The sequence below is a fragment of the Acidovorax sp. AC410 genome (assembly GCF_979253235.1).
Genome location: NZ_CEEDCG010000001.1, coordinates 1276171 through 1387674, shown reverse-complemented (window position 1 = coordinate 1387674; position 111504 = coordinate 1276171). Strand labels below are relative to the sequence as shown.

The 111504-nt window shown below is 67.6% G+C and carries 104 protein-coding genes, 1 tRNA gene and 2 pseudogenes (2 of these 107 cut by a window edge); 62 read left to right on the top strand and 45 right to left on the bottom strand.

All coding sequences use genetic code 11. The features are described 5' to 3' along the window. Positions 1–1118 carry the 5' portion of an FMN-binding glutamate synthase family protein gene (locus AC0IZS_RS06430; protein ID WP_471634864.1) on the bottom strand. 625 nt of this gene lie to the left of the window's left edge, so 1118 of the gene's 1743 nt are visible here — the first part of the coding sequence; its start codon is at positions 1116–1118; the stop codon falls past the left edge of the window. Between the two features lie 169 nt (positions 1119–1287). On the opposite strand from AC0IZS_RS06430, the gene AC0IZS_RS06425 reads away from it, so the two are divergent. Beyond that, complete coding sequence (locus AC0IZS_RS06425; RefSeq protein WP_007850405.1) at positions 1288–2139, top strand: UPF0149 family protein; 852 nt, start codon at positions 1288–1290, stop codon at positions 2137–2139. A gap of 138 nt (positions 2140–2277) precedes the next feature. Then, a complete protein-coding gene (locus AC0IZS_RS06420) occupies positions 2278–3777 on the top strand; it encodes a SulP family inorganic anion transporter (RefSeq protein ID WP_145697045.1) in 1500 nt (499 codons plus the stop codon). 21 nt (positions 3778–3798) lie between these two features. Here the strand turns inward: AC0IZS_RS06420 and AC0IZS_RS06415 are convergent, their stop codons facing one another. From AC0IZS_RS06415 to AC0IZS_RS06395, 5 genes and pseudogenes are all read right to left on the bottom strand, one after another. Further along, a complete protein-coding gene (locus AC0IZS_RS06415; RefSeq protein ID WP_145697046.1) occupies positions 3799–5676 on the bottom strand; it encodes a cyclic nucleotide-binding and patatin-like phospholipase domain-containing protein in 1878 nt (625 codons plus the stop codon). Positions 5677–5919: 243 nt separating this feature from the next. Further along, positions 5920–6411, bottom strand: a complete 492-nt coding sequence (locus AC0IZS_RS06410) for a nuclear transport factor 2 family protein (protein ID WP_145697047.1) — start codon at positions 6409–6411, stop codon at positions 5920–5922. 105 nt (positions 6412–6516) lie between these two features. Continuing rightward, positions 6517–7009: pseudogene (locus AC0IZS_RS06405) on the bottom strand (CinA family protein). Further along, the gene (locus AC0IZS_RS06400; RefSeq protein ID WP_471634863.1) at positions 7006–7542 is read right to left on the bottom strand and encodes a phosphatidylglycerophosphatase A family protein; all 537 of its coding nucleotides are present in this window, start codon (positions 7540–7542) and stop codon (positions 7006–7008) included. Before AC0IZS_RS06400 ends, AC0IZS_RS06405 begins: the two are co-directional and overlap by 4 nt. An 8-nt stretch (positions 7543–7550) precedes the next feature. Continuing rightward, entirely contained in the window at positions 7551–9173 is a 1623-nt protein-coding gene (locus AC0IZS_RS06395) for a DUF4139 domain-containing protein (protein ID WP_471634862.1), read from the bottom strand. A 204-nt stretch (positions 9174–9377) separates the two neighbouring features. On the opposite strand from AC0IZS_RS06395, the gene AC0IZS_RS06390 reads away from it, so the two are divergent. Next, positions 9378–10784 carry an esterase-like activity of phytase family protein gene (locus AC0IZS_RS06390; RefSeq protein ID WP_471634861.1) on the top strand — a complete coding sequence of 469 codons (1407 nt, stop codon included), beginning with the start codon at positions 9378–9380 and terminating at the stop codon, positions 10782–10784. A gap of 183 nt (positions 10785–10967) precedes the next feature. Here AC0IZS_RS06390 and AC0IZS_RS06385 read toward each other — a convergent pair whose 3' ends face one another. Next, positions 10968–12929, bottom strand: a complete 1962-nt coding sequence (locus AC0IZS_RS06385) for a right-handed parallel beta-helix repeat-containing protein (protein ID WP_471634860.1) — start codon at positions 12927–12929, stop codon at positions 10968–10970. 19 nt (positions 12930–12948) lie between these two features. Then, positions 12949–13833 carry a LysR family transcriptional regulator gene (locus AC0IZS_RS06380; RefSeq protein WP_471634859.1) on the bottom strand — a complete coding sequence of 295 codons (885 nt, stop codon included), beginning with the start codon at positions 13831–13833 and terminating at the stop codon, positions 12949–12951. Positions 13834–13945: 112 nt separating this feature from the next. On the opposite strand from AC0IZS_RS06380, the gene AC0IZS_RS06375 reads away from it, so the two are divergent. Together AC0IZS_RS06375 and AC0IZS_RS06370 are read left to right on the top strand one after the other, a co-directional pair. Further along, complete coding sequence (locus tag AC0IZS_RS06375; protein WP_471634858.1) at positions 13946–14950, top strand: NAD-dependent epimerase/dehydratase family protein; 1005 nt, start codon at positions 13946–13948, stop codon at positions 14948–14950. A 20-nt stretch (positions 14951–14970) separates the two neighbouring features. Beyond that, a complete protein-coding gene (locus AC0IZS_RS06370) occupies positions 14971–16149 on the top strand; it encodes an Acg family FMN-binding oxidoreductase (protein WP_471634857.1) in 1179 nt (392 codons plus the stop codon). Positions 16150–16162: 13 nt separating this feature from the next. Here AC0IZS_RS06370 and AC0IZS_RS06365 read toward each other — a convergent pair whose 3' ends face one another. Further along, positions 16163–17947: a pectate lyase gene (locus AC0IZS_RS06365; RefSeq protein WP_471634856.1), complete on the bottom strand. Its 1785-nt coding sequence runs from the start codon at positions 17945–17947 to the stop codon at positions 16163–16165. Positions 17948–18355: 408 nt separating this feature from the next. Between AC0IZS_RS06365 and AC0IZS_RS06360 the strand changes: the two genes are divergently transcribed. Next, positions 18356–19300, top strand: a complete 945-nt coding sequence (locus tag AC0IZS_RS06360; RefSeq protein WP_471639473.1) for a TRAP transporter substrate-binding protein — start codon at positions 18356–18358, stop codon at positions 19298–19300. 33 nt (positions 19301–19333) lie between these two features. On the opposite strand, the gene AC0IZS_RS06355 is transcribed toward AC0IZS_RS06360, so the two are convergent. Continuing rightward, positions 19334–20251: a LysR substrate-binding domain-containing protein gene (locus AC0IZS_RS06355; protein WP_436180024.1), complete on the bottom strand. Its 918-nt coding sequence runs from the start codon at positions 20249–20251 to the stop codon at positions 19334–19336. A 70-nt stretch (positions 20252–20321) separates the two neighbouring features. Between AC0IZS_RS06355 and AC0IZS_RS06350 the strand changes: the two genes are divergently transcribed. Together AC0IZS_RS06350 and AC0IZS_RS06345 are read left to right on the top strand one after the other, a co-directional pair. Next, on the top strand, positions 20322–21515 hold the full coding sequence (locus tag AC0IZS_RS06350; RefSeq protein WP_471634855.1) for a pyridoxal-phosphate dependent enzyme: 1194 nt from the start codon (positions 20322–20324) through the stop codon (positions 21513–21515). 41 nt (positions 21516–21556) lie between these two features. Then, positions 21557–22525 (top strand): Bug family tripartite tricarboxylate transporter substrate binding protein, encoded by a 969-nt coding sequence (locus AC0IZS_RS06345; RefSeq protein WP_471634854.1) that lies wholly within the window; start codon positions 21557–21559, stop codon positions 22523–22525. 18 nt (positions 22526–22543) lie between these two features. Here the strand turns inward: AC0IZS_RS06345 and AC0IZS_RS06340 are convergent, their stop codons facing one another. The 3 genes from AC0IZS_RS06340 to thiL all read right to left on the bottom strand — a co-directional run bounded on the left by AC0IZS_RS06340 (position 22544) and on the right by thiL (position 24341). Next, complete coding sequence (locus AC0IZS_RS06340; protein WP_471634853.1) at positions 22544–23080, bottom strand: RNA polymerase sigma factor; 537 nt, start codon at positions 23078–23080, stop codon at positions 22544–22546. After that, positions 23077–23280: a YgaP family membrane protein gene (locus tag AC0IZS_RS06335; protein ID WP_471634852.1), complete on the bottom strand. Its 204-nt coding sequence runs from the start codon at positions 23278–23280 to the stop codon at positions 23077–23079. The genes AC0IZS_RS06340 and AC0IZS_RS06335 overlap by 4 nt, the downstream gene beginning before the upstream one ends. A 104-nt stretch (positions 23281–23384) precedes the next feature. Next, positions 23385–24341, bottom strand: coding sequence for a thiamine-phosphate kinase (gene thiL / locus AC0IZS_RS06330; RefSeq protein ID WP_471634851.1), 957 nt, complete (start codon positions 24339–24341; stop codon positions 23385–23387). A gap of 197 nt (positions 24342–24538) precedes the next feature. On the opposite strand from thiL, the gene AC0IZS_RS06325 reads away from it, so the two are divergent. Next, entirely contained in the window at positions 24539–31540 is a 7002-nt protein-coding gene (locus AC0IZS_RS06325; RefSeq protein ID WP_471634850.1) for an ExeM/NucH family extracellular endonuclease, read from the top strand. A 21-nt stretch (positions 31541–31561) separates the two neighbouring features. Here the strand turns inward: AC0IZS_RS06325 and AC0IZS_RS06320 are convergent, their stop codons facing one another. After that, a complete protein-coding gene (locus AC0IZS_RS06320; protein WP_471634849.1) occupies positions 31562–32449 on the bottom strand; it encodes a LysR family transcriptional regulator in 888 nt (295 codons plus the stop codon). A gap of 168 nt (positions 32450–32617) precedes the next feature. Here AC0IZS_RS06320 and AC0IZS_RS06315 point away from each other — a divergent pair, with 168 nt between their 5' ends. Then, complete coding sequence (locus AC0IZS_RS06315) at positions 32618–32818, top strand: hypothetical protein (protein WP_471634848.1); 201 nt, start codon at positions 32618–32620, stop codon at positions 32816–32818. Here AC0IZS_RS06315 and AC0IZS_RS06310 read toward each other — a convergent pair. The 4 genes from AC0IZS_RS06310 to apaG form a co-directional block, all read right to left on the bottom strand. Beyond that, on the bottom strand, positions 32775–33899 hold the full coding sequence (locus tag AC0IZS_RS06310; protein WP_322591250.1) for a YbdK family carboxylate-amine ligase: 1125 nt from the start codon (positions 33897–33899) through the stop codon (positions 32775–32777). The two genes, AC0IZS_RS06315 and AC0IZS_RS06310, sit on opposite strands and share 44 nt — an antisense overlap. After that, a complete protein-coding gene (locus AC0IZS_RS06305; RefSeq protein ID WP_471634847.1) occupies positions 33896–35158 on the bottom strand; it encodes a cation:proton antiporter in 1263 nt (420 codons plus the stop codon). The genes AC0IZS_RS06310 and AC0IZS_RS06305 overlap by 4 nt, the downstream gene beginning before the upstream one ends. A gap of 328 nt (positions 35159–35486) precedes the next feature. Continuing rightward, on the bottom strand, positions 35487–37472 hold the full coding sequence (locus AC0IZS_RS06300; RefSeq protein ID WP_471634846.1) for a site-specific recombinase: 1986 nt from the start codon (positions 37470–37472) through the stop codon (positions 35487–35489). Continuing rightward, positions 37469–37876, bottom strand: a complete 408-nt coding sequence (apaG, locus tag AC0IZS_RS06295; RefSeq protein WP_471634845.1) for a Co2+/Mg2+ efflux protein ApaG — start codon at positions 37874–37876, stop codon at positions 37469–37471. Before apaG ends, AC0IZS_RS06300 begins: the two co-directional genes overlap by 4 nt. 29 nt (positions 37877–37905) lie before the next feature. Between apaG and rpe the strand changes: the two genes are divergently transcribed. Next, entirely contained in the window at positions 37906–38586 is a 681-nt protein-coding gene (rpe, locus tag AC0IZS_RS06290) for a ribulose-phosphate 3-epimerase (protein ID WP_471634844.1), read from the top strand. 22 nt (positions 38587–38608) lie between these two features. On the opposite strand, the gene AC0IZS_RS06285 is transcribed toward rpe, so the two are convergent. The 3 genes from AC0IZS_RS06285 to AC0IZS_RS06275 form a co-directional block, all read right to left on the bottom strand. Further along, on the bottom strand, positions 38609–38998 hold the full coding sequence (locus AC0IZS_RS06285) for a hypothetical protein (protein WP_471634843.1): 390 nt from the start codon (positions 38996–38998) through the stop codon (positions 38609–38611). Between the two features lie 147 nt (positions 38999–39145). Continuing rightward, positions 39146–41296 carry a sensor histidine kinase gene (locus AC0IZS_RS06280; RefSeq protein WP_471634842.1) on the bottom strand — a complete coding sequence of 717 codons (2151 nt, stop codon included), beginning with the start codon at positions 41294–41296 and terminating at the stop codon, positions 39146–39148. Then, complete coding sequence (locus AC0IZS_RS06275; protein WP_436180014.1) at positions 41296–42021, bottom strand: response regulator transcription factor; 726 nt, start codon at positions 42019–42021, stop codon at positions 41296–41298. The genes AC0IZS_RS06280 and AC0IZS_RS06275 overlap by 1 nt, the downstream gene beginning before the upstream one ends. A 226-nt stretch (positions 42022–42247) precedes the next feature. On the opposite strand from AC0IZS_RS06275, the gene AC0IZS_RS06270 reads away from it, so the two are divergent. The 3 genes from AC0IZS_RS06270 to AC0IZS_RS06260 all read left to right on the top strand — a co-directional run bounded on the left by AC0IZS_RS06270 (position 42248) and on the right by AC0IZS_RS06260 (position 45884). Then, a complete protein-coding gene (locus AC0IZS_RS06270) occupies positions 42248–43573 on the top strand; it encodes an SPFH domain-containing protein (protein WP_471634841.1) in 1326 nt (441 codons plus the stop codon). Between the two features lie 53 nt (positions 43574–43626). Continuing rightward, on the top strand, positions 43627–45093 hold the full coding sequence (locus AC0IZS_RS06265) for a hypothetical protein (RefSeq protein WP_471639472.1): 1467 nt from the start codon (positions 43627–43629) through the stop codon (positions 45091–45093). A gap of 77 nt (positions 45094–45170) precedes the next feature. Continuing rightward, positions 45171–45884: a phosphoglycolate phosphatase gene (locus AC0IZS_RS06260; protein ID WP_471634840.1), complete on the top strand. Its 714-nt coding sequence runs from the start codon at positions 45171–45173 to the stop codon at positions 45882–45884. A 7-nt stretch (positions 45885–45891) separates the two neighbouring features. On the opposite strand, the gene AC0IZS_RS06255 is transcribed toward AC0IZS_RS06260, so the two are convergent. Next, positions 45892–47523, bottom strand: a complete 1632-nt coding sequence (locus AC0IZS_RS06255) for a methyl-accepting chemotaxis protein (RefSeq protein ID WP_471634839.1) — start codon at positions 47521–47523, stop codon at positions 45892–45894. A gap of 242 nt (positions 47524–47765) precedes the next feature. Then, positions 47766–48356 (bottom strand): chalcone isomerase family protein, encoded by a 591-nt coding sequence (locus AC0IZS_RS06250; protein ID WP_471634838.1) that lies wholly within the window; start codon positions 48354–48356, stop codon positions 47766–47768. 352 nt (positions 48357–48708) lie between these two features. On the opposite strand from AC0IZS_RS06250, the gene trpE reads away from it, so the two are divergent. The 7 genes from trpE to AC0IZS_RS06215 are packed head-to-tail and all read left to right on the top strand — an operon-like array spanning position 48709 to position 54437. Beyond that, positions 48709–50208 (top strand): anthranilate synthase component I, encoded by a 1500-nt coding sequence (gene trpE / locus AC0IZS_RS06245; RefSeq protein ID WP_471634837.1) that lies wholly within the window; start codon positions 48709–48711, stop codon positions 50206–50208. After that, entirely contained in the window at positions 50205–50558 is a 354-nt protein-coding gene (locus AC0IZS_RS06240; protein ID WP_471634836.1) for a chorismate mutase, read from the top strand. The genes trpE and AC0IZS_RS06240 overlap by 4 nt, the downstream gene beginning before the upstream one ends. Continuing rightward, positions 50555–51139 carry an aminodeoxychorismate/anthranilate synthase component II gene (locus tag AC0IZS_RS06235; protein ID WP_471634835.1) on the top strand — a complete coding sequence of 195 codons (585 nt, stop codon included), beginning with the start codon at positions 50555–50557 and terminating at the stop codon, positions 51137–51139. The genes AC0IZS_RS06240 and AC0IZS_RS06235 overlap by 4 nt, the downstream gene beginning before the upstream one ends. Continuing rightward, positions 51136–51804: a LysE family translocator gene (locus AC0IZS_RS06230; protein ID WP_471634834.1), complete on the top strand. Its 669-nt coding sequence runs from the start codon at positions 51136–51138 to the stop codon at positions 51802–51804. Before AC0IZS_RS06235 ends, AC0IZS_RS06230 begins: the two co-directional genes overlap by 4 nt. A gap of 25 nt (positions 51805–51829) precedes the next feature. Next, a complete protein-coding gene (gene trpD, locus AC0IZS_RS06225; protein WP_471634833.1) occupies positions 51830–52867 on the top strand; it encodes an anthranilate phosphoribosyltransferase in 1038 nt (345 codons plus the stop codon). Between the two features lie 41 nt (positions 52868–52908). Next, positions 52909–53709, top strand: a complete 801-nt coding sequence (gene trpC / locus AC0IZS_RS06220) for an indole-3-glycerol phosphate synthase TrpC (RefSeq protein ID WP_471634832.1) — start codon at positions 52909–52911, stop codon at positions 53707–53709. Between the two features lie 17 nt (positions 53710–53726). Further along, the gene (locus AC0IZS_RS06215) at positions 53727–54437 is read left to right on the top strand and encodes a uracil-DNA glycosylase (protein WP_471634831.1); all 711 of its coding nucleotides are present in this window, start codon (positions 53727–53729) and stop codon (positions 54435–54437) included. Here the strand turns inward: AC0IZS_RS06215 and AC0IZS_RS06210 are convergent, their stop codons facing one another. Further along, positions 54438–55349, bottom strand: a complete 912-nt coding sequence (locus tag AC0IZS_RS06210) for a LysR family transcriptional regulator (protein WP_471634830.1) — start codon at positions 55347–55349, stop codon at positions 54438–54440. A gap of 201 nt (positions 55350–55550) precedes the next feature. Between AC0IZS_RS06210 and AC0IZS_RS06205 the strand changes: the two genes are divergently transcribed. The 5 genes from AC0IZS_RS06205 to AC0IZS_RS06185 all read left to right on the top strand — a co-directional run bounded on the left by AC0IZS_RS06205 (position 55551) and on the right by AC0IZS_RS06185 (position 59788). Next, positions 55551–56537, top strand: a complete 987-nt coding sequence (locus tag AC0IZS_RS06205) for a Bug family tripartite tricarboxylate transporter substrate binding protein (RefSeq protein WP_471634829.1) — start codon at positions 55551–55553, stop codon at positions 56535–56537. 5 nt (positions 56538–56542) lie between these two features. Beyond that, positions 56543–58162, top strand: a complete 1620-nt coding sequence (locus tag AC0IZS_RS06200; RefSeq protein ID WP_471634828.1) for a gamma-glutamyltransferase family protein — start codon at positions 56543–56545, stop codon at positions 58160–58162. Between the two features lie 108 nt (positions 58163–58270). Further along, a complete protein-coding gene (locus AC0IZS_RS06195) occupies positions 58271–58840 on the top strand; it encodes a DUF2975 domain-containing protein (RefSeq protein ID WP_471634827.1) in 570 nt (189 codons plus the stop codon). Between the two features lie 53 nt (positions 58841–58893). Further along, positions 58894–59142, top strand: a complete 249-nt coding sequence (locus AC0IZS_RS06190) for a helix-turn-helix domain-containing protein (RefSeq protein WP_471634826.1) — start codon at positions 58894–58896, stop codon at positions 59140–59142. After that, complete coding sequence (locus tag AC0IZS_RS06185; protein ID WP_471634825.1) at positions 59129–59788, top strand: hypothetical protein; 660 nt, start codon at positions 59129–59131, stop codon at positions 59786–59788. Before AC0IZS_RS06190 ends, AC0IZS_RS06185 begins: the two co-directional genes overlap by 14 nt. Here AC0IZS_RS06185 and queA read toward each other — a convergent pair. Next, on the bottom strand, positions 59775–60905 hold the full coding sequence (queA, locus tag AC0IZS_RS06180; RefSeq protein WP_471634824.1) for a tRNA preQ1(34) S-adenosylmethionine ribosyltransferase-isomerase QueA: 1131 nt from the start codon (positions 60903–60905) through the stop codon (positions 59775–59777). The two genes, AC0IZS_RS06185 and queA, sit on opposite strands and share 14 nt — an antisense overlap. Before the next feature lie 81 nt (positions 60906–60986). After that, a complete protein-coding gene (locus AC0IZS_RS06175; RefSeq protein ID WP_471634823.1) occupies positions 60987–62276 on the bottom strand; it encodes an HD-GYP domain-containing protein in 1290 nt (429 codons plus the stop codon). A gap of 101 nt (positions 62277–62377) precedes the next feature. Here AC0IZS_RS06175 and recG point away from each other — a divergent pair. From recG to AC0IZS_RS06145, 6 genes and pseudogenes are all read left to right on the top strand, one after another. Further along, positions 62378–64500 (top strand): annotated as a pseudogene (gene recG / locus AC0IZS_RS06170) (ATP-dependent DNA helicase RecG). Positions 64501–64508: 8 nt separating this feature from the next. Continuing rightward, positions 64509–64721, top strand: a complete 213-nt coding sequence (locus AC0IZS_RS06165) for a hypothetical protein (protein WP_471634822.1) — start codon at positions 64509–64511, stop codon at positions 64719–64721. Further along, the gene (locus AC0IZS_RS06160) at positions 64718–65683 is read left to right on the top strand and encodes a LysR substrate-binding domain-containing protein (protein WP_007861670.1); all 966 of its coding nucleotides are present in this window, start codon (positions 64718–64720) and stop codon (positions 65681–65683) included. The genes AC0IZS_RS06165 and AC0IZS_RS06160 overlap by 4 nt, the downstream gene beginning before the upstream one ends. 358 nt (positions 65684–66041) lie before the next feature. Next, positions 66042–67778 (top strand): dipeptidase, encoded by a 1737-nt coding sequence (locus tag AC0IZS_RS06155; RefSeq protein WP_471634821.1) that lies wholly within the window; start codon positions 66042–66044, stop codon positions 67776–67778. 115 nt (positions 67779–67893) lie between these two features. Beyond that, positions 67894–68394: a Dps family protein gene (locus tag AC0IZS_RS06150; RefSeq protein WP_007861672.1), complete on the top strand. Its 501-nt coding sequence runs from the start codon at positions 67894–67896 to the stop codon at positions 68392–68394. A gap of 290 nt (positions 68395–68684) precedes the next feature. After that, positions 68685–69059, top strand: a complete 375-nt coding sequence (locus AC0IZS_RS06145) for a response regulator (protein WP_471634820.1) — start codon at positions 68685–68687, stop codon at positions 69057–69059. A 38-nt stretch (positions 69060–69097) separates the two neighbouring features. Here AC0IZS_RS06145 and AC0IZS_RS06140 read toward each other — a convergent pair whose 3' ends face one another. Genes AC0IZS_RS06140 through AC0IZS_RS06125 form a run of 4 tightly spaced genes read right to left on the bottom strand, consistent with a single transcriptional unit; the run spans position 69098 to position 75148 of the window. Then, positions 69098–70246, bottom strand: coding sequence for a hybrid sensor histidine kinase/response regulator (locus AC0IZS_RS06140; protein ID WP_471634819.1), 1149 nt, complete (start codon positions 70244–70246; stop codon positions 69098–69100). Continuing rightward, entirely contained in the window at positions 70243–70863 is a 621-nt protein-coding gene (locus AC0IZS_RS06135) for a chemotaxis protein CheB (protein WP_471634818.1), read from the bottom strand. Before AC0IZS_RS06135 ends, AC0IZS_RS06140 begins: the two co-directional genes overlap by 4 nt. Next, positions 70860–71699 carry a CheR family methyltransferase gene (locus tag AC0IZS_RS06130; RefSeq protein ID WP_471634817.1) on the bottom strand — a complete coding sequence of 280 codons (840 nt, stop codon included), beginning with the start codon at positions 71697–71699 and terminating at the stop codon, positions 70860–70862. Before AC0IZS_RS06130 ends, AC0IZS_RS06135 begins: the two co-directional genes overlap by 4 nt. A 17-nt stretch (positions 71700–71716) precedes the next feature. Continuing rightward, on the bottom strand, positions 71717–75148 hold the full coding sequence (locus tag AC0IZS_RS06125; RefSeq protein WP_471634816.1) for a response regulator: 3432 nt from the start codon (positions 75146–75148) through the stop codon (positions 71717–71719). Between the two features lie 192 nt (positions 75149–75340). Here AC0IZS_RS06125 and ubiA point away from each other — a divergent pair, with 192 nt between their 5' ends. Then, a complete protein-coding gene (gene ubiA, locus AC0IZS_RS06120; protein WP_471634815.1) occupies positions 75341–76225 on the top strand; it encodes a 4-hydroxybenzoate octaprenyltransferase in 885 nt (294 codons plus the stop codon). Positions 76226–76240: 15 nt separating this feature from the next. Here ubiA and proC read toward each other — a convergent pair whose 3' ends face one another. The 3 genes from proC to AC0IZS_RS06105 all read right to left on the bottom strand — a co-directional run bounded on the left by proC (position 76241) and on the right by AC0IZS_RS06105 (position 79460). Then, positions 76241–77077, bottom strand: coding sequence for a pyrroline-5-carboxylate reductase (proC, locus tag AC0IZS_RS06115; protein WP_471634814.1), 837 nt, complete (start codon positions 77075–77077; stop codon positions 76241–76243). 76 nt (positions 77078–77153) lie between these two features. Beyond that, complete coding sequence (gene glpK, locus AC0IZS_RS06110; protein WP_471634813.1) at positions 77154–78647, bottom strand: glycerol kinase GlpK; 1494 nt, start codon at positions 78645–78647, stop codon at positions 77154–77156. A 48-nt stretch (positions 78648–78695) separates the two neighbouring features. Continuing rightward, complete coding sequence (locus tag AC0IZS_RS06105; RefSeq protein WP_007861688.1) at positions 78696–79460, bottom strand: DeoR/GlpR family DNA-binding transcription regulator; 765 nt, start codon at positions 79458–79460, stop codon at positions 78696–78698. Between the two features lie 204 nt (positions 79461–79664). On the opposite strand from AC0IZS_RS06105, the gene AC0IZS_RS06100 reads away from it, so the two are divergent. The 25 genes from AC0IZS_RS06100 to AC0IZS_RS05980 all read left to right on the top strand — a co-directional run bounded on the left by AC0IZS_RS06100 (position 79665) and on the right by AC0IZS_RS05980 (position 96633). After that, positions 79665–80741, top strand: a complete 1077-nt coding sequence (locus tag AC0IZS_RS06100) for an ABC transporter ATP-binding protein (protein ID WP_471639471.1) — start codon at positions 79665–79667, stop codon at positions 80739–80741. A 1-nt stretch (position 80742) separates the two neighbouring features. Then, on the top strand, positions 80743–81834 hold the full coding sequence (locus tag AC0IZS_RS06095) for an ABC transporter ATP-binding protein (RefSeq protein WP_471634812.1): 1092 nt from the start codon (positions 80743–80745) through the stop codon (positions 81832–81834). Further along, a complete protein-coding gene (locus AC0IZS_RS06090; protein ID WP_057203955.1) occupies positions 81831–82727 on the top strand; it encodes a carbohydrate ABC transporter permease in 897 nt (298 codons plus the stop codon). The genes AC0IZS_RS06095 and AC0IZS_RS06090 overlap by 4 nt, the downstream gene beginning before the upstream one ends. Continuing rightward, the gene (locus AC0IZS_RS06085) at positions 82720–83532 is read left to right on the top strand and encodes a carbohydrate ABC transporter permease (protein WP_471634811.1); all 813 of its coding nucleotides are present in this window, start codon (positions 82720–82722) and stop codon (positions 83530–83532) included. The genes AC0IZS_RS06090 and AC0IZS_RS06085 overlap by 8 nt, the downstream gene beginning before the upstream one ends. A gap of 12 nt (positions 83533–83544) precedes the next feature. Continuing rightward, positions 83545–83853, top strand: coding sequence for a DUF2160 domain-containing protein (locus tag AC0IZS_RS06080; protein WP_471634810.1), 309 nt, complete (start codon positions 83545–83547; stop codon positions 83851–83853). A gap of 101 nt (positions 83854–83954) precedes the next feature. Further along, complete coding sequence (locus AC0IZS_RS06075; RefSeq protein WP_471634809.1) at positions 83955–85685, top strand: ABC transporter substrate-binding protein; 1731 nt, start codon at positions 83955–83957, stop codon at positions 85683–85685. Positions 85686–85860: 175 nt separating this feature from the next. Continuing rightward, complete coding sequence (locus AC0IZS_RS06070) at positions 85861–87453, top strand: glycerol-3-phosphate dehydrogenase/oxidase (RefSeq protein ID WP_471634808.1); 1593 nt, start codon at positions 85861–85863, stop codon at positions 87451–87453. A gap of 195 nt (positions 87454–87648) precedes the next feature. Beyond that, positions 87649–88017 (top strand): 50S ribosomal protein L14, encoded by a 369-nt coding sequence (gene rplN / locus AC0IZS_RS06065; protein WP_007861702.1) that lies wholly within the window; start codon positions 87649–87651, stop codon positions 88015–88017. Positions 88018–88026: 9 nt separating this feature from the next. Then, complete coding sequence (rplX, locus tag AC0IZS_RS06060; RefSeq protein WP_471634807.1) at positions 88027–88347, top strand: 50S ribosomal protein L24; 321 nt, start codon at positions 88027–88029, stop codon at positions 88345–88347. Positions 88348–88356: 9 nt separating this feature from the next. Then, a complete protein-coding gene (gene rplE / locus AC0IZS_RS06055; protein ID WP_471634806.1) occupies positions 88357–88896 on the top strand; it encodes a 50S ribosomal protein L5 in 540 nt (179 codons plus the stop codon). An 8-nt stretch (positions 88897–88904) separates the two neighbouring features. Next, complete coding sequence (gene rpsN / locus AC0IZS_RS06050; protein WP_007861712.1) at positions 88905–89210, top strand: 30S ribosomal protein S14; 306 nt, start codon at positions 88905–88907, stop codon at positions 89208–89210. A 20-nt stretch (positions 89211–89230) separates the two neighbouring features. Further along, positions 89231–89626, top strand: coding sequence for a 30S ribosomal protein S8 (gene rpsH / locus AC0IZS_RS06045; RefSeq protein ID WP_057203963.1), 396 nt, complete (start codon positions 89231–89233; stop codon positions 89624–89626). A gap of 25 nt (positions 89627–89651) precedes the next feature. Next, positions 89652–90185: a 50S ribosomal protein L6 gene (gene rplF / locus AC0IZS_RS06040; protein WP_471634805.1), complete on the top strand. Its 534-nt coding sequence runs from the start codon at positions 89652–89654 to the stop codon at positions 90183–90185. 11 nt (positions 90186–90196) lie between these two features. Then, positions 90197–90562, top strand: coding sequence for a 50S ribosomal protein L18 (gene rplR, locus AC0IZS_RS06035; protein ID WP_007861721.1), 366 nt, complete (start codon positions 90197–90199; stop codon positions 90560–90562). A 17-nt stretch (positions 90563–90579) separates the two neighbouring features. Next, on the top strand, positions 90580–91098 hold the full coding sequence (gene rpsE / locus AC0IZS_RS06030) for a 30S ribosomal protein S5 (RefSeq protein WP_471634804.1): 519 nt from the start codon (positions 90580–90582) through the stop codon (positions 91096–91098). A 13-nt stretch (positions 91099–91111) separates the two neighbouring features. Continuing rightward, the gene (gene rpmD / locus AC0IZS_RS06025; RefSeq protein ID WP_007861725.1) at positions 91112–91294 is read left to right on the top strand and encodes a 50S ribosomal protein L30; all 183 of its coding nucleotides are present in this window, start codon (positions 91112–91114) and stop codon (positions 91292–91294) included. Positions 91295–91304: 10 nt separating this feature from the next. Further along, positions 91305–91736, top strand: coding sequence for a 50S ribosomal protein L15 (gene rplO / locus AC0IZS_RS06020; RefSeq protein WP_322591287.1), 432 nt, complete (start codon positions 91305–91307; stop codon positions 91734–91736). 24 nt (positions 91737–91760) lie between these two features. After that, positions 91761–93080: a preprotein translocase subunit SecY gene (gene secY, locus AC0IZS_RS06015; protein WP_471634803.1), complete on the top strand. Its 1320-nt coding sequence runs from the start codon at positions 91761–91763 to the stop codon at positions 93078–93080. 147 nt (positions 93081–93227) lie between these two features. Beyond that, positions 93228–93341 (top strand): 50S ribosomal protein L36, encoded by a 114-nt coding sequence (gene rpmJ, locus AC0IZS_RS06010; protein WP_005793651.1) that lies wholly within the window; start codon positions 93228–93230, stop codon positions 93339–93341. 23 nt (positions 93342–93364) lie between these two features. Then, entirely contained in the window at positions 93365–93730 is a 366-nt protein-coding gene (rpsM, locus tag AC0IZS_RS06005; protein ID WP_035206424.1) for a 30S ribosomal protein S13, read from the top strand. 18 nt (positions 93731–93748) lie between these two features. After that, on the top strand, positions 93749–94153 hold the full coding sequence (gene rpsK, locus AC0IZS_RS06000; RefSeq protein WP_471634802.1) for a 30S ribosomal protein S11: 405 nt from the start codon (positions 93749–93751) through the stop codon (positions 94151–94153). A gap of 90 nt (positions 94154–94243) precedes the next feature. Further along, positions 94244–94867, top strand: a complete 624-nt coding sequence (gene rpsD, locus AC0IZS_RS05995; RefSeq protein WP_322591289.1) for a 30S ribosomal protein S4 — start codon at positions 94244–94246, stop codon at positions 94865–94867. A 116-nt stretch (positions 94868–94983) separates the two neighbouring features. After that, entirely contained in the window at positions 94984–95976 is a 993-nt protein-coding gene (locus tag AC0IZS_RS05990; RefSeq protein ID WP_007861735.1) for a DNA-directed RNA polymerase subunit alpha, read from the top strand. Positions 95977–96137: 161 nt separating this feature from the next. After that, positions 96138–96536 (top strand): 50S ribosomal protein L17, encoded by a 399-nt coding sequence (gene rplQ / locus AC0IZS_RS05985; RefSeq protein WP_057203970.1) that lies wholly within the window; start codon positions 96138–96140, stop codon positions 96534–96536. Positions 96537–96556: 20 nt separating this feature from the next. Further along, a tRNA-Met gene (locus AC0IZS_RS05980) sits at positions 96557–96633 on the top strand. Between the two features lie 139 nt (positions 96634–96772). Here the strand turns inward: AC0IZS_RS05980 and AC0IZS_RS05975 are convergent. The 9 genes from AC0IZS_RS05975 to AC0IZS_RS05935 form a co-directional block, all read right to left on the bottom strand. Next, positions 96773–97168, bottom strand: coding sequence for a tautomerase family protein (locus tag AC0IZS_RS05975; protein WP_471634801.1), 396 nt, complete (start codon positions 97166–97168; stop codon positions 96773–96775). Positions 97169–97294: 126 nt separating this feature from the next. Then, positions 97295–98764 carry an N-acyl-D-amino-acid deacylase family protein gene (locus tag AC0IZS_RS05970; RefSeq protein ID WP_471634800.1) on the bottom strand — a complete coding sequence of 490 codons (1470 nt, stop codon included), beginning with the start codon at positions 98762–98764 and terminating at the stop codon, positions 97295–97297. Continuing rightward, positions 98764–99729 carry a MurR/RpiR family transcriptional regulator gene (locus AC0IZS_RS05965; protein ID WP_471634799.1) on the bottom strand — a complete coding sequence of 322 codons (966 nt, stop codon included), beginning with the start codon at positions 99727–99729 and terminating at the stop codon, positions 98764–98766. The genes AC0IZS_RS05970 and AC0IZS_RS05965 overlap by 1 nt, the downstream gene beginning before the upstream one ends. Before the next feature lie 15 nt (positions 99730–99744). Further along, positions 99745–101031 carry an amino acid deaminase gene (locus AC0IZS_RS05960; protein WP_471634798.1) on the bottom strand — a complete coding sequence of 429 codons (1287 nt, stop codon included), beginning with the start codon at positions 101029–101031 and terminating at the stop codon, positions 99745–99747. A 42-nt stretch (positions 101032–101073) separates the two neighbouring features. Then, on the bottom strand, positions 101074–102066 hold the full coding sequence (locus tag AC0IZS_RS05955; protein WP_471634797.1) for an ABC transporter ATP-binding protein: 993 nt from the start codon (positions 102064–102066) through the stop codon (positions 101074–101076). Then, a complete protein-coding gene (locus tag AC0IZS_RS05950; protein ID WP_471634796.1) occupies positions 102063–103127 on the bottom strand; it encodes an ABC transporter ATP-binding protein in 1065 nt (354 codons plus the stop codon). Before AC0IZS_RS05950 ends, AC0IZS_RS05955 begins: the two co-directional genes overlap by 4 nt. 61 nt (positions 103128–103188) lie before the next feature. Beyond that, positions 103189–104058, bottom strand: coding sequence for an ABC transporter permease (locus tag AC0IZS_RS05945; RefSeq protein ID WP_471634795.1), 870 nt, complete (start codon positions 104056–104058; stop codon positions 103189–103191). 1 nt (position 104059) lies between these two features. Then, positions 104060–105007 (bottom strand): ABC transporter permease, encoded by a 948-nt coding sequence (locus tag AC0IZS_RS05940; RefSeq protein WP_057203980.1) that lies wholly within the window; start codon positions 105005–105007, stop codon positions 104060–104062. A gap of 24 nt (positions 105008–105031) precedes the next feature. After that, positions 105032–106591: an ABC transporter substrate-binding protein gene (locus AC0IZS_RS05935; RefSeq protein ID WP_471634794.1), complete on the bottom strand. Its 1560-nt coding sequence runs from the start codon at positions 106589–106591 to the stop codon at positions 105032–105034. 150 nt (positions 106592–106741) lie between these two features. Here AC0IZS_RS05935 and AC0IZS_RS05930 point away from each other — a divergent pair, with 150 nt between their 5' ends. Together AC0IZS_RS05930 and AC0IZS_RS05925 are read left to right on the top strand one after the other, a co-directional pair. Then, on the top strand, positions 106742–107134 hold the full coding sequence (locus AC0IZS_RS05930) for a RidA family protein (protein ID WP_007849612.1): 393 nt from the start codon (positions 106742–106744) through the stop codon (positions 107132–107134). After that, positions 107127–108080 carry a sugar kinase gene (locus AC0IZS_RS05925; protein ID WP_471634793.1) on the top strand — a complete coding sequence of 318 codons (954 nt, stop codon included), beginning with the start codon at positions 107127–107129 and terminating at the stop codon, positions 108078–108080. The genes AC0IZS_RS05930 and AC0IZS_RS05925 overlap by 8 nt, the downstream gene beginning before the upstream one ends. A gap of 34 nt (positions 108081–108114) precedes the next feature. Here AC0IZS_RS05925 and nhaR read toward each other — a convergent pair whose 3' ends face one another. Next, positions 108115–109011, bottom strand: coding sequence for a transcriptional activator NhaR (gene nhaR, locus AC0IZS_RS05920; protein WP_471634792.1), 897 nt, complete (start codon positions 109009–109011; stop codon positions 108115–108117). Positions 109012–109168: 157 nt separating this feature from the next. Between nhaR and AC0IZS_RS05915 the strand changes: the two genes are divergently transcribed. Beyond that, positions 109169–109723: an Rrf2 family transcriptional regulator gene (locus tag AC0IZS_RS05915; RefSeq protein ID WP_007849624.1), complete on the top strand. Its 555-nt coding sequence runs from the start codon at positions 109169–109171 to the stop codon at positions 109721–109723. 62 nt (positions 109724–109785) lie between these two features. Here the strand turns inward: AC0IZS_RS05915 and AC0IZS_RS05910 are convergent, their stop codons facing one another. After that, a complete protein-coding gene (locus AC0IZS_RS05910) occupies positions 109786–110199 on the bottom strand; it encodes a VOC family protein (RefSeq protein ID WP_471634791.1) in 414 nt (137 codons plus the stop codon). A 40-nt stretch (positions 110200–110239) separates the two neighbouring features. After that, on the bottom strand, positions 110240–110884 hold the full coding sequence (locus tag AC0IZS_RS05905) for a glutathione S-transferase (RefSeq protein ID WP_471634790.1): 645 nt from the start codon (positions 110882–110884) through the stop codon (positions 110240–110242). A gap of 225 nt (positions 110885–111109) precedes the next feature. On the opposite strand from AC0IZS_RS05905, the gene AC0IZS_RS05900 reads away from it, so the two are divergent. Then, positions 111110–111504, top strand: the 5' portion of a protein-coding gene (locus AC0IZS_RS05900; RefSeq protein ID WP_471634789.1) for a copper chaperone PCu(A)C. Its footprint extends 97 nt past the window's final position; only the first 395 of its 492 coding nucleotides appear in the window; its start codon is at positions 111110–111112; the stop codon falls past the right edge of the window.

Sequence of the window (111504 nt, the reverse complement as noted above, 5' to 3'; positions counted from 1 at the left end):
GCACCCACGTGGTCGCTGAACTCCACGGGGGCTGCGCCCGTGCCGCCCTCGGCCCCGTCCACCACGATGAAGTCGGGCGTGATGCCCGTGACCAGCATGGCCTTGACGATGGCAAACCACTCCCAGGGATGGCCCAGGCAGAACTTGAAACCCGTGGGCTTGCCGCCCGAGAGCTCGCGCAGGCGGGCAATGAACTGCATCATCTCCACCGGGTTGGAAAACGCACTGTGGCGCGAGGGCGAGATGCAGTCCTTGCCCACGGGTACCCCGCGCGCGGCCGCAATCTCGATGGTGACCTTGGCCCCCGGCAGCACGCCGCCGTGGCCGGGCTTGGCGCCCTGGCTGAGCTTGAGCTCGATCATCTTCACCTGCGGGTCCTGCGCATTGGTGGCAAAGCGCTCGGGGCTGAAGCTGCCATCGTCGTTGCGGCAGCCGAAGTAGCCCGAACCGATCTCCCAGATCAGGTCGCCGCCGTGCACGCGGTGGTGCTGCGAGATCGAGCCCTCACCCGTGTCGTGGGCGAAGCCGCCGAGCTGCGCCCCCTTGTTGAGCGCCAGCACCGCGTTGGCCGACAGCGCGCCAAAGCTCATGGCCGAGATGTTGAACACGCTGGCATGGTAGGGCTGGGTGCAGGGCGACACGGAGGGGGACGGCGCGCCGGGGCTGCCGCCGATCCAGGCCCGAAAATCATGCGACGTGAGGTGCGTGGGCGCCATCGAATGGTTGACCCACTCGTAGCCCTGAGCCCCCACGTCCAGGTGCGTGCCGAAGGGCCGGTTGTCGGGCTCGCCCTTGGCGCGCTGGTAGACCAGCGAGCGCTGGGCGCGCGAGAAGGGCGCCGCCTCGCTGTCGCTCTCGATGAAGTACTGGCGCACCTCGGGGCGCACGTACTCGAGCATGAAGCGGATATGCCCGATGACCGGGTAGTTGCGCAGGATGGCGTGGCGCGTCTGGCGCACGTCGTAGACGCCCACGGCCACCAGGCCCCCGAAAACCAGCACCAGCGGCAGGCCCACACCGAACACCACCAGGGCGAACAGCGCCAGCAGCAGGCCCAGCACGCACAGTGCAAAGGCCGTGTAGCGCACCGGGTACAGGGAATTGAGTTGGTGGAGCATCGCTTGTCCTGGTTCTTTGGGGGGCGCGGCGGGAGGGCTACACTGGCCGCCTTTGCGCGGGTGGCGTTGCCGCCCCCCGCACTGTGCCCCGGTGCTGCGCTCGGGCGCAGTCCTTGCGCATCATAAAAGTAAAACTTTGCTTCCAGCAGCCCGACCACGGAGCCCCGCCATGACCGACCCCATCGAAACGCCCGAAACCGATCCCGAAACCCCCGCCCTGGCTGCTGCCCTGGGGCCCGACGAGCTCGAAGAGATCGACAACCTCCTCGACGACCTGCGCTCGCGCGGCGACGAGATTCCCCAGTGGGAGTTCTGCGACGGCTTCCTGACCGCCGTCATCTGCAACCGCCGCCCCATCGCGCCGGCCGAGTACCTGCCCATGCTGCTGGGCGATGGCGCCGAGCTCGAAGTGGCCGAGGGCGAGCCCCTGCCCCTGCTGCCGGCCTTTGCCGATGCGGCCCAGCAGGCGCGCTTCCTGGAGTTGTGGACACGCCGCTGGGACGAGGTGGTGCGCCAGCTCGATGCCAAGGTCGACCGCCTGGACGACGACCAGACCTTCCAGCCCGAGGCCATGGACATGCGTGGCGCGGTGGCCAGCCTGACTGAGGAGCAGCGTGCCGAGATGGATTCCGAGGAGCAGGACATCCCCTCCTTCGGCCAGGTCTGGGCCCTGGGTTTCATGTTCGCGGTGGAGAACTGGCCCGAGGATTGGGCGGCCCCGCGCGACAAGGAAGCCGCCCAGTGGATCAACGACGCGCTGGACAGCATCGTCGCCCTGACCGAGGACGACACCGGCAAGCCCGAAGTCTGCATGTTCGACGAGAACGGCCCGCCCAGCACCAGCCAGGCGCGGGTGGAGGCCTTCGGCGAGGCCATCTGGGCCGTGTACGACCTGCGCCAGGTCTGGAAGAGCCTGGGCCCGCGCGTGGAAACCCTGCGCAAGGCGCCCGAGCCCGGCCGCAACGACCCCTGCCACTGCGGCAGCGGCAAGAAGTACAAGAAGTGCCACGGCGCCAGCTGATCGGCAGTTGAGCCCTTTCCCGGTGGCGCACACGGTTGCGGTGCGCCAATTCCACGGGCGCAGCGCCCGTGGGTGTGTTTCCTGCTTTCTCTCCTCCATCCCCGTTGACCCGGCGCGCCTGCGGCGTGCGGCTGTCCCATGAACGCCTCCACCCTGTCCCGCCTGCGCGCCGAATGGGCGCCGGTCAGCATTCCGCGCGAACTGCTGGCCGGTGCCGTCGCCACCTTTGCGCTGATCCCCGAGGTCATCGCCTTTTCCTTCGTCGCCGGGGTGGACCCTTCGGTGGGGCTCTTCGCCTCCTTCGTCATCAGCCTGGTGATCGCCTTCGTGGGCGGGCGCCCGGCCATGGTCTCGGCGGCGGCGGGCTCCGTGGCCCTGGTGGCGGCGCCGCTGGTCCAGTCGCATGGGCTGCAGTACCTGCTGGCTGCCGGCATCCTGGCAGGCCTGGTGCAACTGGCTTTCGGGCTGTTGCGCATGGGGGTGCTGGTGCGTTTCGTCTCCAGTTCGGTGCGCACCGGGTTCGTCAACGCGCTGGCCATCCTGATCTTCTCGGCGCAGTTGCCGCACCTTGCCGGCGCGGGCGCGGCCACCTGGGCCATGCTGGCCCTGGGGCTGGCCGTCATCTACGGGCTGCCCGCCCTGGGCCAGCGCCTGGGCTGGCGCGCGCTCACGGCGATTCCCTCGCCGCTGATCGGCGTGGTGCTGCTCACGCTGCTGGCCTCGGGCATGGGACTTTCGTTGCCCACGGTGGCAGACCTGGGACGCCTGCCCGATGCACTGCCCCTGCTCGGCCTGCCCGAGGTGCCCGTAGCCCTGGAGACGCTGCGCATCATCGCGCTGCCTGCGCTGGCGATCGCCATGGTGGGGCTGCTCGAATCGGTGCTGACCGCCGCCGTGGTGGATGAGATGACCGACACCCCGAGCTCGAAGAACCGCGAGTGCGCGGGCCTGGGGGTGGCCAACATCGCAGCCAGCCTGTTCGGCGGCATTGCCGGCTGCGGCATGATTGGCCAGGCTGTGGGCAACGTGAGGTACGGCGGTCGCGGTCGCCTTTCCACCCTGTTCGCGGGCGTGTTCCTGCTCATCCTGATGGTGGTGCTCAAGCCCTGGGTGTCGCAGGTTCCGGTGATCGCCCTGGTGGCCATCATGGTCATGGTGTCGGCATCCACCTTCGACTGGAAGTCGCTCGGCACCCTGGTGCGCCACCCGCGCCTGTCCAGCGCCGTGGTCCTGGCGACCGTGGTGGTGACCCTCTCCACGCACAACCTGGCGGCCGGCGTGGCCGCGGGGGTGCTGCTCAGCGGCGTGTTCTTTGCCTTCAAGGTCGCGCGCATGCTCACGGTGCGCTGCGTGGACGATGAGGCCAGCGGCCTGCGCACCTGGCAAGTCACGGGCCAGGTGTTCTTCGCCTCGGCCGATGCCTTCATCGATGCCTTCGACATCCTGGGCGCCGAAGGCCGGCGCGTGCGCATCGACGTCTCGGGCGCGCATTTCTGGGACGTCACTGCCGTGGCAGCGCTCGACAAGGTGGTGCAGCGCCTGCGGCACCACGGCTGCACGGTGGAGGTGCTTGGGCTCAACCAGGCCAGCGCGTTGCTGATCGACCGGCTGGGCAACCCGCCCACCGCCGAAAACTGAGCCGCTCAGCCGCTCAGCCGCTCAGGCCGTCGCGGGCTCGTGCATGCGCATGGGGGGCCGGTCGCCGGCCTCCCGCTGGCCCAGCACGTCCAGGCCATGTGCATAGCCCTGCTGCACGATCTGCTCGAAGCGGTTCCACTGCAGCATGCCCACGCGGTCCATGGGCGGGTTGAAGTACAGGTCCGTGAGCTGCTGCGACTGGCGCTGGCGCGACATGCTGTACAGGATGGTCACGTTCATCAGGTAGCTGGCCAGGGAGGGCAGCTTGTAGCGCCGCTGGGCGCGCGGGCGCAGTTTGTCGCGCAGCAGCGCCCAGCTACTGGGCACGTCGTCCAGGTCGATGTGCCGGGGCTTGCGGAAGTTCAGGTCCACGCCGATCACGGTGCCCACGCCGCGCATGCCACGCATCACGTCCACGGGGAAGTTGTTGAACGTGCCGCCATCGCACAGCAGGTCGCCCTCGTGCACCACGGGCGGCAGCGCACCCGGGATGGAGATGCTGGCCAGCAGCGACTTGACCAGGCTGCCGTGGCGCACCACCTGCTCGCAGGCGCGTGAGTAGTTGGTGGCCACGCAGTAGTAGTTCTTCCACAGGTCCTCGACCTGGGCCGGAAACCCCACCAGCCGGCCCACGGCCTCATTGAGGATCTGGCGCAGGCGCCGGCCCTTGATCAGCGAGAGCATGGGCAGCAGGTTGAAGTCGCCCGTGGGGTTGGTGCGAAAGGCCTCGCGCGCGTTGGCCATCACCACGTCCAGCGGCTGGTCCGAAGCCACATAGGCGGCCATCACCGAGCCGATGCTGGTGCCGCCCACGCAGTCGATCTCCACGCCCTGCTCCAGCAGCGCTCGGTACACGCCCAGGTGCGCAAAGCCGCGCGCACCGCCGCCGGCCAGCACCAGGCCCACGGCCGTGCGGCTCTGGATGCGGGCCAGGCGGGCCATGTCGCGTTCCAGCGCCGGGCGCACGTGCACGTGGTCGGACACCGCGCGGCGTGCCAGCCACTGCTCGGTGCGTCGCGGGCAGCGGGTGTCGGCCGGGTGCAGCAGCACCAGGATCTCGGCCGCCTCGGTCAGTGGCGCGCGCTGGGCCAGGCACTGCGCTTCGATGGGGTGGATGGCAGGCTCGGCCGATGCGTCGGCGAGCAGCAGCAACTCGTCGCAGTGGCGGCTCACGCGGCGCGTCCAGGGAGTGGGCTCGGCATCGGCCAGCAGCAGCACGAACTCGTTGCGCGCCTCGATCTCGTCGAGCAGCATGGCAATGCGCCGGTTGGCCGAGGCATCGGCCCCTTCGCGCTGGGCGATGCCGGGGTCCTGCAGCTCGCGGTCCACCGTGGCGGAATCCACCACGCGCACCTTGCCCGGCGCGCCGAGCTGGCGCGCGAGCTTCACCGCAAAGCCCTGCAGGTCCACGCCCGCGCTGATGGGCAACAGGCCCATGGCCACGGGGCGCTCCATCACCGGATTGGCCGAGCGCGACTGCAGCCGTTCGATGATCTGGCGCGTGAGCGCGATCGACACCTGGGCACTGCCCGCCAGCAGGTTCTTGAACACCGGTTTGGTCAGCCGCACCAGCACCGAGTCGCGCACGGCGACCACGGTGGCTGCACGCGGCGCATCGGTGAACAGGCTGATCTCGCCGATGGCCTGGCCCCGGCCCATGTCGGCCACGCGGCGCTGGCGGCCATCGTCGCCGCGCACATAGGCGCGCAGGCGGCCGCTCACGGTGAGGTACATGGATTCGCCGGGGTCGCCCTGGTTCATCAGCGTGCCGCCGCCGGGGATCTCCACCCACTCCATGTGGGAGCGCAGCAGTTCCAGCGCCTCGGGCGCCATGCCCTGCAGGAAGCTGCGCAGGTGCTCCATCAGGAGCTGGTTCTGGGTGGCGGTGAAAGGCGACATGGCGGCAGCAGTGGGCGGATCGGGTTGCTCCATGCAGGCGCAGGCGCGGGACCGAAGGGGTTCCAGGTGGCCGCAGGCACCCGGCCGGGAGGGCCTGCCCGCAGCATGCGAAGCCGCGAATTCTAGGGACGCACCAGCGCAGCGCCCCACCCCGCTCGGGTAGCGGGCGCGGGTGGCGTGAACAAATGCACGCTCTGGGTTCCGAATCTGTTGGCGATCTCCTGCGCGATCGCCAAGAGGCTCTTACTTCTTTTCCTGCGCCAGGAATTTCGCCAGGTTGCCGGCCGCCGTGCTGCGCACCTTGCGCTTGAGCGAGGGCGACCAGCCCAGCAACAGGCCGGGCGTGCCCAGGGCCTGGCGCGACCAGCGCCAGAAATTGAAGCGGTCGCGGTGCGTGGCGATCAGGCCTTCGGGCGTGAAGGTGAACGTGCCGTCGATGATGTTGTGCACCTTGCGCCCCGTGGCGCTGAAGAGGTAGTGCGCCTCCCAGTGGGCGCGGCCCATCTTGTCGTCGGCCTCGATGCCGCTCGATTCGAGCTTCCAGTGCTCCCGGCCATTTTTGCTGGTGGCCGTGGCGAGCATGCGCCACATGCCGCCGATCTGCTCGCGCCCCTTGAGCGAGAACGCCTCATCGTCGAAGGTGGCGTCGGGCGCGTAACAGGCCTGCATGGTGGCATGGTCGAGCTGGCCAAAGGCGGTGTAGAAGCGCTGCAGGGTCTGGGCGTTGGGGTGCATGGATGGAGGCTCCGGTAGGTGCGGGGCGGGCATATGGGCCCGGGCGGAAGATGCTACACCGGGGCCGTGCCGGCCTGCTGGCGCCTGGGCGACCCGGTGTGCGCATCAACCCAGGTAGCCGTGCAGCCGCTGCAGCGCGTGCGCCACGGTGGCCTGGCGCACGGCGGCACGGTCGCCCGGGAAGCGCTGCAGCTCGGTGTGCACGGCGCCGTCCACGGCCCAGCCGAACCACACCGTGCCCACCGGCTTGGCCGGGCTGCCGCCTTCTGGGGCCGGCCACGCCGGTGACCGCCACGCCCACCTGCGCGCGCGAACGCGCCACCGCGCCCGCGGCCATGGCGCGGGCCACCGGCTCGCTCACCGCGCCGTGGGCTTCGATCAGTGCCGGCGGCACGCCCAGCAGCTCGGCCTTGGCCTCGTTGGAATAGCTCACGAAGCCGCGTTCGAACCACTGGCTCGACCCCGACAGGTCGGTGCAGGCCGCTGCGATCATGCCGCCCGTGCAGCTCTCGGCCGTGGCCAGCATCTGCCCGCGCGCGAGCAGCCTGGCCGCGATGTCGGCCAGCAGCCGGGTCTGGTTTGCCGCATCATCGCTCATGCCCAGAACCTCCACAGCGCAATCACCAGCAGCGTGCAGAAGGCCGCCACGAAGTCGTCCCACAGGATGCCCCAGCCACCGCGCCAGCCAAAGCCCTTGAACAGGCCATCGGCCCAGGCCACGGGGCCCGGCTTGGCGGCGTCGAAGAAGCGGAACAGCGCAAACGCCACCAGTTGCCCCCACCAGCCCATGGGCATGGCCAGCCACAGCACCAGCCAGAAGGCCACCACCTCGTCCCAGACGATGCTGCCGGGATCGGCCACGCCCAGGTTGCGCGCGGCCACCGTGCAAGCCCACCAGCCCACGACCGTGCTGGCGGCGATCAGGAGGCCCATGTGCAGGGGGCTGAGCCATTGCTGCAGCGCCAGAAAAGCCAGCCAGGCCCAGAGCGTGCCCACGGTGCCGGGGGCAATGCGCGACAGCCCCGCGCCAAAGCCCAGCGCAATGCAGTGCGCCGGGTGCGAGAGCATGAATCCGGCAGTGGCGCGGCGCGGCGCAGCGGGCGGCGGTGAAGAAGGGGATAGGGAGTCCATGGCGGGGCTCATTGCCGCTCCTGCAACTGGATGTCCTTGGCGTAGCGGATCGTGTGTTCGGCGCTGAACTGCGCCGTGGCGCCCGCTGCCAGGGGCTGCTGCCAGGCCACCGTGCCCGGCGTGCGGTTGAAGGCCATCTCGGCGGGCTGCGGCTGGTAGCGCGACTCGACCTCGATCTTCTCGTTGCGCGAGACCGGCGCGGCGTGCAGCACCTGCAGCGTGATGCCGGTCCGGTGGCGGTTTTCCACGCTGTAGGCGCGGCGCGTGCGGCGCTCGGTGCGCGCGCCGGTGAAGCCTGTGGCGCTGGTCAGGTCCTGCGGTGCCTCGGCGCGCACGGTGACCAGGTCGTCCTTGCCGAACGACAGGCTGGTGCTGCCCGCGGGCGCGGTGCCGGGCGCGCCGAAATCCAGCCGTCCGGTGCCCACGAAGGCGCCATCGCGGTACAGCCCCACGGCGCCTGCAGGCCATACGCCGGGCGGGGTGGCGACCTCGGCCACCAGGTAGGCGACATCCTCCACCGCCGGGGCGGTGCGCGTGAGCAGCGTGGCCGCCGCGCTGTGGCTGCCCAGCGCCAGCGTCATGCGCTGGCCGCTCGAGGGCACGGTGATGCGCTGCGGCACGGCGAACTCGGTGGCAAAGCCCTTGTCGGTGGTGCTCACCTCGAAGCTGGGCATGGCCTCTTCGGCCATGCCCAGGGCCCGGGCCACGGGGGCCGGTGGCGCGGCAGCCATCATCGCGGGAGCGGGCGTTGGCATGGGCTGCGGTGGCGGCGCCACATCCAGCGTCCACGGGCGCGGCAGGCGGCCCTGGGTGGCACGCCCGGGCTGGCCGGTGGAGAGGACGAGTTGCACGTTGCTCCAGTCCTCGCCACTGTTCTGTGCCACCAGGGCCTGGCGTTCGAGCAGCACGATGGCCTTGGCCGGGTCCAGTGCGGCGCGATAGGTCGGCTGCCAGCCCGGGCCGCGCACCTGGTAGGACAGGCGCAGCTCGCCTTCGCGCTCGGCCGCGAGGTTGATGCTGACCGACACCACGCGCGCGCGCTGGCTGGCCACGCGGTTGCGCTCGGCCACCAGGGGCTTCAAGGCCAGCTCCAGCGCTTCCTGCTTGCGCCGCAACTGGTGGGTGCGGGCCAGCGCGTCCTGGCCCGATTTGCGCAGCACCTCGGCCATGGCGGTGACCTGTGCCGGCGTGGGGCCCTGCCCCCGGCCACCGGGCGCATCGTCGCCCCCGGTGCGACCACCGGCCACGCCCTTGAGGTAGCTGTCCACCAGGTCCAGCGCACCGGTTTCGGCCTTCACGCCGGCGATCTGGTCTTCCAGCTCGCGGATGCGGCCGTCCAGCGGGCTGGCACAGGCGGGGGCCACGTCGCGGTCTTCGGTGAGCACGTTGAATTCGCCCACGCGCACGCTGGCATCGGCGTTGATCTGCAGGCTCTGCGCGTCCAGCGAGGCGGGCAGGCAGGTGAAGCTGAAGCTGCGCGCACCCGCGGCCACCTTGGCCACGCGCTCCACGGTGGCGGTGCCGGAGTAGACGGTCACGCGCGCGATGCGGGAGCTGGTGTCCTGCGCGAGCGCACTGCCGCCTGTGCCCAGCAGCAGGCTGGCACAGAGGATGGCGGTAAGGCGGGTCATTCTGGTGGAAGGGTTCAAGAGATCCTCCTGTATGGGGGCGCCGATGGCCAGGGCGCGGATTCCCGTGTTTGTATCCCAAATGCTGCCAGCCATCGGCAGGCGTGGGGCAAGCGGGGCCGCTGCCGCACCGACCTTGGTGGATTCATGGGATTGTCACGCAGCCTTCATATGCTGGAAAAGCCTTCCATTCTCACTCCAACAACCATGAAGCATTTTGTTCCCCGTGCCCTGTCCGTCGTTGCCCTGGGTCTGGGCATGGTCGCCTGTGGCGGCTCCGATGACGGGTTCCAGTTTCCAGGTGCCAGCGGCACCAGCCTGCCTTACGAGGTGATCGGCAAAGTGGCCAACGCCGAAAAGACCGAGCTGCGCAACGGCAGCTACGGCTCGTCCATGGCGCCGCACCCCACTCTCGAAGGCTATTTCTACGGCCTGAGCGACCGCGGCCCGAACGCCGCTACCGAACCGAGCCGCACGCCCTCGGGCATCATCTTCATCACGCCCGACTACACGCCGCGTATCGGCCTGTTCAAGCTCACATCCGAAGGCAAGGCCGAGCTGGTGAACACCATCCTGCTCAAGGACCCCAAGGGCCGCCCGATCACCGGCCTGCCCAACAGCAAGTTCGGCGGCACCGGCGAAACGCCCTACAACCTGGACGGCAGCGTGGTGTCGCTGGACCCGGACGGCGATGGAGTCAAGGGCTTCGATGAAAGCGGGCTCGATTCCGAAGGCTTGGTGGCGCTCAAGGACGGCACGTTCTGGATCAGTGACGAGTACGGCCCGCACATCGTGCACTTCGACGCCACGGGCAAGGAGATCGAGCGCATCAACCCCTTTGCGGCCGACCCGCGCAACAAGGCCGGCCGCACCTTGCCGGCCGAGCTGTCCACGCGCTGGCCCAACCGCGGCATGGAAGGCCTGACCATCACCCCTGACGGCAAGACGCTGGTGGGCATGATGCAGTCCAACCTGTACAACCCGAGCAGTGCGGTCGGCAGCATCAACCTGGTGCGCATCGTCACGGTGAACATCGAGACCGGCGCCACGGCCCAGTACCTGTACCGCCAGGACGCAGCGGGCCTGGCCAACTCCGAGATCGCGGCCCTCTCCGCCACCAGCTTCCTCGTGGTCGAGCGCGACACCAAGTTCTACGGCATCGACACGGGCGTGGTGCGCAAGAACATCTACAAGATCGACCTCGGCCAGGCGACCAACGTGGACCGCTCCAACGCCGCCCTGCGCAGCGCCAACGCCTCGCTCACGGTGAATGCCGCCAACGGCCTGCTGGTGGACGGCAAGACCCTGGAGCTGGTGGTCAAGGACGGCGGCACCGCCGACAACTACGCGCCGGGCTGGGCGCAACTGGCCGCGCTGGGCATCCGACCCGTCGCCAAGACCCTGGCCTACGATGCCATCGCCTCGCAGAAGTACCCGCACGACAAGCTCGAAGGCATGTGGGTCATCGACGCGAACCGCCTGGCCATCCTCAACGATGCCGACTTCGTGATCGCGCCGGACAACCTGGGCGGCATCAAGCAGAAGTACCTGTACGACGGCAAGGCCGACAGCAACATGCTGTACGTGGTCAAGCCCATCGCACCGCTGTATTGAAGCACCCCCTGAGTCGCTTCGCGCCTTCACCCCTCTCTCGACTCGCTGCGCGAGTCGGGAGGGGGACGCCCCCAGCGCGGCGGGGCGGCCCTTGCGCGGGGGCACTGGCTTCTGCCGCGCTAGTTTCGCGGGCAGCTAGCGGTGCACGCGCAGGAAAACTGAAGTGTCCGGCCTTAGGGCACATCATCTGGGTCCATAAACGGGCAGGGCCTGGCCCTGCTCGTAGGCACCCACGTCGGGCGCGCGGCCCTGGAACCCCTGGCTGATGTTGGGAATGGCCTGGCCTGCATCGACCGCAGCCGAGCCGGCCTGCAGGCGCAGGTCGGGCACGGTGTAGAGCGTCATCGGGCTGCCGGGGAATACGGGCAGCGAGGCGAAGGAATCCATGCCCACCTGCACGGCCGACCGCTCCGTGGTGCGCGCGCGCAGCTCGGCCAGGCTGGCAAAGCTGCTGGCGCCCCAGCGGCCGGTGAAGCTGCCCGCGGTGGAGCCGTAGGCGTCGTGGTCCAGGTCGGCGCTGGCCAGGTCCAGATCGGCAATCGACAGCACCCGCCCGGTGCCGCTGGAGTAGCCGCCATAGGTGCCGCCCGGCCCGCCGATGAACAGGTTGTTGCGCGCATACAGCCGCCCCACCGTGGCACCGGCATAGATGCCCAGCGCATCGCCGTTCTTCACCACCGTGTTGTGCAGCAGCACGTCGCCATAACTGCTGCGGTACAGCTTGAAGGCCACGTGCACGGCGTTGTAGACCACATTGCGCACGAAGTAGGTGGGCCCGCCCAGGCCCGGCTGCGATGACAGCGCAATGAACACGTTGGTCAGCCGGTTGCGCAGGATGCGGCAGTTGTGCATGCAGAAATCGGCCTCCACGCCGTCGTCCGCCGCTTCGGAAAGGTCGTTGTTCAGGATGTCGATGCTGTACTGGTCCACCGCCTCGTCGTCTTCGAGCAGCGAGATGTTGTCCCGAAAGCGTGCCACGCGGTTGTTCATGACCACGTGGCCCGGCCCGGTGATGAGGATGCCCTCGCCCGCGTTGCCGCCCGACACGCCGAGCGCCGCCTCGGACCAGACCACAGTGCCGGTGACCGTGTTGTCGGCGATGTAGGCGTTCTCGGCCCGCGTGAAGGTGATGATGCCGTGCCCGCCCAGCGCGGCCGTGGCGTTGACGGTGCTGCGCGTCATACTGAAGTCGTTCGTGCCATTAAAGCGCACGCGGCCGTTCAGGGTCAGCTCGGTGAGCATCACATGGCGCTGGTTGAAGACGCTGATCTCGCCCTCGACCACCGCGCCCGGCGTGCCCCGGATGACCAGCGGCCGGCCCGGCGCGCCGCTGCGCGCCACGCTGAAGCCGCTGTAGCGCCCGGCCCCCAGTTCCACGATGTCGCCGGCATTCGCAGCCGCCAGTACGCCGGCCAGGGTCGTCGGCGTGGCGGGCTTGACCACCGCGCCGGGTGCCGGCGCGGGCACGCTGCGGGTGGTGGCCGTGGTGGTGCGCACGGTGCCGCCGCCATCGGGGTCGGTGAGGGTGAGTTCGATCTCGTAGGTGGTGCCCGGCGCCACGTCGAAGATGCTGCCCGAATGGCGCAGTGGCCAGGTGCGGCCCTGGCCCGAGGTCTCGTTGTGGATGCGGCGCAGCGGCATGCCCGTGAGCCAGGCGCTGCTGCCCTGCGCGCGGTAGCGCACGCCGACCACGGCATTGCGGTTGGCATCGCCCGTGAAGGCCCATTCCACCGAGATGTTTTCGAGCGTGGGAAAGGGCGTGCTGATGGCGCCCGGCACGCTCGCGTCCGCCGCGCTCGGGGGTGGTAGCAGCCCGCCCACGCCCAGCAGTTCCAGCCCTGGCCGGGTCAGGCTGACCCGGGGGTAGGTGGCGCTGCCGATCACCACCTGGGGCAGGCGCAGCACGCTACCCGTGGTCAGGTACTGCAGCTCAGTGCCGACGGCCGGGTCGTCCACGCGCAGTTGGCCCGGGTCGAGCAGGCGCACCACCACGTCGCGGTAGCGGTCGCCCGCGTCGAGCTGCAGTGTAGGCAGGCGCAGCGTGGCGGTCGCGGGCTCGAAGATCGCCGTGTCGGCGGCCAGGGCGACCCCTTGCATGCAGACCAGGAGGGTCGCCACAAGCCGTGACAGAGAGGTGAATGGCATGGTCATGGTGGGAAGTTTTTTACAGAGCGCCGGGCACGGCCTGGGCCAGAAAATCGTACACCGCGCGGATGCGCTGGCTGGTGCGTATCTCGCGGTGCACCGTGAGCCAGATGGGCAACTCGGGCAGCTTGAGCATGGGCAGCAGCGCCACCAGGTTCGGGTCCGTGCGGGCCATGTGGTCGGCCACGAAGCCGATGCCCAGGCCGCTGCGCACCACCTGCCAGTAGGCCATGAGGTCATCGGTGCGCAGCGCGAAGTGCTGGCGCTCCACCGGGTAGCCCATGGCGGCAAAGCCGCGCGCGATGTCGCCATAGCGGTCGTTGCCCACCAGGTCGTGCTGCAGCAGGTCGGGCGGCTGGCGCGGCGTACCCCGGCGGCGCAGATAGTCGCGGTGGGCGTAGGTGCCCAGCGTGACCTTGCCGATGCGCTTGGCCACCAGGCTGGCCTGCGTGGGCTGCACCATGCGCAGGGCGATGTCGGCCTCGCGGCGCAGCAGGTTCGTCACCTCGTTGCTGGACACCAGCTCCACCTGCACCAGCGGCAACTCCTGGCGCATGCGCGCCAGCAGCGGCGGCAGCAGCACGCAGGCCACCGGCTGGCTGGCGGTGATGCGCACGGTACCGCTCACCCCGGCCTCGCCGCCCGAGACGCTGCGCGCCAACTCGTCGGCGCCGGTCTCCATCGCGCGGGCCGATTCCGCCAGCCGCAGCGCGGTGTCGGTGGGCAGCAGGCCCCGGCCCGTGCGCTCGAACAGCACCACGCCGAGCTGCGACTCCAGCTCGGCGATGTGGCGGCCGATGGTGGGCTGGCTTGCGTTCAGCGCCCGCGCGGCGCCCAGCAGGCTGCCCTGGTCCAGCGCAGCCAGGAAGGATTGGATGAGGCCCCAGTCAAAGCGTTGTTTCATGGCCGGTACAGGTATTCATTTTTGCATTGCTGCTATCGACAGTTAGCCAATTGTGTAACTACAGCTGCGTTTCCACAATCGCTCCATTCCTTCTTTTTTCAGGAGCCCTGCCATGCCGACCGCTGCACCCACCGTTCTCATCCTCGGCGCCCGAGGGCGCCTGGGCCTTGCCGCCGCCCGCGCATTCGCCCAGGCTGGCTGGCAGGTGCATGCCCAGGTGCGGCCGGGCGCCAGCGGCCCCGCCGTACCCGGCGTGCAATGGATCGCCGTCGCGCCGCAGGACACGCCGTCCCTTGCGGCCGCCGCGCAGGGCGCACAGGTGGTGGTGCATGCCATGAACCCGGCCTACACGCACAAGGCCTGGCGCAAGGAGGCGCCGATGCTGATGGACGCAGCCATCGAAGTCACCCGCACCCTGGGCGCCACGCTCATGCTGCCCGGCAGTGTCTACAACTACGGCCGTGCCATGCCGCCGGTGCTGCGCGAAGACACGCCGCAGACCGCGCTGGATTTCAAGGGGCTGATGCGCATCCACCTGGAGCAGCGCCTGCAGGCCGCCACGCGCGACGGCGCCCTGCGTGCCGTGGTGCTGCGTGCCGGCGACTTCTTTGGCAGCGGCGCCGGCAGCTGGCTGGACCTGGCCATCGCCAAGGACCTGGCCCAAGGCCGCGTCACCTGGCCAGGCCCGCTGGACATCAGCCGGCCCTGGGCCTACCTGCCGGACCTGGCCCGAACCCTGGTGAAGGTGGCCGAGGCGCGCCACCGCCTGTCCGCCTTCGACACCCTGCACTTTGCCGGCCAGCAGGTCACGGCCCAGCAGTGGGTGCATGTGCTCTGTGCCGTGGCGGTCGAGCAGGGCTGGGCGAGCGATGCGCGGGTGGTGCGCGTGGGCCAGTTGCCCTGGCCGCTGCTGCGCATGGCCGGCCTCGTGCTGCCCACCTATGCGGCCCTGGCCGATGTGCGCTACCTCTGGAGCACCCCGCACCGGCTGGACAACACGCGCCTCGTCGCGCTCATCGGCGCTGAACCGCACACCCCGTTCGAGCAGGCGGTGCGCCGCGCGCTCCATGACCTGGGGCTGCTCGCCCCGGCCCATTCCCAAGCCGCCCTGGCATGAACCGCAAGGAGATTTTCACCATGCAACGCCGTACCTTCATCCGCCTGGCCGGCGGTGGCACCATCGCCGCCGCTGCCATCGCCCCCCTGGCTGCCTGCAGCTCGGGTCCGCACTACCCTGCCCAGGCCGTGGAGGCGTGGCAGGGCCCGGTGGGCGAAACCGACCTGCGCCGCCGCGCCGTGGCCTATGCCATCACCGCGCCCAACCCGCACAACCTGCAGCCCTGGGTGGTGGACCTGCGCGAAGAGGGCGTGATCACCCTGCGCACCGACCGCGAGCGCGTGCTGCCCGAGACCGACCCGCTGGGCCGCCAGATCCTGATCGGCCACGGCGCCTTCCTGGAGCTGCTGGTGCTGGCACTGGCCCAGCAGGGCATGGCCAGCGAGGTCACGCTGTGGCCCCAGGGGCCGCTGCCGGCGCAACTGCGCGACTGGGATGATCGCCCCGTGGCCCGCGTGGTACTGCGGCCCGGCGGCGAACCCGATGCCTTGTTCACCCAGGTGCTGCGCCGCCGCACGCCCAAGGTGGATTTCGACCTGGCCCGGCCCGTGGCACCCGATCTGCTCAGGGCCTTGCTGGCCAGTGCGTCCCGGCCGGGCAGCCCGCAGGCGGGTGGAACGGTGGAGCCCGCCCGCCTGGATGCCTTGCGCGCGCTGTGCTGGCAGTCGGCCCAGGTCGAGCTGCGCACGCCGCGCACCATGATGGAAAGCATCCGCCTCACCCGCGTCGGCCCGTCCGAGATCCTGGAGCACCGCGACGGCATCTCGCTGAACACACCGTTCATACGCGCCGCAGCGGCGCTCGGCTTCTTTGACCGCTCTGCCCCGCCCGAGGAGGGCAGCGCGGGCTACAAGGGCGCGATGGACCGCTTCGAGGGCCATAGCCGTACGGCGATGGGCTTCGTGTGGCTGACGGGGGGCAACACCCGCGCCGACCAGATCGCGGCCGGCCGCGCCTACGTGCGCCTGCAGCTCAAGGCCACCGAACTGGGCGTGGGCATGCACCCCATGAGCCAGGCCCTGCAGGAGTTTGCCGAGATGGCGCCGCACTACGAGCGTGCGCACCAGCTGGTGTTGGGGCGGGGCGCGCCCAAGGGCGCCGGCGAGCCCACGGTGCAGATGCTGTGCCGGCTGGGCTATCCGCAGGGCGAGGTACCTGCCACGCCACGCCGGCCGCTGGCGCGCCTGCTGCAGACTTGAACCGTTCCGGGGCTCAGGCCTGCGGGGCCACGTAGGCGATCAACCGGCCCATGCGGCGTATCCATTCCGAGGTCACGATGAACTGCGGTTTCTCGCGCTTCACGTAGGGCTCGATCTCGGGCGGGGTGTCGGCCGGGTAGGGAGAGGTGTCGTACACGTCGCCCACATGCCTGCTGCGGTAGGCCGTGCCGGTGTAGGGCGTGGTGGGGCCATCGCCGCGGTAGGTGTTGACGATCTCGGGCACGGCCGAGGTCCAGTAGTTCTTCGTCCCCAGCTCGGCCAGCAGCGTCTGCGCCTCGCTGTCGGGCACCACCGGGGTGGGCATGGTGGCGCCGGTGAACAGGTCCGGGAAGTCCACCTCGCGGATCGAGAAGTAGCGCGGCAAGGCGCGCGTGGCGCCCGTGGACTTGAGCGGCGAGCGCGCCACCATGTCGGCAATCGCCGTGTCGCCCATGCGGCTGAGCGACTGGTAGGTCGACTCGAGCCCGGCGATGTCGATGGGGCGGCCGGCCGAGTAGTGGCTGATGGTGTTGGTGTAGTCCTTGTCCGCGTAGTAGGCGCCGTTGTGGATGTTGGAGCCGTAGCGGTGCATGTACAGGCCGTCATTGGTGCCCAGCTCCACGAAGGTGGGATGGGTGCGCCCGCCGCCGAGCAGCGGATTGACCGTGGCCGCATCCGCCGGCAGCGGGCAGGACTTGAGCCAGGCAATCGCCTCCGGGATGCGGGCCAGGTACTTCTTGTCGCCGGTGAGCTGGAAGTAGTTGAACAGCTGGCGGATGTTGGTCTGCGTGGTGTGCGTGGCCAGCGAGCGTGGCTCGTAGCTGCGCGCGCCAGCGGGCGCACCGGCCGGCCGCCCGCCTGTGGGGCGCGAGAGGTGCTGCAGGCTCCAGCCGGCCTGGGGGCCGGGCTGCTGCATGAGGCGCATGCACTCCATGGCGCGCTGGATGTTGCCGATCAGGCGCGTCTCGCCCAGCGCCGTCACGCACAGCGTGAGGAACTTGATGTTCTCGCCCATCACGTCGTCGTTGAAGGTCACGTGCAGCGTGTAGTCGCCATCGGCCATGCCGACGCGGGCGCCCGGCGGCACCTGCTGCGGGTTGGGCAGCGGCATGCTGCTGATGGCGCCCGGGAAGTGCGGAAAGCGCTGTGGCCAGCCCCCGTCGGCAATGCCGTATTCGGGGCCGAACTGCGACTGCACCACGAAGTCGATGGCGCGCTGCAGCGGGCCGGAGAAGCGCGCATCGCGCTTTTCCACGAACATGCGCAGCAGCAATTGCGAGGCCACGGCCGTGCCGGCATCGTCGAAGGTGGCGTTGCCGTAATAGTGCTGGAACTCCTCGAGCCGCCAGCCGTTCTTGCCGATGGTGTCGTACCAGCGCTTGAGCGAATCCTCGCCCGCGAAGTCGTGGATGTAGTTCCACCCGCCCGAGCGGTGCTGCGCCGCCACGATGGCCAGTGCGGTGCGCTCGGCCGCCTGGTAGTAACGCTCATCGCCCGTGGCGTGGTAGGCGTCCAGGTACACGTGGCCGACGGAGGGCGTGCCGGGCGGCTGGATCCAGCACATGGTGCGGTAGGCCTCCATTTCGCCAAAGGTCTGCTTGAGGTCGGGCGAGTACGACCACACGTAGCCGCCCTGGTAGGACACCACCTCGTCCATGTACTGGGCTGCGCGCTTGAGGCCGGCGGCGGCTTCGGCTTGGGGGCCGGTCAGGGGTGGGGGCCCGGAGTCGCTGCCGCCGCAGGCGGACAGCAGCAGCGGGGTCAAGGTGGTGGCAATGGCAAAGTCTCTGCGCTTCATCGGTGTGTCTCCTCGAAGGTTGGGAACAGGGCTGGCGAGCACCTGGCGTGCTGCCGTCGCAGGCTGGCCCGTGGGGCTCTTGTCCTGCCGTTGCGGGGCATCCATGACAGATGACGTCGTACAACTTGGGCGTGATTCTCTGCAACGCGACCCGCTGGCGTGCTGGCGTTTACCCGAATCTCTTGTGTGCAGATGTTGCAGCAAAATGGTTTTGGCGGTGCCCGGATGGGACGGGCGGATGTCTTTCTGGGCACCATTGAAAGCGAACTAGTTATATGACGTCATATGAATTGACGCAAAAAGGCTGGCATTGAGACCTTGGGTTCGAGCGGCCCTGCACTACAACAAAGGAGGAGACCTGTGAACCGATGGACCCGATCCCGCATGGCATGGCTGGGCGCCCTGTGCATGGCCCTGCTGTGCGCCGAGGCCAGCCACGCGCAGGCACCCATGCGGCTGCGCGCATGGAACATCCACCCCGATGGCTACCCGGTGACCGAGGCCATGAAGGGCTTTGCCGCCCAGGTGGCGCGGGCCACGCAGGGCCGCTACCAGATCGATGTGTTCTCGAACGCCACGCTGGGAGACCAGCCCAAGGCGGTGCAGATGCTCAAGAGTGGCGAGCTCGACATTGCCGAGTTCAGCTCCGCGCCGCTGTCCGACGCGGTGCCCGGCATCAAGGTGCTGAACCTGCCGTTCCTGTTCACCGATTCGGCCCACATGTTCCGCCACCTCGATGGCGCACTGGGGCAGCGCTTTGCCGCCAACCTGCAGTCCGCTGGCTTCGTGGTGCTGGGCTGGTACGACGGGGGCGGGCGCTCCTTCTACTGTGCCAACCGCGCACTGGCCAGCATCCGCGATCTGGCGGGGGCGTCGATCCGCGTGCAGCAGTCCGAGGTGTTCATGGAGATGATCCGGCTGCTCGATGCCAAACCCGTGGCCCTGCCTTTCAAGGAAGTGCTGGGCGGCTTCCAGCAGGGCGCCATCGATTGCGCGGAGAACAACATGCCCTCCTACGAGTCCACCGGGCATTTCAAGGTGGCCAAGAGCGTGTACATGACCAACCATGTGATCTCTCCCGAGGCACTGGTGGTGTCCAGCACACTGTGGGCCAGGCTCTCGCCCGAGGACCGCAAGGCCTTCTCGGACGCGGGCGCCCAGTCGGCCCTGCTGATGCGCGAGCTGTGGAACAAGCGCGTGGCCCAGGCGCTGGAGAGCACGGCCAAACAGGGGGCGCAGTTCGTGCGGGTCAAGGACGTCTCCCCCTTCGTGCGGCGCATGGCGCCGCTGTACAGCAAGTACATGGCCGACCCGACCACGCGTGAAGAGCTGCTGACCATCATCTCCAAGTGATGGGCGCTGGCGCTGCGGGGCCCGGTGGCCGGGTCAGTGCATGAGGCGCCGCCGGCACAGGGCCACGAACTCCTGCACTGCACGCGACTGGGCCTGGCGCGGCTTGAAGGCCAGCAAGGCCCGGAAGAAGAGGCCGTCGGCGGCCAGGGGCACGCTGCGCAGGCCCAGGGGCGCATGCTCGGCGGCCACCAGCGGGTTGGTCACGGCCAGCCCTGCACCCGCCAGCACCAGCGCGCACTGCGTCGCGCTGTAGGGGGTCTCGATCACGAAGCGCGGGGCGATCCCTGCGGCGGCAAACAGCCTTTCCAGCCGCTGCTGGGCCGGGTCGGTGGCCGACAGGCCGATCAGCGGCGCGTCGCGCAGGTCCGCCAGCTCCAGGGTTGCCTTGCGCGCCAACGGGTGGGCGGCGGGCACGGCGCACACGGCAGGCAGTTCGTAGAACGTCGAGGACACCAGGCCGCTGGTGTCCGCCTCGTCACCGAGGAAGGCCAGGTCCACCGCGCCCTGGAACAGCGCCTCGCGCAGCGCCTTGGAGCTGTCGACCATCAGCAGGCAGCGGGTGCGCGGGTAGTGGCGCTGGAATCCGGCCAGCACCCCGGGCATGATGCTCGCGGCCAGGGCATGCAGGCTGCCAATGCGCAGCACCTGGTCTTCCAGCGACTGCAGCGCCACGATCTTGCGCTGCACCGCCTCCAGCCCTTCGTACACGCGCTCGACCTCTTGCATCAGCGCATGGGCCTCGGGCGTGGGCACCAGGCGCCCCTTGGGCCGGTCGAACAGTGTGAGTTGCGAGCGCAGTTCCAGCTGCTGCAGCAGCTGTGTCACGGCAGGCTGGCTCACGTGCAATGCTGCCGCCGCGCGGTTGGCCGAGCCCAGCTGCATGACCATGCGAAACACCTCGATCTGGCGCGTGCTGACCCCTTTGGCATCGTGCGCGGGAAGGCTCTTCATATAAGTTTGGCTTAATGTAAACGGCTGCGGCATGGTACCGCGATGCCGAGCGCCTGGCTACGATGCAGGCATGAATTCCGAGACATCTTTCGGTGTGCAGCCGCACCGCTCCTGCGCGAACGAAACCCTTGCCCTGCGCGCCAATCTGCGGCTCCAGGGCCTGCGCTGCATTCACTGCGCGGCCCGTTACCCGGTACAGGACATGCCTGCGGGCTGTCCCACCTGTGCAGAACAAGGCACGCCCGCCAGCGTCGAGGCGGTCTACAGCGATCTGCCGCGTACGCTGGCAGCAAGCAGCTCGGGTTATAGCTGGGGCGAGTGGCTCCCCTACACCCACGGGGTGTCGCTGGGCGAGGGGAAAACGCCCTGCCTGGCCCTGCCGCGGCTGGCCCGGTCCCTGGGCATCCGCGAACTGACGGCCAAGCACGAGGGCATGAACCCCACGGGTTCGCACAAGGACCGCATGTCGGCGCAGGCCGTGACCCGCGCGCTGGCGGTGGGTGCCTCCAAGGTGGTGCTGGCATCGAGCGGCAATGCGGCCGTGTCCGCTGCCGCTTACTGTGCGGCGGCGGGTCTGCCGTGCGAAATCGCCACCTACCGGGACATGCCGGAGTCCTTTGGCCGAGCGCTGGACCGCCTGGGTGCCCGCCGGGTTGCGTTCGACCAGGGACTGGACCGCTGGACCCATGTGCGCCGGCAGGTACTGGACGAGGGGGCCTTTGCGCTCACCAACTTCAGCGTGCCGGCCGTGGGCAGCACGGCCTTCGGCGTGGAAGGCTACCGCGCGGTGGCGCTCGAATGCGTGGCCGAGGGCTGCGTGCCCGACCATGTGCTCGTACCCACGGCGCGTGGCGACCTGCTCTGGGGCCTGTACAGCGGCCTGCGCGACCTGCTGGCCGCAGGGCTGATGACGCACATGCCGCGCCTGTGGGCAGTGGAGCCCTTTGCCCGGCTCAGCCAGGTGCTGGCCGGCGCACCGGCCCAGGCCGATTTCAGCGGCAGCACCGCGCAGTTCTCCATTGCCGGCAGCACCGTCACCCTGCAGCAGCAGATCGCAGTGCAGCGCTCGGGCGGCGGTGCCGTCGTGGTGGGCGATGCGGATGCAGCGCGGGGCGTGGCCGCACTCGGTGCCCAGGGCCTCTGGGTGGAGCTGTGTGCGGGCGCCTGCGTGGGCGCGGCGGCACAGCTGCGCCAGCAAGGCCGCATTGCGCCTGAGGACCGCGTGCTGCTGTTGCTCACCGCCAAGGGCGACCGAGACGCCTGATCGCTTTCCCCGCATCTCTTCGCCTGACCAAGGACCCTCCCATGACCTTCCTGTTCCGCCGCAGCTTCGTGCTGGCCTGTGCCTGCCTTTGGGGTACCAGCGCCTTCGCCGCCTACCCCGACAAACCCGTGCGCCTCATCGTGCCCTGGGCGCCGGGCGGCAGCACCGATGCGATCGCCCGCGCCATCGCGCAGCGCATGGGGGAGTCGCTGGGGCAGAGCGTCATTGTGGACAACCGCTCGGGCGCGTCCGGCCGCATCGGCACCGAGGCCGCCGCCAAGGCGGCAGCCGATGGCTACACCATCGCCATCGTGGAGTTGCCCCATGCCATTGCGCCGGCTGTCACGGCCAAACTGCCGTATGACCTGCTCAAGGACTTCACGCCGATCTCGATGGTCGGCACCTCGCCGCTGCTGCTGTTCGTCAACGGCAGCAGGTACAAGGCTGGCGACATCAAGGGATTCCTGAAGGACGGGCGCGCCAGCGCCACACCGGTCACCCTGGCCCACAGCGGCAATGGCTCCATCAGCCACCTCTCGTCCGAACTGCTGGCCGGGGCCAGCGGGCTCAAGGTCAATGCCATCCCGTACCGGGGCTCGGCCCCGGCGCTCACCGATGTGGCGGCCGGCCAAGTGGAGGGCCACTTTGCCACCCTGGCCAGCGGCAGCGCCTTGCTCAACGCCGGCAAGATCTCTGTGCTCATGACCACCGGGCCTGCACGCCTGGCCTCCATGCCCCTGGTGCCCACGGCGCGCGAGGCGGGCCTGGCCGGCATGCAGTTCAACCAGTGGTGGGCCCTGGTGGCGCCGGCCACCACACCCATCGAAGTGATCGAGCGGCTGCGCAAGGAAGCCATTGCCGCGCTGGAGCACCCCGCCACGCGCGAGCGCCTGACCACGCTGGGCATCGAGCTCAAGGGTTCCACGCGCGACGAACTGCGCGGCTTCCTGCGCGACGAGGTGGGCCACTGGGGCGCCGTGGTGCGCAAGATCGGCCTGCAGCCGGAGTGAACCGCAGCTACTGCGGGATCAGTCGGGCGACGAGGGCACGAGGTACTCCCGCACCAGGCTGCGCGCGCGGTGCAGCCGGCTCTTCGCCGCCTCGCGCGTGGTGGAGAGGCGCTGGGCCATCTCCTCGATGGTGAGCTCCTCGAAGTCGCGCAACAGCAGGGCTTCGCGGTACAGGGGCGGCAGCGAGTCGATGGCCAGGGCCAGGTCGTGGCGCAACTCGTGGTCGGGCCGGTGCGACCAGGCCAGCGCATCTTCCACCTGCTCCAGTGGCTCGCCCCTGAGCCAGGCCAGCGCCGGGCGCATGCACAGCCGCTGCACGATGCGCACCACCCAGCCGCCAAAGGCCGCCACCTCGCGCAACGCGCCCACGCGGCGGTAGACGATGATCAGCGCCTCCTGCACCACATCATCGGTCGCGGTGGTGGCCGCGCAGTGGCGCAGCGCATAGCGGCGGATGTCGGGCCGCGCCAGTGCCAGCAGGCGCTCCATGGCCTCGGTGTCGCCCGCCCGCGCGGCGGGCAGGAGCTGCGCCAAGGTGTTCGAGGCAGTGCTCATTCCACCGGCTTTCTGCCCACCATGGCGCAGGCTGGGCAGTAGCCGAACATGCCGGTCACGATGCCCATGGCGCCCGATGCCGCCAGCACCAGGCCCAGCGGTGTGGCACCCAGCCAGAAGAGGCTGGCGGCGATGAGGGCTACCCCGGCGACGACGCGCAGCAGGCTTTCGGGACGGGTGATGTTCTTGCGGTACAGCATGGCAAAGCTCCTTGGGGGTTGAAAGAGAAAACGCCAGCACGGGGCGCCTTCCCTGACAAGAGCGGGCCTTGGGGCCAAAGGATTCATGCTGCGAGAAAAAATTGTCAGCCGAAGTGGTCGAACGAGGCGTAGCGGTGGTCCACCGGCCGGCCTTGCCCATCCACCAGCCGCAGGCCGGGTTCCGCCTCGATCCCCCCGATGCGTGCCACCGGTGTCTGGCTGGTCTGCGCAGCAGCCAGCACAGCCGCACGCTGCGATGGCGGTGCGGTGAAGGCCAGTTCGTAGTCGTCGCCTCCGGCCAGGGTGCACTGGCGCAGCAGCTCGGGGTCCGCCACGGTGCTGCCATGGGCCATCAGGGCGCCCGTGAGCGAGGTGTCGATGCGTGCCCCCACGCCGGATGCCTTGAGGATATGGGACAGGTCGCCCAGCAACCCGTCGCTCACATCCATCGCGCTGCTGGCCACGCCGCGCAGCGCCAGGCCCAGGGCCACGCGCGGCGTGGGCTGCTCCAGCCGCAGGCGCGCGGCGGCCAGCACCTCGGGTGCCAGCGTGGTGTGGCCCAGCAGCGCCTCCAGCGCCAGCCGGGCATCGCCCAGGGTGCCGCTCACATAGAGATCGTCGCCCGCGCGCGCGCCGCTGCGCAGCAGCGCCTGTCCGGCAGGCACTTCGCCGAACACCGTGATGCAGATATTGAGCGGACCCTGGGTGGTGTCACCACCGACCAGCTCGCAGCCATGGGCATCGGCCAAGGCCAGCAGCCCGCGTGAAAAACCGGCCAGCCAGGCCTCGTCCACGCGTGGCAGCGCTAGCGCCAGCGTGAAGGCCAGGGGCCGGGCTCCGCAGGCCGCCAGGTCCGACAGGTTCACGGCCAGGGCCTTGTGGCCCAGCGCCTCGGGGGCCACCTCGGCAAAAAAGTGGCGGCCCTCCACCAGCATGTCGCTGGAGACGGCCAGTTGCATGCCCGGCGCAGGTGCCAGCAGCGCGCAGTCGTCCCCCACGCCCAGCGCGGCGCGGTACACGGGCCGCGTGAAATAGCGTGCGATCAGATCGAATTCACCCATGGGTCGATTGTGGCGTGCCCCGTGTCCATTGGCACCGACAGCGTGACATATCTCTGCAACACACGGTGCCTAGAGTCACCGCTTCGTGCCCGGCTCGACCAAGAGCCAGCAGGCCTCTTGCAACTGCGCGGTGAAAACTGGCTTTCCCCCGCGCCTTCCCTTCACACCCCACCCGCACGCATGCGGAGGAAACGAGCATGACCACCGTCTACCACGCCCTGTCGACCAGCAACTTCACCCAGGATTGGACCGATATCGGGCTGATCACCGCCAATGACAACTGGGATGGCGTGCCCTCCGTCGTCGGCTACCTGGGTGACATCGATGCGGCCTCCACCACCCCCTATGCCGGTGGTGATCCGCAGACGGTGCTGGGCGCCAGCAGCGGTGCCGTGGACGTGATCGCCAACCAGACCAATCCCAGCACCAACACGTCGGGCGGGGTGGCGGAATTCCATCTCACCAACCCCGTTGTGGCATTGCAGGGCTCGGGTACGGCCGATGCCCCCGGCCTCGTGATCCACCTCGATGCCACGGGGCGCAAGGACATCGTTGTCAACTACAAGGCGCGCGACGTCGATGGCGCGGCAGACAACGCCATCCAGCCCGTGGCCCTGCAATACCGGTTGGGCAACAGTGGCAACTTCACCAATGTGCCTGCCGCTTACGTGGCCGATGCGTCCGAGGGCGGCACGGCGACCAAGGAAACCGCCGTGTCGGCCACCTTGCCGGCCGACGCCAACGGTGCTGCACAGATCCAGTTGCGCATCATCACCATCAATGCTGCCAGCAGCGACGAGTGGACCGGCATCGACGACATCGTGGTGAGTTCCACCGCGGCCGGCCCTGTCGGCCCGAGCCTGGCCTACAGCGGCTCCCTCAACGAATCCCAGGCCTTCGACGGCCACATGGCCCCAGGTGCCAAGATCACCATCACCCTGACGGGCGAGACCTTCACCGGCACCGACGGCGCCAGCCTGCTGTCGGCCGCCACCGTCAGCAACGTGCCTGCCGGCCTCACGGCGGTGCTCACCCGCACCAGCGCCACCACGGCCGAGCTGGGCTTCACCGGTACGGCCACCAGCCATGCCAACGCCAACGACGTGGGCAACCTCACGGTCACGTTTGCCGATGGGGCATTCACCGGCGGCTCCGCTTCCGGTGTCGCGAACGCCACCCAGAACAGCCTGAAGATCAACTTCAGCGACGAAGGGGCTGCCGGCAGCGCGCTGACCTTCACCCCCAACGCCGGTACGGCGCTCGGCAGCTCCGACGCCTCGGCCGCGCTCGCGCTCGACGCCAACTGGATGGTGGTGGGCGACGATGAAGCCAGTGTGCTGCGCGTGTACGACCGAGCAGGTGGGGCGGCCGTCAAGGAATGGAACTACGGCACCGCATTGGGCAATGGCGGCGAGCTGGACCTGGAGGCCGGCACGCGCATCGGCGACACCTTCTACTTCACCGGCTCGCACAGCAACAACAAGAGCGGTGCGGACCAGGACAGCCGCGAATTCATCGTAGCCGTGCAGATCACCGGCACGGGTGCCGACACGCAGTTCACCTACCTGGGCAAGCACAGCGGCCTGGAAGCCCAGCTCGTGGCCTGGGACCAGGGCAATGCCCATGGCAAGGGCGCCGGCTACTTCGGCTTCTCGGCCTCGTCGGGCTCCGGCGTGATTCCCGAGAACGTCAACGGCTTCTCCATCGAAGGCATGACCGCCTCGCAGGATGGCAGCAAGCTGCTGGTGGCCTTCCGCGCGCCGCAGACCGATGCCAACACGCGCGACAAGGCCGTGGTGCTGGAACTGGCCGTGGCGGGCCTGGTCGATGCATCGGGCGGCGGCGCACCCAATGTGAGCGCAGTCCATGAACTCAACCTGGGTGGCCGTGGCATCCGCTCCATCGAGAAGGCCGGCGACGGCAGCTACCTGATCCTGGCCGGCCCCTCGGGTTCGGCCAGCACCGAAGTCACCCATGACTTCCGCCTGTTCCGCTGGGACGGCGTGAGCACCACCCCCACCGAGCTGGACGTGAACCTCGACGCCCTGCGCGACGGCACGGGTGGCAGCTTCGAGACCATCGTCGACGTGCAGAGCACGGCGCAGGGCACCCTGGTGCAACTGCTGCAGGACAATGGCGACAGCACCTGGGGCGGTTCCACCGCTTCCAAGGACCTGCCCGCAGCGCAACAGAAGTTCGTCGGCAACTGGGTGCAGATCGGCGCCCATGTCACCGACAGCACGGGCCCCGCGCTGGCCAGCAGCACGCCTGCCGACGATGCCGGCAGCGTGGGCAAGGCGGCCGATATCGTGCTGCGCTTCAACGAAGGCGTGGCACGCGGCACGGGCGATTTCGTGGTCAAGAAGGTCAGCGACAACAGCGTGGTCGCGACCATCGCCGTGACCGACACCAGCAAGGTCACCGTGGCCTTCAACACGGTGACCATCAACCCGGCGAGCGACCTGGACGTGGGCACGGCCTACTACGTCGAAGCGGCTGCCGGCACCCTCAAGGACCACTACGGCAACAACTGGGCCGGCCTGTCGGGCAACGCGGCGCTGAATTTCACCACCTCGGCCGCACCCCTGCCCAAGCTGCTGGTCACCGAGGTCAACTCCAACGCCACGCCGGGCGACTTCTTCGAGCTGTACAACTACGGCAGCGAAGAGATCGACCTCTCGGGCTGGACCTGGACCGATTCCGCGGCCGACCCCACCAAGCTCGGTACCTTCGCCAGCGGCACCAAGATCGCCGCGGGCGGCAAGCTGGTGGTGGCCGGCGAGGTGACCGATGCGACCGCCTTCAAGGCGGCCTGGGGCCTGGACGCCAACACCAGCGTCGTGGCCGTGGGTGGCCCCGGCCTGGGCAAGGGCGATGGCGTGGTGGTGCTCAATGGCAGCGGCCAGGTGGCTGCGGCCATCAACTACAGCGGCACGGCCTTCACCAACAACGGCACCAGCGTCGCTCCGATGGCCAAGACCAGCGGCGGCACCGTGACCGGCTCCGAGCATGCGGGCGTGGCCTTTGGCGGCACGGCCACCACCTCGGCCGTGTGGGACGGTCTGTCCACCACCAACCCGACCTACAAGGCCGCCGCAGTGGGTGAACTGGGTGCCTTCGCACAGACCGGCACGCCGGCCAACATCGGCTCCCCCGGTACGCTGGTGATTCCACAGCCCAAGCTGCTGGTCACTGAAGTCAACTCCAACGCCACGCCGGGCGACTTCTTCGAGCTGTACAACTACGGCACGACCGAGATCGACCTGTCGGGCTGGAAGTGGACCGACTCGGCTGCCGACCCGACCAAGCTGGGCACGTTTGCCAGCGGTACCAAGATCGCTGCCGGCGGCAAGCTGGTGGTGGCTGGCGAGGTGACCGACGCCACGGCCTTCAAGGCTGCCTGGGGGCTGGACGCCAACACCAGCGTCGTGGCCGTGGGCGGCCCCGGCCTGGGCAAGGGCGATGGTGTGGCCATTCTGGATGGCAGCGGCCAGGTGGCCACGGCCATCAACTACAGCGGCGCGGCCTTCACCAATGGCAGCACGGTGGTGGCGCCCATGGCCAAGACCGGTGGCGGCGCGGTGACCGGCTCCGAGCATGCGGGAGTGGCCTTTGGCGGCACGGCCATCGCCTCGGCCGTGTGGGACGGCATCTCCACCACCAACCCGACCTACAAGGCCGCCGTGGTCGGCCAACTGGGCGTGTTTGCGCAGACCGGCACGCCGACCAACATTGGCTCGCCGGGCCTGACCAGTGCTCCGGCCGTTCCACCGGGCGCGGCCCCCAGCTACACGCAGACCTTCGAGAACGCCGCAGGCTTCAACGAGTTCACGGTGTTCAGCAAGGACGCCGACAGCGCCAGCAGCTGGTACTACAGCGCGGCCACCAAGACCGCCGAGGTCAACGGCTTTGGCGACACCGCCAATGCCAACGACTGGCTGGTCTCCAAGGCCTTCAACCTCGATGGCACGAGCGCCGAGTTCCTGAGCTTCAACACCTGGACGCGCTTTGCCGACACCGGCATCGCCGACCCCGAGGTCAAGCTCTACTACTCCACCAACTACAGCGGCTCGGGCGACCCCACGGCCGCCACCTGGACGCAGCTGTCCTATACCCATTCCCCGGCAGACAGCCAGGTGACCACGCCCTCGGGCCTGATCGACCTGTCGGCCATCCAGGGCAGCAACGTCCACTTCGGCTTCCAGTACCAGGCCTCTGGCACGGCGAGCAACAGTTCCTCGAGCTGGCGCGTGGACGACTTCAAGCTGGAGAGCTTCACGGGCCCGGTGGTGTCCATCGCCGCCACCAGCGCCGACAAGCCCGAAGGCAACAGCGGCACCACCGACTACACCTTCACCGTGACGCGTGCGGGCGATGCCTCGGCCGCTGCCTCGGTGCAGTGGGCCGTGGCGGGTTCGGGCGGCTCGCCCGTGGCGGCCGATGACTTCGTGGGCGGTGCGCGGCCCTCGGGCACCGTGGCCTTTGCGGCCGGCGAGACCAGCAAGACCATCACCATCGGCGTGCAAGGCGACACCCAACTGGAGCAGGACGAGGCCTTCACCGTCACGCTGTCGGGCGCGTCGGTGGGCACCACCATCATCGGCGGTGGCACCGCACAAGGACTGGTTCGCACCGACGAAGCGCCGATCACCCGGATCCACGAGATCCAGGGCAGCAACGACACCGCACTGCTCATGGGCAACGCGGTCACCATCGAAGGCATCGTGACCGGCTTTGCCCCCAATCTGCAGGGCTTCTACGTGCAGGAAGAGGCGGCCGACCAGGATGGCAATGCCAATACCTCCGAAGGCATCTTCGTCTACTACGGCAGCACGCCCATCGCCGGCCTGGACGCGAACAGCGTGGGCGACAAGGTCCGCATCAAGGGCACGGTGGCCGACTTCAAGGGCCAGACCCAGCTGACGGGCCTGTCGGGCTTCACGCTGGTGCAGGACAACGCCGGCCTGCCCGCTGCCACCGTGGTGACCTTGCCCGTGGCCAGCGCCGTGAGCTGGGAGGCCTACGAAGGCATGCTGGTGACCGTGCAGTCCGGCACGGCCGGCGGCCAACTGGTGGTCACCGACAACTACCACCTGGGCCAGTACGGCCAGGTCACGCTGACCTCGGACGCCGTGCAGTCGCAGTACACCGAACTGCATGCGCCCAGCGTCAGCGGCAATACCGACTACCTGGCCGAGCTCAAGAAGGACCAGATCATCCTGGACGACCTGAACGGTTCGCAGAACCCCGCGGCCCACCTCGGCCGCGGCGGCCAGCCGCTGTCGGCCACGAACACCTTGCGCGCGGGCGACGGCGTGGCCAGCGTGACCGGCATCGTGGACCAACTGGTGGACGCGGCAGCGGCCCCGCACGAAACCAGCTACCGCGTGCAGCCCACGCAGGCCGTGAACTTTGCGGGCGATGCGCGCCCCACCGCCGCCGACATCCCGGCCAGCATCCGCAACGCCGAGATCAAGGTCGGTTCTGCCAATGTGCTCAACTACTTCACCACGCTGGGCACCGGCAGCTTCACCACGCCCGACGGCGTGACCCAGTCCGGCCGTGGCGCCACCAACCCCGCTGAACTGGCGCGCCAGCAGGCCAAGGTGGTCGAGAACCTGGTGGGCATGGATGCCGATGTGCTGGGCCTGATGGAAGTGCAGAACAACGGCTTTGGCGACGGCACCAGTGCCCTCGATTCGCTGGTGGACGCGCTCAACGCCAAGGCCGGTGCCGGCACCTATGCCTACATCAAGGCACCGTACAACAACGGCGCGGCACCGGGCGATGCGGCGACCGCCGGCACGGACGCCATCATGGTGGCCATCCTCTACAAGCCCGCCAAGGTCACCCCCGTGGGCCAGGCCGCCGTTGCCAATCCGACGGTGTACACCGCCTTCTCGGCGGCCTTTGGCAGCCGCGTGCCGGTGGCGCAGACCTTCAAATCGAATGCCGACAACGAGGAGTTCACCGTGGTGGTGAACCACTTCAAGTCCAAGGGCAGCGTGAACGACCCGGACATCGGCGACGGCCAGGGCGCCAACAACCTGGCGCGCGTGAAGGCCGCCGAAGACCTGTCGGCCTGGCTGGCCACCAAGCCCACCGGCACCACCGATAGCGACGTGCTGCTGGTCGGTGATTTCAACGCCTACGGCAAGGAAGACCCGATCACCAAGCTGGCCGCCAACGGTTACAGCAAGGTGTCCACGGGCAACTCCTACTCGTTCGACGGCCTCTGGGGCTCGCTCGACCATGCGCTGGCCAGCGGCAGCCTGGCCGGCCAGGTGAGCGGCACCTACAAGTGGGGCATCAACGCCGAAGAGCCCGCCGTGCTCGACTACAACATGGAGAACAAGAACGACGCGCAGGACGCCAGCTACTTCAATGCCGACCCCTACCGATCGAGCGACCACAACCCGATCCTGATCGGTCTGAACCTCGGCAGCACGCCGGCATCCGGCGGTGGTGGCAGCGGTACGCCCACCCCGCCGACCATCCCCGTCATTCCCCCCACGGCGCCTGGCGAGCCTGCCACGTTGCAGGGCTCCAGCGGCAACGACACCATCGTTGTGCCCGACCTGCCCCTGACCCGTGTGGTCACGGGTGGCGGTGCCGACACGGTGACGGGGGGCAGTGGCGTGGACACGGTCGTGGTCTCCGCCACGCTGGCCGACGTACTGCGCCTGGGCATCAGCCAGGACAGCAGCGGCAAGGTGGTGATCAACACCCCTACGGGCGCTGTGACCCTGAGCGGCGTGGAACGCGTGGAGCTGCAGGGCAGCCTGTTTGCCTTCGACGTGGCGCTGCCCTCGGCGACCAGCGAGGGCGGCAAGACCGGCCAGATGCTGGCCCTGGCCTACACCATCTTCGGCCAGAAGCCGGACACCGCCGCCCTGAGCCAGTGGGTACACAAGGCCGACAGCATGGCTGGGCTGGACGCGCTGGCCCAGTCCTTCATCGATGCGCTGGCCCCTGGCATCGGCAACGACGGCCTGGTGAGCTTCCTGTTCCAGAGCGTCACGGGCGTGGCCCCCACGGCCCAGCAGGTGCAGGAGTTCGCATCGCTGATCGGCCCTGGCAAGGCCTATGCCACGCAAGGCGCCTTCCTGGCGGCGGTGGCCAAGCTGCCGATCGCCACGGAGGGCCTGGCCGAGCTGGTGGGCGTGGTCCAGCCCCTGGACGCTGCCGTGTTTCTGTGACCAAGGCGCGCCCGGGTTGCTTCAGCCCAGGGCGCTGACGCCGCTTTCGAACCACTGGGCCCAGTGGTCGATGCAGGCCTTGATCTTGGGCAGGCGGTGCCTGCGCGTGAGCGTGATCGCATGGATGGGGGAGGTCTGTTCATCCACCCAGACGGCCAGCACCGGTGCCAGCACGCCCTGCTGCACCAGGGGCTCGGCCACCAGCGTGGCCAGCCGCGCAATGCCCAGGCCCTGCAGCGCCAGGCGCGCCGTGATGCCGGTGCTGCCGGAGCGCCAATGCCCGTCGGCCACCACGACGTGGGGCTCGCCGTCGACGATGAAGGGCCAGCGGTTGAGCTGCGCCACCGCGCTGTTGGTGATGAGCCGGTGGCGGTGCAGCTCATCCGGGTGCTGCGGCGTGCCGTGGGCATGTAGATAGCCCGGTGTGGCATAGAGCCGGCGCACCAGGGTCCCCAACGGGCGGGCCACCACGGTATCGCTGGTGGGTGGGCCGGTGCGGATGGCGATGTCGATGCCATCGCGCGCCATGTCGGCCATGCGGTCATCCACCACCAGTTCCACGCGCAGCAGCGGGTGCGCCTGCTGCAGGCTCTCGAAGCTGGGGATCAGCAGGTGCTCGGCCACCACCGAGCTGGCGGCCACGCGCACCGAGCCGCTGGCCTGGCCGCTCTGGCTGGCGAATTCGCCTTCGAGCTCGTCCATGGTGCTGGTCAGGCGCCGGCAGTATTCGAGGAAGGTCAGCCCCTCGGCCGTGGGCGTGAGGCCATGCGTCGAGCGGTGGATCAGGCGTGCATTGCAGGCCTTCTCGATGCGCGCCAGCGTGCGGGAGACCTGGCTCACGGGCACATCGCGCTCGCGCGCCACGGCCGAGAGTGAGCCCAGGTCCGCCACGCGGACGAAGAGGTGCATGTCTTCAAAGCGGATATCGCGCATCGACCAATGGTAGCGGGCGCCGAGCCCGGGGTGGCAAGGCCTTTGCAGACGCTGCAAAACGCCCTTGCAGCGGGCGGCGTTTCGCCGCCGCATGCCCCTGCCTACATTGGCTACATCCCGTTTCGAACCGCAAGGATGCGCCCCATGTCGCAGCACGATGAACTCTACCCCTCCGACCTGCATCGCCTCAAGGCTGCTGCCATCCGCGAATCCCACCGTCTGCGCAACGAAGCGCTGTGGAGCGTTCCCGGGTGGCTGCGGCACATCACCGCCCAGGCCTTGGGGCGCCTGAGGGCGCGGTTCAGAGCCGTGCGCCGCGAAAGCGCTGCGCCGCCTGCCGGCTGACCTCGGCCAGCAACTGCTCTTCGCGCTGGCGCTCGCGCAGCCAGCGGGCGTCGTTCTGGCCGGCCTCGGTCTCGGTGCGCAGCATGTGCATGGCGTTGGCCGCGCCCTGCATCGCGGCATGGCTTGCGATCTTGTCCATGGTCATCATGATGTGCTCGCGCAGCGGCATGTGGTCGCCGGTGGACGGGTCCACGTAGACCGCGTCCATGCCGAAGCGGCAGGCCTGGAAGCGGTTGTAGGTGTAGACCAGGTAGTCGTCCTCCTCGGGCATGAAGGGCTGGTCCGCGAGGAACCAGGCACCGAGTGACTGCACGTAGCCTGCCAGCGCAGCGGCGCGCTCGATGGTCAGCGGCGTGTCGAACACGCGGATCTCGATGGTGCCGAACTCGGGCTTGGGACGGATGTCCCAGTAGAAGTCCTTCATGCTCTTGACCACGCCGGTGCGCGTCATCTTGTCGAAGTAGGCCGTGAAGTCCTCCCAGGTCAGCGCGAAAGGCGCCCGGCCCGACAGCGGGAAGGCGAACACCGAATTCAGGCGTGCCGAGTCGAAGGCCGTGTCCTGCCCCTGCACATAGGGGCTCGACGCGGACAGCGCGATGAAGTGCGGGATGTAGCGCGACATGCGGTGCAGCATGAGCAGCGCGGCGTTGGCGTCGGGGCAGCCGATGTGTACGTGCTGGCCGAAGATGGTGAACTGCTTGGACAGGTAGCCGTACAGCTCCGACAGCTCGCGAAAGCGCGGCTTGTCGTAGATGCGCCGCTCATGCCACTGCTGGAAGGGGTGCGTGCCGCCGCCCACCACGGCGATGTTGAGCTTGTCGGCGCTCTTGACCAGCGCATCGCGGATCGGCGTGAGCTGGCCCAGCACCTCGCTGGCCGAGTGGCAGATGTCGGTGGAGATCTCGATCATGCTGTTCGTCATCTCGGGCACCACGCTGCCGGGCAGCGGTGTCTTGTGCATCAGGCGCAGCATGTCCTCGGCATAGGGCGCGAGATCGTAGTCGTTGGTGTTGACGAGCTGCAGCTCCAGCTCGACGCCCAGCGTCAGCGGTTCGGAATGGTTGAAGGCTTCAAGGCTCACGCGTTGTCTCCGTTGCTGCTGGTGGTGGCGGCGTTCGACAGTGGCGCCCAGGGTTTCGAACTTTCGCCCGCGCGGTAGATGGCCACCGTGGCGATCACGGCGCCCAGCACCTCCATCAGCAGGATGGCGGGCAGGGCCACGCGGGCGATCAGGTGGCCGGTGGACGGCGAGGCCACCACGAACTGCGAGGCGATCAACAGGGCGATGGAGGACATGGGCGTCATTGCGCCACCGACCCACAGGGCCTGGCGCCAGCTGGCGCCGCTGCCCACGTTGCCCAGGGCCACGCCCAGCACCTTGGCCACTAGGCGCACGGCGATCAGGGCCAGCACCACGCCGGCCACCGGGCCGCTCCAGTCGGCCTGCGCGGCCACCGTGGAGACCAGCACGAACATCAGCATGGTCAACAGCGACGACGCATTACCCAGCTGGCGTGGCCAGGCCCAGGGGCGCGGGTTGAGTTGCTTGAGCAGAATGCCGCCGAGCAGCGCGGCCAGCGGGGCCGAGCCGCCCATGTGCGCCGCCACGGCCGTGCCGGCGGCGATCAGCGCCAGCAGCAGCATGGAGGTGTTTTCGCTGGCCGGGCTCATGATGCGCAAGGCCATGCGCATCACCAGCGCCAGCGCAGCCGCCACCACCACCGAAACGCCGAGCACCACCACCACCGGGTACATGGTGTCGATGAGCGTCAGGCTCTGGCGGTTGATCTGCTCGGCGCGGGCACTGCCCAAGGTCAGCGCGTACAGCGTGGACAGGGTGGCGAGCACGATGGCGCGCTCGGTCACCGGGCCGGCGGCGCGGGTGTCGGCCACCACGCGCGTCAGCACCGCGGGCGAGGCGGCCAGCGCCACCAGGGCAAGGGGCCCTGCCACCTGCGTGGGCTGGTTGAGCCAGACCAATACCCAGTACACGGCAAAGTAGGTCAGCGTGGATTCGGCAATGCTCTGCACCAGCACCATGGGGTTGTGGCGAAACCAGCGCAGCGGGATGCGCCCGCCGCATTCGAACAGCACCAGGGCAATGCCCAGTTCCAGCAAGAACAGGCCGATGCCCTGCAGCGGCCACAGGGCACCGCTGAAGCCGGCCAGGCCCGCAGCCGTGCCCACCAGCGAGTAGCCCACCACCTTGGGCAGGCCAGTGTGGCGCTGGCACAGGTAGCCGGCCATGGCGGCCACCGCCAGCAGCAGGGACCATTGCACTGTGGGGAGCCCGGCCGAGGGGCGCAGCCACTGCGCCCAGAAGCTCAGGATTTCATTCATGTAGGTGACCTCTGCATGGCGCGGGCACCGGGGCGCCCGCAGGTTGATTCTTCGGCGGCACATCACCACCGGTTCGGTGGCCGATGCCGGGCGGTGCCGGCCAGATCACATCCGTGCGGCGCAGCATGGCGCACAGCCATGACTCCAGCCGACAGCGGCTGGCACGCCGTTACCTTAACGTACCCCGCAGAGACCTCAGGAACCGCTTCGGTTTTGCGCAGCGGCCATGGCCTGCGAGGGTGCGCCTAATTTAACTGCCCCTGCCGAGGCTCCTTGTAGGACAGTTTCGAGCTTTGTAAGGAGCTGTTTGCAACCCTTGCTGCGTGCGTCAGGCGGTTGCTGTGCGTCCGCGCCCCGGCATGAAGAAGCTCAGCGGCGATGAGCGAAGGCGCTTTCGGATGGCTGCGTAGATGCGCGAGCGGTCCACGCCGCTCACGCTCTGTGCGCGCAGCGCCAGGCTGAAGGCCAGGTAAAAGCTCACCGTGACGTTGAGCGCACCGATCAGCGGGATGGCAGCCACGGCCCACCAGAAGGCCTGCAGGTGCAGCACGGCCATGCCCAGGGCCGCGCAGGCCGCGCCGATCTGCCCGGTGGAGAGCGTCACGTGGCGCACGTCCAGGCCCAGACCGAAGAAACCGGCGATGGCCGGCACCAGGCCGAGCATGAAGCCAAGCGAGATGTTGGCCGCGAAGCCCGAGAGGTTTTCACGCAGGAAGCGCGCCCACCGCGCTGCGCGCGCATGGCCCAGCAGCCCCGTGATGCGCGGGTTGTAGTGCATGGCCGAGTCCAGGCGGTGCAGCACGAACCAGTTCTCCGTCCAGCCCGCGATGATGCTCGACAGGAACAGCAGCACCCCGGTGAAGGCCGCGAAGAACAGCGAGGGCCCGAGCAGGTGCAGCGACTCGAACACATGCTCGGCCTGCTTTTCCGTGATGGCCGGCGTACCGGTGGCCTGGGCGATCAGCAAGGCGAGGGCCAGCACGGCCGGGAACACCACCAGCACATTGCCCAGCACGGCCGCCACCTGCGAGCGCACCAGGTGGGTGATCTCGTCCACGAAGGACTCGATGGCATCGCTGGCCCCAAGCTCCTTGAGCTTGGCGGCCATGGCCGGTGCCGTCATCGCGGGCTGCTTGGTGGCCACCGTGAGGTGCAGCAGCTGGATCAGCACGAAGGTGACGGCGTAGTTCACCCCCGCCCAGAAGCCGCCCCAGAAGGCCGACAGCGCCAGCGCATACAGGCCGAACTTGGCCAGCGTGGTGAAGGCCATCAGGGCCCCGCCGCCGGCTGCCTTCTTCACCATGGAGCGGTACTCGGCGCCCGTGCGGGTGATGTAGTGCTCGCCCGTCTCGGCGCTGCGCTCGGCCACCTTGGCCGCCAGCAGCGAGGAGTTGGAGGCGAACAGCGCGCGCAGGCTGCGCCGCTCCTGCCCCACCAGCACCAGGTTGGCCATGAGTTTCGCCGCCGTCAGCGCCGGCTGGGGCGATAGCAGGCAATCGAGCAACTGGCGCACGCGCAGGATGCGCTCGCGCAGCTGGCGCAGGCGGAACACCAGGCCGACCGAGATGCCGTTGTCCTCGAAATGCGTGTACACCGTGGCAGCCGCAGCGCGGCAGGCCTCCAGCCGCTCGCGCAGGCGCTGCACCGCAGCATCAAGCCGCTCGGGCGTGCGCAGGCCGTGCAGCACTTCCACGCGCAGGCTCTCCACGTCGTGGATCAGGGCATGGAAGGGCTGGGAATCGCGCGCCGTCTCGCTCATGCGCAGGCGCAGCTCGGGCGCAAAGCCGGTCGATAGGATCTGCCCCGCGCAGTAGGTGATGGCATCGAGCAAGGCCTTTTGCCAGCGCGAGGCGCCGCCCGTGTCCGTGGGTGCGAGCAGGTGTACGAGGCGCGCGAGCTGGGTTTCCTCCAGCGCGGCCACCCACTGGGCATCGAACCCCCCGGGCAAGGCCAGCATGAACAGTTCGGAGGCATCGATGGTTTCGGGGCTCGCCGGCAGCAGCTTGGTACGCAGGCGCTCGGCCACCTCACTGGCCAGGGCCGTGCGCGGCGCAAAACCGAAGTCGGCGAGCAGGGTGGTGATGTCTACCGTGTCCACCAGCACCGCCCACCAGGCCTGGAGTTTCGCCTGCACCTCGGGGCGGGCTTCCACCGCGTCCAGGAACAGCTGCAGGCGGCCGATGGCGCCCGGCACCGAGTCGCGCTTGCCGCGCACCCAGTCGAGCAGGCCGATCAGCCACAGGTGGCGGTGGGCCAGGTCGGCGGCCGGGTCCAGCCGCGCCAGGATGCTGGCGAGGTCGACGCTGCGGCTCAATGCAGCACCCGGCCGGTCAGGGGCTGCCCGGAAGGGCCCTGGTTGATTGCCTCCAGCATGAACAGATCCACCTTGGCATCGAAGGGCTCGCCTTCTTCACCCACGCAGTGGAAGGTGCCGTGCATGGTGCCGCTGGCCGTGCGCAGGCGGCAACCGCTGGTGTACTGGAAGGATTCACCGGGTTTGAGCAGGGGCTGGTGCCCCACCACGCCCAGGCCCTTGACCTCCTCGGTGTGGCCGCGCGAGTCGCTGATGATCCAGTGGCGCGAGATCAGCTGTGCGGGCGCATCCCCGGCATTGGTGATGGTGATCGTGTAGGCGAAGCTGAACACCCCTGTCTCCGGGGCGGACTGCTCCGGCAGGTACTCGGGCTGCACTTGCACGTCAAACTGGTACTTTGGCATGGGCGAATGGTAACTGCGACAATCGGGGCATGAGCCGACCTTTTCGCATAGCCCCCTCGATCCTCTCCGCCGATTTTGCCCGCCTGGGCGAAGAAGTGCGCAATGTCATTGCCGCTGGGGCGGACTGGATCCACTTTGACGTGATGGACAACCATTACGTGCCCAACCTCACCTTCGGCCCCATGGTGTGCCAGGCGCTCAAGCCACATGCCAAGACGGCCGATGGAACCGCCATTCCGGTGGATGTCCACCTGATGATCGAGCCCGTGGACGCCCTGGCGGCCGCGTTTGCCGATGCCGGTGCCGACTACATCAGCTTCCACCCCGACGCCTCGGGCCATGTGCATCGCAGTATCCAGGCCATCCGCTCCAAGGGTGCCAAGCCCGGCCTGGTGTTCAACCCGGCGCAGCCCCTGGACGTGCTGGACTGGGTGATCGACGACATCGACCTGATCCTGATCATGAGCGTGAACCCCGGTTTCGGCGGCCAGAGCTTCATCGATTCGGCCCTGCGCAAGATCGAGGACGTGCGCCGCCGCATCGATGCTTCGGGCAAGGACATCCGCCTGGAAGTGGATGGCGGCATCAAGACGGACAACATCCGCCGGGTGGCGGATGCGGGTGCCGATACCTTCGTGGCCGGCAGCGCCATTTTTGGCAAGCCGGACTACAAGGGCGTCATCGACGCCATGCGCCTGCAACTGGGCTGAGCCCGTCGCAGGCGACTTGCGCTTACTTTGCCGGGACGATGATCGTGGTGGTGGTCGACTCGCGCAGCACGCCGCCGCCAGATACCGAGCCGCTCACGGCACTGCTCTCGACGCGGCGTACGCACTCTGAACGCTCCTGCGCGCTCTGGAAGGCATTGCAGCGGTCGGTGCCGTTGGCCGCTGCGATCGGGCCGGGGTCGCTCAGCTGGCCCTTGCGCGAGGCGTCCAGTGCGTTGGTGGCCTCGCGCATGCAGGTGGCCATGCTGTCCTGGGTGTTGTTGGTCATGCACTTCTGGCGGTCCTGCTCATAGCGGGCCGTGGCCTCCGAAGAAGCTGTCTGGGCCGAAGCGGCGCCAGAGGCTGCCAGCAGGGCAGCGGCGAGGACGGGGGCGAAAAAGGCAATGCGTTTCATGGGGTGGGCTCCTTGCGCCAGGCGCAAATGACAGGGGGTGCAACCAAGTTGCAAAAAGGATGGATGCAGCGTAGCCCTGCATCCCCTTGAACCCTGTCGGACAGCGCCGACCGCAGCCGTGCGCCTTGGCGCCTTCTTCCGCCTTGCTCAGCCCAGCCGCTGGAACGTCAGCGTGAACGCCACCCCGTCCGCCGTATTGCGCGCATTGATGGTGCCGCCCATCTTGGCCATGTAGGTCTTGGCCACGAACAGCCCCTGGCCGCGGTGTTCGCCTTCGCCCACGGGCGTGGGCAGGTCGGGGTCGGACACCCCGAGTTCGAAGATGCGGCCCAGCAGTTCGTCGGCAATCGTCACGCCCACGTTGTGCAGCGTGGCGCTGGCGGTGGATTCCGAGGCCGTGAGCGTGAGCGTGATGGCCGTGCCCGCAGGGCGGTAGCGGTCGGCATTGCGCAGGATGTGCGTGACCACGTCCTCCAGCGCGAATTCGTCGGCCCGCACGATGACGGGACCGATGCCCCCGGGGTACACCACGTCCACGATGCCAGCGAAATGCGCGTTGTCCGCCACGTGGCGCAGAAAGGCATCCAGGTCCAGCCGCCCCTGCGGCACATCGGCCGCCTGCAATGCCTCCGCTGGGGACGCCGTGCCGTAGAGCACATGCACCGCCTGCTGCATGCGCTGCACATAGCGGTGCCCGGGGTCGCCCGGGCCGCCATGCAGCACCATGAGCGACTGCAGGGGCGACATGATCTCGTGGCCCACGGCGTGCCACATGTCGCGCTCCTGCTGGGCGCGCAGTTGCTCGCGCTGGATGTCGTCCTTCACGCGCTGCAGCAGGTCGGCCAGGCCGCCCGCAAGAATGCCCAGCTCGTCCGAGCCGCGCAGGTCCGAGACATCGAGATCCCCCAGGCGCGGGCCGATGTGCCCGTCCTGCACGTTGTAGGAGACGGCGGCTGCGCGCCGGGTGAGGGCGGTCACGCGGCGCAGCAGCCCCACCTCCACGACCAGCCAGGCCAGCGCGATCGCGGTCAGCATGGCCCCGAGGTACCAGGACATGCGCGTGGCCACGGCGGCCAGGCCCTGCTCCAGCCCGCGCAGGTTGCCGGTGAAGCTGACCACATAGTTGCCCGTGGGCGTATCGAGGATGTCCAGGCCCGCCGGCGTGGCGCGCGCATCGGGCGCATCGAGTGGCAGCCAGCTCACCAGGCGGATCAGCCAGGGCGCCGAAGGCTCGGCCTGCACCTCGCTGCCCTTGAGGGTGAGCGCACGCTCCTCGCCGTCACCCATCTTGCGCACCTGCACCTTCTCGCCGGGCAGCAGGCTGCGCGTGACTTCCGTGAGCGAGGCGCCGGGCTGGGCGCCGGGGGCGTTGCTGTCGAACAGTGCCGGGCCGTCGCCGGGCGCGAGCATCTCCACGCGCACGCGCATGCTGCCCAGGTCTTCGGGCGGCCACACCAGGCGCTGCTCCTTGCGGAACAGCGCCTCGCGGAACAGCTCCACCGGCAGGCGGATGGAATAGAAGCTGCGGCGCAGGCAGTCGGGCGCGGCACCGGCCAGGTCGCGGCACTGGCCGTTCTGCCAGAGCCAGCCGCGAAAATCGCGCACCGGGCGGGCCCGCGCATCGAGCGTGTCGCCCCCGTTGTCCACAAAGCCCGTGAGCCGGCCCCGTGCCCCGGGGCTGGTGCCGGCCACCGTGCCACTGGCCGGTGCCATGGCCTCGAACGGTGCCACCCAGCGGCTGGTGGTGCCGCGCATGTCCAGCGTCACGCGTGCCCGGTGCACGGCTGCCAGGTCCAGCGCGCCGCGTTCGCGCGCGGCCAGTTCGCCGGCATAGAAGCTGCCCACGATGTAGATGAAGCCCCCCGCATACGGGTTGTTGCCGATGGCCGCGCAGACCGAGGAGCCATCGGGGTACTGCACCGAGCAGCCCGCCATCTCCACCGCCTGCTGGGCCTTGTTCTGGTCGTCGAAGTCGATGGCCGAGTAGGGCAGCAGCAGCGGGGCCAGCGGCGTCGCCCCCTGGCCCAGGCTGGCCGAGTTGAGCAGCGCCAGCTGCCCCGAGGGGTGGCGCAGCCGTGCCATCACCTCGGCCTGGCTGCGCTGAAAGCCGTGCTGGTAGCTCTGCCAGGCGCGCTCCTTCTCCTCGCGCAGCAGCACCACGCTGAGCGCCACGGTGGCCACCGCCAGCAGGATGAACACGCTGCGCACGAGGATGCGCAGGCGAAAGGCCGGCAGGCCCAGGCGCGGCATTTCGAGCCGGGGCATCTCCAGGCCGGGGCGCAGCAGGCGCTTGATCATCATGTCTTGAGGCGGCCCTGCGCCAGCGGCGAGCCGACCCAACGGAAACCGCGCATGGGCACGTTCTCGATGCCCTCGAAGGCCGGGTCCACCTCGCGCAGGGCCTCGCGGATGGTGCTCACATGCTTGCGCACGTTGTCGCGGTTGCGCCCGCTCTTGACCACCTCGAACAGCTCGTCGTACGACACCACCTCGCCGCTGCGCTGGTGCAGCGTGGCCAGGATGCGCTGGGCCGTGAGCGGCAGGTTGATGCGCTCGCCGCGCCAGGTGGGGGTGCGCTGCCACAGCGGGTCGAGCACCAGCGCATCGCCGGGCGCGACCGCCGCAACAGCGGCTGGCGTGGCCGCCTGCGTGGTGCGCAGGATGTCGAGGAAGGTCTCGATGAAATCGGCCTCCTCGAAGGTCGTCTTCTGCAGGTAGTCCCAGGCGTCCAATGCCTTCATGATGCTGCGGTAGATGGCCGCCGGCATGGCCGACACCACCAGCACCGGCGTGCCCTGGCGCAGCTTGTTGATGGCGTTGATCAGCGCCACGCCGGCATGGCGCTCGCGACCCAGCTCGATGTCCAGCACCACCGCGTCGTAGTGCTCGCGCGCCAGGGCGGCTTCGGCCTCGTCGCGGGTGAACCACTGGTCGATCACGATGCCGCTGCGCGCACTGCGGATCCAGCCGGCCAACTGGTTGCTGGTGGGCAGGTCGTCTTCGATCACGGCAATGCGGGTCATGGGCTGTTCTGCGAGTGGTGCTGCAGGGATTATCCCGGCCGCCCGCCGGCAGCGGTGTGAGTTTTTCTTCCGCGGGCGGAGCTTTTGCACGCCCGGCGTGAGTGCTTTGGTGGGGGCGCCGCATTGTTGCTTCCGGGGGGAATGCGAAGAATTGGACACCAATGCAGCACGGAATTCGGCGCCGCAGAGAAACCACCACCGAACCGAATCAACGAGGGAAGACACCATGAAAGCCACCTGGAACCGCATCACCCGTGCCCTGCGCCGCACCCCTGCCGCCGCACCTGCCGTGGAACCCACCCTGGACGGCGTGCAGGACGAGATCGCCGCGAGCGCCCCCTTCGCTTCCACCCGCCCCCTGCCGCTGCCATCGCCCCGTGCCCTGGGCTGGCTGGTGGCCGGCACGGCGGTGGTGGCTGCTGGCGCCATGGTGTACCGCAACCCCCCGGTGCAGCACCTGGACCAGGGCGAACTCGGTGTGCGCGTGAACCAGTTCACCGGCTCGGTCAGCCAGTGGCGCGATGGCAGCGTGTGGGTGCTGCCCGGCCTGCACAGCGTGCGCGTGTTCACCCTGCGGGACCAGACCTACCGCCCCGAGCAGATGCGCCAGGCCACGGGCGGCGCGCCGCTGCAGTCGGTCGAAGGCCTGTCCTTCGGCCTGGACCTGAGCGTGCGCTACGCCCTGGACCCGGCCGCCATGGCCGCCCGCTCGGCCCAGTTGCCCGACAACATCGGCGCCGAAATCGTCGAGCCCGCCGTGCAGGGCCTGATCTACAAGGTGTTCGCGCGCTACACGGTGCGCGAGATCTTCTCCTCCAAGCGCGCCGAGATCCAGCAGATCATCGAGAGCGAGTTGCGCACCCGCCTGGCCGCCGATGGCGTGCTGCTGCGCCACGTGCAGATCGGCAAGGTGGACCTGCCCGCTGAATACCGCCGCGGCATGGACAGCCTGCTGGCCGAGGAGCTGGCCTCCGAGAAGATGCGCTACACGCTGGAACTCAAGGACAAGCGCGTGAAGGAAACCGAACTCGACGCCAGCGCCGACAAGGTGCGCCGCGAAGTGGCCGCCGAAGCCGCCGCCCGCGAACAGGTGATCGCCGCCCGCGCCCAGGAAGAAGCCATGAAGCACGTGCTGCCCTTCAAACAGCGCCAGATCGAGCAGCGCCAGCTCGAAGCCGAGGCCGAGAAGGTCTCGCGCATCAAGGCCGCCGAAGGCAACGCCCAGGCCCGCCGCATCGAAGCCAACGGCGAGGCCGACGCGCGCCAGAAGCTGGCCGAGGCCGAGGCCTACCGCATGGACCGCATCGGCAAGGTCAACGCCGAGCAGATGGCGCGCGAAGGCGCCCTGGTCACGCGCCACCCGCTGCTGATCCAGAAGACGCTGGCCGACAAGCTCTCGGACAAGATCCAGGTCATCATCGCGCCCCCTCCGACCAATGGGGACTTCATCGGTGCCGCGCTGCTGGGCGGCAACCGCAACGCCCAGGCCGTGGCCGCGCAGGCCGCCGCCGGTGCCGACGACGCCTCCACGACCCAAGCCACGGAGCAATGAACATGAACCGCACCACCCTGACGCTCGTCGCGGCCATCGCCTCTGCCGCCACCATGGTCGCCACCGCCGCCGTGCAGCCCGCCACCCCGAGCGCCCTGGGCAGCGCCATCGTCGTGCAGGACCAGGCCAGCCTGCGCGCCGCGCCGCGTGACTCGGCCCAGCAGCAGTCCGCCCTGTGGCAGGGCGAGGTGCTCGAGGTGCGCGGCGAGCGCCTCGATTACCTGCAGGTATGGGACCACAAGCGCGAGCGCGGCGGTTTCATCCGCACCAGCGACGTGCGCCGCGTGGCGCTCGATGAGGCCGAGGGCCCCAACCTGCTGTCGGTGCTGCGCTTCGTGCGCGACACTCCGGGCGCCGAAGCATTGGGCATCGGCATCACCGCCGCCTACCTGCAGGCGGCACCGGCCAGTGCACTGGCGGGAGAGCAGGGCGCACAGGCCTTCGACGCACTGGGCACGCTGGCCGACCGGCTGGCGCGCCGCGCCTCGGCCGCCGTACCGGGCAAGGCATCGGGCGCCACCCTGTCGGCCCACCTGGATGTGGCCAACGGCTACGGCGTGCGCTTCACGACCTACGAGGTCGAAGGCCGCATGCAGGTCTGCTACGACGGCGAGGCCTTTCGCCGCGTGCTGGCCATGCCCGTGGCGGATGGCGAGCAGCGTGCCCGCGCCGCCCTGGCGCTGACGCGGCCCGAGTGCGTGAACCCCGACCTGCCGGCGCATGAGCGGGCCCGTGTGCAGGAATGGCAGTCCCAGGTGCTTGAGCGCGTGGACGTGGCGGGCCTGCCGTCCTATGTGCGCAACCGCATCCAGATGCGCCGCGCCAGCGTGTGGAGTGCCCTGGCCTTTCAGCAAGCGCGCAAGGATGCCGCGGGCGCACCGGTGTCCGCCGCTGCAGCCCGTGCCCTGGCCGAATTTTCCGGCGTCAGCAAGAACGACCTGCCCGACGAAGACCAGCCGGCCTACAACGACGCCGCCATGCGCGTGGGCGCCGTGCGCTGGGCCCTGGTGCCCACCAGCCTGCCCACCGCCCAGGGCAACCGCCCGGGCATCGTGACCGAGCCCGGTGCGGCCGGTGAGACCTGCGTGCTGCTGGTCGATGCCCAGAAGGGTGTGAAGGCACCATTGGTGCGCCGCTGCACCTACGGCGTGGTATGGGCCGCCTCGGCCAGCGTGAACCGCGAGGGCACCGCCGTGGCCCTGGCCGTGCAGCCCCTGGAGGGCTGGCGCGAACTGTGGGTGATGCGCAAGACCCCCGAGGGCTGGCTGGTCGACGTGCTGCCACCGGCCGCCACCGCCCCCGAGACCGGCGTGGCCGAGTGGGCCGGCTGGGTGCCCGGCGGCCAGCAGATGCTGGTGGCGCGCGAGGCACGCGGCCAGGGCCGCTACCGCCGCAGCTTCGAGATCGTGCGCCTGGAAGGCCTGGCCACCGAGCGCGTGACCGGCGACGTGGCTGCGCTGCCCCTGTTCCAGCGCTGGCAGGACCCGGCCTGGAAGCGCCAGACCTTGAGTCTGCGGTAAGCCGGCGCCTTTAAACTCGCCAGGGCCGGGCAGCGCTGCCTGGCCTTTCTTCATCCGCATTCCGAGGAGTTCTTCGCATGTCCGCATCGCCACCGTTGTCCGCCCTGCTGTCCCGCGTGGACGCCGCCATCGTGGACCTGGACGGCACCATGGTGGACACGCTCGGAGACTTTGCCGAAGCGCTCAACCGCATGCTGCGCGAGCTGGCACTGCCGGCCATTGGCGCCCAGCACATCGAGCACATGGTGGGCAAGGGGTCAGAACACTTGCTGCGGTCTGTGCTGGCCCATGTGCTGGCATCTCAAAGCCAGTCGGTGGATGCGGCGCAGATCGAATCGCTGTACCCCGCTGCCTGGGCCAGCTACCAGAAGCACTACCTTGACATCAATGGCCAGTACGCCAAGGTCTACCCCGGCGTGGTGGCTGGCCTGCAGGCGCTGCAGGCGGCAGGCCTGCGCCTGGCCTGCCTGACCAACAAGCCCACGGATTTTGCCGTGCCGCTGCTCCAGGCCAAGGGGCTGCACGGCTATTTCTCGCAGGTGTTCGGTGGCGACAGCTTCGAGCGCAAGAAGCCCGATCCGCTGCCCCTGCGCAAGACCTGCGAAGCCCTGGGCACCACGCCGGCGCGCACGCTGATGGTGGGGGATTCGAGCAACGACGCGCAGGCGGCGCGCGCCGCCGGCTGTCCCGTGGTGCTGGTGACCTATGGCTACAACCATGGCCAGCCCGTGCGGGCCGTGGATGCCGATGGCTTCGTGGATGCGCTCGCGGAGTTCTCGGCCGCAACCTGAGGGTTTGTCAGGCCGCGATACGGCGCTGTCCGTTCGCCGGCAGCAGGCGCGAGGCATTGCTGGCCGGACGGGGCGAGGCGACCGGCATGGCATGGTCCGCACCGAGCCGGAACACCGCCACCGCTTCCACCAGCTGGCCGGCCTGGGTTTTCAGGCTGTCGGCCGCGGCCGCACTCTGTTCCACCAGCGCGGCGTTCTGCTGCGTGGCCTGGTCCATCTGCGTGATGGCCTCGCCCACCTGGCCCACGCCCGAGCTCTGCTCGCTGCTGGCGGCGCTGATCTCGCCCATGATGTCGGTCACGCGGCGGATCGATGCCACCACCTCGCTCATGGTGGCACCGGCCCGGTCCACCAGGGCGCTGCCGCGCTCCACGCGTTCCACGCTGGTGCCGATCAGGCCCTTGATCTCCTTGGCCGCCTCGGCGCTGCGCTGCGCCAGGCTGCGCACCTCGCCGGCCACTACGGCAAAGCCGCGGCCCTGCTCGCCGGCGCGGGCGGCTTCCACGGCCGCGTTCAGCGCCAGGATGTTGGTCTGGAAGGCGATGCCGTCGATCACGCTGATGATGTCGGCGATCTTTCGGCTGCTGTCGTTGATGCCCTTCATGGTGTCCACCACTTCGGCCACCACCTGCCCGCCCTGGATGGCGACGGTCGATGCGCTCATGGCCAACTGGTTGGCCTGGCGCGCGTTGTCCGCGTTCTGGCGCACGGTGGAGCCCAGCTCCTCCATCGAGGCGGCGGTTTCTTCCAGCGCCGAGGCCTGCTGCTCGGTGCGCGCCGACAGGTCGTTGTTGCCCGAAGCGATCTCGGCGCTGGCGGTGGCCACGCCTTCGGCGCTGTGGCGCACATTGCCCACGATGGTGGCCAGGCGCGACTGCATGGTCGCCAGGGCCTGCAGCAACTGGCCGGTCTCATCGCTGCGCGTGGTGCTGATGGGGTGCGTCAGGTCGCCATCGGCAATGCTCTCGGCGGCCTGCCGGCCCAGTTGCACCGGCCGCACGATGGAGCGCGTGACGGTGAAGGCCAGCAGTGCGCCCAGCGCCACGGCGATCAGCGTGCCCACGCCCAGCAGCACCTGGCTGGCCCGGGCCAGCGTGCCTGTATCGCTTTGGCTGGCGGCCAGCTGCGTGGCCATGGCCGTGCGCAGGTCGTCCAGGCTCTTGAGGTACTGGTCCGCCAGGGGGCGCAGGTCCTTGTCCACCAGCGTGGGCACGTTGGGCTCGCCACCGCGGTGCAGTTCGCGGATCTCGGCGAGCTTGTCGCTGTAGGCCTTGCTCGCAGCGGCGATGGTGGCCAGCTGCGCACGGTTCTTGTCGCCCTGCACCAGGCCTTCGATGCGTTTGACCTTGCCCTCGATGCCCTGGGCCGTGGCCTGCGTGTCGGCCGTGAGCTTTTCCATGTAGTCGCGGTCGATGGCCTTGAGGAAGGCCTCGGTGCGCACCCAGTTCAGGCGGATGTCGGCAGCCCAGTTCTCCACCAGGGTCTGCTGCTCGATCTCCTGCGTGGCCACGCGCTCGCTCGCACTGTTCAGGCTGGCGATGCGCCACATGCCGGTGGCTGCAATGAGCGCCGTGATGAGCAGGATGGCGCCAAAGGACAGGCCCAGGCGCAGGCCGACGGAAAGGTTGCTTGGTTTCATGGTGTGGTCAGGCGCGCGAACGAAGGTGCAGGGTCAAAGGGCGAGGGTGGTCGGCGGATCGCTCCTGGGCGCGGGTGGCGCGGAGAAGGCCCGGCCGCAGCGTGCTGCGGATGGCGCGCGCACACGCGGCCGGGTTTTGAAGATTACGCTGGCGGTTTGCCGGCGCGGTGTCTGCCGTGAGACAGAAACGGGTAGGTGCTTTCCCGGGAGGGAGGGTGTGTGGGTGCGGTGGCGGGCACTGCCTACGCAGGCTGCTTGCCCAGGAGCGCGTCCTTGAGCTTCCAGTCAGCCGGCGCATTGCCCAGCCAGATGCCCAGCAGGGCGTTGAAGAACTCGGGCTCCTTGAAGGGCTCGCCCTGGGGCTTGCCCTTGACGGTGATCACAGTGCCCGTGCCGGGAATCCAGTCCACCTGGAACTGGTCCCCCGCCATGAGCTTCTTGTGGTCCGAGAAGATCTGGCTCATGCGCAGCACGCCGGGGATCAGCTTGGAGAAGGCCGCGCGGTCCATGTTGTCTTCCATGCCGCGCGAGAACAGCTTGCCCAGCTCGGTGGAATCGATCTCGCGCAGCATGGTGATGCTCATGCGCTTGGGGCCCTTCTGGCTTGCCACCTCCTGCGGCGTGCCGGCTTTCTTTTCGAGGTACAGCCCGGCGGTGTAGACCTTGAACACCGCCTTGTAGCGCACGCCCGCGCCGTTGAGCTGAAGGGTGCTGTCGGCCACCTGGGCGGTCTCGTCATACTTCACGTTGGACACCGTGATGGGCTGGGCCATGGCGGCTCCGGCCAGAAGGCATGCGGCGGCGAGTGCAGCGCATCGCACCATGTTGTTCATGCTTGTCTCCTCAAAATAGAACGACCGTTCGTTTCTAATTGTTGCAAGACCGGGGAGCGGGCGCAACAGGGTTTTCGAGTGGTTCTTCATGGTGATTGCATGGCAAAAAGCCGAAAGCTCCAAGACCTTTGCTACACTTTGGCCCATGTTCATTCACCACGTGTTCATCACAGGTTGCAGCGACCGGGGAGCCTGGCCCTGGCGTCAGCCTGTCTGCCTGAACGCCTGATGGCACCTGGGCGATCCGCCCCAGCGTGCACCCGTGGCCCTTGTCAGGGCCGATTGAATGAACCGCAGCGCCCCCAATGCCCATTGGCGGGGACACGCGCTGTGACAGCTGGGAGCTCTCCCCGTGATCACTGAACTTGAATTCAAAAGCCTGGCCGGCGAAGGCTACAACCGCATTCCGCTCATGGCCGAGGCCTTTGCGGACCTGGAAACCCCGCTCTCGCTCTACCTGAAGCTGGCGCGCGCCAAGGAGGGCGGCAAGCACAGCTTTCTGCTCGAATCCGTGGTGGGCGGCGAGCGCTTCGGGCGCTACAGCTTCATCGGCTTGCCGGCGCGCACCCTGCTGCGCGCCAGCGGCTTTGGCGCCGCCGCGCGCACCGAGGTCGTCACCGACGGCCAGGTGGTCGAGACCGCCGAGGGCAACCCGCTCGACTTCGTCGCCGCCTACCAGAAGCGCTTCAAGGTCGCGCTGCGCCCCGGCCTGCCGCGCTTTTGCGGTGGCCTGGCCGGCTATTTCGGCTACGACGCGGTGCGCTACATCGAGAAGAAGCTCGAGAACACCTGCCCGCCCGATACCCTGGGCTGCCCCGACATCCTGCTGCTGCAGTGCGAGGAACTGGCGGTCATCGACAACCTCTCGGGCAAGCTCTACCTCATCGTCTACGCCGACCCGGCCACGCCCGAAGCCTATGCCAAGGCCAAGAAGCGCCTGCGCGAACTGAAAGAGCAGCTCAAGTATTCGGTCAGCGCACCGGTGGTCAAGCCCACCGAGAGCCACCCCGCCCAGCGCGACTTTTCCAAGGCCGACTACCTGGCCGCGGTGGACCGCGCCAAGGAGCTGATCGCTGCCGGCGACTTCATGCAGGTGCAGGTGGGCCAGCGCATCCACAAGCGCTACACCGAAAGCCCGCTGTCGCTGTACCGTGCGCTGCGCTCGCTGAACCCCTCGCCGTACATGTATTTCTATGACTTCGGCGACTTCCACGTGGTGGGCGCCAGCCCCGAGATCCTGGTGCGCCAGGAGAGCACGCCGGACGGGCAGAAGATCACCATCCGCCCGCTGGCCGGCACGCGCCCGCGCGGAGCCACGCCCGAGAAGGACAAGGCCGCCGAGGTCGAACTCATCAACGACCCCAAGGAGCGCGCCGAGCACGTGATGCTGATCGACCTGGCGCGCAACGACATCGGCCGCATCGCCAAGACCGGCACCGTGAAGGTGACCGAGGCCTTCGCGGTGGAGCGCTACAGCCACGTGATGCACATCGTGAGCAACGTCGAGGGCATCCTCAACGAGGGCATGACCGCCATCGACGTGCTCAAGGCCACCTTCCCGGCCGGCACGCTCACCGGTGCCCCCAAGGTACACGCCATGGAGCTCATCGACCAGCTCGAACCCACCAAGCGCGGCCTGTACGGCGGCGCCTGCGGCTACCTGAGCTATGCCGGCGACATGGACGTGGCCATCGCCATCCGCACCGGCATCGTCAAGAACGGCACGCTCTACGTGCAGGCGGCGGCCGGCGTGGTGGCCGATTCGGTGCCCGAGCTCGAATGGAAGGAAACCGAGCACAAGGCCCGCGCGCTGCTGCGCGCCGCGGAACTCGTCGAGGAGGGGCTTGAATGAGCCGCGCCATCGAGCAGGTGCAGCACTGCACCACCATGGCCGACGTGCGCCGCCAGATCGACGCGCTCGACGACATCCTCGTGCCGCTGCTGGTGCAGCGCACGGGCTACATGACCCAGGCCGCGCGCATCAAGCAGTCCGACAACCAGGTGCGCGACGAGGCCCGCATAGCGGCCATCGTGGACCGGGTGCGTGAGCGTGCGCAGGCCCAGGGCGGCCAGCCCGACGTGATGGAAACCATCTACCGGGGGATCATGGAAGCCTCCATTGCCTATGAACACCGCGAGTTCGCGCGCCTGCGCGCCGGGCACGCCAGTGATGCGGGCCAGACCGCAGGGAGCGCAGCATGAAACTCTTGATGGTCGACAACTACGACAGCTTCACCTACAACATCGTGCAGTATTTCGGCGAGCTCGGTGCCGAGGTCGAGGTGCACCGCAACGACGAGATCACGGTGGAAGAGATCGCCGCCCGCCTGGCAGCCGGCCGACTCGACCGGCTGGTGATCTCGCCCGGCCCGTGTTCGCCGGCCGAGGCCGGCATCTCGGTGGCTGCGATCCAGCACTTCGCCGGCAAGTTGCCCATTCTGGGCGTGTGCCTGGGCCACCAGGCCATCGGCGCGGCCTTCGGCGGCACCATCGTGCGCGCACAGCAGCTGATGCACGGCAAGACCAGCGTCATCACCACCACGCAGCAGGGCGTGTTCGCGGGCCTGCCCGAGAAGTTCACCGTGAACCGCTACCACTCGCTGTCCATCGAGCGCGCCAGTTGCCCCGAGGTGCTGGCCGTGACCGCCTGGACCGACGATGGCGAGATCATGGGCGTGCGCCACAAGACGCTGGACATCGAGGGCGTGCAGTTCCACCCCGAGAGCATCCTCACCGAGCACGGCCACGCCATGCTCAAGAACTTCCTGGAGCCCCGTCCATGATCATCGAGACGCACCAGTTGCTGATGTTCATCGCCGCCGGCTGGCTGCTCAACCTGACGCCCGGGCCGGACGTGCTCTATATCGTGTCGAACGCGCTGCGTTCGGGCACGCGCGCGGGCATCGTGGCGGGCCTGGGGATCACGGCCGGCTGCTTCGTGCACATCTTCGCCGCCGCCGTGGGCGTGGGCGCGCTGCTGGCCGCGTCGGCCACGGCCTTCACCGTGCTCAAGTGGGTGGGCGCCGCCTACCTGCTGTGGATGGGCGTGCGCATGCTGTTCGCCAAGGCCTCGGGCGATGGTGGCAGCGGTGCCGCCATTGCGGCGGCGCAGGCCGCGCCGGCTGCGGCCGTGCCGCTGCGCGGCGTGTTCATGGGCGGCTTCTGGACGAATGTGCTCAACCCCAAGGTGGCCATCTTCTTCCTGGCCTTCGTGCCGCAGTTCATCGCGCCGGGCACGGACAGCAAGGCCCTGGCCTTCGTGCTGCTCGGGGTGCTGTTCAACCTCAACGCCATTCCCGTCAACGTGGGCTGGGCGCTGGCCGCCGGCTGGATGGCGCGCCGCGTGGGCGCCGTGCAGCGCGGCATGCATTGGTTGGACCGCGTCGCCGGGGCGATGTTCATCGGCTTCGGCCTCAAGCTGGCGTTCTCGGACCGGCCTGCTGCCTAAAAAATTACGAGACGGAGACCACACCATGTCCATCACCCCCCAGGAAGCGCTGCAGCGCACCATCGAGCACCGCGAAATCTTCCACGACGAGATGCTGCACCTGATGCGCCTGGTCATGAGCGGCGAACTCTCGCCCGTCATGACCGCGGCCATCATCACCGGCCTGCGCGTGAAGAAGGAAACCATCGGCGAGATCACGGCCGCCGCGCAGGTGATGCGCGAGTTCTCCACCAAGGTCCACGTGCCCGACAGCACGCACCTGGTGGACATCGTGGGCACCGGCGGCGACGGGGCCAACACCTTCAACATCTCCACCTGCTCGATGTTCGTGGCCGCGGCTGCCGGCGCCAAGGTCAGCAAGCACGGCGGGCGCGGCGTGTCGAGCAAAAGCGGCAGCGCCGACGTCATGGAAGCCCTGGGCATCCACATCAACCTCACGCCCGAGGCGATCGCCCAGTGCATCGCCGAGGTGGGCATCGGCTTCATGTTCGCGCCCAACCACCACCCGGCGATGAAGAACGTGGCCCCCGTGCGCCGTGAGCTGGGCGTGCGCACCATCTTCAACATCCTCGGCCCGCTGACCAACCCGGCTGGCGCGCCCAACATCCTGATGGGCGTGTTCCACCCCGACCTGGTCGGTATCCAGGTGCGCGCATTGCAGCGCCTGGGCGCCGAGCATGCGCTGGTGGTCTATGGCCGCGATGGCATGGACGAGGTCAGCCTGGGCGCTGCCACCCTGGTAGGTGAGTTGAAGAACGGCCAGATCACCGAGTACGAGGTGCATCCCGAGGACTTCGGCCTGTCCATGGCCAGCAACCGCGCGCTCAAGGTGGAAACGCCCGAGCAGTCGCGTGCCATGCTGATTGGCGTGCTCAAGGGCGATTCCGGCGCTGCGCAGGACATCGTCTGCCTGAACGCCGGCGCCGCGCTGTACGCCGCCAATGTGGCCAGCTCCATCGCGGACGGCCTGCAGAAGGCCCGCGCCGCAATCGCCTCGGGCGCCGCGCTGGCCCGGCTTGAGCAACTGGTGGCGCGTACGCACGCGCTGGCCGTGACTGCCTGACCGGCGGCTTTTCCCTTTCGCTTTTAGCATTGCCCACCACCATGTCCGACATCCTGAACAAAATCGTGGCCGTCAAGCACGAAGAAGTGGCCGCCGCCACCAAGCGCATGCCCCTGGCCGCGATGCGTGCCGATGCCGAGAGCCGCGTGCTCACGCGCGACTTCGAGGCCGCGCTGCGCGCCAAGATCGCCAAGGGCCAGGCGGCGGTGATCGCCGAGGTCAAGAAGGCCAGCCCCAGCAAGGGCGTGCTGCGCGCCGACTTCATCCCGGCCGACATCGCCCAGAGCTATGCCGATGGCGACGGCACGGTGAGCGCGGCCTGCCTTTCGGTGCTGACCGACAAGCAGTTCTTCCAGGGCAGCGTGGACTACCTCAAGCAGGCGCGTGCCAGCTGCCAGCTGCCGGTGCTGCGCAAGGACTTCATGGTCGACGCCTACCAGATCTACGAATCGCGGGCCATGGGCGCCGACGCCATTTTGCTGATCGCCGCCAGCCTGGACGACGCGCAGATGGCCGACTTCGAGGCGATTGCGCGCAGCCTGGACATGGCCGTGCTGGTCGAGGTGCATGACGGCGCCGAGCTGGAGCGTGCGCTCAAGCTCAAGACCCGCCTCGTGGGCATCAACAACCGCAACCTGCGCACCTTCGAGGTCTCGCTGCAGACCACGCTCGACCTGCAGAAGAACGTGCCGGCCGACCGCCTGCTGGTCACCGAGTCCGGCATCCTCACGCAGGCCGATGTGAAGACCATGCGCGATGCCGGCGTGAATGCCTTCCTGGTGGGCGAAGCCTTCATGCGCGCACCCGAACCCGGCGAAGCGCTGGCGAACCTGTTCGCCTGATCCAAGGCCTGCCACGCATGACCGACGCCACCCAACTGCAAAGTGCCGACCCCGCCGACTGGCCCGTGGCGCCCGGCTGGCAGCCGCTGGTCGATGCCTTCTTTGCCGGTGCCCGCGGGCAGGCGCTGCGGGCCTACCTGCAACAGCGCCTGGATGCTGGCGCCGCCATCTTCCCGCTCAAGCCGCTGCGCGCGCTGGAGCTGACGCCGCCCGAGCAGGTGCGCGTGGTCATCCTCGGCCAGGACCCGTACCACGGGCGTGGCCAGGCCGAGGGGCTGGCGTTCTCCGTCGCGCCGGGTGTGCAATTGCCGCCCTCGCTGCGCAACATCTTCAAGGAGATGCAGCGTGACCTGGAGACGCCGTTTCCCGCCTGGCCCGAGCCGGGCGGCAGCCTGGTGAAATGGGCGAAGAACGGCGTGCTGCTGCTCAACACCGGCCTCACGGTCGAGGAAGGCCAGGCCGCGAGCCATTCCGGCAAGGGCTGGGAGGAGTTGACCGACGCGGTGATCCGCCACGTGGCCGAGGGCGGGCGCCCGGTGGTGTTCATGCTCTGGGGCTCGCATGCCCAGTCCAAGCGCGTGTGGATTCCGGCCGACCGTGGGCACCTGGTACTCACTTCCAACCACCCCTCGCCGCTGTCGGCACTGCGGCCCCCCGTGCCCTTCATCGGTAATGGCCACTTCGGCAAGGCGCGTGAGTTCCGTTTGCGCCAAGAAAACCAGGCGTAGTCACCAGGGCCCGGGCAGCCGCTCCCTGAGCAGGTCCAGGAAGGCCTGGGCCGCCACGGGCAGGCTGCGGCCCGACAGGGTCTGCAGCTCCAGGTCGCGCAGGTCCATGCCCTGGTCGCCGATGGGCAGGGCGACGATGTCGCCCGCCGCCACCATGTGGCGCGCCGCGATCTCGCTGGACACCGACAGCCCGCCCCCGTTCGCCACGAAGTGGAGCATGGTCTTGACGTGGTTGCTCACCAGCACCGGCGCCAGCTGCAATCCCTGGCGGCTGCAGACGATGTCGATCATCTGCCGCACCGTGGTCTCGGGCGGAGGCAGCGCCAGCGGGTACTGACCCATGCGCGCCAGTGTCACGCTTTTCGCCCCGGCCAGCGGGTGGCCGGGAGGCACCAGGGCCAGCACCGGTGCCCGCTGGCGGTAGGCCACGTCGATGTCCTTGTGCGGCGCGCGGCTGAAGCACAGGCCGATGTCGGCCGCGCCGCTGCGCACCGCACCGGGCACCTGCGCCGTGGGCAGGGACAGCACCTCGAACTGGATGCCGGTGTGCGTGCGCTGGAACTCCACGCACAGGCGCGGCACCAGTTCGTTCGCAAACGCGTCGGATGTGGCCAGCCGCACCTGGCCGGCGCGCAGACCCTGCAGTGCCCCGATCTCACCCAGCGCCCGCTCGGCGTCGAGCACCGTGCGGCGCGCGTGCGTGGCCAGGATCTCGCCGGCCGCCGTGAGCACCATGCCGCGCGGGTGGCGCTCGAACAGCGGTGTTCCTAGCTGCGATTCGAGCCCGGCGATCTGCCGGCTCAGCGCCGAGGCGGCCACATGCAGCCGGGCCGAGGCCTCGGTGAGCGAGCCGCTTTGCGCCACTTCGAGGAAGTAGCGCAGGGCCGTGTCTTGCAGGAGTTGGGCGCGCATGGGATGGCAGTGCTTGGGTTTGCCGTAGATCATCTCAAAAACCGAAGCACTTTGCCGTAATGGCAAAGCTGTTTGCTGATTTGGTGGTGGTCATGCGACTGCCACATTCCTAAGATGAAGGCCTGTTGCACGCCGTTCCAGGGGAGTCTGGGGAGGGCGTGCCCGGCCTTTCCTGTTCTGTCCATTTCTGGAGTGCTTCGTATGCGTCTTTTGTCCTGGGGCCGTAGCGTGCTCGGCCTGGCCTGCCTTGTGGCGGTGTATGCGGGCGCGCATGCGCAACAGTCCAACTGGCCCGACCGCCCGGTGCGGGTGATCGTGCCCTTCCCGGCCAGTGGTGCCACCGACCTCGTGGCCCGTGTGGTCGCGCAGCGCGTGGCACAGGACCTGGGCCAGCAGATGGTGGTCGACAACCGCCCCGGCGCGGGCGGCACCATTGGCGCGGCCGAAGCCGCCAAGGCGCAGCCCGACGGCTACACCCTGCTGCTCACCACCAGCAGCACCCACGCCATCTCGCCGCACCTGATGCCGCGCCTGGCCTACGACCCGCGCAAGGACTTCACCCCCGTCGCCCACCTGGCCGACGCGCCCAGCGTGCTGCTGGTGACCAACTCGCTGCCCGTGAAGACCGTGGGCGAACTCATTGCCTACGGCAAGGCCCACCCCGGCAAGCTCAACTACGCCACCAGCGGCAATGGCACCATCGTGCACCTGAACGCCGCGGCCTTCAGTGCCCAGGCCGGCATCGAAATGATGCACGTGCCCTACAAGGGCACGGCCCTGGCCATCCCCGACCTCGTGACCGGGCAGACGCACGTGCTCTTCGACTCGCTGCCCACCGGCATGCCGCACGTCAAGGGCGGCCGCCTGCGCGCCCTGGCCGTGACCAGCGAAAAGCGCAGTGCGCTCGCGCCCGAGCTGCCCACCATGGCCGAGTCGGGCCTGCCCGGCTATTCCTCGGTGACCTGGTTCGGCGTTTACCTGCCGGCCGGCGCACCGCCGGCACTGGTAGACCGCATCCACAAGGCCTTCGCCAAGGCCATGCAGTCGACCGAAGTGGCCGAGGGCCTGGCCAAGCTTGGCGTGGAGCCCGCCGCCCCCAGCACGCCCGCCAAGTTCGCCGCCATGGTGCAGGCCGACAGCGCCCGCTGGGCCACCGTGATCCGCCAGCACAAGATTTCCGTGGAATGACTGACATGAACGCACGCACGCCTGACACCCCCGCCCTGGACTGGGCCCTGCCCTATGCCTCGCACCGCAGCGCGGTGATGGGCCGCAACGTGGTCTCCACCTCGCAGCCGCTGGCCGCGCAGGCCGGGCTGCGCATGCTGCTGGCCGGCGGCAATGCGGTGGACGCGGCCATTGCCGCCGCCATGGCGCTCACCGTGGTCGAGCCCACGGGCTGCGGCATCGGCAGCGACGGCTTCGCCATCGTCTGGGACGGCAAGGAACTGCATGGGCTGAACGCCTCGGGCCGCTCCCCTGCCGCATGGACGCCCGCGTACTTCGCCGAGCGCGGCGGCCTGCCCGAGCAGGGCTGGAACGCCGTCACCGTGCCTGGCGCCGTATCGGCCTGGGTAGCCCTGTCCAAACGCCTGGGCAAGCTGCCGTTTGCCCAATTGGCCGAGCCCGCCATCGACTACGCGCGCAATGGCTTCCCCGTCTCGCCCACCATCGCCCGGCTGTGGGCGCTGGGCGCAGCCAAGCTCGGCGCCCAGCCCGGCTTTGCCGAGTGCTTCATGCCCGGTGGCCGCGCACCGCGCGCGGGCGAGATCTTCCGCAGCGAAGCCCATGCGCGCACCTTGGAGCTGATTGCCCAGACCGAGGGCGAGGCCTTCTACCGTGGCACCCTGGCACGCCAGATGGTGGAGCATTCCCGCGCCCATGGCGGTGCCATGACCGAGGACGACCTCGCATCGCACCAGGCCGATTGGGTGGGCACCGTGAGCCAGCGCTTCGGTGACTCGGTGGTCCATGAAATTCCGCCCAATGGCCAGGGCATCGCCACGCTGATGGCGCTGGGCATGCTCGAATCCCACGGCATCGGCGGCCAGCCACTGGACCATGTGGACACGGTACACGCCAGCATCGAGGCCATGAAGCTCGCGCTGGCCGATCTGCACCAGTACAACGCCGACATCGATGCCATGCAGGCCGTGACGCCGCGCGACCTGCTCGACGCTGGATACCTGCAGCAACGCGCGCAACTGATCGATGCCGCACAGGCCGGCGACCCCGGCCACGGTACGCCACGCCCAGGCGGCACGGTGTACCTGGCGGCGGCCGATGCCTCGGGCATGATGGTCTCGTTCATCCAGTCCAACTACATGGGCTTCGGCTCGGGTGTGGTCGTGCCGGGCACGGGCATCAGCCTGCAGAACCGGGGCCACGGCTTCACCCTCACGCCCGGCCATGCCAACGAGGTGGCGCCGCGCAAGCGCCCCTCGCACACCATCATCCCGGCCTTCGCCATGCATGCCGACGGCACGCCGCAGATGGCCTTCGGCGTGATGGGCGGCCCGATGCAGTCCCAGGGCCACCTGCAGATGGCCCTGCGCGTGCTGCGCTACGGCCAGAACCCGCAGGCCGCAGCCGACGCACCGCGCTGGCGCGTGACGGGCGGCAAGGGCGTGGCGGTGGAGCCGACCTTCGACCCTGCGGTGGTCGCGGAACTGCGCGCGCGTGGCCACGAGGTGACGGTGGAGGAGGGCAATGGCGTCTTCGCCTTCGGCGGCGCCCAGCTCGTGCTGCGTGACGGTGGCAGCTACATCGCAGGCTCCGACCCGCGCAAGGACGGGCACGCGGTCGCGTTCTGACCGGGTCGCCCTGGCGCGCCGGTGCGCCCCAAGTGAGGTGCTTGCCTGTTTTGTTTTCTGTATGGCAGAATATTATTATTGTTTTACAGAAAAAACTAGGCAAACACCATGGCATCCATCCAGAGCCCGGCCTTCCGGCGCCTGTCGCGCGGGCTGCACGCGCTGACCCTGCTGTGCGCCCTGGCGGGCGTGTGCTTTTCCGTGGCCCGCTGGCTGCTGCTGGGCCGTGGCGAGCCGGGTGGCCTGGCGCAGCTGCTGTTGCCCTCCCTGGCGCTGCAGGCGAACATTGCCGCCCCTTTGCAGATCGACGCGGGCTGGCGCCTGGTGGGCCTGGCCATCGAATGCCTGCCGACCGCCGCCATGCTGTTCACCGTCTGGTGCCTGCACCGCATCTGCAGCGCCTTCCTGCGCGGCGAGGTGTTCGGGCCGGCCGTGGTACGCGGCTTTCGCGGCGTGGGCTGGGGCTTCATCGCCATGTTCGCGGCCTCGCTGGTGCACGGGGTGGCGGTGACGGCGCTGCTGTCTTGGCTGGCCTCGGGCCAGCGCGGCGGGCAGGTGGCGCTGTCGGTGGGCTCGTTCGAGATGAGCGTGCTCATCGTCGGCCTGATGATGCTGCTGCTGGCCCACGTGATGGCCGAAGGCCAGCGCCTGCAGGAGGAGTCCAGTGCGTTTGTCTGACCGCCTGCTGCCCCGTTGGTTCAACGAACAGGGCGCATGCCGGAAAGGTGGCCATGCCCATCGTCGTCACGCTCGATGAAATGCTGGTGCGCCGCAAGGTGAAGTCGCGCGACCTGGCGGCCCATGTGGGCATCACCGAGGCCAACCTTTCGCTGCTCAAGAGCGGCAAGGTCAAGGGCGTGCGCTTCGAGACCCTGGCCGCCATCTGCGACTACCTGCAGTGCCAGCCGGGCGACCTGCTGGCATGGGTCGCGCCCGTGGATGGCGTGGAAGATGGCTCCGTGGGCGATGCAGCTGCCTGACGGCCGCGGCCCGGGCCGATGGCGCCTGGGTTGTGCGGCGGCGGCATCGATGCTGTTGCACGGCGTGGCGCTGTGGTGGCTGGTCTTCCCGGCATCGGCCGTGCGCACACCCGTACCGCCACCGCGAGAGGCCATGGAGGTTCTGTGGATCACGGCTGCGCCAGCGGCATCTCCGGCTGCCCAGCCGGAGCCGGGTGAGGCCCGGCACACGAAGGGCGCTGCGCCCTTGCCAGGCCCCGCGCGCGAAGCCCGCAGGGGGCCCTCACCTGCCGCCCCCGTGCTGCCGGCGCAAGCAGCAGGCCAGGGCATGGTGGCGATTGCGGTGCCCCTGCCTGCCGCATCCGACGTCCGGGATGTTCCTGCCATTCAGTGGAGTCCCGAAGGCGTGGCCCGTGCAGCGCGGCAGGAGCGCGAATGGCAGCGCCGCCATGGTTCACCCGCCGCCGCAGCACTCGCCGCGAACGCGGCCAGCCCGGCGCCGCGGGCACTGGGCACCCTCACCGAAAAGGAGTGGCAGAACGCGTATTCCGGCCGTGTCACCCGCGTGGAAAGCGAGGCCGGGGTCTACTGCGTGCGCCTGCCCTCGGCCAATCGCCTGTCGGAGGTGGGTGCAGCGCCCCGCATTGCCACGGTCACGAACTGCTGAGCGTGGCTTCCTGGGGGCTCTGGCGCACGAGCAGCATCGAATCGCCATAGCTGAAGAAGCGGTACTGCTGCGCGATGGCGTGGCGGTACAGTTCCCGGATGTGTTCATAGCCTGCAAAGGCACTCACCAGCATCATCAGCGTGCTCTTGGGCAGGTGGAAGTTGGTGAGCAGCAGGTCCACCACCTGGAACGCAAAGCCCGGGGTGATGAAGATGTTCGTATCGCCCGAGGCCTGGCCGCTGCGCGCCCAGGATTCGAGGGTGCGCACCGTGGTCGTGCCCACCGCCACCACACGGCCGCCGCGCTGGCGGCAGCGCTCCAGGGCCGCCAGCGTGGCCAGCGGCACCTCGTACCACTCACTGTGCATCTGGTGCTCGGCCAGGTTCTCGGTCTTCACGGGCTGGAAGGTGCCGGCACCCACGTGCAGGGTCACGCTGGCGCGCTCCACGCCGCGCGCGGCCAGCGCCGCCAGCACGCCTTCGTCGAAATGCAGGGCCGCCGTCGGGGCCGCCACGGCGCCGGGCGCGCGTGCGAACACGGTCTGGTAGCGCTGCGCGTCCTCGGCCGCATCGGGGTCGTGGTCGGCATTCTGCTGGCGCTCGATGTAGGGCGGCAGCGGCAGGTGGCCATGGCGCTCCATCAGCTCGTGGGGCGTCTCGCCGGCCGGTCCTTCGAGCGCGAAGCGGAACAGCGGGCCATCGTCCTCGGCGGGCCAGCGCGACAGCAGCGTGGCATTGAAACCGCCACCGCGCAGGCCGCCCGCCATGTGCACCACGGCACCGGGCAGGGGCTTCTTGCTGACCTTCATGTGGGCCACGACCTCGTTGCCCAGCAGCACCCGCTCGATCAGCAGTTCGAGCTTGCCGCCGCTGGCCTTCTCGCCAAAGATGCGCGCCTTGACCACGCGCGTGTCGTTGAACACCAGCAAGTCGCCCGGCTGCAGCAGGCCGGGAAGGGCGTGGAAGATGCGGTCCACTGGGGCGCTGGCCCTGCCGTCGAGCAGGCGCGATGCGCTGCGCTCTGCAGTGGGGTGTTGGGCAATGAGTTCGGGCGGCAGCGAAAAGTCAAAATCGCTGAGCGTGAAGTGGCGCGGGGCCGGCGTGGCAGAAACAGTCATGGAGCTTGAGGGCCGGACGGGCCCGTACCAAGGGGGTAGAGAAACAGGGGCGCTATTTTCCCACGCCAGCCCGGGCTGCCTTTACCAGGCCTGCCCGGAAAAGCCCGACCACAGTTCGTTGAGGTCCGGGAATTTCCACTTGTCCGGATCTTCGCGCGCCACGATCTTCTCGGTACTGCCGGGCGCGGCCAGGTCCACCACCTCGGGTGGAATGCGCAGGTCCGACTTGGTCGAGAAGAACACCTTCACCTTGGGCGAGGTCAGTGATTGCTGCCCCTGCTCCATCACCACGCCGATGCGCCCGGACGTCAGCCGCACCAGCGAACCCACGGGGTAGATGCCGATACTCTTGACGAAGGCCTGGAACAGCCGGGGGTCGAAATGGCCCTTGGTCCACTCGGCCATGCGGCGCAGCGACTCGGCCGGGTCCCAGCCGGACTTGTAGGGGCGGTCGGAGGTGATGGCGTCGTAGACGTCGCAGATGGCGGTCATGCGCGCAATCAGGCTGATCTCGTCGCCCTTGAGCTTGTCGGGGTAGCCTGAGCCGTCCATCTTCTCGTGGTGGTGGCGGCAGGCATCGAGCACCGCGTCCTCCACGCTGCCACCCTCCTTGAGCATGTCGTAGCCCTCCTGAGAGTGGGTTTGGACGATGGCGAATTCGCTGTCGGTCAGCTTGCCCGGCTTGTTGAGCACGGCGAGCGGAATGGCGGCCTTGCCCAGGTCATGCAGCAGCCCTGCCATGCCGGCGCTGCGGGTGTGTTCTTCGTTGAGGTTGATCTGCTTGGCCAGTGCCACCATCAGGGCGCACACCGCCACCGAGTGCATGTAGGTGTAGTCGTCGGCCGTCTTGAGCCGGGCCAGGCTGATCAGGGCGCCCGGGTTGCGCGTGACGGAGTCGGAAATCTCCTCCACCAGGCCCCGGGCATTGTCTGGATTCACGGCCTTGCCCATGCGCGCCTCCTTGAACATGGAGACCATGGCCTGCTTGGCTTCGCCGCAGATGGTGGCGGCGGCCAGCAGCTCGTTGTGCATGCCGGCGGGGGCCTTGCCACGTGCCGGGCGCCGGGCGGGGGCCGGCGGCGGTGGGGGATCGACCACCAGGGGCGGCAGATTCTCCAGCATGCTGAAATCCGTTTCCACCTGGATGTCCGCCTCCTCGCGCGAGACGGAACGCACGCCGGCGGCCACGTCCAGGCCCTTGGAGATGTCGATCCACACCTCCTCGATGGACGTGCTCTTGATGCGTGCCAGGTCCTTGGGATCTTTCAGGACGAACTTGGCGCGCCAGAATGGATGGTCCATCCACGAGCCGCAGAAGTCGTGCAGGTACATGCCCAACGTGAGATGTTGAATACTGATGCGCTTGAGCATGGAAACTGTCCAGATCGCCAGGGCCTGCCGAAAATCAGGTAATAAACAGTAACCATGGTAGCCTTTTTGGCCGATGAATCCCTCGTATTGCCGGATAACCCTTGAACAACAAGCCCGCCGCTCCTAGGGCGCCCTCCACCGCCAGTGTTGCGCAAAAGGCACTGCACAAGCTTGGCCTGAAGCGCGACATCGATCTGGCCCTGCACCTGCCGCTGCGCTACGAGGATGAGACCCGTATCACGCCACTGTCCAGCGCTCGCGATGGCCAGATGGTGCAGATCGAAGCCACCGTGACGGCCTGCGAGGTGCAACTGCGCCCGCGCCGCCAGTTGCTGGTGCAGGTGGAAGATGCTTCAGGCACCTGCGAACTGCGCTTCTTCAGTTTCTACCCCTCGCACCAGAAAACCCTGGCGGTGGGCGCGCGCCTGCGCATCCGGGGCGAGGTCAAGGGCGGCTTCTGGGGGCGGCAGATGCTGCACCCGGCCTTTCGCCAGGCCGGCGGCGAGCTGCCGGCTGCGCTGACCCCCGTCTACCCGACCACGGCCGGCCTGCCGCAGGCCTACCTGCGCCGGGCGGTGGTGGGGGCGCTCAGCCGGGTGGACCTGTCCGAAACCCTGCCCGCCGGCACCGAGCCGCCGTATGCCGTCTTCCGGCATGACAACGGCAGCTACCGCGCCTTCAATCTGCGCGAGGCGCTCACTTTTTTGCACCATCCCACGCCGGATGTGTCGCTGTCCACGCTGGAGGACCACAGCCATCCGGCCTGGCAGCGGCTGAAGGCCGAGGAACTGCTGGCGCAGCAGCTCTCGCAGCAGCAGTCGCGCCGCGAACGCGACCAGTTGCGCGCACCGGTGCTGCGCCCGCGCAAGGTGGTGGATGGCGCACTGCCCCTGCACGAGCAACTGATGGCCGTGCTGCCCTTTTCGCTGACCGCCGCGCAGCGGCGGGTCGGGGTGGAGATTGCCAAGGACCTGGCGCACCGGGTGCCCATGCACCGCCTGCTGCAGGGCGACGTGGGCTCGGGCAAGACCGTGGTCGCCGCGCTGGCGGCCGCCATTGCCATGGACGCCGGCTGGCAGTGCGCCCTGATGGCGCCCACCGAAATCCTGGCCGAGCAGCACTTCGCCAAGATGATCGGCTGGCTGGAACCGCTGTTGGCGGCACACGGCCGCCGGGTGGCCTGGCTGGTGGGCGGGCAGAAAAAAAGGACCGCACGGCCATGCTGGCCCTGGTGGAGAGCGGCGAGGCCGCGCTGGTGGTGGGCACGCATGCCGTGATCCAGGACCAGGTGCGCTTCAAGAACCTGGCGCTGGCCATCATCGACGAGCAGCATCGCTTCGGTGTGGCGCAGCGCCTTTCGCTCAGGCAAAAGCTCGCCGCCCAGGGGATGGAGCCGCACATGCTGATGATGAGCGCCACGCCCATTCCGCGCACCCTGGCCATGAGCTACTACGCCGACCTCGATGTCTCGGTCATCGATGAGTTGCCCCCCGGGCGCACCCCCATCGTCACCAAGCTCATCGCCGATAGCCGCAAAGACGAAGTGATCGCTCGCATCGGTGCCCAGGTGGCCAGTGGGAGGCAGGTCTACTGGGTGTGTCCGCTGATCGAGGAGAGCGAGGCGCTGGACCTGAGCAACGCCACCGCCACCCATGCCGACCTGAGCGAGGCCCTGCCCGGTGCCATGGTGGGATTGCTCCATTCGCGCATGCCGACGGCGGAAAAGAAGGCCGTGATGGCGCTCTTTTCCAGCGGTCAGATGGGCGTGCTGGTGAGCACCACGGTGATCGAGGTCGGGGTAGACGTGCCCAATGCCTCGCTGATGGTCATCGAGCATGCCGAGCGCTTCGGCCTGTCGCAGCTGCACCAGCTGCGCGGGCGCGTGGGGCGGGGCGCCGCAGCCTCTGCCTGTGTACTGCTCTATTCCACCAATGACAGCGGCCGGGTGGGCGAGACCGCCAAGGAGCGCCTGCGCGCCATGGCCGAGACCAACGATGGCTTCGAGATCGCCCGGCGCGACCTGGAGATCCGCGGGCCGGGCGAGTTTCTCGGGGCGCGGCAATCGGGCGACGCGCTGCTGCGCTTTGCCGACCTGGCCACCGACACCCACCTGCTCGATTGGGCGCGCGAGCTGGCGCCGGTGATGCTGGACCGCCACGCCGACCTGGCCGAGCGCCACGTGATGCGCTGGCTGGGTGGAAAATCCGACTATCTGAAAGCCTGACCCCCGCCATGACGCAAGCCCCTGCCGCCGCCGCGCCGCTGCCGACCCTGACCGCGCCATCGGTGCTGGCCACCCGATGGAGGGCGCCGTCGCTGGCAGGCATGGAGGTTCTGCGCAGGCTGATCGCCGGGGTGGTCATGCGCCGCTGTGTCACCACGCCCTGGGCGGTCCGGCGCATGGCGCTGCACAATGCGCGTACCATCCGTCTGGAATCTCCATGACCCTCACCGAACTCAAATACATCGTCGCCGTGGCGCGCGAAAAGCACTTCGGCCACGCCGCCGATGCCTGCTATGTGTCGCAGCCCACACTTTCGGTGGCCATCAAGAAGCTGGAAGAAGAGCTCGATGTGAAGCTTTTCGAACGCAGCGCAGGCGAGGTCACCGTCACCCCGCTGGGCGAGGAGATCGTGCGCCAGGCGCAGAGCGTGCTGGAGCAGGCCGCCGCCATCAAGGAGATCGCCAAGCGCGGCAAGGACCCGCTGGCCGGGCCGCTGACCCTGGGCGTGATCTACACCATCGGCCCCTACCTGCTGCCCGACTTGGTGCGCCATTCGATCGCGCGCACCCCGCAGATGCCGCTGATGCTGCAGGAGAACTTCACCGTCAAGCTGCTGGAGATGCTGCGCACCGGCGAGATCGATTGCGCCATCCTGGCCGAACCGTTTCCCGACACCGGTCTGGCCATGGCGCCGCTGTACGACGAACCCTTCATGGCGGCACTGCCCGCCAACCACCCCCTGGGCGCGCAGAAGTCCATCTCCGCGGCCGAACTCAAGAGCGAAACCATGCTCTTGCTGGGCGCGGGCCACTGCTTTCGCGACCATGTGCTCGAGGTCTGCCCCGAATTCGCGCGCTTCGCGAGCAATGCCGAGGGCATCCGCAAGTCCTTCGAGGGCTCGTCGCTCGAGACCATCAAGCACATGGTGGCGGCCGGCATGGGCGTCACCCTGGTGCCGCGCCTGTCGGTGCCGCGCGATGCGCTGCTCACGGTGTCGCGCCGGCGCAAGAGCGACGAGAGCTACATCCGCTACGTCCCCATCCGCGAGGACGATGGCAGCCCGCCGCCCATGCGCCGCGTGGTGCTGGCCTGGCGGCGCAGCTTCACGCGCTACGAGGCCATTGCGGCGCTGCGCAACGCGATCTACGCCTGCGAGCTGCCGGGCGTCACGCGCCTGTCGTGAGGTGAGCACCCCCTGAGGCGCTGCGCGCCTTCACCCCTCTCTCATTGTGCTTCGCAATCTGGGAGGGGGAAGCCCCCAGCGCAAGCGCTGGATACGCCGTCTTCGCGGCGGGGCGGCCCTTGCGCGGGGGCGCTGGCTTGGGTCGCGCCAGTTTCATGCTCTGCGCCTCCCTTGCACGCAGGTCGGAATGAAATCTGCCTTTCAGGGCATTTCTGGCGCTGCCGGGGCTGGCAGCGATACACTTTCGCCGCGCGAGGCCCGCCGGCGTGCCCGTCCACGGGGCCCGGTGCTACGGAGCTGCGCCACATGCAGCCCGCGCCGGTCCCGCGCTCCCCAATTCCCAAGGAAAGCTACAGAGATGAAGAAGATTTTGATGGCCGCTGGCCTTGCCGTGGGCCTGGCGGCCTGCTCCAGCGTGGCGACCAACGCGCCACAGGCGACTACGATCAAGAAGGCCCAGATGGACCGCCTGGTGGCTGCCTTGCCGGCCGCCGCCCAGGGCAGCTTTGACGAATTCCTGGCGCAGGCCGCGCGTGAGAACCCCCTGCTGCAGGCCAGCGTGGCCGGCTACAAGGCCAAGGCCCCGTTGGCCGGTGACGACCTGGTCAACATCAGCCGCCTGCTGGGTCTGTACAACCGGCTGCGCAACCAGGCTGCGGTGATCGATGCCACGGCGCGCATGGTCGCCATTCCCACCTTCCGCAGCGACAAGGTGCCACCGCACGAGGACAAGGCCATCATCGCCTTCGGCGCACTGGTCGAAGGCATGGCCAAGGATTTCGGCCTGGAGTACCGCAACGTGGACAACCGCATCTTCGAGGTGAAGCTGCCGGGCACGGGCAAGGAAGAATTCGGCATCCTCACGCACGCCGACGTGGTGCCCGTGGTGGCCGACGAATGGGTGCTGGACGACGGCACGCGCCTGGACCCCTTCAAGCTCACGCGCGTGGGTGGCAACCTGTACGGCCGCGGCTCCATCGACGACAAGGGCTCCATCGCCACCGTGCTGTACGCGATGAAGGCTGTGAAGGAAAGCGGCCTGCCGCTGTCGCGCACCATCCGCCTGATGATCGAGACCACCGAGGAGACCGGTGGCGACGCCATGAAGTACTACCGTACCAAGACCGAACTGCCCGAGTACAACATCGTGCTCGACAGCAAGTATCCCGCCGTGGTCGCCGAGAAGGGCTCTGGCGCCCTGCGCACCTCGTTCCCGCTGCAGGACGCACCGGCCGGCTACACAGCCATCACCGCGATGGCCGGCGCCGCCTCCACCAATGCCGTGCCGCAGACCGCGACGATGCGTCTGCAGGGCGGTGACCTGGCTGCCGTGGCGGCAAAGCTGAACGCCGCCAAGGCCGCCTTCATCGCGAAGTACACGCCCCAGGGCGGTGCCTTCAAGATCGATGTGGCGCAGGATGCGGGCGCGGTGCAGATCAAGGTGACCGGCGCCTCGGCCCACGGCTCGCGTCCCGAAGAGGGGGTGAACCCGCTGCCGCGCCTGGCGCTGTTCCTGCGTGAGTCCGGCGTGACCGTGGCGCCCACCGGCTATGCCAACGCCGTGCGCTACATCGCCGAGCTCTATGGCACGGACTACCTGGGTCGCACCATCGGCCTGAACTACGGCGATGATTTCATGGGCCCGCTGACCATGTCGCCCAACCTGGTGCGCGAAAAGGACGGCATGGTCGATGTGCTGGTGAACGTGCGCATGCCGCGCGGCCGCACGCCGGAAGCCCTGGTGCATGCCACCAAGGTCAAGATCAACGACTGGGCGGCGCAGGCGTCCGTTCCCGTGATCATCGATCACCAGCAGGGCAACTGGATGGCGCGCGACCCCAAGGGCGCCTGGCTGTCCACGCTGCTCAACACCTTTGGTGATACCACCGGCCTGGAAGCCAAGCCCGTGCCTACCGCCGGCAGCACCACGGCCAAGCTCATGCCCAACGCCATCAACTTCGGTCCCGCCATGCCGGGCAAGAAGTACACGGCGCACAACGCCAAGGAGTTCAAGGAAGTGGTGGACCTTGATGCCGACATGCAGATGTTCACCGAGATGCTGGTGCGCATCGGAAACTTGGACCAGATGCAGTAAAGGGATCGGGGCTTGCGCTACAGTGAACGCGAGCCGCCGCGCCGGGGCCACGGGATCTCACCGGGGCACCGTGGCGCGGCCCATCCATCGATTGCCATCCAACGAAGGAGCCTCCATGGCCAAAGCCGCCAAATCCACCGCCCCCAGCATCAACATCGGCATCAGCGAGAAGGACCGCGCTGCCATCGCCCAGGGCCTGTCGCGCCTGCTGGCAGACACCTACACCCTGTACCTGACCACGCACAACTTCCACTGGAACGTGACGGGGCCGATGTTCAACACCCTGCACACCATGTTCATGGCGCAGTACACCGAACTGTGGAACGCGGTGGACCCGATTGCCGAGCGCATCCGCTCGCTGGGCCACATCGCTCCAGGCTCGTATGCCGACTTCGGCAAGCTGGCCACCGTGGCCGATGCGCCGAGCAAGCCGCCCAAGGCGCTGGACATGGTGCGCGTGCTGGTCGAAGGCCATGAAGCCGTGGCCCGTACGGCGCGCAGCCTGTTCCCCCTGGCCGACAAGGCCAGCGACGAGCCCACGGCCGATCTGCTGACCCAGCGCCTGACGGTGCATGAGCAGACCGCGTGGATGCTGCGCTCGCTGCTCGAGGAGTGAGCCGGACGGGGCCGCAAGGCCCCGTTTCTTTAGAGCGGCTAACAAAACTCTTCTGGCGTCGTTGCCGCGTCTTGTCGTACTACTCGTACTGCCTACGACGCAGCGCCTAGCCAGAACCGCTTCGCTGAGTTTTGTTATCCGCTCTTAGTGGGGCAGCACTTTTTTGGGGGCGGCTTGCCGCAATTGGCATCCCGTCCTACAGGCGATGCCCCTGCTTTCCTGAATGATCCGGGCTGGTTTCTTCGTCTCTTCTTTCCGCCCCGCTCCGCCTTTCAGAAACGACCATCCCTATGCGAATCCTTTATGTGGAGGACAACCCCGAACTGCGCGAAACCATCGGCATGCTGATGGAGGGGGAGGGGCGCACGATCACGTCCTGTGCCACCGCCGAGGAGGCACTCGAACTGGAGCGCGATGGCACTTTCGATCTGCTGGTCACGGACGTGAGCCTGCCCGGCCTGTCGGGTACGGACCTGGCCCGCAAGGTGCTGGCCGTTGATCCCGGTCGCTGGGTGGTGCTGTGCACCGGCTATGACCTGGGCACGCACCCCTCGGCCTGGGGGCCCAATGTGCGCACGCTGATGAAGCCTTTCGAACTTGAAGACCTGGAGGCCTTGCTGGTCCAGGTGCATTCCACCCTCGACGGTTCGCCTGCCGGGCGCTGAGCCGGCATTCACCGGTCCGCGTGCGCGGACCGGGGCGGTCAGCCCGCGGTCGCTTTGGGGTGGCGCGGCAGGACCACGTGAAAGCGCGTGCTGCCGTCTTCGGATTGCACATCGATCCGGCCGCCATGCGAGCGCACGATCTGCTGCACGATGAACAGCCCCAGCCCCAATCCCTGGTGGCGCCCCGGCGCCTGGTCACGGCCCCGGAAGGGGCTGAACAATTGCGGAAGCAGTGCCGGCGGGATGGTACCGCCGTTGGTCACCGTCAGGGCAAGGGTGTGCGGATCGGTGCCATCGAGCGCTACATGGATCGCCACCTCTGGATCGCCATGGTGCACCGCGTTGCCGATGAGGTTGATGGCCAGCTGGCACAGCCGCTCCTCATCCCCCATGCCGGCAAGGTTGCCCTGGTCGCTGGTGCTGATCACATGGTTGGGAAAGCCTGTGCGTATCTCCTGCAGCGAGCGCTGCAGCACGGCCCGCAGGTCCACGGGAGCCATGCGCATCGCCAGGCCCCCGCCCTGGCGGATGCGCGTCACGTCCAGCAGGTCCTCGATCATGCGCGCCATGCGCTGGCTGCTGCTGAGCACGCGGCCGGCCAGGGCCTGCGCCTTGTCGGGTGCCAGGGGCTGGCGCTGCAGGGCCGTGGCTGCCGCACCGATGGACATCAGCGGCGTGCGCAGGTCATGGCTGAGCACGGCCATGAACATCTCGTTGATGCGCAGCGCCTCGGTGCGTTCGCGCAGTTCGCGGGCCAGGGAACGCTTCTGGCGGAACAGCTCGAAGAACACGCCCGCCTTGGACGCCAGCATCTGCGGATCGATGGGCTTGTACAGAAAATCCACGGCCCCGGTTTCGTAGCCGCGGAACTGCCAGTTGGGGTCGCGCGAACCAGCGGTCATGAAGATCAGCGGGATGTGGCGGGTGCGCTCGCTGCCGCGGATCAGCTCGGCCAGCTCGAAACCGTTCATCTCGGGCATCTGCACGTCGAGCAGGGCCAGCGCCACGTCGCCGTGGAGCAGCAGCAGCTCCAGCGCCTCGGGGCCCGACTGGGCCTTGAGCACCTCGATGCTGTCGCTGTGCAGCAGGGCCTCCACGGCCACCAGGTTTTCGGGCACGTCGTCCACCACCAGGCACTTGATGCGCTCGGCCGGCGGGGGTGGTGGGAGGAAGGTGGTGGGGCTCACAGGATTCTCCGCATTTGCAGCTCGGTCAGCAGGGATGCGATCTCCGAAGGGGAAAGGACGTGGTGCGGCGCCATCAGGTCCAGCGCCGACTGGGGCATGGCGGACATGGCGGCGCTCCCGGGTGATTGGACGATGGTGAGCCCTCCAGCGGCGCCGATGGCGGCCATGCCACGGGCGCCGTCCTGGTTGGCGCCGGACAGGAGCATACCCACCAAACGCTCTCCATAGATGTCCGCCGCCGATTCGAACAGCACGTCGATCGACGGGCGCGAGAAATGCACGGGCTCGTCCACCGACAAGGCCAACCGCGGCCCGGCGTCCACCAGCAGGTGGTAGTCGGGCGGCGCGAAGTACACCGTGCCTGTCTCGATGGGCTCCTTGTCCTGCGCTTCTGCCGTGCGCAGCGCACAGCGCGGGCGAAAGATCTCGGGCAGCAGGCTCGGGGCCTCGCGTGGCAGGTGCAGCGTGACCAGCACCGCCACGCGGGTGTGCGCCTGCAGGGCTGGCAGGAGGGTGGAGATGGCGTCGATGGCGCCCGCCGAGCCACCGATCACGATGGCATCGAAGCCGCGCGGGCCGTGCTGGTACGCCGGGGTGGCAGGGGCGGTGGCCGTCATGTGCCCACCTTCTTCCTGTAGATGCGGTCTTCGAGCACGAAGTCGTCGAAGGCCGGGGCCTGCTCGGTGAAGCGCATCGACTCCTTGGAACCCAGGCCGAGAAAGCCCCGATGGCACAGCGCTTCCTTGAACAGGCCGAGCGCCCGGTTCTGCAGCTCGCGCTCGAAATAGATCAGCACGTTGCGGCAGGACACCAGGTGTACCTCGGCAAACACGGTGTCCGTGGCCAGGCTGTGGTCGGAGAACACCACCTGCTTGCGCAGCGCGCGGTCGAACACCACGCGGCCATACCCGGCCGAGTAGTAGTCCGACAGCGAGGTCTTGCCGCCCGAGCGGGCATGGTTCTCGGTGAAGGAGGCCACGCGCGCCAGGTCAAACACACCGGCCTCGGCCGCCTGCAGGGCCTGCTGGTTGATGTCCGTGGCATAGATGATGGTGCGTTCGAGCAGGCCTTCCTCGTGCAGCAGGATGGCCAGCGAATACACCTCTTCGCCCGTGCTGCAGCCGGCCACCCAGACCTTGAGCGAGGGGTAGGTGCGCAGGATGGGCACCACCTGCTCGCGCAGCGCCTTGAAGTAGCGCGGGTCGCGGAACATCTCGCTGACCTGCACCGTGAGGTATTCCAGCAGTGCCGGGAACACGGCGGCGTCGTGCAGCACCTTGTCCTGCAACTGCGACAGCGTCTGGCAGGCAAAGCGCGACAGGGCCGTCTGCAGCCGCCGCTTGAGCGAGGCCTGCGCGTAGCCGCGAAAGTCGTAGTGGTAGCGGTAGTAGATCGCGTCGAGCAGCAGGCGCTGCTCGATGTCGCCGATCCGGGCCGTCTTGGGGTGGTGCAATCGGGGCTCCGGCGTGCTCACTTGGGCATCCAGACGCGTACCAGCGAGAGCAGCTTTTCCACGTCCAGCGGCTTGGCGATGTAGTCGTTGGCACCGGCGGCCAGGCACTTGTCCTGGTCATCCTTCATGGCCTTGGCCGTGAGGGCGATGATGGGCAGCTTGCGCCAGGCGGGCTGTTTGCGGATCTCGCGCATGGCGGTGTAGCCGTCCATCTCCGGCATCATGATGTCCATCAGCACCAGGTCGACGGCCGGGCCGGCCCCGCCTGCGCGCTCCAGGTAGTCCAGCGCCTCGCGGCCGTTGCGTGCGATCTGCACCGAAATGCCCGTGGGCTCCAGGATGCTGGAGAGCGCGAACACGTTGCGCACGTCGTCTTCCACCACCAGCACGGTGCGGCCCTCGAAGGCCGCGTCGCGGCTGCGCGCCACCTGCAGCATCTGCCGGCGCTCCACCGACAGTTCCGACTCCACCTGGTGCAGGAACAGCGTGACCTCGTCGAGCAGGCGTTCGGGCGAGCGCGCGTCCTTGATGATGATGGACTTGGAGAAGCGGCGCAGCTGCTGCTCCTCGTCGCGCGTGAGGGCGCGACCGGTGTAGACGATGACCGGCGGGAAGGACACCTCTTCCTGCTCGGACATGGCCTTGAGCAATTCGTAGCCACTCAGGTCGGGCAGGTTCACGTCCATCACCATGCAGTCGAAGGTGCTGCTGCGCAGGTACTCCAGGGCCGCCGTGGCGTTTTCCACGCACACGATGTCCACGCCATCCGTGGCCAGCAGGGCGCGTACGCTCTCGCGCTGGCGCGCATCGTCCTCGACCACCAGCACGCGGCGCATGCCCTGGGTGAACTTGGCCTCCAGGCGCTGCAGCGCCTGCACCAGTTCTTCGCGCTTGACGGGCTTGAGTGCGTAGCCGATGGCACCGCGGCCCATGGCCTCCTGCGAGTAGTCGGCCACCGAGACCACATGCACCGGGATGTGGCGTGTGGCCGGGTTGCGCTTGAGCTGATCGAGCACCCCGAGGCCCGAGAAGTCGGGCAGGTTCACATCCAGCACGATGGCGCTGGGCTGGTGCAGCGTGGCTGCCGCCAGGCCCTCGCTGGCCGTGTGGGCCAGGATGCAGTGGAAGTCCATCTCGCCCGCCAGGTCGTTCAGGATGTTGGCAAAGCGCACATCGTCTTCGATCACCAGGATGTTGCGCTCGCCTTTCGGTCGTGCGGCCACGGGCAGGACGGCCGGGGCCACGGGGGCTGTGCGGGTGGACGGGGCGGCGGGAGGCGGCGCGCTTGCCGCACTCTGGGGCGCCTGCAGTGCCCGGCCGGTCGAGGGTTCGTCGGACTGCACGGCATGGCGCGGCACGGTCAGTGTGAACTCGCTGCCCTGGCCCGGCGTGCTGCGGATGGCGATGCTGCCCCCCAGCAACTGGGCCAGGTCGCGCGAGATCGACAGCCCCAGGCCGGTGCCGCCGTACTTGCGGTGGGTGCTGCCATCGGCCTGGCGAAAGGCCTCGAAGACCAGCTCCTGCTGGTGCTCGGGGATACCGATGCCGGTGTCGCGCACGGCAAAGGCCAGCAGGTCGCCGGGCTGGTGCGAAACATGCAGCGCCACGCTGCCCTGCTCGGTGAACTTCACGGCGTTGGACAGCAGGTTCTTGAGCACCTGGCCCAGGCGCAGGGCATCGGTGTCCATGGTGGCCGGCACGTTGGCATCGATGGTGACCGTCAGGGCCAGGCCCTTTTCCTCGGCGATGGGGCGCAGGGGATCGACCAGGCCCTGCATGGCGCGGGCGATGTCCACGGCCTCGATGTCGATGGTGGCCTGGCCGGCCTCGATCTTGGACAGGTCCAGGATGTCATTGATCAGCGCCAGCAGGTCGTTGCCCGCCGACGAGATGGTCTGCGCGTACTTCACCTGCTCGCCGGTGAGGTTGCCGGCCTTGTTGTCGGCCAGCAGCTTGGCCAGGATCAAGGTGGAGTTGAGCGGGGTGCGCAGCTCGTGGCTCATGTTGGCCAGGAACTCGCTCTTGTACTGGCTGGTCTGCTCGATCTCGCGCGCCTTCTCGGTCAGGTCCGACTGGGCGGCCAGCAGCTCTTCGCGCTGGTTCTCCAGTTGCTGGGTCTGCTCTTCGAGCTGCGCATTGGTCTGCTCCAGCTCGGTCTGCTGCAGTTCCATCTGCGCCTGCGATTCCTGCAGGATGCGGCTTTGCTGCTCCAGCTCCTCGTTGTTGACGCGCAGTTCCTCCTGCTGGGCCTGAAGCTCCTCGGACTGGCGCTGGGTTTCTTCGAGCAGGGCTTCGAGCCGGCTGCGGTCCTGGCCCGAGCGGATGGCCACGGCCAGCATCTCGGAGGCCTGCTTGAACAAGCGGTGCTCGAACTCGTCCACCGTGCGGTAGAAACCGAGCTCGATCACGGCAAAGACCTCGCCATTCTCCATGGCCGGTGCCACCAGCAGCTCGGCCGGGGTTGACGAGCCTGTGCTGGAGGACACGGTCAGGTGGCTGGCCGGCACGTCGCGCACGTGCAGCAGCTCGCGCGAGCGCGCGCACTGGCCCACCAGGCCCTCGCCATCGATGAGCTTCTGCGCCAGGCGCTCGCGGGGCAGCGCGTAGCCGCCGAACAGGGTGAAACCGCCGCCATGTTCGTTGACCGCATAGGCCGCGCCCACCTTGGCATTGAGGTAGGTGGCCAGGTACTCGAGCGCCAGCTCGCCGATCTCCTCCACGCGGCGGTCGCCCTGCAGGCGCTGCGCCAGGCCGCTCAGGCCGGTCACCACCCAGTTCTGGCGCGCCTTGAGGCGGTGTTCGCGCGCGGTCAGCGCTGCCGAAATGCAGATCAGCACCAGCAGCAACAGCGAGCCGCCCCAGGAATAGTAGGCCGACAGGGCGGTGGCTTCTTCCCAGCCGCGGCGGCGGTCTTCGAGCTCCTGGGTCTGCAGGCCCGCCAGGTCCGAGGCCAGGTCGCGCACCCGGTCCATGATGTTCTTGCCCGCGTCGGAGCGCACCAGTGCCATGGCGCCTTCCACGTTGCCAGCCTTGCGCAGGTCCACGGTTTCGGCGAGTTCGCTGCGCTTTTGCCGGGCCAGGTCCTCGATCTGGACCACCAGGCGGCGCTGGCCGGCATTGCCCTCGGTGCCGGCCTTGAGGGCCGTGAGCTGCCGGTCTAGTACGTTCTGCGCCAGCAGGTAAGGCTGCAGGTAGGAGGCATCGCCCGTGAGCAGGTAGCCGCGCTGGCCGGTCTCCAGATCCTTGAGTGCCGAATGCACCAGCGAAAGCTGGCGCATCGCCTGCGAGGTGCGGTCCATCGCGGCCACGGCGTCGGCCCGCACCTCGGAGGCGCGGTAGTTGACGAAGGCAATGACCAGCGTGGCCAGGGCGGCGACGACGAAACCCGCCATCAGGCTGCGGGGGATGGCAAAGCGCTGGGCAGCCTGGGTACTCGGTGAACGGGGCATGCGTGGCAAGGTCCGGGTGGGGGGCAACCGGACAATGTAACGGGTTTGTACAAATTCCCGGTGTAGGACATTTCCTGCATGGCAGTGGTCCCGCGCCCGGCGGGCTCGGGAGACGGGGGCGCGCGGCTGCTACATTCCCGGTGCCGCCCTTCCTACGGGCAAACCACCCCCGCATTTGCCGCTTTTCCTGCCATGTCCGCACCGCCGCGCAGCCGCCTGTCCCTGTACCTCGACCTGATCCGCTGGAACCGGCCTGCCGGCTGGCTGGTGTGTTTGTGGCCCACGCTGAGTGCGCTGTGGATTGCGTCGGACGGTTTCCCGGGCTGGCACCTGCTGGCGGTGTTCGTGCTGGGCACCTTTCTCATGCGCAGCGCAGGCTGTTGTGTGAACGACGTGGCCGACCGCGACTTTGATCGCCACGTCAAGCGCACCGCGGCGCGGCCCGTGACCACGGGCGCGATTTCCGTCAAGGAGGCACTGGCCCTGGGAGCCGTGCTGGCGCTGGTGTCCTTCGGCCTGGTGCTGACCACCAATGCGGCGGCCATCGCCTGGTCGGTGCCCGCTGTGCTGGTGGCCATTGCCTACCCGTTTTCCAAGCGCGTGATTTCCATGCCGCAGGCGGTGCTGGGCATCGCCTTCAACTTCGGCATCGTGATCGCGTTCGCTGCCGTGCAGGGCCAGGTGCCCGCCGTGGCCTGGTGGATGTGGCTCGGCAACCTGTTCTGGGTGCTGGCCTACGACACCGAGTACGCCATGGTCGACCGCGACGATGACCTCAAGATCGGCATCAAGACCTCGGCCATCACCCTGGGCCGCTTCGACGTGGCGGCCATCGTGCTGTTCTACCTGCTGTTCCTGTCCATCTGGGGCGTGGCGCTGGCGCCCTATGCCCTGGGTCCGGTGTACTGGCTGGCCACGGCGGCCGCCCTGGCCCAGGGTTTCTGGCACTGGACGCTGATACGCCACCGCACCCGCGAAGGCTGCTTCATCGCCTTCCGGGTCAACCACTGGCTGGGCGCCACGGTGTTCGCGGGCATTGCCGGCAGCTACCTGTTGCGCCAGTTTGCTATCAACTAGATAGCAAACTCAGGGCTACTTGCCGAACTCATTGCCCAGTTCGTGGGCGCGGTGTTCGGCGGCCTTCATCGCGCGCTCGAAAGCCTCGCCCACGCCATCCTTCTCCATGGACTGCAGGGCCGCATAGGTCGTGCCGCCCTTGGACGTGACGCGCTGGCGCAGCACGGCCGGCGGTTCGTCCGAGCGGCGCGCCAGTTCCGAAGCGCCCACGAAGGTGCCCACGGCCAACTGGTGGGCCTGCTCGGCCGACAGGCCCATGGCCGTGCCTGCACGGGCCATGGCTTCCAGGAAGTAGAACACGTAGGCCGGGCCTGAGCCGGACAGGGCCGTCACGGCGTCGAGCTGCTTTTCGCTGTCCACCCACAGGTACTCGCCGGTGGTGGCCATGATGGCCTGCACGCTCTCGCGCTCGGCCTGCGATACGCCGGGGCGGGCATACAGCGCGCTCATACCCTTGCCCACCAGGGCCGGGGTGTTGGGCATGGTGCGCACCACGCGCTGGCTGTCGAGCCACTGGGCGATGCTGTCCGAGCGGATGCCGGCGGCCACGCTCAGGTGCAGGGCCTCCTGGGTATGGGCACGTGCCTGGGCAGCGGCATCCTTGAAGGTCTGGGGCTTGACGGCCCAGACCACGATGCGGGCGCGCTGCAGGGCGGGGCCGGCCTCGGCCTGGGCCTCCAGCCCATAGTTCTTGCGCAGGGCCTCGCGCGCTTCGGCCCAAGGCTCGACGACCTCGATCTGGCTGGCCGGGTGGCCCTGGCGGATCAGGCCGCCGATGATGGCGCTGGCCATGTTGCCGCCGCCGATGAAGGCGATCACGGGAAGGGAAGGGGTGGCGGTGGTCTGGCTCATGGTGTGCGGTCGGAAGAACGAAGACAGGGGAACGGCAGGGCCATGATGGTAGCCGCCCCGCCGGACCCGGGGGCCGTCATTCCAGGGTGGCCTGGCGCACGGCCAGTTCCCAGCGCTCCATCAGCTCGCGCGCACGCGCCTGGCCCAGCGTGGGCACGAAGCGCCGCTCGGCCCGCCACAGCTGCGAGAGCTCGGCCGTGCTGCCGTACACGCCGCTGGACAGGCCCGCCAGGTAGGCGGCACCCAGGGCGGTGGTCTCGATCACGGCCGGGCGCACCACGGGGATGCCCAGCAGGTCGGCCTGGAACTGCATCAGCAGGTCGTTGATGCAGGCTCCGCCGTCCACGCGCAACTCGCTCACCGGGGCGCCGCCGGCGGCCACGGCATCGCGGCTCATGGCCAGCAGCAGGGCAGCGCTCTGGTAGGCGATGCTCTCCAGCGCGGCGCGCGCGATGTGGCCCAGGTTGGACCCACGCGTCAGCCCCGTGATGGTGCCACGTGCATCCGGCTTCCAGTACGGGGCGCCCAGACCGGTGAAGGCCGGCACCATCATCACGCCGCCCGAGTCGGGCACGCTCTGCGCCAGCGACTCGACCTCGCTGCTGGTGGAGATGGCGCGCAGGCCGTCGCGCAGCCACTGCACCACGGCGCCACCGACGAAGACACTGCCTTCCATGGCGAACTCGGTCTGTGCGCTGGCCTGGGCCGCGCTGGTCGTGAGCAAACCGTTCTGCGAGGTCTGGAAGGTGGTGCCCGTGTGCATGAGCATGAAGCAGCCCGTGCCATAGGTGTTCTTGGCCATGCCCGCACCAAAGCAGGCCTGGCCGAACAGCGCGCTCTGCTGGTCGCCCGCCACGCCGCCCACGCGGATGGCGTGGCCCAGCAGGTCGGGCGCCACGTCGCAGAAATGCGAACTCGATGGCTGCACCTGCGGCATCAGCGATTTGGGAATGCGCAGCAGCGCCAGCAGCTCGTCGTCCCACTGGTTGGTGTGTACGTTGAACAGCATGGTGCGCGAGGCGTTGCTCACGTCCGTCACATGCACCGCGCCATGCGTGAGCTGCCACATGAGCCAGCTGTCGACCGTGCCGAAGGCCAGCTCGCCGCGCTCTGCCTGGTCGCGTGCGCCGGGCACGTGGTCCAGCAGCCACTGCAGCTTGGTGCCCGAAAAATAGGCATCAATCAGCAGGCCGGTCTTGGCCTGGATGGTTCCGGCCTTGCCTTGCTCGCGCAGCGCGGCGCAGGCCGGCTCGGCCCGGCGGTCCTGCCAGACGATGGCATGGTGTACGGGCTGGCCGGTCTGGCGGTTCCACAGCACGGTGGTCTCACGCTGGTTGGTGATGCCCACGGCGCGGATGGCGCTGGCTTTGATGTTCGCCTTCTCCAGCGCCTCGCGGGCCGTGGCCAACTGGGTGCGCCAGATTTCCATCGGGTCGTGCTCCACCCAGCCGGGCTGGGGGTAGATCTGCGGCAGCTCGCGCTGGGCCTGGGCCACGATGTGGCCCTGCTCGTCGAAGACGATGCTGCGGGAGCTGGAGGTGCCTTGGTCGAGTGCGAGCAGGTAGGTCATGGCGGGCAAGGATAAGTCAGGCGAGGCGCAGCCGGAGGGTGCGTAGGATCAGGCCGCGACGGTGCAGATCACCTCGGCGTCCTGCAGCAGCACGGGGAAAGGCTCGGGTGGCGGCGCATCGGTGAACAGCCGGTCGATCTGCTGCAAGGTGGCCAGCTGCACCATGGCCGGGCGGTTGAACTTGCTCTGGTCGGCCGCCAGCCAGACCTCGCGCGACTGGGCAATGATGGTCTGCGCCACCTTCACCTCGCGGTAGTCGAAGTCGCGCAGCGAGCCGTCGGGCTCGATGCCCGAAATGCCGATGAGCGCGATGTCCACGCGGAACTGGCGGATGAAATCCACCGCCGCCTCGCCCACGATGCCGCGGTCGCGCGCGCGCACCACGCCGCCGGCCACGATCACCTCGCACTCGGGGTTGCCGCTCAGGATGGCGGCCACGTTCAGGTTGTTGGTGATCACGCGCAGGCCCCGGTGGTGCAGCAGCGCCTTGGCGATGGCCTCGGTGGTGGTGCCGATGTTCAGGATCAGCGAGCAGTCGTTGGGCACCTGCTCTGCCACGGCGCGCGCAATGCGCGCCTTGCCCTCGGCATGCAGGGTTTCGCGCTGGGTGTGTGCCAGGTTCTCCACGGTGGAGCTGGGCACGCGCACCCCGCCATGAAAACGCGTGAGCAGGCCCGATTCGGCCAGGCGCTGCACGTCGCGGCGCACCGTCTGCAGGGTCACGCCCAGGGTCTCGGCCAGTTGTTCGACGCTGGCAGATTTGCGCGCGCGCACTTCTTCAAGGAGCAGGAGTTGTCGGGGATTGGTATTCACGCAGATTCGGCAGCAAGAAAGAAGCCAATGGAGTGGATGTACTTTAAATGGAACAAAAAGGAACCCGTTAAGGGTAAACCTTGATTTGAAACGATCACAAAAGAACAAGAATGAACGCAATCGAAAACAAACGACCGCCGTGCGCCTGCGCCGGCGGTTTGGCACAACAGGCCCTCTGAGGGGCACTATGGAAAGGCATGCGTGATGCAGCTGGCAATGGACAGCATCAGCAAGAGGGTGGGGGCGCAGACCTGGCTCCATGACATGAGCATGGCGCTGCACAGCGGCGCCGTGACGGTGCTGCTGGGCGCCACGCAAGCCGGCAAGACCAGCCTGATGCGCATCATGGCCGGGCTCGATACACCCACCGCCGGCACCGTGCGGGTGGACGGTGCGGACGTGACCGGCGTGCCGGTGCGCGAGCGCAACGTGGCCATGGTCTACCAGCAGTTCATCAACTACCCCTCGATGAAGGTGGCCGACAACATCGCCTCGCCGCTCAAGCTGCGCGGCGAAAAGAACATCGACACCCGGGTGCGCGAGATCGCCGCCCGCCTGCACATCGAGATGTTCCTGGACCGCTACCCGGCCGAGCTCTCGGGCGGCCAGCAGCAGCGTGTGGCGTTGGCGCGGGCCCTGGCCAAGGGCGCGCCGCTGATGCTGCTCGACGAGCCGCTGGTGAACCTGGACTACAAGCTGCGCGAAGAGCTGCGTGAAGAGCTGACGCAGCTGTTTGCCGCCGGCCAGTCCACGGTGGTGTATGCCACCACCGAGCCGGGCGAGGCCCTGCTGCTGGGCGGCTACACCGCCGTGCTCGACGAGGGTCGCCTGCTGCAATACGGCCCCACGGCCGAGGTGTTCCATGCGCCCAACTCGCTGCGCGTGGCGCGTGCCTTCAGCGACCCGCCCATGAACCTGATCGCGGCCACGGTGGCCGCGCAAGGCGTGCAATTGCAAGGCGGGGCCACGTTGTCCATCCCGCTGCCGCAGGGTACGGCGGCCGGTGCTGTCACCGTCGGCGTGCGCGCCAGCGCGCTGCGCGTGCAGGCCCGCCCTGGCGACGTGAGTGTGAATGGCACGGTGGAACTGGCCGAGATCTCGGGCTCCGATACCTTCGTGCATGCCTCCACCCCCTGGGGCGACCTGGTGGCGCAGCTCACCGGGGTGCATTACTTTGAACTGGGCACGCCCCTGGCGCTGCACCTGGACCCGGCGCAGGCCTATGTGTTCGGCGCCGACGGCGCGCTGGTGTGGGCGCCTGCGCGCCTGGGAGGGCGTTGAGATGGCACGTATCAGCCTGGACCTGGCGCATTCCTACAAGCCCAACCCGCAGCAGGACGGCGACTACGCGCTGCTGCCCCTCAAGATGGAGTTCGAGGACGGCGGTGCGTATGCGCTGCTCGGCCCCTCGGGCTGCGGCAAGACGACCATGCTCAACATCATGTCGGGCCTGCTCGTGCCCTCGCATGGCAAGGTGCTGTTCGATGGCCGTGACGTGACACGCGCCAGCCCGCAGGAGCGCAACATCGCCCAGGTGTTCCAGTTCCCCGTGATCTACGACACCATGACGGTGGCCGAGAACCTGGCTTTTCCGCTGCGCAACCGCAAGGTGCCCGAAGACCAGATCAAGCAGCGCGTGGGCGTGATCGCCGAGATGCTGGAGATGAGCGGCCAGCTCAACCAGCGCGCGGCGGGCCTGGCGGCCGACGCCAAGCAGAAGATCTCGCTGGGCCGTGGCCTGGTGCGCTCGGACGTGGCGGCCGTGCTGTTCGACGAGCCGCTCACGGTGATCGACCCGCACCTCAAGTGGCAGCTGCGCCGCAAGCTCAAGCAGATCCACCACGAGCTCAAGCTCACGCTGATCTATGTGACGCACGACCAGGTCGAGGCGCTGACCTTTGCCGACCAGGTGGTGGTGATGACGCGCGGCCGCGCCGTGCAGGTGGGCTCGGCCGATGCGCTGTTCGAGCGCCCCGCGCACGTCTTCGTGGGCCACTTCATCGGCTCGCCGGGCATGAACTTCCTGCCCGCGCAGCGCGATGGCGCGAACCTCTCGGTGGCCGGGCACCGCCTGGTGGCGCCCGTGGGCCGCACGCTGCCCGAAGGCGCCTTGCAGGTGGGCATACGGCCCGAGTACCTGGCCCTTGCCCAGCCAGAGCAGCCGGGTGCCCTGCCTTGCACGGTGGTGCAGGTGCAGGACATCGGCACCTACCTGATGCTCACCGCCCGGGTGGGCGAGCACACGCTCAAGGCGCGCTTCACGCCCGAGACCCGTTTGCCGTCGGCCGGTGACACGGCGTGGCTGCAGGTGCTGGGCACGCACACCTGCTTCTACCAGAACGAACAATTGCTGGCCGCGGAGGCGACCCCATGAGCACCACCACCAAACCGGTGAACCAGAAGGCCTGGTTCCTGATCCTGCCGGTCATCATCTGCGTGGCCTTCTCGGCCATCCTGCCGCTGATGACGGTGGTGAACTACTCGGTGCAGGACATCATTTCGCCCGAGCGGCGCGTGTTCGTCGGCACCGAATGGTTTGCCGCCGTGATGCGCGACGAGGAGCTGCACGCCGCGCTGTGGCGCCAGATCACCTTCTCGCTGGCGGTGCTGGCGGTGGAGATTCCACTGGGCATCATGCTGGCGCTGTCCATGCCCGCGCAGGGCTGGAAGTCCTCGGCCGTGCTGGTGGTGGTGGCCCTGTCGCTGCTGATCCCCTGGAACGTGGTGGGCACCATCTGGCAGATCTATGGCCGCGCCGACATCGGGCTCATGGGCCGCATGCTGCAGGAGATCGGCATCGAGTACAGCTACACCGGCAATGCCACGCAGGCCTGGCTCACGGTGCTGCTGATGGACGTGTGGCACTGGACCCCGCTGGTGGCGCTGCTGGCGTTCGCCGGGCTGCGCTCCATTCCCGACGCCTACTACCAGGCGGCGCGCATCGACGGGGCCAGCAAGTTCGCGGTGTTCCGCTACATCCAGCTGCCCAAGATGCGCGGCGTGCTGATGATCGCGGTGCTGCTGCGCTTCATGGACAGCTTCATGATCTATACCGAGCCCTTCGTGCTCACGGGCGGCGGGCCGGGCAATGCCACCACCTTCCTGAGTCAGTACCTGACGACCAAGGCCGTGGGCCAGTTCGACCTGGGCCCCGCCGCGGCGTTCTCGCTGATCTACTTCTTCATCATCCTGCTGCTGTGCTTCATCCTCTACAACTGGATGCAGCGCGTGGGCACCGCCAGCAACGAAGGGGCCGGCCATGAATGAAAAACGCTTCCACAAGCGGTCGCTGTTCCTGATCGCCTATCTGATTTTCGCCGTGTTGCCCATCTACTGGATGATCAACATGAGCTTCAAGACGAATGCGGAGATCCTGTCCTCGTTCTCGTTTTTTCCCCAGCACTTCACCTGGGACAACTACAAGACCATCTTCACCGATGCGTCCTGGTACTCGGGCTACATCAACAGCCTGATCTACGTGGGCATCAACACGGTGATCTCGCTCACCGTGGCGCTGCCGGCGGCCTACGCCTTCTCGCGCTACCAGTTCATGGGCGACAAGCATGTGTTCTTCTGGCTGCTGACCAACCGCATGACGCCGCCGGCCGTGTTCCTGCTGCCCTTCTTCCAGCTGTACACCACGGTGGGCCTGATGGACACGCACATCGCCGTGGCGCTGGCGCACCTCTTGTTCAACGTGCCGCTGGCGGTGTGGATCCTGGAGGGCTTCATGAGCGGCATTCCGCGCGAGATCGACGAGACGGCCTACATCGACGGCTACAGCTTCCCGCGCTTCTTTGTGACCATCTTCCTGCCGCTGATCAAGGCCGGCGTGGGTGTGGCGGCGTTCTTCTGCTTCATGTTCAGCTGGGTCGAGTTGCTGCTGGCGCGCACGCTGACCAGCGTGAACGCCAAACCCATCGTGGCCACCATGACGCGCACCGTGAGCGCCTCGGGCATGGACTGGGCAACACTGGCCGCGGCCGGCGTGCTCACCATCGTGCCGGGCGCCATCGTCATCTGGTTTGTGCGGCATTACATCGCGAAGGGTTTCGCGATGGGCCGCGTCTGAGAAGGAGTTGCCATGTTCGAGTGGATGGCCTGGACCCTGCCGGTGGCGGTGTTCTTTACGTGCATCGTGCTGATGCTGGTGGGCATGACCCTGTGGGAGCTCAAGTCTCCCACCACCCTGCGCAAGGGCTTTCTGCCCCTGGAAACAACGCGCGGCGACCGCCTGTTCATCGGGCTGCTGTCGGCGGCCTACGTGAACCTGATCTATGTGGGCGTGAGCGGCAAGCTCGCACAGTGGTTCGGGCTGGGCGAGGACCCGTCGATCTGGTTCAGCTTCGTGCTGTCCATGCTGCTGCTCGGCCTGGTCATGCGCAAGGGCTGAAGACGCCCTGGAAATGTTCCCGTCGCACGGCTCAACCCTTCCCCGGAGCCGGGCGACCCTTGTGTATCCAATGGGGAGATGACTATGAGGAGACAGGCACTATGAAGACGCGGTATACAGCGCTGGCACTGGCGGTAGCAGTCGTGACCGGGCAGTCGGCCATGGCGGGTGAGGCCGAAGCCAAGAAGTGGGTCGACAGCGAGTTCCAGCCCTCCACGCTGAGCAAGGACCAGCAGATGGCCGAGATGAAGTGGTTCATCGAGGCGGCCAAGAAGCTCCAGGGCAAGGGGGTCAAGGAGATCTCCGTGGTCTCCGAGACCATCACCACCCACGAATACGAATCCAAGACCCTGGCCAAGGCCTTCGAGGAGATCACGGGCATCAAGGTCAAGCACGACCTGATTCAGGAAGGCGACGTGGTCGAGAAGCTGCAGACCTCGATGCAGTCGGGCAAGTCGATCTATGACGGCTGGATCTCGGACTCGGACCTGATCGGTACGCACTACCGCTATGGCAAGATCATGAGCCTGACCGACTACATGGGCGGCGCGGGCAAGGAGTTCACCAACCCGGGCATCGATCTCAAGGACTACATCGGGACCAAGTTCACGACCGGTCCGGACGGAAAGATGTACCAGTTGCCTGACCAGCAGTTCGCCAACCTGTACTGGTTCCGTGCCGACCTGTTCGACCGCAAGGACATCAAGGACAAGTTCAAGGCCAAGTTCGGCTACGACCTGGGCGTGCCGCTCAACTGGAGCGCCTACGAGGACATCGCCGAGTTCTTCACCAACGACGTGAAGACCATCGACGGCAAGGCCATCTATGGCCACATGGACTACGGCAAGAAGGACCCTTCGCTGGGCTGGCGCTTCACCGATGCCTGGCTGTCCATGGCCGGCACGGCCGACATCGGCGCGCCCAATGGCCTGCCGATCGACGAATGGGGCATCCGCGTGGCCGACGACAAGTGCACGCCCGTGGGCGCCTCGGTGGCCCGTGGCGGTGCGACCAACTCGCCTGCAGCCGTCTATGCCCTGACCAAGTACGTGGACTGGATGAAGAAGTACGCGCCCAAGGAAGCCACGGGCATGACCTTCGGTGAAGCCGGCCCCGTGCCCGCCCAGGGCCAGATCGCGCAGCAGATATTCTGGTACACCGCCTTCACCGCCGACATGACCAAGCCCGGCCTGCCCGTGGTGAATGCGGACGGTACGCCCAAGTGGCGCATGGCCCCCGGCCCGAACGGCCCGTACTGGAAGCAGGGCATGCAGAACGGCTACCAGGACGTGGGTTCGTGGACCTTCTTCAAGGACCACGATGCCAACAAGACCGCGGCTGCCTGGCTGTACGCCCAGTTCGTGACGGCCAAGACCACGTCGCTCAAGAAGACCCTGGTGGGCCTGACCCCGATCCGCGAAAGCGACATCCAGTCCAAGGCCATGACCGACATGGCGCCCAAGCTCGGCGGCCTGGTGGAGTTCTACCGCAGCCCGGCCCGCGTGGCATGGTCGCCCACCGGCACCAACGTGCCCGACTACCCCAAGCTGGCCCAGCTGTGGTGGAAGAACGTGGCCCAGGCCGTCACGGGTGAGAAGACGCCCCAGGGCGCCATGGACACGCTGGCCGACGAGATGGACCAGGTGATGGCCCGTCTGGAGCGCGCCGGCATGGCCCATTGCGCGCCCAAGCTCAACCCCAAGAGCGCGCCCACCAAGTGGCTGAGCGACAAGCAGGCCCCATGGGCCAAGCTGGCCAATGAGAAGCCGAAGGGCGAAACCATTGCCTACGACAAGCTGCTGCAGGCTTGGAAGGATGGCAAGGCGCGCTGAGCGCCCAGGCCCCTGGCGGCCGGTCCTCTCTATTGATCCATAGACAGCCGGTCGCCATTTCTTCCCTCCACACCCGCGGGCTCGGGAGGCCCACCAGGCCAATCCCGCCCCGCAGGTGTCAAGAATTCAGGGTTTACCCTAGCCCAAACCCCGTGCCTGTGGACAATCAGCACCTATGACCCACGCCTTCGCTCCCCTGCCCACGCGGCGCTCCGACCTCCTTGACCGCCTTGCCGAGCCGCGCCACTACGACCTGGCCGTGATCGGAGGCGGGGCGACGGGCCTCGGTGTGGCGCTGGACGCGGCGGCCCGGGGCTTCAGCGTGGTGCTGGTCGATTCGCACGATTTCGCCAAGGGAACCTCCTCGCGTGCCACCAAACTGGTGCATGGGGGGGTGCGCTACCTGGCCCAGGGCAACATCGCGCTGGTGCGCGAGGCCTTGCACGAGCGCACCACGCTGCTCAACAACGCCCCCCACCTGGCCCAGCCCCTGGCCTTCGTGATGCCCTCCTACAAGGTGTGGGAGACGCCGTTCTACGGCATCGGCCTGATGATGTACGACGCCCTGGCCGGCAAGGCGGGCCTGGGGTCCACCCAGTTCCTGGGCCGCGCCAAGACCCTGCAATGCCTTCCCAACGCGCGCCAGGACGGACTCAAGGGCGGCGTGAAGTACTGGGATGGCCAATTCGACGATGCCCGCCTGGCGCTGGCGCTGGCCCGCACGGCCGCAGCCAAGGGGGCACTGCTGCTCAACTACTGCCCGGCGACCTCCCTGGTCCATGAGAACGGCAAGGTGGCCGGTTTCGTCTGCGAAGACAGTGCCAGCGGCCGCCAGTTCACCGTGCGCGCCAAGGCCGTGGTGAATGCCACCGGCGTCTGGGTGGATGCCCTGCGCCAGATGGATGGCGAGGCCATCGGCCGCCCGGTCAAGCCCATCGTGGCGCCCAGCCAGGGCGTACACATCGTGGTGGACCGCGAATTCCTGCCCTCCGACCACGCCCTGATGGTGCCCAAGACGGCCGACGGCCGGGTGCTGTTTGCCGTGCCGTGGCTGGGCAAGCTCATCTTGGGCACCACCGACAGCCCGCGCCAGGACGTGGTGCGCGAACCCCTGGCCTTCAAGGAAGAGGTGGCCTTCATCCTCGACGAGGCCGCGCGCTACCTGACCCGCGCCCCCCAGGTGGCCGACATCCGCAGCATCTGGGTGGGTCTGCGTCCCCTGGTCAAGCCGCAGGACGACGACGGCGACAACACCAAGAAGATCAGCCGCGAGCACACGGTGCTGGCCAGCCGAAGCGGCCTGGTGACGGTGACCGGGGGCAAATGGACCACCTACCGTGCCATGGCCGAGGATGTGTTGCAAAAATGCTTCACCGTGGGCCTGCTGCCGGAAAAGGCCGCTGGCGTCACCAACCGCCTGCCCCTGGTGGGCACGCCCGCCGAGCCGGTGCGCCACCGCATCAGCGACGCGCAGGGACTGCATTCCTATGGCAGCGAAGCCGCCGTCGTGCAGGAAATACAGGGCGCTGGCGTGGACTTGGGCGGTGGGCTGACCGAGGCCATGGTGCGCTTCGCCGCACGCCATGAGTACGCCTGCACGGTGGAAGACGTGCTGGCGCGCCGCTCGCGCATGCTGTTCCTGGACGCCCGCCAGGCCATCGCCACCGCCCCTCGGGTGGCAGCCCTCCTGCAGGAGGAGCTGGGCACCGACCCACAACTGGATGCGTTTTTGTTGCTCGCCCAGCAATATTTGCATGCGCCCTTGTGATAGGCACTTGACTTCGCTTGTTGCCTTTGCAATAATCGAGGGCTTCGCGTTTCCTACGTGAAGTTTCTGCCCAGCGGGAAGTGCTGCAAATGGTTTGCGGTGCGGACGACGGGCCCAAGACTGACTGGCTGATCTGCAGCCCTTGAGAAGTTCTTCTGGGGCCGTGGTCTTCTGGTGCAAGTTGGGAATATTGAAATGATCCAGACAGAATCTCGGTTAGAGGTTGCCGACAATACCGGCGCCAAGTCCGTCCTTTGCATCAAGGTGCTGGGTGGCTCGAAGCGTCGCTATGCAAGCGTTGGCGACATCATCAAAGTGAGTATCAAAGAAGCCGCTCCGCGTGGCCGCGTCAAAAAAGGCGAGGTTTACAGTGCAGTGGTCGTTCGCACCGCCAAGGGCATCCGCCGCGGTGACGGCTCGCTCGTCAAATTCGACGGCAACGCAGCAGTGTTGCTGAATGCAAAGTTGGAGCCTATCGGCACCCGCATCTTTGGACCCGTGACGCGTGAACTGCGTACCGAGAAGTTCATGAAGATCGTGTCCCTGGCTCCTGAAGTTCTCTAAGGACGCGCCATGAACAAGATTCGCAAGGGCGACGAAATCATCGTGCTGACCGGGCGCGACAAGGGCAAGCGCGGCACGGTGTCGCTGCGCAAGGACGATTCCTACGTGCTGATCGACGGCATCAACGTCGTCAAGAAGCACGCCAAGCCGAACCCCATGAAGGGTACGACGGGCGGCATCGTTGAAAAGTCCATGCCTATCCACCAGTCCAACGTAGCCATCTTCAATGCGGCTACCGGCAAGGCTGATCGTGTGGGCATCAAGGTGCAGGCAGACGGCGCACGCATTCGCGTGTACAAGTCCAGCGGCGCTGAAATCAAGGTGGCCTAAGGGGCAAACATGGCACGACTCCAAGAAATCTACCGCGACAAGATCGCTCCCGAACTGGTCAAGCAGTTCGGCTACACCTCGCCCATGCAGGTTCCCCGTCTGACCAAGATCACGCTCAACATGGGTGTGAGCGAGGCAGTCTCGGACAAGAAGGTGATGGACAACGCCGTGGCTGACCTGACCAAGATTGCTGGTCAGAAGCCCGTGGTGACCAAGGCCAAGAAGGCTATCGCCGGTTTCAAGATCCGCGAAGGCCAAGCCATCGGTTGCATGGTCACGCTGCGTGGCGTGCAGATGTATGAGTTCCTGGACCGTTTCGTGACCGTGGCTCTGCCCCGCGTTCGTGACTTCCGTGGTATCTCCGGTCGCGCTTTCGACGGCCGTGGCAACTACAACATCGGCGTCAAGGAACAGATCATTTTCCCTGAAATCGAGTACGACAAGGTCGATGCCTTGCGCGGTCTCAATATCAGCATCACCACGACGGCCACGTCCGACGAAGAAGCCAAGGCTCTTCTCGCTGGTTTCCGTTTCCCGTTCAAGAACTGAGGCAGGGTATGGCTAAAGTAGCTTTGATCCAGCGCGAACTGAAGCGCGAAAAACTGGCCGCCAAGTACGCAACGAAGTATGCGGAACTGAAGGCGATTGCCGGTGACGCCAAGCGCAGCGACGAAGAGCGTGACGCAGCCCGCCTGGGCCTGCAGAAGCTCCCGCGCAATGCGAACCCCACGCGCCAGCGCAACCGTTGCGAAATCACCGGTCGTCCGCGCGGTACCTTCCGTCAATTCGGTCTGGCCCGCGCCAAGATCCGTGAACTGGCTTTTGCAGGCGACATCCCCGGTGTCACCAAGGCCAGCTGGTAAGCAGGCAGGAGAATTACAACATGAGCATGAGTGATCCTATCGCTGACTTGCTGACCCGCATCCGTAATGCACAGATGGTCGCCAAGGCCACGGTTCTGGTGCCTTCTTCCAAAGTGAAGATTGCCATCGCCCAGGTGCTGAAGGACGAGGGTTATATCGACGGATTCCAGGTCAAGACCGAATCCGGCAAGTCCGAACTCGAAATCGCCCTGAAGTACTACGCAGGTCGCCCGGTGATTGAGCGCATCGAGCGCGTCAGCCGCCCTGGCCTGCGTGTCTACAAAGGCTACGATTCCATCCCGCAAGTCCAGAACGGTCTTGGTGTGGCAATTGTCACCACGCCCAAGGGCGTGATGACCGATCGCAAGGCGCGCGCTACCGGTGTCGGTGGCGAAGTGCTCTGCTACGTGGCCTAACCCGCGGCATTGAGGAGAAACTGAAATGTCCCGAGTAGGAAAAATGCCCGTGACCATCCCCGCAGGCGTGGATGTGTCCGTTAAAGCCGACCAGATCTCTGTCAAGGGTACTGGTGGTGTTCTTTCGCTGGCGCAAAACGTGCTGGTGAAGGTGTCGAGCAACGACGGCAAGCTCAGCTTCGAGCCTGCCAACGATTCTCGTGAAGCCAATGCCATGAGCGGCACGATTCGCCAACTCGTCAACAACATGGTTGTTGGCGTGAGCAAGGGCTTCGAGAAGAAGCTGACCCTGATCGGCGTGGGCTACAAGGCCGCCGCATCCGGTGCCAAGCTCAACTTGGCTGTCGGTTACTCGCACCCCGTCAACATCGAGATGCCTGCCGGCATCACGGTGGCCACCCCCACGCCCACGGAAGTGATCGTAAAGGGTGCCGACCGCCAACGCGTTGGCCAAATTGCCGCTGAGATCCGTGCTGTTCGTCCACCCGAGCCCTACAAGGGCAAGGGCATCCGCTATGCGGACGAGAAGATCACGATCAAAGAGACCAAGAAGAAGTAAGGAGCTGCAACATGTTGACCAAGAAAGAGCAGCGTCTTCGTCGTTCGCGCCAGACCCGCATCCGCATTGCACAGCAAGGCGTGGCCCGTCTGACCGTGAACCGCACGAACCTCCATATCTACGCCAGCGTCATCTCCGGCGACGGCAGCAAGGTGTTGGCCAGCGCCTCCACCGCAGAAGCCGATGTCCGCAAGGAACTCGGTGGCTCTGGCAAGGGTGGCAATGCCGCCGCAGCCACGGCCATCGGCAAGCGCATTGCTGAAAAGGCAAAGGCTGCTGGCGTCGAGAAGGTTGCATTTGATCGCTCAGGCTTTGCCTACCACGGTCGCGTCAAGGCTTTGGCCGACGCAGCCCGTGAAGCTGGCCTGCAGTTCTAAGCGGAGCGGAATACAAAATGGCTAAATTTCAACCCAAAGTGCAAGACGAAGGTCGTGACGACGGTCTGCGCGAAAAAATGATCGCGGTGAACCGCGTGACCAAAGTCGTGAAGGGTGGCCGTATCCTCGGTTTCGCTGCACTGACTGTGGTCGGCGACGGTGACGGCCGCGTGGGCATGGGCAAGGGCAAGTCCAAGGAAGTGCCTGCTGCCGTGCAAAAGGCGATGGAAGAAGCCCGTCGCAACATGGTGAAGGTCTCGCTGAAGCACGGCACGATCTTCCACCAGGTGACCGGCCACCACGGCGCTGCACATGTGATGATGGCACCGGCCCCCAAGGGTACCGGCATCATCGCTGGCGGCCCGATGCGCGCTGTCTTCGAAGTGCTGGGCGTGACCGACATCGTGGCCAAGAGCCATGGTTCGTCCAACCCCTACAACATGGTCCGCGCCACTTTTGACGCCCTGGTGAACTCCACGACGCCTTCGCAAGTGGCAGCCAAGCGCGGCAAAACGGTCGAAGACATCTTCGCCTGATTGGAAGCTGTAAATGACTACGCAACAAACCGTCAAGATTCAACTGGTGCGCAGCCCTATCGGCACCAAGGAATCGCACCGCGCCACCGTCCGTGGCCTGGGTCTGCGCAAGCTGAACAGCGTCAGCGAACTGCAGGACTCGCCCGAAGTGCGCGGCATGATTAACAAGATCAGCTATCTGGTCAAAGTCCTCTGAGAGATAGATCATGGAACTCAATAGCATCAAGCCCGCAGACGGCGCCAAGCATGCCAAGCGCCGTGTAGGCCGCGGTATCGGCTCCGGCCTGGGCAAGACCGCTGGCCGTGGTCACAAGGGTCAGAAGTCCCGCGCAGGCGGCTACCACAAGGTGGGTTTCGAAGGCGGTCAAATGCCTTTGCAACGTCGCCTGCCAAAGCGCGGCTTCAAGTCGCACCTGCTGAAGTTCAACGCCGAAGTCACGCTGACCGATCTGGACAAGCTGGGCCTGGCCGAAGTGGACGTGCTCGCTCTCAAGCAAGCCGGCCTGATCGGCGAGCTGGCCAAGGTGGTCAAGGTCATCAAGAGCGGCGCTCTGTCCAAGGCTGTCAAGCTGACGGGCGTGGGCGCTACTGCAGGTGCCAAGGCGGCTATCGAAGCTGCTGGCGGCAGCCTGGCCTGATTTTGGTTCTGAAAGAAGGTACCTGTGGCTACTAGCGCGGCTCAAATTGCAAAAACCGGCAAGTTCGGCGACCTGCGTCGTCGCCTGGTTTTTCTGTTGCTTGCGCTGGTCGTGTACCGCATCGGGGCGCATATCCCCGTGCCCGGTATCGACCCAGCCCAACTTCAGCAGCTTTTCAGCGGCCAGCAAGGCGGCATCCTGAACCTGTTCAACATGTTCTCGGGTGGAGCGCTCTCGCGCTTTACCGTCTTTGCACTGGGGATCATGCCGTACATCTCGGCATCGATCATCATGCAACTGATGACCTACGTGGTCCCGACGTTTGAGCAGCTGAAGAAGGAAGGCGAGTCCGGTCGCAGGAAGATCACCCAGTACACGCGCTACGGCACGCTGGGCCTGGCCATTTTCCAGTCGCTCGGCATTGCCGTGGCACTGGAGAGCTCGGCCGGTCTGGTGCTGAGCCCCGGCATGGGTTTTCGCATCACGGCCATGGTCAGCCTCACGGCTGGCACCATGTTCCTGATGTGGCTCGGTGAGCAGATCACGGAACGTGGTCTTGGCAACGGCATCTCGATCCTGATCTTTGCAGGTATCGCGGCCGGTCTGCCAAGCTCCATCGGTGGCCTGCTGGAGCTGGTGCGCACGGGTGCAATGAGCATCCTGGCAGCCATCTTCATCGTGCTGGTGGTCGCTGCGGTGACTTACTTCGTGGTGTTCGTGGAACGTGGCCAGCGCAAGATCCTTGTGAACTATGCGCGCCGGCAGGTGGGGAACAAGGTCTATGGTGGACAATCGTCGCACCTGCCCTTGAAGCTGAACATGGCAGGTGTGATTCCTCCCATCTTCGCGTCGTCCATCATCCTGCTGCCAGCCACCGTGGTGAACTGGTTCAGTGCCGGGGAGTCGATGCGCTGGTTGCGCGACATCTCCTCCGCCCTGACACCTGGTCAGCCGGTGTATGTGATGTTCTACGCTGCTGCGATCATCTTCTTCTGCTTTTTCTACACGGCGCTGGTCTTCAACAGCCGTGAAACGGCAGACAACCTGAAGAAGAGCGGTGCGTTCATTCCCGGGATCCGTCCTGGTGAACAGACGGCCCGTTATATCGACAAGATTCTTGTGCGACTGACACTGGCGGGGGCGGTTTACATCACCTTCGTCTGCCTGCTGCCCGAGTTCTTGATCCTGAAGTACAACGTACCGTTTTACTTTGGTGGAACTTCGCTGTTGATCATTGTGGTGGTGACCATGGACTTCATGGCCCAGGTCCAGAACTACATGATGTCGCAACAGTATGAGTCGCTGCTCAAGAAAGCCAATTTCAAAGGCAATCAAGGCGGTTGACGGGTTGGAAGGGCCTGGGCGCTTGAAGCGCCTGGTCCCCGAAAGCAAGGTTTAGGTTAGTTGGCGCCCCACGATTTTGTAGCGGGCACAAAAATTGTGTTCCGTGCAAAACAGCCGGGACGGATGGAAAAGTTTTAGGAGAATGCAATGAGAGTTTCGGCTTCGGTCAAAAAAATCTGCCGCAACTGCAAGATCATCCGCCGCAAGGGTGTGGTGCGCGTGATCTGCACGGATCTGCGTCACAAGCAGCGCCAGGGTTGATTGGAAAGTATTAGAGGACGCATATGGCACGTATCGCTGGCATCAACATTCCGCCCCACAAGCACGCGGAAATCGGTTTGACCTCCATTTTTGGAATTGGTCGCACACGCGCTCGCAAGATTTGCGAAGCCACCGGCATCGCTTACTCCAAGAAGATCAAGGATCTGACGGACAGCGATCTGGAAAAGATTCGCGAACAGATCGAGCAATTCACCATTGAAGGTGATCTGCGCCGCGAAACCACCATGAACATCAAGCGTTTGATGGACATTGGCTGCTACCGTGGTTTCCGCCATCGTCGTGGTCTGCCGATGCGTGGTCAGCGTACCCGTACCAATGCACGCACCCGCAAGGGCCCGCGCAAGGGTGCTGCTGCACTGAAGAAATAAAGAGATTGAAAGATCAATATGGCCAAGTCTCCAGCCAATAACGCATCACAGCGCGTTCGCAAGAAGGTTCGCAAGAACGTGTCGGACGGCATTGCCCACGTGCATGCTTCGTTCAACAACACGATCATCACGATCACGGACCGCCAGGGCAATGCCTTGTCGTGGGCCTCGTCGGGTGGCCAGGGCTTCAAGGGCTCGCGCAAGTCTACGCCTTTCGCAGCCCAGGTGGCTTCGGAAGTGGCTGGCCGCGCCGCCATCGACCAAGGCATCAAGAACCTGGACGTCGAGATCAAGGGCCCAGGTCCTGGTCGCGAATCCTCGGTGCGTGCACTGGGTGCCCTGGGCATCCGCATCACGTCGATCTCCGACGTGACGCCGGTCCCGCACAATGGCTGCCGCCCTCAAAAGCGCCGTCGTATCTAATTTTCACAAGCCCACCGCCGCCTGCGTACGCGAGAGCGACACAGGCGGCTCCCGCAATGGTTTGCGGTAGATGACATAAAGGAAGTTCAAGTGGCACGTTACCTCGGCCCCAAGGCCAAACTCTCCCGCCGTGAAGGCACCGACCTGTTCCTCAAGAGCGCACGCCGCTCCATTGCGGACAAGTGCAAGTTCGACTCCAAGCCTGGTCAGCACGGCCGCACCTCCGGTGCCCGCACGTCCGACTACGGCCTGCAGCTGCGCGAAAAGCAGAAGGTCAAGCGCATGTACGGCATTCTGGAAAAGCAGTTCCGCCGCTACTTCGAGACCGCTGACAGCCGCAAGGGCAACACCGGTGCCAACCTGCTGTTCCTGCTGGAATCGCGCCTGGACAACGTCGTGTACCGCATGGGCTTCGGCTCCACGCGTGCAGAAGCCCGCCAGCTGGTGTCGCATTGCGCCATCACGGTGAACGGCAAGCCGGTCAACATCCCTTCGTACCTGGTCAAGGTCGGTGACGTCGTGGCCGTGCGCGAAAAGTCCAAGAAGCAGAACCGCATCGTCGAAGCTCTGCAACTGGCTGCACAGGTCGGCATGCCAGCCTGGGTGGACGTCAATGCCGACAAGGCAGAAGGCGTGTTCAAGAAGGTGCCTGACCGCGACGAGTTCGGTGCCGACATCAACGAATCGCTGATCGTTGAGTTGTATTCGCGCTAATCGCTAGTTCGAATCACATTTCGAGAAAACCGTACCTGAACCGCGAGGCATCGCGGTTTAGGCGCTTCACCAGCCTTACCGGTGTAACGAGCTGGGGGTATTGAGAGGAAGTCTGAATGCAAACCAATTTGCTGAAACCCAAGGCGATCAATGTCGAGCAGCTTGGCCACAACCGTGCCAAGGTCGCGCTGGAGCCGTTCGAGCGTGGCTACGGCCACACGCTGGGCAATGCCATTCGGCGCGTCCTGCTCTCGTCCATGGTGGGTTACGCAGCGACGGAAGTCACCATTGCAGGTGTTCTGCATGAGTACTCGTCCATCGATGGCGTTCAAGAAGATGTGGTCAACATTCTCCTGAACCTCAAGGGCGTGGTGTTCAAGCTGCACAACCGTGACGAAGTCACGCTGAGCCTGCGCAAGGATGGTGAAGGCGTGGTGACCGCGCGCGACATCCAGACGCCCCATGACGTCGAGATCGTCAACCCCGACCACGTGATCGCCACGCTGTCGGCCGGTGGCAAGCTGGACATGCAGATCAAGGTCGAAAAGGGCCGTGGCTACGTGCCGGGCAACCTGCGCCGCTATGCCGACGAATCGACCAAGTCGATCGGCCGCATCGTGCTGGACGCCTCGTTCTCCCCCGTGAAGCGCGTGAGCTACACCGTGGAAAGCGCCCGCGTGGAGCAGCGTACCGACCTGGACAAGCTGGTCGTCGAGATCGAGACCAACGGTGCCATCACGGCCGAAGACGCCGTGCGCGCATCGGCCAAGATCCTGGTGGAACAGCTGGCTGTGTTCGCACAGCTGGAAGGTGGCGAGCTGGCTGCGTTCGACGCACCTGCAGGCCCACGCGGCAATGCCACGTTCGATCCGATCCTGCTGCGCCCTGTGGACGAGCTGGAACTGACCGTGCGTTCCGCCAACTGCCTGAAGGCCGAGAACATCTACTACATCGGTGACCTGATCCAGCGCACCGAGAACGAGCTGCTCAAGACGCCTAACCTGGGTCGCAAGTCGCTCAACGAAATCAAGGAAGTGCTCGCATCGCGTGGTCTCACGCTGGGCATGAAGCTTGAGAACTGGCCGCCAGCTGGTCTGGACAAGCGTTAATCAAAACCGCTATAATCCCGGGTTCCCCGAAAGAGGAACTTCTGGGTCTCAGAGTCCCCCGCAAGGGGGACTTTTCGTTCCCCCGAGGGAACAACAGTGCCTCGCGCAGTACCTGATACGGCTGCCCGATTTAATTACATAGACAGTAGAAGGAAAGCACCATGCGCCACGGACACGGCCTCCGCAAACTCAATCGCACCAGCTCGCACCGCCTTGCGATGCTGCAGAACATGATGAACTCGATCATCGAGCACGAAGTCATCAAGACCACCGTTCCCAAGGCCAAGGAACTGCGCCGCGTGATCGAACCCATGATCACCCTGGCCAAGGTCGACACCGTCGCCAACCGCCGCCTGGCTTTCAACCGCCTGCGCGACCGTGACAGCGTCACCAAGCTGTTCAACGACCTGGGCCCCCGCTTCAACGCGCGTCCCGGTGGCTACACCCGCATCCTGAAGATGGGTTTCCGCGTTGGCGACAATGCGCCCATGGCCCTGGTTGAATTGGTCGACCGTGGCGATGAAAAAACTGAAAATTCTTCGGCCGCAGCCGCTGAATAAGGTATATAATTCAATCTTGCCGCGCGATGGAGCAGTCTGGTAGCTCGTTGGGCTCATAACCCAAAGGTCGGAGGTTCAAATCCTCCTCGCGCAACCAATATTGCAAAAAGCCCACTTTCGAGTGGGCTTTTTTGTTTTTGGCGTTGCTGCCTGGCTGCCATGGCGGGTCGGATGGCACTGGATCCGGGCATGCAACGCCAGGGCACATGCGAAGCCTGCCATGCAGGCTTCCTCGCTCACTGGGGATGCTGGTGCCGGAACTCCTGGGTCTTTCCGCCGTAGCCATAGGCCGTGGCGCGCACGTCCTGCACGTAGATGTAGCTTTCCTCGTGCAGTTCGCCCAGCAGACCCTGGAATGCGGCGAACACCTCGGCGATGTAGCGTGCCTTCTCGGCCTTGGTGTTGGTCTCGTCGACGACCTTGATGTCCAGGTACACGCTGCTCTTGCCCTGGGCGGCCAGGCTGCTGCCGCCCACGATCCAGTCCTCGGGATGCACGTAGGAAACGGTCACTGCGGTGATCTTGGGGTTCTTGCCCAGGATGCGGGTGGTCAGGTCGAGCAGCGTGTCCGAGATGCGCTGTGACAGGGCGGCAGATCGCTCTGCAGAGACTTTGACGTTGATGATGGGCATGGAAAACTCCTGGTCAGTGGATGCGTTGGTAAGGCGCCTCCACTGTAGTTTTCAGCCCGATTTCCGGACACGGCGCCCGGCGGGAAGCGGCTTTGCAATGGTTGCAAAGCCCGCCTGGGGCAAGCCTCAGGCAGGCATGGCCTGCCGGCGGATGAAGCGCCCGGCCCGTGCCCCAGTGGCGCGGCCGGCAGCGGTGTAGCTCAGCACGCCATTCACCCACACCTGCTCGATGCCCTCGCTGAACTGCACGGGCTTCTCGTAGCTCGCGGTGTCGCGCACGCGCAGCGGGTCGAACACCACGACGTCCGCCATCAAGCCGGCCGCAAGCCGCCCGCGCTCGCCGATGCGAAAGCGCTGCGCCGACAGACCGGTCATCTTGTGGATGGCCTCTTCCAGCCGCAGCAAGCCCTTTTCGCGCCAATAGCAGGCCAGCACACGCGGAAAGGCGCCCCACAGGCGCGGGTGTGGGCGCTCGTCGTGCGGCAATCCGTCCGAGCCGATCATGGACAGCGGGTGTGCAATCACCCGCTCCACATCGTCTTCGCGCATCTGGAAGTAGCACGCGCCGCCGGGCTGCAGCCGGTCGCATGCTGCCTGCTCGCTCACATCCCACTCCCTGGCAATGTCCTCGAGGTAGCGGCCCACCATCTCGGGGTGCGGCTGGCTGCCGGTGATCAGGATATCGATCACGCCATCCACCAGATCGGTGCGCAGCACCGTCGAGCCGGCGGTGTAGGGGTACACGTCCAGGCTGATGGGCTGGCCCTGGGCCAGTGACTCGATCAGCGGCAGCGTCTCGCGCGTGCGGCCCCAGTTCGAGGCGCCGGCGCACTTGTGGTGCGACAGCACCAGCGGAAGGCCCGCCTGGCGCGCGGTGAGCGCGGCCTCCTGCAGCGCCGGCAGGATGCCGGCGAGCTCGTCGCGGATGTGGGTGGCGTAGACGCCGCCGTTGCGCGCGGCCACGCTGGCCAGCTCGGTCAGCTCGGTGAGGTCGGCCGCATAGGCCTCCTTGTAGAACACGCCGGACGACAGGCCCAGCGCGCCCGCATCCATGGCTTCCTGCATGTCGGCCGCCATGGCCGCGCGCTCGCCGGCCGTGGCCGGGCGGCCCAACTCGGGCAGGTGGCGCATGCGCAGGGCGGTGTGGCCGAGCAGCGCGGCCACGTTCACCCCGGGTTGCGCCGCATCCACGGCGCGCGCATAGGCGGCCATGCTGGCATGGCGGAACTGGCGCTGGCCCAGCAGCGACAGCGGCGCCGCTGGTGCATCTGTCACCATGGGCGCCAGCGAGATGCCGCAGTTGCCCACGATCACCGTGGTCACGCCCTGCGACAGCTTGGGCAGCATGTCGGGCGCATCGATGGCGGCCGCATCGTCGTGCGTGTGTACGTCGATGAAGCCGGGCGCGATCACGCGGTCCGTGCAGTCAATGGTCTGCACCGCCATGCCGGCGAACAAGGCCGGGTCGATGGCGCCGGGCGGCGCCAGCGCCACGATGCGCTCGCCCACCAGCAGCAGGTCGCCCAGCCAGCCGGGGCGGTCGGTGCCGTCGACGAGTGTTCCGTTCTTCAGCAGGGTCGCTTGCGTTGCTGCCATCAATGTTCTTTCTGGCCCGGCTTGTGCATGCCCGGGCCGTGGTCCATGGCGCCCGAATATTCGGCGCTGTCGAATCCGTGTTTGTGCAAAAGCTGCTTGAACTGCTGCAGGCCGCGCGTGGCCACCGGCCCCAGTTGCTGCGCCAGGCGCACCATCAGGATCTCGATCACCACCAGGTGGGCCAGGTAGGCCTCAGTGCCCACGCGCATCACCGCGTCCTGCGGCACCGACACGGCCAGCACCAGGTCGGCCGTCTCCGCCAGCGGCGTGCCGGGCTGGGTCAGCGCGATCACGGTGGCGCCCTGCGAGCGCGCAAAGCGCGCCGCCTCCACCGTGTAGGGCATGCGCCCGACGTGCGACACCACGAAGGCCACGCCTTCGGGCCCCAGCGTGCTGGCCGAGACCAGTTGCTGGTGCGCGTCGAAGATCGCATTCGCCGTGAGGCCCAGGCGGAACAGCCGGCTCTGCAGCTCGCTGGCCGTGAAGGTCGATGCCGCGCCCACCGAATAGCAGTCGATGCGCCGCGCCTTGGCCAGTTTGGCGGCCACCTGGTCGATCACGTCCACGTCGATGCGCCGGCCCAACTCGGTGAGTGAGGAGACGGCCGCGTGGATGATCTTGCTGGACACGTCCTGCGCCGAGTCTTCGGCCAGCACGCTGCGGTGCAGGTACGAGCCCGAAACCGCCAGGTCCTGCGCCAGCGCCAACATGAACTCGCGCACCGAGTCGTAGCCAAAGCTGCGGCAGGTGCGCACGATGGTCGGCATGGACACGCCCGCCTGCTGCGCCAGTTGCTCCACCGTGGCGGCCACGGCGGCACGCGGGTCGTCGAGCACGGCACGCACCACGCTGCGCTGCGCTTCGGGCAGGCTATCCTGGCGCTCGCGCAGCTGCTGCAGCAGTCCCGGCGTGGGGCTGGGCGGTTGGGAGGAGGACGATGGCGAAGGAGGCAGGCTGCTGTTCATGCGCTTCTCCGGGTGTCAGAACCGCGTGCTGATGGCACCCGTGATGGCGCCATCGTCTTCCACCAGTGGCATCCAGCGCCATTTGTCGAAGGTGGTGCAGGGGTGCGAAATCCCCAGCGCCACGCGGTCTCCTACCCGCGGGGTGCTGCCGTCGCCGGCCGCCGCATCGAAGCGCAGGTAGGCATGCTGGTCGTTGAGCGCGCTCACGCTCCAGCCGGCAGGCACGGCCGCCGCCGTGCGCTCACCGCGCCGCGCCAGCTGCACGGGGATGGGCATCTCCAGGTCATAGGAAATGTCGCGGCGCCCGCAGGTCAGCAGGGCCAGGCCCGGCTCGGGCACCGACTGCACCATGGCCCAGACCGTGAGCGCAGGGCGCAGCGAGGCGTCGAGCCCCTCGCGCTGCTCCACGTTCTTGAGAAAGCGCGCGTAGTTGCCATGGTCGTGCGTCACATAGCAGCCCGAGCGCAGCACGCCTTCCACGGGGCGCGACAGGCCCTGCGCCTGCAGCAGCGGCACCACCAGGTCGAACACGGCCGAGCCGCCGGCCGTGAGCAGGATGCGGTCCTGTGCGAACAGGTGCTCCGTGTCGCAGGCGCGCGCCACGTCCATCACGCGGCGCACCAGGGCGGTCACTTCGCGAGAATCGTGTGCGTTGTCGCAGCGCGCCACGCCGCCTTCATAGCACTCGATGCCGTCGAACTGCACGGCCTTCGAGGCCGCCAGCGTACGCGCCAGGGCCAGGGCCTCGTCCAGCGTGCGGCAGCCGGTGCGCTGGCCGGGGATGCCCATCTCCAGCAGCACGTTGAAGACACGGGCGCTGCCCCGGCGCTGCTTCCAGTCCTCCACCAGCGTGAGCTGCGCGAGCGAATCGACGAGGAACCAGACCGTGAGATTCGCATGGCGCGCCAACAGCGCATCGAGCGCATCCAGGTCGGCATCGCAGACCACCTGGTTGGCGATGATGACGCGGCGCGCGCCGGCCTCCACCCCCACCGCAACCTGGAAAGCCGTGGCGAAGGTCAGGCCCCAGGCACCGCTGGCCAACTGCTGCGCGAAGAGCTGGGGCGACATGGTGGTCTTGCCGTGCGGTGCCAGGGCGATGCCCTTGCGCTGTGCGAAGTCCTGCATCCAGGCCAGGTTGTGCGCCAGCGCCGTGCGGCTGAGCACCGCCAGGGGGAATGCCAGGTCGTCGGCCAGCACGTTCCAGCCGCGTGCGCCGATCTCGCTGGCGCGGCAGGGCGCTGCCGCGATGGGAAAGCTCTTGCTGGTGGCGTCCAGCGTGAAGTCAGTGGTGGTGGTCATGTGGTTTCGTCATGTTGGTGGGGCGCAGCGGGGCTGCGCCGGTCAGATGTCGTCGCGCCAGCAGGCCTTCCAGTGGTCCGCCCCCACGGGGCGCAGGGCCATGTCGGCGCTGGCGCATTCGGCCACCGCATGCGGGCAGCGTGTGCGGAACACGCAGCCCGAGGGCGGATGGGCGGGGCTGGGCAGGTCGCCCTGCAGCAGGGGGATGGTACGCCGCTGCGCCGGGTCGGGGATGGGGGCCGCTGCGAGCAGGGCGCGCGTGTAAGGGTGGGCCGGCTGCGCATACAGCGCGCTGGTGGGAGCGATCTCCATCACGCGGCCCAGGTAGAGCACCACCACGCGGTCGCACAGGTACTCCACCACGTCCAGGTCGTGCGAGATGAACAGCAAGGTCAGGCCCAACTGCTCCTTGAGGTCGCCCAGCAGGTTCACCACCTGGGCCTGGATCGACACGTCCAGCGCCGACAGCGGCTCGTCCGCCACGATGAAGTTCGGCTGCACGGCCAGCGCGCGCGCAATGCCGATGCGCTGGCGCTGCCCGCCCGAGAACTCGTGCGGAAACCGGTCGGCATGCTCGGGCCTGAGGCCCACCTGCGTGAGCAGCTCGTGGATGCGCGGCAGGCGCGCCGCACCGCGCGCCTGCCGGTGCGTGTCCAGCGCCTCGCCCAGCACCTCGCGGATGCGCATGCGCGGGTTCAGGCTCGCATAGGGGTCCTGGAAGATGATCTGGATCTTCGAGCGCAATGGGCGGAACTGGCCCTGGCTCATCCCGGCCAGGTCCTGCCCGCCGGCCTCGCCGCCGTGGTACAGCATCTGCCCCGCCGTCGGGTCCACCAGCCGGGTGAGCAGGCGGCCGATGGTGCTCTTGCCCGAACCCGATTCGCCCACCAGGCCCAACGTTTCGCCGCGCCGGATGGCAAAGCTCACGTCGTCCACCGCCCGGACCGGGTGCGGGCCGCTGCCGAAGTACTTGCGCAGGCCACGCACTTCGATGAGGTTGTCCCCGGGGTTGGGGGCCGTGGCCACGGCGTTCATGCGCGCACCTCCTGCTGCGCCTGTTCGCCCACGCGGATGCAGCGCACCCGCCGGCCGGCCTCGGTGGCACTGCCTTCGGACAGCGCCGGCATGCGTGCATCGCAGGCCGCGATGCGGCGCTCGCAGCGCGGCGCAAAGGCACAGCCCGGCGGCGGCGCCAGCGGGCTCGACACCTGGCCCGGTATGGCCACCAGGCGCGGGCGCTGCCCGGCCACCGCCACGGCATGGCGCCGGGCCACGCCGGGCAGGCAGGCCAGCAGTCCGCGCGTGTAGGGGTGCTCGGGCTGGGCGAACAGATCATGCACCGGGGCCGACTCGACGATGCGCCCCGCATACATCACGGCCACTGCGTCGGCGTACTGCGCCACCACGCCCAGGTTGTGGGTCACGAAGAGCATGCTCATGCCCGTCTCCTTCTGCAGCCGACCCATGAGCGCCAGGATCTGCGCCTGGATGGTCACGTCCAGCGCGGTGGTGGGCTCGTCGGCGATCAACAGCGTCGGGCTGCAGGCCATGGCCAGCGCAATCATCACGCGCTGGCGCATGCCGCCCGACAGCTGGTGCGGGTACTCGCGCACGCGCTGTTTTGCGGCCGGTATCTCCACCAGCTCCAGCATGCGCTGGGCATGGGCCATGGCGGCACTGCGGTCCAGCTTCAGGTGCAGGCGCACGGATTCCGCGATTTGCTCGCCCACGGTGAGCACCGGGTTCAGGCTGGTCATGGGCTCCTGGAAGACCATCGCGATCTCATTGCCGCGCAGCGCGCGGCGCTCGGCTTCGGGCAGGGCCAGCAGGTCCACGCGCCGGCCATCGCGCCGGGTGAACCAGGCCTGGCCGGCCACCTGCGCCTGCGAGGTCTTGGCGTGCAGGCCCATCAGCGTGAGGCTGGTGACGGACTTGCCCGAGCCCGATTCGCCGACCAGCGCCAGCGTCTGGCCCGGGTGGATGGCAAAGGACACGTCGGCCACGCTCTGGATGCGGCCGGCGTCGGTGGCGAACGAGGTGGACAAGCCCTGCACTTCGAGCCGCGGGGCGGCCATGGCAGCCGTGGGGGTGGTCATGGAGATACCTTCGTAGCGCGCCCGCGTGCGGGCACTTGCGTGGGTGGAGCGAGAGCGGGGCTCACGAGGCTTTCTTGAGCTTGGGGTCGAGCAGGTCGCGCACGCCGTCGCCCAGCATCTGCAGCGACAGGGCGGTGAGCACGATGGCCAGGCCCGGGTAGAGAATGGTCCAGAACGCGCGGTCGGCCGATTCCAGGCTGCCCGCGATCATGGTGCCCCAGGTGGGGATGTCCGGCGGCACGCCCACGCCCAGGAAGGACAGGCCCGCCTCGGCCAGGATGGCGTAGGCGAAGATGAAGGTCACCTGCACCAGGATGGGCGAGACCAGGTTGGGCAGGATGTGCCGCAGCAAGATGAACGGCGTGCGCACGCCCAGGGCGCGCGCGGCATCGACGAACAGCAGCTCGCGCAGCACCAGCGTGCTGGCCCGCACCACCCGCGCCACGCGCGGCGTGTAGACGATCACCAGCGCCAGCATCACGTTCCACAGCGAGGCGCCCAGGATGGACACCAGGGCAATGCCCAGCAGGATGTCGGGGAAGGACATCATCGCGTCCACCACGCGCATCAGCGGCGCGTCCAGCCGGCGAAAGAAGCCCGCGAACATGCCCAGCAGCGTGCCGAACAGCACGGCACCCGCGGCGGTGAGCCCGCCGATCAGCAGCGAATAGCGCGCGCCGTGCACGATGCGCAGCATCACATCGCGCCCCAGCTCGTCGGTGCCGGCCCAGTGCGCGGCCGAGGGCGCGTTCAGGCGCTCGCTGATCGAGATGGCGTTGGGGTCGGCATCCGACACCCAGGGGAACACGGTGGCCACGGCCACCACCAGCGCCAGCAGGATGGCCGAGGCCAGCACCACCTTGCGCGAGAACAGGCGGCGTGCCAGCGGCAGCCAGTAGTCCGTGAGATTGCGAATCAGGCGTTGCACCATGTCATTGGCCCTCCAGCCGGATGCGCGGATCGACCAGCGTGTACAGGAAGTCGATGGCCAGGTTGATGAACACGTAGATCGCCGCGATCACCAGCAGCGTGCCCTGGATCACCGGGTAGTCGCGGCGCAGCACGGCGCGCACCACGAGGTTGCCCACCCCGGGCAGGTTGAACACGGTTTCGGTCACCACGGTGCCGCCGATCATCAGCGCCAGCGTCAGGCCCAGCACCGTGACGATCGGCACCAGCGCATTGCGCAGCACGTGCTTGACCATCACCGTGCCCTCGGCCAGGCCCTTGGCGCGCGCCGTGCGCACATAGTCCTCACCCAGGATGTCGAGCATCGAGGCGCGCGTGAAGCGGATGATCAGGGCCGAGTTCAGAAGGCCCAGCACCAGCGCCGGCAACAGCAGGTGGGTCAATCGTTCCGCAAGCGGCGACTCCGGATTCCCATAGCCCGAGGCCGGAAACCAGCCGAGTTTGACCGCGAACAGCTGGATCAGGATCAGCCCGAGCCAGAAGCTGGGCACGCTGGCACCCAGCATGGCCACGCCGCTCAGCGCCTGGTCACCGGGGCTGCCGCGCCAGATGGCGGCCGCCATGCCGCAGGGGATGCCGATCAGCGCCGCGATGCCGACCGCGAACAGCGCCAGGAACAGTGTGGGCTCGGCGCGCTCCAGCAGTGCCTGCGCCACCGGGCGCTGCAGGAAGATTGACTGCCCCAGGTTGCCCTGCAGCAACTCGCCGATCCACAGCACGAACTGCGTGGGCAGGGGCTTGTCCAGCCCGTATTGCACGCGCGCCGCGGCGATGTCCTCGGCCGTGGCCTGCTCGCCCAGCAGCAGCGCCACCGGGTCGCCCGAGGCCAGGCGCGTGAGCGCGAACACCAGCACCGCGACGAGGGCCAGCACCACCAGGGCGCCGCCCAGGCGGGTCATCAGAAAACGCATGGCAACGAACCTTGTGCGGTGGGCTTACTTGGCCAGGCCGGTATTCCAGAAGAACGGCCAGATCGCCGGCGTGTAGCCTTCCAGCTTGGCCGAGCGCGCCGAGAGGCCGTTGAACTTGCCGACCTCGATGAAGGGCACTTCGTCGTACACCACCTGCTGCACGGCACCCCACAGCGGGCCGCGCTTGGCGATGTTGGTCTCCTGGTTGAAGGCCGTGAGCGTGGCCTTCTTGGCCGGTGAGTCCCACCAGCCCGGTGCGCCTTCACCCAGCTGCGGCGGCGAGAGCATGGGCTCGGGGAACAGGCCCGAGTGCGTGAAGTACACGTCCCACAGCTTGGCGTCGTTGCGCCGCTGCACCAGCGTGGCCCAGTCCACCACCTGCAGCTCGGTCTTGAAGCCGGCCTTCTTGAGCTGCTCGGCCATCACCAACGCCATGTTGTAGTGGAACTCGTACTGGCGGCTGGCCATGATGCGCACCGGCTGGCCGTTGTAGCCGGCCTTGGCCGCCTGGTCCTTGGCGGCCTGCGGGTTGCGCTCGTTGTACAGCTTGCCGCCCGCATCCGAGTAGTAGGGCGTGCCCTTGGGGAAGAAGTTGGGCTCCACCACGAAGAAGCGGTTGTCGCCGAAGCCCGCAGCCAGCAATTCGCCCGAACCCACTGCGGTCTGCACCGCGCGGCGCAGCGGTTGCGCGGCGAGCACGCCTTCCTTGGTGTTGAAGACGATGTAGGGGAAACCGAAGTTCTTGGTCACGATGGGCACCACGGCCGGCGCGCCCTTGTCGATGCGGCTGGCCGCTTCCACGGGCAGCAGGTCGGCGTACTGGAACTGGCCCGACAGCGCGCCTTCCACGCGCGTGTTGGCATTGGGCACGGGCACGAAGCGCAGTTCGTCGAGCAGGGCCTCGCGGCGGCCGGCGTAGCCGCTCGGCGCCTCCTTGCGGGCGCTATAGCTGTCGTGGCGCACCAGCACCGTGAACTGGTCGGGGCGGCGTTCCTTGAATTTGTAGGGCCCGGTGCCGATGAAGTCCTTGAGCTGTGGCGCGATGCTTTCCTTGGCCATGATGGCGGCCATGCCACTGGGCAGCGCCAGCTGGGCCAACAGCGGTGCGTAGGGCGCCTTGAGCTTGAGCTCCACCGACAGCGGGCCCTTGGCGGTGAGCGAGGCCACCTCCTTGCCCACGGCCTTGCCGCGCGGCGACAGCTCCATCCAGCGCTGCAGCGAGGCCACCACGTCATCGGCGTTCAAGTCGCGCCCGTTGTGCAGCTTGACCTCCTTGCGCAGGGCGATGGTGTAGGTCAGCCCGTCCTTGGACACGGTGGGCAGGCCTTCGGCCAGCATGGGCGCCACGGCCCAGTTCGCGTCGAACGTGTACAGCGGTTCGTACACGTGCTGCATGATGGTGCCGACCAGGTCGGCCGTGCTCACCATGGGGTCCAGCCCCTGGGGCTCGCCGACCATGGCCAGGTTGGCGGCGCCCCCCTTGGCAGGGGCGGCCCGGGCGGGCAGGCCCGAACCCAGGGCCACGAGCACGGCAGCCGTGGCTGCCAGGCCCAGAACACTGCGCCGGGCGGCCTGAACAGGCATTCCAGGCGTCAACCAATCACGGATGGATGAGGATTGCATCGTGGCTCCATAAGTAATAACATTACATTTTTAATCGTAGATGACTCGTTTATGAAAGTCAAACGGGTTTTTTCCGATGATTTATGTAAATTCATTACACAAGGAGCTTGCATGAGCCACGTAGAACTGCTGGGCCAGTCCCCCATCGCCTCCGACCGCCAGGCGCGGCCCCTGTCGCCCGCCACGCGCGCCGGCGACTTCGTCTTCGTCTCGGGCCAGGTGCCCACGGACGACCAGGGCCAGGTGATCGTCGGCGGCATCGAGGCGCAGACGCGCCAGGTGTTCCAGCGCGTCAAGGACGCCCTGGCGCTGGCCGACTGCACCCTGGCCGACGTGGCCAAGGTCAGCGTCTGGCTGGCCGATGCGCGCGATTTCGGCAGCTTCAATCGTGTCTACATGGAGTGCTTCGGCGAGCATCGGCCGGCCCGCTCCACGGTGGAGTCGCGCCTCATGATCGACGCCAAGGTCGAGATCGACGTCACCGCCTACAAGCCCCGTGCCTGAGCGCGCCACCACCTCCGTGGGCAGGACCTTTGACGTGGCCGCGCTGGGCGAGGCCATGGTCGAGTTCAACCAGGTCCACCCCGGCCAGCCGCAGTACCTGCGCGGCTTCGGCGGCGACACCAGCAACGCCGCCATCGCGGCGGCGCGGGCCGGCGCGCGCGTGGCCTACCTTACGCGCATCGGGCAGGACAGCTTCGGCCAGGCGCTCACCGCGCTGTGGCGTACCGAGGGGGTGGACACCCGTGCGGTGCAGGGCGATGGCGAACACCCCACCGGCATCTACTTCGTCTCGCACGGGGATGCCGGGCACGAGTTCAGCTACCTGCGCGCGGGCTCGGCCGCGAGCCGCATGTCGCCGCAATGGTTGGCCGGCGAGCCCACGGCCGTGCTGCAGGCCGCTCGCATCCTGCACCTGTCGGGCATTTCGCTAGCCATCTCGCCCCAGGCCTGCGACACGGCCTTCGAGGCCATGCGCCTGGCGCGCGAGGCCGGCACGCTGGTGTCCTTCGACTCCAACCTGCGCCTCAAGCTCTGGCCGCTGGCGCGTGCCCAGGCTTGCATCGCGCAAGCCGTGGCGCTGTGCGACATCTTTTTGCCCAGCCTGGAGGACATGCAGGCCCTGACGGGCCTGAGCGACCCCGACACCATCATCGACTGGGGCCATGCGCGCGGTGCAGCCACCGTGGTGCTCAAGCTCGGCGCCGACGGCGCCCTGGCCAGCGATGGCCGGCACCGGGAGCGCATCGCCGGCCTGCGCGTCACGCCGGTTGACGCCACCGGTGCGGGCGACTGCTTCTGCGGCAACCTGCTGGCCCGCCTGGCCCAGGGCGACGACGTGTTCGCTGCAGCGCGCTACGCCAATGCCGCGGCCGCGCTGGCCGTGCAGGGCTATGGCGCCGTGGCGCCGCTGCCCTACGCGCGCCAGGTGCAGGTGACGATTGCCTGAATCGGTGGGGCAGGGCCGTCGGCACCTGCCCCGGTCATGCCGCGAACAGGTCGGACCGGGCGGCCTTGGTGATGGCGGCCACACAGGGGTGGCTGATGCGCCGCTCCACCGAGATCGCGAAAAATTCCTCCACCAGTTCCGTGGAGCGGCCGATCACCTCCACCCCGAACTGGGCCTGGGTCTCCTCTTCCAGCACCGTGGGCGAGGTGAACACCCCGCGCCCCTCGCGCCCAAAGGCGTTCATCAGCGCGCTGTCGTCGAACTCCCCCACCAGGCGTGGCTGCAGCTGGTGCTTGTTGAACCAGTGGTCGAGCTGCTGGCGCACCGAGGACATGGGCCCCTGGATCAGCATCGGCGCGCCATGCAGGCACTTGGGGAAAGGCCCTTGCAGCTGGCTGCGCAGGGTCGGCGCGCAGAAGAAGCTCATGGAGCTGGTGCCCAGGCCGTGGTTGAAGGCCTTGACGCCGATCTTCCTGGAGACTGGCTCGTCCGCCAGCACCAGGTCCAGCCGGTTCAGGCTCAGCTGCGCCACCAGCTCCGGGAACTTGCCCTCGTGGCAGGTCATGTGGACCTGTTCGGCCAGGCCCATTGCCGGCTCCAGCAGGTGGTAGGCCACCGACTTGGCCACCGAATCCGCCACACCCACGCGGAACTCCAGCGGGCGTGACTGCCCGCGCGCCAGGCGGATGGATTTTTCGAGCTCATCGCCCAGCGCAAAGATCTGCTCCGCATAACCGAGTGCCACCCGGCCTTCGCTGGTCAGCTCCAGCCCCCGGCCGCGCTTCTTGAACAGGTCGTGGCCCAGCCACTCCTCCAGTTGCTTGATCTGGCCCGACAGCGTCTGCGGCGTGGTGTTGAGCTGCTCGCCGGCGCGCATGATGCCGCCCGCCTTGGCCGTGGTCCAGAAGTAGCGCAGGTGCTTGAAGTTCATGCCGTCTCCTTGATACTTCGCAAAAATCGAAGTAAAAATCTCAATAAATCGAATATACGCGAAGTGTCAAGATCCCTACAGTACGTTCATGGACAGATCGCGGCACGCCCCTTCGGGCACCGAACCCTGGCCATACAACGTTCACAAGGAGTCAAAGATGCGTATCACTACCCGAGGGCAACTTGCCGTGTCGGCCATGACCGATCTCGCACTGCGCCAGCAGATGCGTCCTGTGGCACTGTCGACCATCAGTGCACGCCAGGGCACCTCGCTGTCCTACCTGGAGCAGCTGTTCAGCGCGCTGCGGCGCGCCGGGCTGGTGGACAGCACGCGCGGACCTGGCGGCGGCTACACGCTGGCGCGCCGCGCGGACCAGGTGTCTGTGGCCGACATCATCCTGGCGGTGGAAAACCTCAAGGGCGACGACACCCAGAGCCTGGCCCAGGGCCAGGCGGCGCAGATGAAGGCCATGACGGGTGAGCTGTGGATCACCTTCAACAGCCGGGTGATGGACTACCTGCAGTCCGTGACCCTGGCCGAGCTGGTGACGCAGGAGCTGGCCCGTGGCGTGGTGGTGGAGTCCGGCGAGCCGGCGCCGCAGCAACGTGCCCGCGCCGTGCCCAGCGCCAAGCCCAAGCCACGCCTGGCGGGGCTGGGTGTGCCCAACTCGGTGTTCGCACTGGGGAGCATGCCGCTGATGCAGCGGCGCTGAAAGAGTGCCGAGGGGGGCGGCGGCTGCCGCCCCTGGCTCCCTGTGTCTGGGGCGGTGGCGGCCTACGCCGCGTACACCTGTTCCATGGACTTGAAGCCCTTCATCTCGATCGGGTTGCCGCTCGGGTCGTGGAAGAACATCGTCCACTGCTCGCCGGGTTCGCCCTCGAAGCGCACCTGCGGCGCAAGCACGAACGGCGTGCCGGCCGCCTTCAGGCGCTCGGCCACGGCCTTCCAGGCGGGCAATTCAAGGATGGCGCCGAAGTGCGGCATGGGCACCAGGTGCTCGCCCACATGGCCGGTGGCGGCGCTGCTGAACGGCGTGCCCAGGTGCAGGGAGATTTGGTGGCCGAAGAAGTCGAAATCGACCCAGGTGTCGGTGCTGCGGCCTTCGCGGCAACCCAGCACGCCGCCGTAGAAACGGCGGGCTGCGTCGAGGTCGGTGACGTTGAAGGCGAGGTGGAAGAGGCTGTGCATCGGCGCAGGATAGCAGCGGATGCGCGCCCCCTTGGCGACGTCAGCCTTTCGGTCTGGCCAGCATCTCGGCCGTGTTGGTCTTGCGGTCGGCATTCACGCGCGCCACATGGGGGCGCTCGTTCATGCGGGCCAGGTAGTCGCGCACCGGCAGCTCGGCCAGGAAGTCGCGGCCGTAGATGATCTTCGTGGCCGAGGACACCAGCGGCAGGTGCACGATGGCCGCGCAGTCCGCCGCGGTGAACGTATCGCCACCGATGAAGGGGCTGAACTTCGTGAGCTGGGCGAATGCGGCGATGTTCCTGGCCAACTGCACGCCGACCTTCTCGCGGGCGGCCTCGCTCACCGTGCCGCCGAAAAAGGCCTGCGGGTAGAGGTTGCGCGCCACCAGCTCCAGGTGCAGCTCCATGAAGGTGATCAGCTCGCGCACCTTGCCGGCGGCCAGCGGCTCGGCCGGGATCAGCGGGTGTTCGGGGTAGGCCGACTCGATGTAGTCGGCGATCACCGCCGACTCGCACAGCGTGCCGTTCGGGGTGCGCAGGTAGGGCACCTTGCCCAGGGGGCTGGCGCTGCGGTCGGTCTCGCCGATCCAGGCCAGTTCCTCCTGGAAGGGCACGCCCTTTTCGAGCAGCGCGAGCTTGACCTTGTTGTAGTAGTTGCTGGCCGAAAAGCCGCAGAGGGTGAGCATGGGGTGTCTCCTGAATTGCCTTGGGGGCTGTGGGTTGGCGCCAGCCGCCATGCTAGGGGCTGGCCGGGGCCTGGCGCGTCGCGCAGATGACGCCCGGGCGGCTTGCCAGGGTGCCCGTCCCTACAATGAGGGAGCACGCGCTTGCAGCGCAACCCCTTCCATTCTCAGGAGCGGCCGCCCTGGCCCCGCCATCGGCGCCGCCACCGTTCTCCAGGAGCCTTTTGCATGACTTTCTTCCGCACCCTCGCCGGCCTCACCCTGTGCACCCTGCTGGCCGCCCCTGCGCTGGCCCAGGTGGCCGACGTGAAGGTTGAGGGCGCCTGGGCCCGCGCCAGCGTGCCCGGCCAGAAGGGCACCGGCGCGTTCATGAAGCTCACGGCACCGCAGGGTGCGCGCCTGGTGGCTGCATCCTCTCCCGCCGCCGGCGTGACCGAGGTGCATGAAATGAAACTCGATGGCGACGTGATGCGCATGCGTGCCGTGCCGGTGCTGGAGCTGCCTGCCGGCAAGCCCGTGGAGCTCAAGCCCGGGGGCTTTCACGTCATGCTGCTGGACCTCAAGGCACCCCTCGCCAAGGACAGCACCGTGCCGCTCACGCTGACCTTCAAGGACGCCAAGGG

What these genes read in the sequence shown, in the direction of transcription:
- rpsE (WP_471634804.1), top strand. Translation starts at nt 90,580, where the DNA reads ATGGCTAAATTTCAACCCAAAGTGCAAGACGAAGGTCGTGACGACGGT.
- trpC (WP_471634832.1), top strand. Translation starts at nt 52,909, where the DNA reads ATGTCCGACATCCTGAACAAAATCGTGGCCGTCAAGCACGAAGAAGTG.
- AC0IZS_RS06285 (WP_471634843.1), bottom strand. Translation starts at nt 38,998, where the DNA reads ATGAAACGCATTGCCTTTTTCGCCCCCGTCCTCGCCGCTGCCCTGCTG.
- rplN (WP_007861702.1), top strand. Translation starts at nt 87,649, where the DNA reads ATGATCCAGACAGAATCTCGGTTAGAGGTTGCCGACAATACCGGCGCC.
- AC0IZS_RS05915 (WP_007849624.1), top strand. Translation starts at nt 109,169, where the DNA reads ATGCGTATCACTACCCGAGGGCAACTTGCCGTGTCGGCCATGACCGAT.
- AC0IZS_RS06175 (WP_471634823.1), bottom strand. Translation starts at nt 62,276, where the DNA reads ATGCTCAAGCGCATCAGTATTCAACATCTCACGTTGGGCATGTACCTG.
- queA (WP_471634824.1), bottom strand. Translation starts at nt 60,905, where the DNA reads ATGACTGTTTCTGCCACGCCGGCCCCGCGCCACTTCACGCTCAGCGAT.
- AC0IZS_RS06190 (WP_471634826.1), top strand. Translation starts at nt 58,894, where the DNA reads ATGCCCATCGTCGTCACGCTCGATGAAATGCTGGTGCGCCGCAAGGTG.
- rpsK (WP_471634802.1), top strand. Translation starts at nt 93,749, where the DNA reads ATGGCCAAGTCTCCAGCCAATAACGCATCACAGCGCGTTCGCAAGAAG.
- AC0IZS_RS06185 (WP_471634825.1), top strand. Translation starts at nt 59,129, where the DNA reads ATGCAGCTGCCTGACGGCCGCGGCCCGGGCCGATGGCGCCTGGGTTGT.
- AC0IZS_RS06375 (WP_471634858.1), top strand. Translation starts at nt 13,946, where the DNA reads ATGCCGACCGCTGCACCCACCGTTCTCATCCTCGGCGCCCGAGGGCGC.
- AC0IZS_RS06255 (WP_471634839.1), bottom strand. Translation starts at nt 47,523, where the DNA reads ATGAAACCAAGCAACCTTTCCGTCGGCCTGCGCCTGGGCCTGTCCTTT.
- AC0IZS_RS06275 (WP_436180014.1), bottom strand. Translation starts at nt 42,021, where the DNA reads ATGACCCGCATTGCCGTGATCGAAGACGACCTGCCCACCAGCAACCAG.
- AC0IZS_RS06360 (WP_471639473.1), top strand. Translation starts at nt 18,356, where the DNA reads ATGGCCCTGCTGTGCGCCGAGGCCAGCCACGCGCAGGCACCCATGCGG.
- AC0IZS_RS05950 (WP_471634796.1), bottom strand. Translation starts at nt 103,127, where the DNA reads ATGACCACCCCCACGGCTGCCATGGCCGCCCCGCGGCTCGAAGTGCAG.
- AC0IZS_RS05975 (WP_471634801.1), bottom strand. Translation starts at nt 97,168, where the DNA reads ATGCCCATCATCAACGTCAAAGTCTCTGCAGAGCGATCTGCCGCCCTG.
- AC0IZS_RS05965 (WP_471634799.1), bottom strand. Translation starts at nt 99,729, where the DNA reads ATGAACAGCAGCCTGCCTCCTTCGCCATCGTCCTCCTCCCAACCGCCC.
- rplE (WP_471634806.1), top strand. Translation starts at nt 88,357, where the DNA reads ATGGCACGACTCCAAGAAATCTACCGCGACAAGATCGCTCCCGAACTG.
- AC0IZS_RS06230 (WP_471634834.1), top strand. Translation starts at nt 51,136, where the DNA reads ATGATCATCGAGACGCACCAGTTGCTGATGTTCATCGCCGCCGGCTGG.
- AC0IZS_RS06355 (WP_436180024.1), bottom strand. Translation starts at nt 20,251, where the DNA reads ATGAAGAGCCTTCCCGCGCACGATGCCAAAGGGGTCAGCACGCGCCAG.
- rpsH (WP_057203963.1), top strand. Translation starts at nt 89,231, where the DNA reads ATGAGCATGAGTGATCCTATCGCTGACTTGCTGACCCGCATCCGTAAT.
- AC0IZS_RS06235 (WP_471634835.1), top strand. Translation starts at nt 50,555, where the DNA reads ATGAAACTCTTGATGGTCGACAACTACGACAGCTTCACCTACAACATC.
- AC0IZS_RS06260 (WP_471634840.1), top strand. Translation starts at nt 45,171, where the DNA reads ATGTCCGCATCGCCACCGTTGTCCGCCCTGCTGTCCCGCGTGGACGCC.
- AC0IZS_RS06160 (WP_007861670.1), top strand. Translation starts at nt 64,718, where the DNA reads ATGACCCTCACCGAACTCAAATACATCGTCGCCGTGGCGCGCGAAAAG.
- AC0IZS_RS06320 (WP_471634849.1), bottom strand. Translation starts at nt 32,449, where the DNA reads ATGCACCTCTTCGTCCGCGTGGCGGACCTGGGCTCACTCTCGGCCGTG.
- AC0IZS_RS06340 (WP_471634853.1), bottom strand. Translation starts at nt 23,080, where the DNA reads ATGAGCACTGCCTCGAACACCTTGGCGCAGCTCCTGCCCGCCGCGCGG.
- rpsM (WP_035206424.1), top strand. Translation starts at nt 93,365, where the DNA reads ATGGCACGTATCGCTGGCATCAACATTCCGCCCCACAAGCACGCGGAA.
- AC0IZS_RS06325 (WP_471634850.1), top strand. Translation starts at nt 24,539, where the DNA reads ATGACCACCGTCTACCACGCCCTGTCGACCAGCAACTTCACCCAGGAT.
- proC (WP_471634814.1), bottom strand. Translation starts at nt 77,077, where the DNA reads ATGAGCCAGACCACCGCCACCCCTTCCCTTCCCGTGATCGCCTTCATC.
- AC0IZS_RS05905 (WP_471634790.1), bottom strand. Translation starts at nt 110,884, where the DNA reads ATGCTCACCCTCTGCGGCTTTTCGGCCAGCAACTACTACAACAAGGTC.
- AC0IZS_RS06365 (WP_471634856.1), bottom strand. Translation starts at nt 17,947, where the DNA reads ATGAAGCGCAGAGACTTTGCCATTGCCACCACCTTGACCCCGCTGCTG.
- AC0IZS_RS06385 (WP_471634860.1), bottom strand. Translation starts at nt 12,929, where the DNA reads ATGCCATTCACCTCTCTGTCACGGCTTGTGGCGACCCTCCTGGTCTGC.
- rpsN (WP_007861712.1), top strand. Translation starts at nt 88,905, where the DNA reads ATGGCTAAAGTAGCTTTGATCCAGCGCGAACTGAAGCGCGAAAAACTG.
- AC0IZS_RS06145 (WP_471634820.1), top strand. Translation starts at nt 68,685, where the DNA reads ATGCGAATCCTTTATGTGGAGGACAACCCCGAACTGCGCGAAACCATC.
- AC0IZS_RS06150 (WP_007861672.1), top strand. Translation starts at nt 67,894, where the DNA reads ATGGCCAAAGCCGCCAAATCCACCGCCCCCAGCATCAACATCGGCATC.
- AC0IZS_RS06080 (WP_471634810.1), top strand. Translation starts at nt 83,545, where the DNA reads ATGTTCGAGTGGATGGCCTGGACCCTGCCGGTGGCGGTGTTCTTTACG.
- thiL (WP_471634851.1), bottom strand. Translation starts at nt 24,341, where the DNA reads ATGGGTGAATTCGATCTGATCGCACGCTATTTCACGCGGCCCGTGTAC.
- rpe (WP_471634844.1), top strand. Translation starts at nt 37,906, where the DNA reads ATGAGCCGACCTTTTCGCATAGCCCCCTCGATCCTCTCCGCCGATTTT.
- AC0IZS_RS06345 (WP_471634854.1), top strand. Translation starts at nt 21,557, where the DNA reads ATGACCTTCCTGTTCCGCCGCAGCTTCGTGCTGGCCTGTGCCTGCCTT.
- rplX (WP_471634807.1), top strand. Translation starts at nt 88,027, where the DNA reads ATGAACAAGATTCGCAAGGGCGACGAAATCATCGTGCTGACCGGGCGC.
- AC0IZS_RS06125 (WP_471634816.1), bottom strand. Translation starts at nt 75,148, where the DNA reads ATGCCCCGTTCACCGAGTACCCAGGCTGCCCAGCGCTTTGCCATCCCC.
- AC0IZS_RS06195 (WP_471634827.1), top strand. Translation starts at nt 58,271, where the DNA reads ATGGCATCCATCCAGAGCCCGGCCTTCCGGCGCCTGTCGCGCGGGCTG.
- AC0IZS_RS05910 (WP_471634791.1), bottom strand. Translation starts at nt 110,199, where the DNA reads ATGCACAGCCTCTTCCACCTCGCCTTCAACGTCACCGACCTCGACGCA.
- AC0IZS_RS06100 (WP_471639471.1), top strand. Translation starts at nt 79,665, where the DNA reads ATGCAGCTGGCAATGGACAGCATCAGCAAGAGGGTGGGGGCGCAGACC.
- AC0IZS_RS06165 (WP_471634822.1), top strand. Translation starts at nt 64,509, where the DNA reads ATGACGCAAGCCCCTGCCGCCGCCGCGCCGCTGCCGACCCTGACCGCG.
- AC0IZS_RS05960 (WP_471634798.1), bottom strand. Translation starts at nt 101,031, where the DNA reads ATGACCACCACCACTGACTTCACGCTGGACGCCACCAGCAAGAGCTTT.
- AC0IZS_RS06395 (WP_471634862.1), bottom strand. Translation starts at nt 9,173, where the DNA reads ATGACCCGCCTTACCGCCATCCTCTGTGCCAGCCTGCTGCTGGGCACA.
- trpD (WP_471634833.1), top strand. Translation starts at nt 51,830, where the DNA reads ATGTCCATCACCCCCCAGGAAGCGCTGCAGCGCACCATCGAGCACCGC.
- AC0IZS_RS06135 (WP_471634818.1), bottom strand. Translation starts at nt 70,863, where the DNA reads ATGACGGCCACCGCCCCTGCCACCCCGGCGTACCAGCACGGCCCGCGC.
- rplO (WP_322591287.1), top strand. Translation starts at nt 91,305, where the DNA reads ATGGAACTCAATAGCATCAAGCCCGCAGACGGCGCCAAGCATGCCAAG.
- AC0IZS_RS06425 (WP_007850405.1), top strand. Translation starts at nt 1,288, where the DNA reads ATGACCGACCCCATCGAAACGCCCGAAACCGATCCCGAAACCCCCGCC.
- AC0IZS_RS06205 (WP_471634829.1), top strand. Translation starts at nt 55,551, where the DNA reads ATGCGTCTTTTGTCCTGGGGCCGTAGCGTGCTCGGCCTGGCCTGCCTT.
- AC0IZS_RS06390 (WP_471634861.1), top strand. Translation starts at nt 9,378, where the DNA reads ATGAAGCATTTTGTTCCCCGTGCCCTGTCCGTCGTTGCCCTGGGTCTG.
- AC0IZS_RS06210 (WP_471634830.1), bottom strand. Translation starts at nt 55,349, where the DNA reads ATGCGCGCCCAACTCCTGCAAGACACGGCCCTGCGCTACTTCCTCGAA.
- AC0IZS_RS06380 (WP_471634859.1), bottom strand. Translation starts at nt 13,833, where the DNA reads ATGAAACAACGCTTTGACTGGGGCCTCATCCAATCCTTCCTGGCTGCG.
- rplF (WP_471634805.1), top strand. Translation starts at nt 89,652, where the DNA reads ATGTCCCGAGTAGGAAAAATGCCCGTGACCATCCCCGCAGGCGTGGAT.
- AC0IZS_RS06250 (WP_471634838.1), bottom strand. Translation starts at nt 48,356, where the DNA reads ATGAACAACATGGTGCGATGCGCTGCACTCGCCGCCGCATGCCTTCTG.
- AC0IZS_RS06420 (WP_145697045.1), top strand. Translation starts at nt 2,278, where the DNA reads ATGAACGCCTCCACCCTGTCCCGCCTGCGCGCCGAATGGGCGCCGGTC.
- AC0IZS_RS06090 (WP_057203955.1), top strand. Translation starts at nt 81,831, where the DNA reads ATGAGCACCACCACCAAACCGGTGAACCAGAAGGCCTGGTTCCTGATC.
- nhaR (WP_471634792.1), bottom strand. Translation starts at nt 109,011, where the DNA reads ATGAACTTCAAGCACCTGCGCTACTTCTGGACCACGGCCAAGGCGGGC.
- AC0IZS_RS06270 (WP_471634841.1), top strand. Translation starts at nt 42,248, where the DNA reads ATGAAAGCCACCTGGAACCGCATCACCCGTGCCCTGCGCCGCACCCCT.
- AC0IZS_RS06350 (WP_471634855.1), top strand. Translation starts at nt 20,322, where the DNA reads ATGAATTCCGAGACATCTTTCGGTGTGCAGCCGCACCGCTCCTGCGCG.
- ubiA (WP_471634815.1), top strand. Translation starts at nt 75,341, where the DNA reads ATGTCCGCACCGCCGCGCAGCCGCCTGTCCCTGTACCTCGACCTGATC.
- AC0IZS_RS06200 (WP_471634828.1), top strand. Translation starts at nt 56,543, where the DNA reads ATGAACGCACGCACGCCTGACACCCCCGCCCTGGACTGGGCCCTGCCC.
- AC0IZS_RS05955 (WP_471634797.1), bottom strand. Translation starts at nt 102,066, where the DNA reads ATGAACGCCGTGGCCACGGCCCCCAACCCCGGGGACAACCTCATCGAA.
- AC0IZS_RS06075 (WP_471634809.1), top strand. Translation starts at nt 83,955, where the DNA reads ATGAAGACGCGGTATACAGCGCTGGCACTGGCGGTAGCAGTCGTGACC.
- rpmJ (WP_005793651.1), top strand. Translation starts at nt 93,228, where the DNA reads ATGAGAGTTTCGGCTTCGGTCAAAAAAATCTGCCGCAACTGCAAGATC.
- AC0IZS_RS06265 (WP_471639472.1), top strand. Translation starts at nt 43,627, where the DNA reads ATGGTCGCCACCGCCGCCGTGCAGCCCGCCACCCCGAGCGCCCTGGGC.
- AC0IZS_RS05930 (WP_007849612.1), top strand. Translation starts at nt 106,742, where the DNA reads ATGAGCCACGTAGAACTGCTGGGCCAGTCCCCCATCGCCTCCGACCGC.
- apaG (WP_471634845.1), bottom strand. Translation starts at nt 37,876, where the DNA reads ATGCCAAAGTACCAGTTTGACGTGCAAGTGCAGCCCGAGTACCTGCCG.
- AC0IZS_RS06215 (WP_471634831.1), top strand. Translation starts at nt 53,727, where the DNA reads ATGACCGACGCCACCCAACTGCAAAGTGCCGACCCCGCCGACTGGCCC.
- AC0IZS_RS06070 (WP_471634808.1), top strand. Translation starts at nt 85,861, where the DNA reads ATGACCCACGCCTTCGCTCCCCTGCCCACGCGGCGCTCCGACCTCCTT.
- AC0IZS_RS05935 (WP_471634794.1), bottom strand. Translation starts at nt 106,591, where the DNA reads ATGCCTGTTCAGGCCGCCCGGCGCAGTGTTCTGGGCCTGGCAGCCACG.
- AC0IZS_RS05990 (WP_007861735.1), top strand. Translation starts at nt 94,984, where the DNA reads ATGCAAACCAATTTGCTGAAACCCAAGGCGATCAATGTCGAGCAGCTT.
- AC0IZS_RS06095 (WP_471634812.1), top strand. Translation starts at nt 80,743, where the DNA reads ATGGCACGTATCAGCCTGGACCTGGCGCATTCCTACAAGCCCAACCCG.
- AC0IZS_RS06315 (WP_471634848.1), top strand. Translation starts at nt 32,618, where the DNA reads ATGTCGCAGCACGATGAACTCTACCCCTCCGACCTGCATCGCCTCAAG.
- AC0IZS_RS05945 (WP_471634795.1), bottom strand. Translation starts at nt 104,058, where the DNA reads ATGGTGCAACGCCTGATTCGCAATCTCACGGACTACTGGCTGCCGCTG.
- AC0IZS_RS06155 (WP_471634821.1), top strand. Translation starts at nt 66,042, where the DNA reads ATGAAGAAGATTTTGATGGCCGCTGGCCTTGCCGTGGGCCTGGCGGCC.
- glpK (WP_471634813.1), bottom strand. Translation starts at nt 78,647, where the DNA reads ATGACCTACCTGCTCGCACTCGACCAAGGCACCTCCAGCTCCCGCAGC.
- AC0IZS_RS05970 (WP_471634800.1), bottom strand. Translation starts at nt 98,764, where the DNA reads ATGGCAGCAACGCAAGCGACCCTGCTGAAGAACGGAACACTCGTCGAC.
- AC0IZS_RS05940 (WP_057203980.1), bottom strand. Translation starts at nt 105,007, where the DNA reads ATGCGTTTTCTGATGACCCGCCTGGGCGGCGCCCTGGTGGTGCTGGCC.
- AC0IZS_RS06305 (WP_471634847.1), bottom strand. Translation starts at nt 35,158, where the DNA reads ATGAATGAAATCCTGAGCTTCTGGGCGCAGTGGCTGCGCCCCTCGGCC.
- AC0IZS_RS06280 (WP_471634842.1), bottom strand. Translation starts at nt 41,296, where the DNA reads ATGATCAAGCGCCTGCTGCGCCCCGGCCTGGAGATGCCCCGGCTCGAA.
- rpmD (WP_007861725.1), top strand. Translation starts at nt 91,112, where the DNA reads ATGACTACGCAACAAACCGTCAAGATTCAACTGGTGCGCAGCCCTATC.
- AC0IZS_RS06335 (WP_471634852.1), bottom strand. Translation starts at nt 23,280, where the DNA reads ATGCTGTACCGCAAGAACATCACCCGTCCCGAAAGCCTGCTGCGCGTC.
- rplQ (WP_057203970.1), top strand. Translation starts at nt 96,138, where the DNA reads ATGCGCCACGGACACGGCCTCCGCAAACTCAATCGCACCAGCTCGCAC.
- AC0IZS_RS06085 (WP_471634811.1), top strand. Translation starts at nt 82,720, where the DNA reads ATGAATGAAAAACGCTTCCACAAGCGGTCGCTGTTCCTGATCGCCTAT.
- AC0IZS_RS06240 (WP_471634836.1), top strand. Translation starts at nt 50,205, where the DNA reads ATGAGCCGCGCCATCGAGCAGGTGCAGCACTGCACCACCATGGCCGAC.
- AC0IZS_RS06415 (WP_145697046.1), bottom strand. Translation starts at nt 5,676, where the DNA reads ATGTCGCCTTTCACCGCCACCCAGAACCAGCTCCTGATGGAGCACCTG.
- AC0IZS_RS06370 (WP_471634857.1), top strand. Translation starts at nt 14,971, where the DNA reads ATGCAACGCCGTACCTTCATCCGCCTGGCCGGCGGTGGCACCATCGCC.
- AC0IZS_RS06400 (WP_471634863.1), bottom strand. Translation starts at nt 7,542, where the DNA reads ATGGACTCCCTATCCCCTTCTTCACCGCCGCCCGCTGCGCCGCGCCGC.
- rplR (WP_007861721.1), top strand. Translation starts at nt 90,197, where the DNA reads ATGTTGACCAAGAAAGAGCAGCGTCTTCGTCGTTCGCGCCAGACCCGC.
- AC0IZS_RS06410 (WP_145697047.1), bottom strand. Translation starts at nt 6,411, where the DNA reads ATGCACCCCAACGCCCAGACCCTGCAGCGCTTCTACACCGCCTTTGGC.